This window comes from Komagataeibacter sp. FNDCR2 (genome assembly GCF_021295395.1).
Taxonomy (GTDB): domain Bacteria; phylum Pseudomonadota; class Alphaproteobacteria; order Acetobacterales; family Acetobacteraceae; genus Komagataeibacter.
In genome coordinates, this window is the sequence record NZ_JAIWOU010000001.1 from 2,261,907 (window position 1) to 2,367,500 (window position 105,594).

Annotated in this window: 125 protein-coding genes, 4 tRNA genes and 1 pseudogene (2 of these 130 running past the window's edge); 51 read left to right on the plus strand and 79 right to left on the minus strand. The window is 62.9% G+C overall.

Going from position 1 to position 105,594, the window contains the following annotated elements; translation table 11 throughout:
- From LDL28_RS10735 to LDL28_RS10760, 6 genes are all read right to left on the minus strand, one after another.
- On the minus strand, window positions 1–664 hold the start of the coding sequence (locus LDL28_RS10735) for an AMP nucleosidase (RefSeq protein ID WP_233058539.1). The gene continues 791 nt to the left of window position 1, outside the view; only the first 664 of its 1,455 coding nucleotides appear in the window; the start codon lies at window positions 662–664; the stop codon falls past the left edge of the window.
- Window positions 665–693: 29 nt separating this feature from the next.
- Window positions 694–1,857, minus strand: a complete 1,164-nt coding sequence (locus tag LDL28_RS10740) for an energy transducer TonB (RefSeq protein ID WP_233058540.1) — start codon at window positions 1,855–1,857, stop codon at window positions 694–696.
- Window positions 1,858–1,986: 129 nt separating this feature from the next.
- Window positions 1,987–2,778: an alpha/beta fold hydrolase gene (locus LDL28_RS10745; RefSeq protein WP_233058541.1), complete on the minus strand. Its 792-nt coding sequence runs from the start codon at window positions 2,776–2,778 to the stop codon at window positions 1,987–1,989.
- An 11-nt stretch (window positions 2,779–2,789) separates the two neighbouring features.
- Window positions 2,790–3,833, minus strand: a complete 1,044-nt coding sequence (locus LDL28_RS10750) for an NAD(P)H-quinone oxidoreductase (protein ID WP_233058542.1) — start codon at window positions 3,831–3,833, stop codon at window positions 2,790–2,792.
- Between the two features lie 218 nt (window positions 3,834–4,051).
- Entirely contained in the window at window positions 4,052–5,512 is a 1,461-nt protein-coding gene (gene glnA, locus LDL28_RS10755) for a type I glutamate--ammonia ligase (protein ID WP_233058543.1), read from the minus strand.
- A gap of 122 nt (window positions 5,513–5,634) precedes the next feature.
- A complete protein-coding gene (locus LDL28_RS10760) occupies window positions 5,635–5,973 on the minus strand; it encodes a P-II family nitrogen regulator (protein WP_233058544.1) in 339 nt (112 codons plus the stop codon).
- A gap of 152 nt (window positions 5,974–6,125) precedes the next feature.
- Here LDL28_RS10760 and LDL28_RS10765 point away from each other — a divergent pair, with 152 nt between their 5' ends.
- Both LDL28_RS10765 and LDL28_RS10770 read left to right on the plus strand, forming a co-directional pair.
- Window positions 6,126–7,331, plus strand: coding sequence for an aminotransferase (locus tag LDL28_RS10765; protein WP_233058545.1), 1,206 nt, complete (start codon window positions 6,126–6,128; stop codon window positions 7,329–7,331).
- A 43-nt stretch (window positions 7,332–7,374) separates the two neighbouring features.
- Window positions 7,375–7,450, plus strand: a tRNA-His gene (locus LDL28_RS10770).
- 48 nt (window positions 7,451–7,498) lie between these two features.
- Here LDL28_RS10770 and LDL28_RS10775 read toward each other — a convergent pair.
- Window positions 7,499–8,359, minus strand: a complete 861-nt coding sequence (locus LDL28_RS10775; RefSeq protein ID WP_233058546.1) for an SDR family oxidoreductase — start codon at window positions 8,357–8,359, stop codon at window positions 7,499–7,501.
- Entirely contained in the window at window positions 8,359–9,705 is a 1,347-nt protein-coding gene (locus LDL28_RS10780) for a hypothetical protein (RefSeq protein WP_233058547.1), read from the minus strand. Before LDL28_RS10780 ends, LDL28_RS10775 begins: the two co-directional genes overlap by 1 nt.
- Before the next feature lie 231 nt (window positions 9,706–9,936).
- Between LDL28_RS10780 and rplM the strand changes: the two genes are divergently transcribed.
- On the plus strand, window positions 9,937–10,419 hold the full coding sequence (gene rplM, locus LDL28_RS10785) for a 50S ribosomal protein L13 (protein ID WP_183482025.1): 483 nt from the start codon (window positions 9,937–9,939) through the stop codon (window positions 10,417–10,419).
- Window positions 10,420–10,424: 5 nt separating this feature from the next.
- Window positions 10,425–10,928 carry a 30S ribosomal protein S9 gene (gene rpsI, locus LDL28_RS10790; protein WP_025813040.1) on the plus strand — a complete coding sequence of 168 codons (504 nt, stop codon included), beginning with the start codon at window positions 10,425–10,427 and terminating at the stop codon, window positions 10,926–10,928.
- A gap of 81 nt (window positions 10,929–11,009) precedes the next feature.
- On the opposite strand, the gene LDL28_RS10795 is transcribed toward rpsI, so the two are convergent.
- The 3 genes from LDL28_RS10795 to LDL28_RS10805 all read right to left on the minus strand — a co-directional run bounded on the left by LDL28_RS10795 (window position 11,010) and on the right by LDL28_RS10805 (window position 12,929).
- Window positions 11,010–11,306: a hypothetical protein gene (locus tag LDL28_RS10795; protein WP_233058548.1), complete on the minus strand. Its 297-nt coding sequence runs from the start codon at window positions 11,304–11,306 to the stop codon at window positions 11,010–11,012.
- A gap of 26 nt (window positions 11,307–11,332) precedes the next feature.
- Window positions 11,333–12,154: a DNA/RNA non-specific endonuclease gene (locus tag LDL28_RS10800; protein WP_233059273.1), complete on the minus strand. Its 822-nt coding sequence runs from the start codon at window positions 12,152–12,154 to the stop codon at window positions 11,333–11,335.
- Between the two features lie 121 nt (window positions 12,155–12,275).
- Complete coding sequence (locus tag LDL28_RS10805) at window positions 12,276–12,929, minus strand: hypothetical protein (RefSeq protein ID WP_233058549.1); 654 nt, start codon at window positions 12,927–12,929, stop codon at window positions 12,276–12,278.
- 480 nt (window positions 12,930–13,409) lie between these two features.
- Here LDL28_RS10805 and LDL28_RS10810 point away from each other — a divergent pair, with 480 nt between their 5' ends.
- Entirely contained in the window at window positions 13,410–13,619 is a 210-nt protein-coding gene (locus LDL28_RS10810; protein ID WP_233058550.1) for a hypothetical protein, read from the plus strand.
- A gap of 69 nt (window positions 13,620–13,688) precedes the next feature.
- Here LDL28_RS10810 and ilvD read toward each other — a convergent pair whose 3' ends face one another.
- Window positions 13,689–15,551: a dihydroxy-acid dehydratase gene (ilvD, locus tag LDL28_RS10815; RefSeq protein WP_233058551.1), complete on the minus strand. Its 1,863-nt coding sequence runs from the start codon at window positions 15,549–15,551 to the stop codon at window positions 13,689–13,691.
- Between the two features lie 186 nt (window positions 15,552–15,737).
- On the opposite strand from ilvD, the gene LDL28_RS10820 reads away from it, so the two are divergent.
- Both LDL28_RS10820 and LDL28_RS10825 read left to right on the plus strand, forming a co-directional pair.
- Entirely contained in the window at window positions 15,738–17,894 is a 2,157-nt protein-coding gene (locus LDL28_RS10820) for an AsmA family protein (protein ID WP_233058552.1), read from the plus strand.
- 96 nt (window positions 17,895–17,990) lie between these two features.
- Window positions 17,991–18,065, plus strand: a tRNA-Thr gene (locus LDL28_RS10825).
- 105 nt (window positions 18,066–18,170) lie between these two features.
- On the opposite strand, the gene LDL28_RS10830 is transcribed toward LDL28_RS10825, so the two are convergent.
- The 38 genes from LDL28_RS10830 to LDL28_RS11015 all read right to left on the minus strand — a co-directional run bounded on the left by LDL28_RS10830 (window position 18,171) and on the right by LDL28_RS11015 (window position 46,954).
- Window positions 18,171–18,614, minus strand: coding sequence for a hypothetical protein (locus tag LDL28_RS10830; RefSeq protein WP_233058553.1), 444 nt, complete (start codon window positions 18,612–18,614; stop codon window positions 18,171–18,173).
- A 13-nt stretch (window positions 18,615–18,627) separates the two neighbouring features.
- Window positions 18,628–19,635 carry a hypothetical protein gene (locus LDL28_RS10835; protein ID WP_233058554.1) on the minus strand — a complete coding sequence of 336 codons (1,008 nt, stop codon included), beginning with the start codon at window positions 19,633–19,635 and terminating at the stop codon, window positions 18,628–18,630.
- Between the two features lie 25 nt (window positions 19,636–19,660).
- Complete coding sequence (locus tag LDL28_RS10840; RefSeq protein WP_233058555.1) at window positions 19,661–19,810, minus strand: hypothetical protein; 150 nt, start codon at window positions 19,808–19,810, stop codon at window positions 19,661–19,663.
- 78 nt (window positions 19,811–19,888) lie between these two features.
- Window positions 19,889–20,089: a hypothetical protein gene (locus LDL28_RS10845; protein ID WP_233058556.1), complete on the minus strand. Its 201-nt coding sequence runs from the start codon at window positions 20,087–20,089 to the stop codon at window positions 19,889–19,891.
- 1 nt (window position 20,090) lies between these two features.
- Window positions 20,091–20,852, minus strand: a complete 762-nt coding sequence (locus LDL28_RS10850) for a hypothetical protein (RefSeq protein ID WP_233058557.1) — start codon at window positions 20,850–20,852, stop codon at window positions 20,091–20,093.
- 11 nt (window positions 20,853–20,863) lie between these two features.
- Window positions 20,864–21,349: a hypothetical protein gene (locus LDL28_RS10855; RefSeq protein WP_233058558.1), complete on the minus strand. Its 486-nt coding sequence runs from the start codon at window positions 21,347–21,349 to the stop codon at window positions 20,864–20,866.
- Window positions 21,350–21,351: 2 nt separating this feature from the next.
- A complete protein-coding gene (locus LDL28_RS10860) occupies window positions 21,352–21,666 on the minus strand; it encodes a hypothetical protein (protein WP_233058559.1) in 315 nt (104 codons plus the stop codon).
- Between the two features lie 101 nt (window positions 21,667–21,767).
- Window positions 21,768–22,172, minus strand: a complete 405-nt coding sequence (locus tag LDL28_RS10865) for a hypothetical protein (protein WP_233058560.1) — start codon at window positions 22,170–22,172, stop codon at window positions 21,768–21,770.
- A 65-nt stretch (window positions 22,173–22,237) separates the two neighbouring features.
- Window positions 22,238–22,531: a hypothetical protein gene (locus LDL28_RS10870; RefSeq protein WP_233058561.1), complete on the minus strand. Its 294-nt coding sequence runs from the start codon at window positions 22,529–22,531 to the stop codon at window positions 22,238–22,240.
- Between the two features lie 29 nt (window positions 22,532–22,560).
- A complete protein-coding gene (locus tag LDL28_RS10875) occupies window positions 22,561–22,896 on the minus strand; it encodes a hypothetical protein (protein WP_233058562.1) in 336 nt (111 codons plus the stop codon).
- A gap of 98 nt (window positions 22,897–22,994) precedes the next feature.
- Complete coding sequence (locus LDL28_RS10880) at window positions 22,995–24,356, minus strand: hypothetical protein (RefSeq protein WP_233058563.1); 1,362 nt, start codon at window positions 24,354–24,356, stop codon at window positions 22,995–22,997.
- Window positions 24,357–24,362: 6 nt separating this feature from the next.
- Entirely contained in the window at window positions 24,363–24,959 is a 597-nt protein-coding gene (locus LDL28_RS10885) for a YmfQ family protein (RefSeq protein ID WP_233058564.1), read from the minus strand.
- On the minus strand, window positions 24,959–26,125 hold the full coding sequence (locus LDL28_RS10890; protein WP_233058565.1) for a baseplate J/gp47 family protein: 1,167 nt from the start codon (window positions 26,123–26,125) through the stop codon (window positions 24,959–24,961). Before LDL28_RS10890 ends, LDL28_RS10885 begins: the two co-directional genes overlap by 1 nt.
- Complete coding sequence (locus LDL28_RS10895; RefSeq protein ID WP_233058566.1) at window positions 26,043–26,522, minus strand: phage GP46 family protein; 480 nt, start codon at window positions 26,520–26,522, stop codon at window positions 26,043–26,045. Before LDL28_RS10895 ends, LDL28_RS10890 begins: the two co-directional genes overlap by 83 nt.
- Window positions 26,519–26,995 (minus strand): phage baseplate assembly protein, encoded by a 477-nt coding sequence (locus LDL28_RS10900; protein WP_233058567.1) that lies wholly within the window; start codon window positions 26,993–26,995, stop codon window positions 26,519–26,521. Before LDL28_RS10900 ends, LDL28_RS10895 begins: the two co-directional genes overlap by 4 nt.
- Complete coding sequence (locus LDL28_RS10905; RefSeq protein WP_233058568.1) at window positions 26,995–28,143, minus strand: phage baseplate assembly protein; 1,149 nt, start codon at window positions 28,141–28,143, stop codon at window positions 26,995–26,997. The genes LDL28_RS10900 and LDL28_RS10905 overlap by 1 nt, the downstream gene beginning before the upstream one ends.
- Window positions 28,140–29,444, minus strand: coding sequence for a DNA circularization protein (locus LDL28_RS10910; RefSeq protein WP_233058569.1), 1,305 nt, complete (start codon window positions 29,442–29,444; stop codon window positions 28,140–28,142). Before LDL28_RS10910 ends, LDL28_RS10905 begins: the two co-directional genes overlap by 4 nt.
- Before the next feature lie 3 nt (window positions 29,445–29,447).
- Complete coding sequence (locus tag LDL28_RS10915; RefSeq protein WP_233058570.1) at window positions 29,448–31,502, minus strand: lytic transglycosylase domain-containing protein; 2,055 nt, start codon at window positions 31,500–31,502, stop codon at window positions 29,448–29,450.
- A gap of 117 nt (window positions 31,503–31,619) precedes the next feature.
- Window positions 31,620–31,940: a phage tail assembly protein gene (locus LDL28_RS10920; protein WP_233058571.1), complete on the minus strand. Its 321-nt coding sequence runs from the start codon at window positions 31,938–31,940 to the stop codon at window positions 31,620–31,622.
- Window positions 31,937–32,308 (minus strand): phage tail tube protein, encoded by a 372-nt coding sequence (locus LDL28_RS10925; protein ID WP_233058572.1) that lies wholly within the window; start codon window positions 32,306–32,308, stop codon window positions 31,937–31,939. Before LDL28_RS10925 ends, LDL28_RS10920 begins: the two co-directional genes overlap by 4 nt.
- A gap of 11 nt (window positions 32,309–32,319) precedes the next feature.
- Window positions 32,320–33,795, minus strand: a complete 1,476-nt coding sequence (locus LDL28_RS10930; protein WP_233058573.1) for a phage tail sheath subtilisin-like domain-containing protein — start codon at window positions 33,793–33,795, stop codon at window positions 32,320–32,322.
- Complete coding sequence (locus LDL28_RS10935) at window positions 33,792–34,025, minus strand: DUF2635 domain-containing protein (protein WP_233058574.1); 234 nt, start codon at window positions 34,023–34,025, stop codon at window positions 33,792–33,794. Before LDL28_RS10935 ends, LDL28_RS10930 begins: the two co-directional genes overlap by 4 nt.
- Complete coding sequence (locus LDL28_RS10940) at window positions 34,022–34,588, minus strand: hypothetical protein (protein WP_233058575.1); 567 nt, start codon at window positions 34,586–34,588, stop codon at window positions 34,022–34,024. Before LDL28_RS10940 ends, LDL28_RS10935 begins: the two co-directional genes overlap by 4 nt.
- Window positions 34,585–35,124: a hypothetical protein gene (locus LDL28_RS10945; RefSeq protein WP_233058576.1), complete on the minus strand. Its 540-nt coding sequence runs from the start codon at window positions 35,122–35,124 to the stop codon at window positions 34,585–34,587. The genes LDL28_RS10940 and LDL28_RS10945 overlap by 4 nt, the downstream gene beginning before the upstream one ends.
- Window positions 35,111–35,512, minus strand: coding sequence for a head-tail adaptor protein (locus LDL28_RS10950; protein ID WP_233058577.1), 402 nt, complete (start codon window positions 35,510–35,512; stop codon window positions 35,111–35,113). Before LDL28_RS10950 ends, LDL28_RS10945 begins: the two co-directional genes overlap by 14 nt.
- Window positions 35,505–36,149 carry a head-tail connector protein gene (locus LDL28_RS10955; protein WP_233058578.1) on the minus strand — a complete coding sequence of 215 codons (645 nt, stop codon included), beginning with the start codon at window positions 36,147–36,149 and terminating at the stop codon, window positions 35,505–35,507. Before LDL28_RS10955 ends, LDL28_RS10950 begins: the two co-directional genes overlap by 8 nt.
- Complete coding sequence (locus tag LDL28_RS10960) at window positions 36,149–36,454, minus strand: hypothetical protein (RefSeq protein WP_233058579.1); 306 nt, start codon at window positions 36,452–36,454, stop codon at window positions 36,149–36,151. Before LDL28_RS10960 ends, LDL28_RS10955 begins: the two co-directional genes overlap by 1 nt.
- A 44-nt stretch (window positions 36,455–36,498) precedes the next feature.
- The gene (locus tag LDL28_RS10965; RefSeq protein WP_233058580.1) at window positions 36,499–38,037 is read right to left on the minus strand and encodes a phage major capsid protein; all 1,539 of its coding nucleotides are present in this window, start codon (window positions 38,035–38,037) and stop codon (window positions 36,499–36,501) included.
- Between the two features lie 41 nt (window positions 38,038–38,078).
- Window positions 38,079–38,777 (minus strand): HK97 family phage prohead protease, encoded by a 699-nt coding sequence (locus LDL28_RS10970; protein WP_233058581.1) that lies wholly within the window; start codon window positions 38,775–38,777, stop codon window positions 38,079–38,081.
- A 2-nt stretch (window positions 38,778–38,779) separates the two neighbouring features.
- Window positions 38,780–40,096, minus strand: a complete 1,317-nt coding sequence (locus LDL28_RS10975; RefSeq protein ID WP_233058582.1) for a phage portal protein — start codon at window positions 40,094–40,096, stop codon at window positions 38,780–38,782.
- A gap of 6 nt (window positions 40,097–40,102) precedes the next feature.
- Entirely contained in the window at window positions 40,103–41,740 is a 1,638-nt protein-coding gene (locus LDL28_RS10980) for a terminase large subunit (protein WP_233058583.1), read from the minus strand.
- On the minus strand, window positions 41,740–42,309 hold the full coding sequence (locus LDL28_RS10985) for a phage terminase small subunit P27 family (RefSeq protein WP_233058584.1): 570 nt from the start codon (window positions 42,307–42,309) through the stop codon (window positions 41,740–41,742). Before LDL28_RS10985 ends, LDL28_RS10980 begins: the two co-directional genes overlap by 1 nt.
- Before the next feature lie 20 nt (window positions 42,310–42,329).
- Window positions 42,330–42,947 carry a helix-turn-helix domain-containing protein gene (locus tag LDL28_RS10990; RefSeq protein WP_233058585.1) on the minus strand — a complete coding sequence of 206 codons (618 nt, stop codon included), beginning with the start codon at window positions 42,945–42,947 and terminating at the stop codon, window positions 42,330–42,332.
- Window positions 42,944–43,252 (minus strand): HNH endonuclease signature motif containing protein, encoded by a 309-nt coding sequence (locus tag LDL28_RS10995; protein WP_233058586.1) that lies wholly within the window; start codon window positions 43,250–43,252, stop codon window positions 42,944–42,946. Before LDL28_RS10995 ends, LDL28_RS10990 begins: the two co-directional genes overlap by 4 nt.
- A 277-nt stretch (window positions 43,253–43,529) precedes the next feature.
- Complete coding sequence (locus tag LDL28_RS11000) at window positions 43,530–45,383, minus strand: ATP-binding protein (protein WP_233058587.1); 1,854 nt, start codon at window positions 45,381–45,383, stop codon at window positions 43,530–43,532.
- Complete coding sequence (locus LDL28_RS11005) at window positions 45,367–46,398, minus strand: toprim domain-containing protein (RefSeq protein WP_233058588.1); 1,032 nt, start codon at window positions 46,396–46,398, stop codon at window positions 45,367–45,369. The genes LDL28_RS11000 and LDL28_RS11005 overlap by 17 nt, the downstream gene beginning before the upstream one ends.
- The gene (locus tag LDL28_RS11010; RefSeq protein WP_233058589.1) at window positions 46,395–46,607 is read right to left on the minus strand and encodes a hypothetical protein; all 213 of its coding nucleotides are present in this window, start codon (window positions 46,605–46,607) and stop codon (window positions 46,395–46,397) included. The genes LDL28_RS11005 and LDL28_RS11010 overlap by 4 nt, the downstream gene beginning before the upstream one ends.
- Window positions 46,604–46,954 (minus strand): hypothetical protein, encoded by a 351-nt coding sequence (locus tag LDL28_RS11015; RefSeq protein WP_233058590.1) that lies wholly within the window; start codon window positions 46,952–46,954, stop codon window positions 46,604–46,606. Before LDL28_RS11015 ends, LDL28_RS11010 begins: the two co-directional genes overlap by 4 nt.
- A 252-nt stretch (window positions 46,955–47,206) precedes the next feature.
- On the opposite strand from LDL28_RS11015, the gene LDL28_RS11020 reads away from it, so the two are divergent.
- Window positions 47,207–47,353: a hypothetical protein gene (locus LDL28_RS11020; protein ID WP_233058591.1), complete on the plus strand. Its 147-nt coding sequence runs from the start codon at window positions 47,207–47,209 to the stop codon at window positions 47,351–47,353.
- 2 nt (window positions 47,354–47,355) lie between these two features.
- Here LDL28_RS11020 and LDL28_RS11025 read toward each other — a convergent pair whose 3' ends face one another.
- Both LDL28_RS11025 and LDL28_RS11030 read right to left on the minus strand, forming a co-directional pair.
- Complete coding sequence (locus tag LDL28_RS11025) at window positions 47,356–47,550, minus strand: hypothetical protein (protein ID WP_233058592.1); 195 nt, start codon at window positions 47,548–47,550, stop codon at window positions 47,356–47,358.
- Window positions 47,547–47,864, minus strand: a complete 318-nt coding sequence (locus LDL28_RS11030) for a hypothetical protein (protein WP_233058593.1) — start codon at window positions 47,862–47,864, stop codon at window positions 47,547–47,549. Before LDL28_RS11030 ends, LDL28_RS11025 begins: the two co-directional genes overlap by 4 nt.
- Between LDL28_RS11030 and LDL28_RS11035 the strand changes: the two genes are divergently transcribed.
- From LDL28_RS11035 to LDL28_RS11095, 14 genes and pseudogenes are all read left to right on the plus strand, one after another.
- Window positions 47,863–48,207: a helix-turn-helix domain-containing protein gene (locus LDL28_RS11035; RefSeq protein ID WP_233058594.1), complete on the plus strand. Its 345-nt coding sequence runs from the start codon at window positions 47,863–47,865 to the stop codon at window positions 48,205–48,207. The genes LDL28_RS11030 and LDL28_RS11035 overlap by 2 nt on opposite strands.
- Window positions 48,204–48,653, plus strand: a complete 450-nt coding sequence (locus LDL28_RS11040; RefSeq protein ID WP_233058595.1) for a hypothetical protein — start codon at window positions 48,204–48,206, stop codon at window positions 48,651–48,653. The genes LDL28_RS11035 and LDL28_RS11040 overlap by 4 nt, the downstream gene beginning before the upstream one ends.
- A gap of 115 nt (window positions 48,654–48,768) precedes the next feature.
- Window positions 48,769–49,098, plus strand: a complete 330-nt coding sequence (locus tag LDL28_RS11045) for a hypothetical protein (RefSeq protein ID WP_233058596.1) — start codon at window positions 48,769–48,771, stop codon at window positions 49,096–49,098.
- 248 nt (window positions 49,099–49,346) lie between these two features.
- Entirely contained in the window at window positions 49,347–49,754 is a 408-nt protein-coding gene (locus LDL28_RS11050; protein WP_233058597.1) for a hypothetical protein, read from the plus strand.
- Complete coding sequence (locus LDL28_RS11055; protein ID WP_233058598.1) at window positions 49,751–50,014, plus strand: hypothetical protein; 264 nt, start codon at window positions 49,751–49,753, stop codon at window positions 50,012–50,014. Before LDL28_RS11050 ends, LDL28_RS11055 begins: the two co-directional genes overlap by 4 nt.
- On the plus strand, window positions 50,001–50,246 hold the full coding sequence (locus LDL28_RS11060; protein WP_233058599.1) for a hypothetical protein: 246 nt from the start codon (window positions 50,001–50,003) through the stop codon (window positions 50,244–50,246). Before LDL28_RS11055 ends, LDL28_RS11060 begins: the two co-directional genes overlap by 14 nt.
- Window positions 50,243–51,871, plus strand: coding sequence for a ParB/RepB/Spo0J family partition protein (locus LDL28_RS11065; RefSeq protein ID WP_233058600.1), 1,629 nt, complete (start codon window positions 50,243–50,245; stop codon window positions 51,869–51,871). The genes LDL28_RS11060 and LDL28_RS11065 overlap by 4 nt, the downstream gene beginning before the upstream one ends.
- Complete coding sequence (locus LDL28_RS11070) at window positions 51,871–52,083, plus strand: hypothetical protein (protein WP_233058601.1); 213 nt, start codon at window positions 51,871–51,873, stop codon at window positions 52,081–52,083. Before LDL28_RS11065 ends, LDL28_RS11070 begins: the two co-directional genes overlap by 1 nt.
- Entirely contained in the window at window positions 52,080–52,220 is a 141-nt protein-coding gene (locus tag LDL28_RS11075) for a hypothetical protein (protein WP_233058602.1), read from the plus strand. Before LDL28_RS11070 ends, LDL28_RS11075 begins: the two co-directional genes overlap by 4 nt.
- On the plus strand, window positions 52,217–52,402 hold the full coding sequence (locus LDL28_RS11080; protein WP_233058603.1) for a hypothetical protein: 186 nt from the start codon (window positions 52,217–52,219) through the stop codon (window positions 52,400–52,402). The genes LDL28_RS11075 and LDL28_RS11080 overlap by 4 nt, the downstream gene beginning before the upstream one ends.
- Complete coding sequence (locus tag LDL28_RS11085; protein WP_233058604.1) at window positions 52,399–52,647, plus strand: hypothetical protein; 249 nt, start codon at window positions 52,399–52,401, stop codon at window positions 52,645–52,647. The genes LDL28_RS11080 and LDL28_RS11085 overlap by 4 nt, the downstream gene beginning before the upstream one ends.
- Window positions 52,640–52,783 (plus strand): annotated as a pseudogene (locus LDL28_RS15710) (helix-turn-helix domain-containing protein); the annotation flags it as partial. The gene LDL28_RS11085 and the pseudogene LDL28_RS15710, both read left to right, overlap by 8 nt.
- Before the next feature lie 29 nt (window positions 52,784–52,812).
- On the plus strand, window positions 52,813–53,814 hold the full coding sequence (locus LDL28_RS15715) for a site-specific integrase (protein WP_233058605.1): 1,002 nt from the start codon (window positions 52,813–52,815) through the stop codon (window positions 53,812–53,814).
- Between the two features lie 317 nt (window positions 53,815–54,131).
- The gene (locus tag LDL28_RS11095; RefSeq protein WP_255663137.1) at window positions 54,132–55,025 is read left to right on the plus strand and encodes a diacylglycerol kinase family protein; all 894 of its coding nucleotides are present in this window, start codon (window positions 54,132–54,134) and stop codon (window positions 55,023–55,025) included.
- Window positions 55,026–55,077: 52 nt separating this feature from the next.
- Here LDL28_RS11095 and LDL28_RS11100 read toward each other — a convergent pair whose 3' ends face one another.
- Window positions 55,078–55,632, minus strand: coding sequence for a thioredoxin (locus LDL28_RS11100; protein ID WP_233058607.1), 555 nt, complete (start codon window positions 55,630–55,632; stop codon window positions 55,078–55,080).
- A 182-nt stretch (window positions 55,633–55,814) separates the two neighbouring features.
- Here LDL28_RS11100 and LDL28_RS11105 point away from each other — a divergent pair, with 182 nt between their 5' ends.
- Window positions 55,815–57,182, plus strand: a complete 1,368-nt coding sequence (locus LDL28_RS11105) for an 8-oxoguanine deaminase (RefSeq protein ID WP_233058608.1) — start codon at window positions 55,815–55,817, stop codon at window positions 57,180–57,182.
- 15 nt (window positions 57,183–57,197) lie between these two features.
- Here LDL28_RS11105 and LDL28_RS11110 read toward each other — a convergent pair whose 3' ends face one another.
- From LDL28_RS11110 to LDL28_RS11130, 5 genes are all read right to left on the minus strand, one after another.
- Complete coding sequence (locus LDL28_RS11110) at window positions 57,198–58,013, minus strand: SDR family oxidoreductase (protein WP_233058609.1); 816 nt, start codon at window positions 58,011–58,013, stop codon at window positions 57,198–57,200.
- Window positions 58,014–58,601: 588 nt separating this feature from the next.
- Window positions 58,602–58,692: transfer RNA gene (locus LDL28_RS11115), tRNA-Ser, on the minus strand.
- Between the two features lie 144 nt (window positions 58,693–58,836).
- Window positions 58,837–60,642, minus strand: a complete 1,806-nt coding sequence (gene lepA, locus LDL28_RS11120) for a translation elongation factor 4 (protein ID WP_233058610.1) — start codon at window positions 60,640–60,642, stop codon at window positions 58,837–58,839.
- 87 nt (window positions 60,643–60,729) lie between these two features.
- Complete coding sequence (locus LDL28_RS11125) at window positions 60,730–61,401, minus strand: helix-turn-helix transcriptional regulator (RefSeq protein WP_233058611.1); 672 nt, start codon at window positions 61,399–61,401, stop codon at window positions 60,730–60,732.
- The gene (locus tag LDL28_RS11130) at window positions 61,398–61,616 is read right to left on the minus strand and encodes a hypothetical protein (protein ID WP_233058612.1); all 219 of its coding nucleotides are present in this window, start codon (window positions 61,614–61,616) and stop codon (window positions 61,398–61,400) included. Before LDL28_RS11130 ends, LDL28_RS11125 begins: the two co-directional genes overlap by 4 nt.
- Before the next feature lie 308 nt (window positions 61,617–61,924).
- On the opposite strand from LDL28_RS11130, the gene LDL28_RS11135 reads away from it, so the two are divergent.
- A complete protein-coding gene (locus LDL28_RS11135) occupies window positions 61,925–62,431 on the plus strand; it encodes a hypothetical protein (protein ID WP_233058613.1) in 507 nt (168 codons plus the stop codon).
- Window positions 62,432–62,479: 48 nt separating this feature from the next.
- Here the strand turns inward: LDL28_RS11135 and LDL28_RS11140 are convergent, their stop codons facing one another.
- The 6 genes from LDL28_RS11140 to LDL28_RS11165 form a co-directional block, all read right to left on the minus strand.
- On the minus strand, window positions 62,480–63,229 hold the full coding sequence (locus LDL28_RS11140; protein ID WP_233058614.1) for a hypothetical protein: 750 nt from the start codon (window positions 63,227–63,229) through the stop codon (window positions 62,480–62,482).
- A gap of 94 nt (window positions 63,230–63,323) precedes the next feature.
- Window positions 63,324–65,090 carry a DEAD/DEAH box helicase gene (locus LDL28_RS11145; protein ID WP_233058615.1) on the minus strand — a complete coding sequence of 589 codons (1,767 nt, stop codon included), beginning with the start codon at window positions 65,088–65,090 and terminating at the stop codon, window positions 63,324–63,326.
- A gap of 166 nt (window positions 65,091–65,256) precedes the next feature.
- Window positions 65,257–66,243 carry a zinc-dependent alcohol dehydrogenase family protein gene (locus LDL28_RS11150; RefSeq protein ID WP_233058616.1) on the minus strand — a complete coding sequence of 329 codons (987 nt, stop codon included), beginning with the start codon at window positions 66,241–66,243 and terminating at the stop codon, window positions 65,257–65,259.
- Window positions 66,244–66,348: 105 nt separating this feature from the next.
- A complete protein-coding gene (locus tag LDL28_RS11155) occupies window positions 66,349–67,503 on the minus strand; it encodes a GNAT family N-acetyltransferase (protein WP_233058617.1) in 1,155 nt (384 codons plus the stop codon).
- Between the two features lie 77 nt (window positions 67,504–67,580).
- Window positions 67,581–68,048 carry a RidA family protein gene (locus LDL28_RS11160; protein WP_233058618.1) on the minus strand — a complete coding sequence of 156 codons (468 nt, stop codon included), beginning with the start codon at window positions 68,046–68,048 and terminating at the stop codon, window positions 67,581–67,583.
- Between the two features lie 42 nt (window positions 68,049–68,090).
- Window positions 68,091–69,686 carry a vitamin B12-dependent ribonucleotide reductase gene (locus LDL28_RS11165; RefSeq protein ID WP_233058619.1) on the minus strand — a complete coding sequence of 532 codons (1,596 nt, stop codon included), beginning with the start codon at window positions 69,684–69,686 and terminating at the stop codon, window positions 68,091–68,093.
- 270 nt (window positions 69,687–69,956) lie between these two features.
- Here LDL28_RS11165 and LDL28_RS11170 point away from each other — a divergent pair, with 270 nt between their 5' ends.
- The 7 genes from LDL28_RS11170 (at window position 69,957) to LDL28_RS11200 (ending at window position 74,519) form a co-directional block, all read left to right on the plus strand.
- On the plus strand, window positions 69,957–70,325 hold the full coding sequence (locus LDL28_RS11170) for an NADH-ubiquinone oxidoreductase subunit NDUFA12 family protein (RefSeq protein WP_233058620.1): 369 nt from the start codon (window positions 69,957–69,959) through the stop codon (window positions 70,323–70,325).
- A 57-nt stretch (window positions 70,326–70,382) separates the two neighbouring features.
- Complete coding sequence (gene mlaD / locus LDL28_RS11175; protein WP_233058621.1) at window positions 70,383–70,916, plus strand: outer membrane lipid asymmetry maintenance protein MlaD; 534 nt, start codon at window positions 70,383–70,385, stop codon at window positions 70,914–70,916.
- Window positions 70,913–71,143, plus strand: a complete 231-nt coding sequence (locus tag LDL28_RS11180; protein WP_233058622.1) for a hypothetical protein — start codon at window positions 70,913–70,915, stop codon at window positions 71,141–71,143. Before mlaD ends, LDL28_RS11180 begins: the two co-directional genes overlap by 4 nt.
- Window positions 71,140–71,802 carry a DUF2155 domain-containing protein gene (locus LDL28_RS11185; protein ID WP_233058623.1) on the plus strand — a complete coding sequence of 221 codons (663 nt, stop codon included), beginning with the start codon at window positions 71,140–71,142 and terminating at the stop codon, window positions 71,800–71,802. Before LDL28_RS11180 ends, LDL28_RS11185 begins: the two co-directional genes overlap by 4 nt.
- A 102-nt stretch (window positions 71,803–71,904) precedes the next feature.
- Complete coding sequence (otsB, locus tag LDL28_RS11190; RefSeq protein WP_233058624.1) at window positions 71,905–72,660, plus strand: trehalose-phosphatase; 756 nt, start codon at window positions 71,905–71,907, stop codon at window positions 72,658–72,660.
- Entirely contained in the window at window positions 72,648–74,000 is a 1,353-nt protein-coding gene (locus LDL28_RS11195) for a trehalose-6-phosphate synthase (RefSeq protein WP_233058625.1), read from the plus strand. The genes otsB and LDL28_RS11195 overlap by 13 nt, the downstream gene beginning before the upstream one ends.
- 27 nt (window positions 74,001–74,027) lie before the next feature.
- Window positions 74,028–74,519, plus strand: a complete 492-nt coding sequence (locus tag LDL28_RS11200; RefSeq protein WP_233059274.1) for a disulfide bond formation protein B — start codon at window positions 74,028–74,030, stop codon at window positions 74,517–74,519.
- Here LDL28_RS11200 and LDL28_RS11205 read toward each other — a convergent pair.
- The gene (locus LDL28_RS11205) at window positions 74,476–74,646 is read right to left on the minus strand and encodes a DUF1328 domain-containing protein (RefSeq protein ID WP_199898824.1); all 171 of its coding nucleotides are present in this window, start codon (window positions 74,644–74,646) and stop codon (window positions 74,476–74,478) included. The genes LDL28_RS11200 and LDL28_RS11205 overlap by 44 nt on opposite strands.
- Before the next feature lie 131 nt (window positions 74,647–74,777).
- Here LDL28_RS11205 and LDL28_RS11210 point away from each other — a divergent pair, with 131 nt between their 5' ends.
- The 3 genes from LDL28_RS11210 (at window position 74,778) to LDL28_RS11220 (ending at window position 78,993) form a co-directional block, all read left to right on the plus strand.
- Window positions 74,778–76,835, plus strand: coding sequence for an NAD(+) synthase (locus LDL28_RS11210; RefSeq protein ID WP_233058626.1), 2,058 nt, complete (start codon window positions 74,778–74,780; stop codon window positions 76,833–76,835).
- A gap of 152 nt (window positions 76,836–76,987) precedes the next feature.
- A complete protein-coding gene (locus LDL28_RS11215) occupies window positions 76,988–78,424 on the plus strand; it encodes a hypothetical protein (protein WP_233058627.1) in 1,437 nt (478 codons plus the stop codon).
- A gap of 299 nt (window positions 78,425–78,723) precedes the next feature.
- Window positions 78,724–78,993 (plus strand): HU family DNA-binding protein, encoded by a 270-nt coding sequence (locus LDL28_RS11220; RefSeq protein WP_010514654.1) that lies wholly within the window; start codon window positions 78,724–78,726, stop codon window positions 78,991–78,993.
- Between the two features lie 49 nt (window positions 78,994–79,042).
- Here the strand turns inward: LDL28_RS11220 and LDL28_RS11225 are convergent, their stop codons facing one another.
- The 3 genes from LDL28_RS11225 to LDL28_RS11235 are packed head-to-tail and all read right to left on the minus strand — an operon-like array spanning window position 79,043 to window position 81,773.
- Window positions 79,043–79,627: an LUD domain-containing protein gene (locus tag LDL28_RS11225; RefSeq protein WP_233058628.1), complete on the minus strand. Its 585-nt coding sequence runs from the start codon at window positions 79,625–79,627 to the stop codon at window positions 79,043–79,045.
- Entirely contained in the window at window positions 79,624–81,033 is a 1,410-nt protein-coding gene (locus LDL28_RS11230) for a lactate utilization protein B (protein ID WP_233058629.1), read from the minus strand. Before LDL28_RS11230 ends, LDL28_RS11225 begins: the two co-directional genes overlap by 4 nt.
- Complete coding sequence (locus LDL28_RS11235; RefSeq protein ID WP_233058630.1) at window positions 81,030–81,773, minus strand: (Fe-S)-binding protein; 744 nt, start codon at window positions 81,771–81,773, stop codon at window positions 81,030–81,032. Before LDL28_RS11235 ends, LDL28_RS11230 begins: the two co-directional genes overlap by 4 nt.
- A 107-nt stretch (window positions 81,774–81,880) precedes the next feature.
- Here LDL28_RS11235 and LDL28_RS11240 point away from each other — a divergent pair, with 107 nt between their 5' ends.
- Window positions 81,881–82,825: a LysR substrate-binding domain-containing protein gene (locus LDL28_RS11240; protein ID WP_233058631.1), complete on the plus strand. Its 945-nt coding sequence runs from the start codon at window positions 81,881–81,883 to the stop codon at window positions 82,823–82,825.
- Window positions 82,826–82,870: 45 nt separating this feature from the next.
- Here LDL28_RS11240 and LDL28_RS11245 read toward each other — a convergent pair whose 3' ends face one another.
- Complete coding sequence (locus tag LDL28_RS11245) at window positions 82,871–83,932, minus strand: putative zinc-binding metallopeptidase (protein WP_233058632.1); 1,062 nt, start codon at window positions 83,930–83,932, stop codon at window positions 82,871–82,873.
- Window positions 83,929–84,849 carry a transglutaminase family protein gene (locus tag LDL28_RS11250; protein ID WP_233058633.1) on the minus strand — a complete coding sequence of 307 codons (921 nt, stop codon included), beginning with the start codon at window positions 84,847–84,849 and terminating at the stop codon, window positions 83,929–83,931. The genes LDL28_RS11245 and LDL28_RS11250 overlap by 4 nt, the downstream gene beginning before the upstream one ends.
- Window positions 84,850–85,132: 283 nt before the next feature.
- Between LDL28_RS11250 and LDL28_RS11255 the strand changes: the two genes are divergently transcribed.
- Complete coding sequence (locus tag LDL28_RS11255; protein WP_233058634.1) at window positions 85,133–86,599, plus strand: circularly permuted type 2 ATP-grasp protein; 1,467 nt, start codon at window positions 85,133–85,135, stop codon at window positions 86,597–86,599.
- Window positions 86,581–87,630, plus strand: a complete 1,050-nt coding sequence (locus tag LDL28_RS11260) for an alpha-E domain-containing protein (RefSeq protein ID WP_233058635.1) — start codon at window positions 86,581–86,583, stop codon at window positions 87,628–87,630. Before LDL28_RS11255 ends, LDL28_RS11260 begins: the two co-directional genes overlap by 19 nt.
- Window positions 87,631–87,756: 126 nt before the next feature.
- On the opposite strand, the gene LDL28_RS11265 is transcribed toward LDL28_RS11260, so the two are convergent.
- From LDL28_RS11265 to LDL28_RS11285, 5 genes are all read right to left on the minus strand, one after another.
- Window positions 87,757–87,831: transfer RNA gene (locus LDL28_RS11265), tRNA-Gln, on the minus strand.
- An 87-nt stretch (window positions 87,832–87,918) separates the two neighbouring features.
- Window positions 87,919–88,560, minus strand: a complete 642-nt coding sequence (locus tag LDL28_RS11270; protein ID WP_233058636.1) for a TetR family transcriptional regulator — start codon at window positions 88,558–88,560, stop codon at window positions 87,919–87,921.
- A 59-nt stretch (window positions 88,561–88,619) separates the two neighbouring features.
- Complete coding sequence (proC, locus tag LDL28_RS11275) at window positions 88,620–89,456, minus strand: pyrroline-5-carboxylate reductase (protein WP_233058637.1); 837 nt, start codon at window positions 89,454–89,456, stop codon at window positions 88,620–88,622.
- Window positions 89,456–89,959 (minus strand): YbjN domain-containing protein, encoded by a 504-nt coding sequence (locus LDL28_RS11280; RefSeq protein WP_233058638.1) that lies wholly within the window; start codon window positions 89,957–89,959, stop codon window positions 89,456–89,458. Before LDL28_RS11280 ends, proC begins: the two co-directional genes overlap by 1 nt.
- Window positions 89,960–90,110: 151 nt before the next feature.
- Window positions 90,111–90,395 (minus strand): accessory factor UbiK family protein, encoded by a 285-nt coding sequence (locus tag LDL28_RS11285; protein ID WP_233058639.1) that lies wholly within the window; start codon window positions 90,393–90,395, stop codon window positions 90,111–90,113.
- Window positions 90,396–90,545: 150 nt separating this feature from the next.
- On the opposite strand from LDL28_RS11285, the gene lgt reads away from it, so the two are divergent.
- The 13 genes from lgt (at window position 90,546) to LDL28_RS11350 (ending at window position 101,940) form a co-directional block, all read left to right on the plus strand.
- Window positions 90,546–91,406: a prolipoprotein diacylglyceryl transferase gene (lgt, locus tag LDL28_RS11290; RefSeq protein ID WP_233059275.1), complete on the plus strand. Its 861-nt coding sequence runs from the start codon at window positions 90,546–90,548 to the stop codon at window positions 91,404–91,406.
- A complete protein-coding gene (locus tag LDL28_RS11295) occupies window positions 91,403–92,446 on the plus strand; it encodes an SAM-dependent methyltransferase (protein ID WP_233058640.1) in 1,044 nt (347 codons plus the stop codon). Before lgt ends, LDL28_RS11295 begins: the two co-directional genes overlap by 4 nt.
- Complete coding sequence (pgeF, locus tag LDL28_RS11300) at window positions 92,443–93,234, plus strand: peptidoglycan editing factor PgeF (protein ID WP_233058641.1); 792 nt, start codon at window positions 92,443–92,445, stop codon at window positions 93,232–93,234. Before LDL28_RS11295 ends, pgeF begins: the two co-directional genes overlap by 4 nt.
- Before the next feature lie 7 nt (window positions 93,235–93,241).
- On the plus strand, window positions 93,242–94,759 hold the full coding sequence (locus LDL28_RS11305; RefSeq protein ID WP_233058642.1) for a hypothetical protein: 1,518 nt from the start codon (window positions 93,242–93,244) through the stop codon (window positions 94,757–94,759).
- 102 nt (window positions 94,760–94,861) lie between these two features.
- A complete protein-coding gene (locus tag LDL28_RS11310) occupies window positions 94,862–95,851 on the plus strand; it encodes a ribose-phosphate pyrophosphokinase (protein WP_233058643.1) in 990 nt (329 codons plus the stop codon).
- 68 nt (window positions 95,852–95,919) lie between these two features.
- A complete protein-coding gene (locus LDL28_RS11315) occupies window positions 95,920–96,510 on the plus strand; it encodes a histidine phosphatase family protein (protein WP_233058644.1) in 591 nt (196 codons plus the stop codon).
- Between the two features lie 114 nt (window positions 96,511–96,624).
- A complete protein-coding gene (locus tag LDL28_RS11320; RefSeq protein ID WP_233058645.1) occupies window positions 96,625–97,242 on the plus strand; it encodes a 50S ribosomal protein L25/general stress protein Ctc in 618 nt (205 codons plus the stop codon).
- Window positions 97,243–97,276: 34 nt separating this feature from the next.
- Window positions 97,277–97,849, plus strand: coding sequence for an aminoacyl-tRNA hydrolase (pth, locus tag LDL28_RS11325; RefSeq protein WP_233058646.1), 573 nt, complete (start codon window positions 97,277–97,279; stop codon window positions 97,847–97,849).
- 6 nt (window positions 97,850–97,855) lie between these two features.
- Window positions 97,856–98,950 (plus strand): redox-regulated ATPase YchF, encoded by a 1,095-nt coding sequence (gene ychF, locus LDL28_RS11330; protein ID WP_233058647.1) that lies wholly within the window; start codon window positions 97,856–97,858, stop codon window positions 98,948–98,950.
- Window positions 98,951–98,996: 46 nt separating this feature from the next.
- The gene (locus tag LDL28_RS11335; protein ID WP_233058648.1) at window positions 98,997–100,280 is read left to right on the plus strand and encodes a glutamate-5-semialdehyde dehydrogenase; all 1,284 of its coding nucleotides are present in this window, start codon (window positions 98,997–98,999) and stop codon (window positions 100,278–100,280) included.
- A 56-nt stretch (window positions 100,281–100,336) separates the two neighbouring features.
- The gene (locus LDL28_RS11340; RefSeq protein WP_233059276.1) at window positions 100,337–100,930 is read left to right on the plus strand and encodes a nicotinate-nucleotide adenylyltransferase; all 594 of its coding nucleotides are present in this window, start codon (window positions 100,337–100,339) and stop codon (window positions 100,928–100,930) included.
- A gap of 98 nt (window positions 100,931–101,028) precedes the next feature.
- Entirely contained in the window at window positions 101,029–101,478 is a 450-nt protein-coding gene (gene rsfS, locus LDL28_RS11345; RefSeq protein WP_233059277.1) for a ribosome silencing factor, read from the plus strand.
- Window positions 101,479–101,481: 3 nt separating this feature from the next.
- The gene (locus LDL28_RS11350) at window positions 101,482–101,940 is read left to right on the plus strand and encodes a 23S rRNA (pseudouridine(1915)-N(3))-methyltransferase RlmH (RefSeq protein WP_233058649.1); all 459 of its coding nucleotides are present in this window, start codon (window positions 101,482–101,484) and stop codon (window positions 101,938–101,940) included.
- A 24-nt stretch (window positions 101,941–101,964) separates the two neighbouring features.
- On the opposite strand, the gene LDL28_RS11355 is transcribed toward LDL28_RS11350, so the two are convergent.
- The 4 genes from LDL28_RS11355 to LDL28_RS11370 all read right to left on the minus strand — a co-directional run bounded on the left by LDL28_RS11355 (window position 101,965) and on the right by LDL28_RS11370 (window position 105,186).
- Window positions 101,965–102,714 (minus strand): CHAP domain-containing protein, encoded by a 750-nt coding sequence (locus LDL28_RS11355; protein WP_370636319.1) that lies wholly within the window; start codon window positions 102,712–102,714, stop codon window positions 101,965–101,967.
- A 320-nt stretch (window positions 102,715–103,034) separates the two neighbouring features.
- Window positions 103,035–103,385, minus strand: a complete 351-nt coding sequence (locus tag LDL28_RS11360; protein ID WP_233058651.1) for a RidA family protein — start codon at window positions 103,383–103,385, stop codon at window positions 103,035–103,037.
- A gap of 80 nt (window positions 103,386–103,465) precedes the next feature.
- Complete coding sequence (locus tag LDL28_RS11365; protein WP_233058652.1) at window positions 103,466–104,104, minus strand: nucleotidyltransferase family protein; 639 nt, start codon at window positions 104,102–104,104, stop codon at window positions 103,466–103,468.
- Window positions 104,101–105,186 (minus strand): XdhC family protein, encoded by a 1,086-nt coding sequence (locus LDL28_RS11370; RefSeq protein WP_233058653.1) that lies wholly within the window; start codon window positions 105,184–105,186, stop codon window positions 104,101–104,103. The genes LDL28_RS11365 and LDL28_RS11370 overlap by 4 nt, the downstream gene beginning before the upstream one ends.
- Window positions 105,187–105,313: 127 nt before the next feature.
- Between LDL28_RS11370 and LDL28_RS11375 the strand changes: the two genes are divergently transcribed.
- Window positions 105,314–105,594, plus strand: partial view of a host attachment protein gene (locus LDL28_RS11375; protein ID WP_233058654.1) — the 5' portion only. 100 nt of this gene lie beyond the right edge of the window; the window shows 281 of its 381 coding nt (coding positions 1–281); it begins with the start codon at window positions 105,314–105,316; its stop codon lies beyond the right edge, outside the window.

Genomic DNA, 105,594 nt, shown 5'->3' on the forward strand with positions numbered 1-105,594 from the left:
CATGCCCGTATTCACGGAATGCATCGACGTAACGCTGGTAATTGGTCAGCAGGATGAAGCGCTGGAAATGGTGCGGCGCCGTGCCGGTATAGTGATGCAGGCGCGCGAGTGAATAATCCGTGCGCGCCGCCGTGAACAGCGCCAGCGGCCGGGGTGTGCCGGGGCGGGGGATATAATCGCAGTTGGCGATCGAATCATCGGTCACATGCAGGTCCGGCAGCGCGAAGTGCGACTGGATCCACACCAGGTCGGCTTCCGTCAGGGACGTGACCGCTTCTTCCATCACATAGGACAGCGGGATCGGCTGGCGTGACAGCCCGACCAGAACCGGCGTTTCATAGTGGTGCAGAAGGCTTGCGATCTGTTCGCGCCAGTAATCGGCAAACAGGGCGGGGCGCGTCAGGGTCGTGCCGTAGAAACCGGGTTCAAGCACCACATCGAAGGGTGGGCGCGGACCATCGGGCGGCAGCGGCGCATTGGGGATGAAGGCCAGATAGGGATAGACCGCATCCGCCAGCCCCGTCGTGTCGCGCGTGGCGAAGGCATGGCGGATCCGGGCGGCGGCGCGGTCGTACAGTTCGGTAATATGGGCCACGGCGTCAACGGCATTATCGAACGCACGGAAATCACGCCCCGCCTGTTGCAGTACTCCGGCTGTATCCATGCTGCGTGCTCCCGCTGTATCTGTTCCGCCTAGCGACGGATGAGAATGTAGTTGATGGTCAGGTCGATGGGGAATGTGTCGCCCTGCATATCCGGTGGCACGGGCGGTAGCTGGGCATTGCGGAACATCCCCACCGTCGCCGCGTCAAGGTAATAGGATCCGGACTGCCCGGTCAGGCGTACCTTGGTGACATGGCCCTCGCGGTCGAGTTCCACATGCACCGAGGAGGGGCCTTCCTCACCCGCGCGGGCGGCTTCCTCGGGGTAGTACATGTGGCTGCGGATCCAGCGGTCGAGTTCGTTGCCGTAATCATCGCTCACGCCCTTGATCTGGGTGCTGGAGGAATAGGGCGCGTTGATCCTGCCATTGCTGACCACCGGGCCGAGCGACAGGTCGATCGGTCCCCCCGTGCCGCCCGCGCGGCCCTGCCGGCTGCGGCGCGGCAGGGGCGAGCCGGAGAATGACCAGTTCATCGGGTGCTGGAGCGCGGCATACGCGTTGGGCGATGTCTGGCTGTGCGACTGCTGGGCCGCGTGCTGCCCATGGCCCGAAGTCTGCATGGAGGGGTTGAACTGGTCCTGCTGCTGCGACTGCGGCACCGACAGGTCGGACGGTGCCTCGCTCAGCGGTGGGGCGGAGGGGGTCTGTGCGCTCGGGCTGTTGGCCGAGGGCGATGAATCCTCGCTGTTCTGCGGCTGGTTGGGATTTTTTTCCTGCGCGGTGGGTTCGCGCTGCGCATCCTGCTGCGGGTGGGGCGTGTTCTGCCCCCCCGCCATGTCGGGCGAGGACTGGCCCTGCAACCCGCTCGACGTGGGTGGCGAGAACACCATCTCCACCTGCGGTTCGGATTGCATCGCGTCGGGCGTGCCATGCTGGCGGTGATGGGCGGATTCGATCAGGATGACAACCAGCAGCGCCGCGTGCACCAGTCCCGATACGGCAATGGCCCGGCCCGGGCCGGGCGTTTCCACCGTGTCGGGACGGATCAGGCCCGAAAGCATGGGGCGCAGTTTGCGGTAGCCCGGTGGCTGCGGCACGACCCCGCCGGGCAGCAGGCGTTCGCGCGCGGGCGACTGGAAGGATTCGCGCGCGCCGGAAGACGGCTGGGTGTCGGCCACCCCTGTGCCATGTGGGATCAGTACGGGCTCCACGGCGTTGCGCCACCGGGAGGAGGGACTGAGTGTCGCCGTCATGAAAGGCTACGGGTCTCCGCCATGCTGGTCTGTTGTGGGGGCCGCGTGCCTGCCTGCCCTGTTATATCGCCAGCATAACTGACGCGGGGGGGGAGGTTGTCAAGGACCGGATATGTAACGGAACGTCGTTCAGTAACTTTCTGTGAAATTTTCCAGTAATTGCGCAAATCGCTGTGGATTTTCGACATGCAGCCAGTGTCCCGCCCGTTCGATCAGTTCCAGCCGGTAGCACGGAAACAGCCTGCGCATGATGCCATAATGCTCGGAGCGGATATAGGGCGAATTCTCGCCCGCCAGGAACAGCGTAGGGCCGGGATAGGTATAGCCTTCAGGCATGTAGGGCCAGCTTTCCACATTGGACAGGGAGTCCACGATCTCGCGCAGCCCGATGGTCCAGCCCGGGTCTTCCCCGATGCGGATGTTCTGGAGCATGAGCGCCCGCACATCGCTATTGGGAATATAGTGCTGGAGCAGCGTGTCCGCCCCCGCGCGGTTAAGGAAGGGCGGGAAGGTGACGCGCAGCATCTGCTCGGCCAGCCCGAACTGCCCGTGCCCCGTGCGCGCGGGCGGGATATCGGCCACCAGCAGGCTATGCACCATGCCCGGCCGGGTCAGCGCCAGTGTCATGGCGACCTTGCCCCCCATGGAATGGCCGACCAGGGTGGCGGGCAGGGCGTTATGGTGGCCCAGCGTTTCCAGCAGGTCGCCCGCCATGGCGTTGTAGTCCATAAGGCCGTGCGGGCTGTCGCCATGGTTGCGCAGGTCGATGGCCAGCGTGCGCCGCGTGCGGGCCAGGCGGCGCTGGAAAAAGCCAAGGTTGCGCGCCCGGCCGAACAGGCCATGCAGCAGGACAATCGGCGGGCGGCCCGCCGTGTCGGGTCCGTTTTCTTCGGGTCCACGCTCGATGACGTTCAGTAGCACCAGATCCGTTCCTATCGCCCTGTCACACCGGTGGCCTGCTGCTGGAGGTCCAGCATGATTTTTCCCATATGCGACCCGTTTTCCATGAGTGTATGGGCATCGGCGACCCGCGCAAAGGGGAAGGTGGCATGGATGAGCGGGCGAATGGCCCGGCGCGCGAGCAGGGGCCACACGCGCGCTTCGAGCTGCCGGGCGATTTCCGCCTTGTAGGCGCTGTCGCGCGGGCGCAGCGTGGTGCCGGTCACGACCAGCCTGCGGGTCATGATGCGGGCCAGATTGACGCCATCGGCCCTGGCCCCACCCTGAAGTGCTATGATCACCAGCCGTCCCTCCGGTGCGAGTGAACGCAGGTTACCCTCCAGATACGACGCGCCGACCATGTCCAGTATGACATTTACGCCCGCGCCCTGCGTCAGTTCCTTTATGCGCTGGGGAAAATCCTCGGTCCGGTAATTGATGGCCGCGCTGGCCCCCAGCGCGGTGCACAGCGCGCATTTGTCATCCGTCCCGGCGGTGGCATAGACCGTGCCCCCCAGTTCACGCACAAGCTGGATGGCGACGGTGCCGATGCCGCTGGTGCCGCCATGGACCAGCACGCGCTCCCCCGGTTTCAGCCCCGCCGTCATGAACAGGTTGGACCAGACGGTGAAAAACGTCTCGGGCAGGGCGGCGGCATGGATCGCGTCGAACCCGACCGGCCACGGCAGGCATTGCCCCGCGGGCACGGTGCAGTACTGCGCGTAGCCCCCGCCATTGACCAGCGCGCAGACCCGCGCCCCCAGCGCCGGGAAACCGTCCGCCGTCACACCCGCGCCATGGGCCACCACTTCCCCCGCGATTTCCAGGCCCAGCAGCGGGCTGGCCCCCGGCGGCGGCGGGTACAGCCCCTGGCGTTGCATGATGTCGGGCCGGTTGATGCCCGCCGCCATGACCCGGACCAGCACTTCCCCCGCCGCTGGCTGCGGCACCGGCACGGTGGAAAGGGCAAGGGAATCGGGACCGCCGGGCGCGGCTATGGTGACGGCCTGCATGGTGTCGGGAACGTGCTGGGTCATGTCTGTCCTCCTGTGGCGTAGCATGCGGCATGTACGCGCCGAGGTGTAGGTGATATGGCGACCCAGACGGGCGGGTGAGGGGCGAAATCAGGCAAACGTGTGGTTTTTTCGCCGGTTGCGCGCGGATTTGCGCGCCCGCGCACCAGACATGAAAAAAGCGCCGGAACCTGCTGGTCCCGGCGCCCGTGTCTGACCCTTCCAAAAAAAGGAGGGTGGGATCAGACGGAGTAGTACATCTCGAACTCGGCCGGATGCGGGGTGTGTTCGAACTTGAACACGTCCTGCCACTTGATTTCGCAGTAGCTTTCGATCTGGTCCTTGGTGAACACGCCACCGGCCAGCAGGAACTCGTGATCGGCTTCCAGGGCGGTCAGGGCTTCACGCAGGGAGCCGGCCACGGTCGGGATCTGCTTCAGTTCTTCGGGCGGCAGGTCATACAGGTCCTTGTCCATGGCGTCGCCCGGGTGGATCTTGTTCTTGATGCCGTCCAGGCCAGCCATGAGCATGGCGGAGAACGCGAGATAGGGGTTCGCCGTCGGATCGGGGAAGCGGACCTCGACGCGCTTCGCCTTCGGGCTGGTCGCGTAGGGGATGCGGCACGAAGCGGAGCGGTTACGCGCCGAGTAGGCCAGCAGCACGGGCGCTTCGAATCCCGGGATCAGGCGCTTGTAGGAATTGGTGGACGGGTTGGTGAAGGCATTGAGCGCCTTGGCGTGCTTGATGATGCCGCCGATGTAGTACAGCGCCTCGTCCGACAGGTCGGCATAGCCGTTGCCGCCGAATGTGGGCTTGCCGTCGCGCCAGATGGACTGGTGCACATGCATGCCCGAACCGTTGTCGCCATAGATCGGCTTCGGCATGAACGTGGCCGTCTTGCCATAGGAATGGGCGACGTTATGCACGCAGTACTTGTAGATCTGCATGAAGTCGGCCGCCTTCACCAGCGTCGCGAACTTCGTGCCCAGCTCGTGCTGGGACTGCGCGACTTCGTGGTGGTGCTTCTCGATCGGCAGGCCCATCTCGCCCATCGTGCTCAGCATTTCGGCGCGCAGGTCGCCTTCGCTGTCCACGGGCGCGACGGGGAAGTAGCCGCCCTTCACGCCGGGGCGGTGGCCCATGTTGCCTTCGGGGTAGTCCTTGAGCGACGCGCCGGGGCCTTCAACGCTTTCCAGCTCGTAGGTGCCGAAATTCGGGCCGGTGCCGAAACGCACGCTGTCAAAGATGAAGAATTCGGCTTCCGGGCCGAAAAAGGCGGTGTCGCCCAGGCCGGTGGACTTCAGGTACTGCTCGGCCAGCTTGGCGGTCGCGCGCGGGTCGCGGTTGTAGAACTGCCCGGTGGAGGGCTCCACGATATCACAGACCAGGATGAGCTGCGGCTTGGCGGAGAACGGGTCCATGACCGCCGTTGTCGGGTCAGGCAGCAGGATCATGTCGCTTTCGTTGATGGCTTTCCACCCCGCGATGGAGGAACCGTCGAACATGAAGCCTTCGCGGAAGGTGTCTTCCTCGATCGTGGTGACGTACTGGGTGGTGTGGTGCCACTTGCCACGCGGATCGGTGAAACGCAGGTCAACCATCTCGACCGCGTTTTCCTTGATGATTTCGAAAACCTTCGCGATGGCTTCAGCGGAATGCGACGGTGCCGAGACCGAGGCAGAAGCCTGTGCTTTTTTTGCCATGTTAAATTTACCTGTCCTGACTCTAGTGTGCCGTTCCATGCGGCGCGGCGGTTATGGTTACGGAAACGTAAGTCCGCTGTCGATAGCCTAGATACATGGCTTCAATGTGCGGATGGCCCGTCTCAGACGGCATCGGCCCCCCGTTCCCCCGTGCGGATGCGGATCACATCCGACACGGGCGTGACAAATATCTTGCCATCCCCGATGCGTCCCGTGCGGGCCGCGGTCATGATTGCTTCAATCGCACGTTCGGTCATGTCGTCCGTGCATACGATTTCCAGCTTAACCTTGGGCAGGAAGTCGATGATGTATTCAGCACCCCGATAGAGTTCCGTCTGGCCTTTCTGGCGTCCGAAGCCCTTGGCCTCGATCACGGTAATGCCCATCAGGCCGATTTCATGCAGGGCATCTTTCACCTCGTCGAGCTTGAAGGGCTTGATGATGGCTTCGATCTTTTTCATGCCGCTGTGTCAGTCTTCCGTCCTGTGGCGCGTGTTCGCACGCCGTTTATCTGGCGCGACAGGGTTGCACGGCTTTGGATTTCAGGCAATCGGATGATATTGCAAAAAAGCGCGCACGCGCACTCACAGGCCCGTATGATCAGGATGCGACGATGAAACCGACGAACTCCATGCTTTCGGGGCTCTCGACCACCATTTTTTCCGTCATGTCCGCGCAGGCGGCGGAACATGGCGCGATCAATCTGGGTCAGGGCTTTCCCGATACCGAAGGCCCGCGTGACCTGGTGGAAGCCGCCGCCGCCGCGCTGCGCGACGGGCGCAACCAGTATCCCCCGCTTGCGGGGGTGCCCGAACTGCGTCGCGCCGTGGCGCGGTCCAATGCGCGGTTTTACGGTATCTCGGTCGATCCCAACCGCGAGGTCGTGGTGACGTGCGGGGCGACGGAGGCCATTACCGCTTCACTCATGGCGCTGGTCAACCGGGGGGATGAGGTGGTGGTGTTCGAACCCCTGTACGACACCTACCTGCCGGTGCTGGAAATGCTCGGCGCGGTGGTGCGCACCGTGCGCCTGGCCCCCCCGCACTGGGATCTGCCGCGCGCCACGCTGGCCGCCGCCTTCAGCCCGCGCACCAAGGCCGTCCTGCTCAACACCCCCATGAACCCGACGGGCAAGGTCTTCACCCGTGACGAGCTTGAGTTCATTGCCGGGCTGCTGGCGCGCCACGATGCCTATGCCGTGTGTGACGAGGTTTACGAACACCTGACCTTCGCCCCCGTCCGCCATCAGCCGCTCATGGCGCTGCCGGGCATGCGTGAGCGCACCATCCGCATCGGCAGCGCGGGCAAGAGCTTTTCCATGACCGGGTGGAAGGTGGGGTATGTGACCGCCCCGGCCCCGCTGGCCGATCTGGTGGCCAAGGCGCATCAGCTCCTGACCTTTACCGTGGCCCCCAACCTGCAACGTGCGGTGGCGCTGGGACTCGACAAGGATACCGCCTATTTCGAGCGGCTGGCCGAAGGGATGCGCTCGGCACGGGACTGGCTGGCCGAAGGGCTGACGCGCGCCGGATTCGATGTGCTGCCGTGCAATGGCAGCTACTTCCTGATCGCCGACATCACGCCGCTGGGCTTCAGCGGGGGTGATGTCGCGTTCTGCCAGCAGATGGTGCGCGATGGCGGGGTCGCCGCGATTCCGGTCTCGGCCTTTTACGACCCGCGCGGCACGGACATTCCCGACAGCTTCGTGCGCTTCGCATTCTGCAAGAAGGCCGGGGTCATCGCTGCGGCCATCCAGCGGCTGCAAACGGTACGGGAGCGGCTTTGCACAGGAAATGTTGCAGAAATTCAAAAAGGGTAATTGACGCGCGCCCGTGGCTTCTCTAAATCACGGCCCAGATGTGGCGGACGTAGCTCAGTTGGTAGAGCGCCAGGTTGTGGTCTTGGATGTCGCGGGTTCGAGCCCCGTCGTTCGCCCCACTCTATTTTCCCAAAAATAACGTATACGATTTCAGGCAGTCAGCCGGTTCATGCCGGTTGCCCGAACGTACGGGTCAGCCCTGCCGCCAGTGAGTGGGGCTGGAACCCGAGCTGCGCGCGCATGGGCGCGATATCGAAAATCTTGTCTTCCAGCAGCCGCCTGACCTCGGCGGGCCTTATGCGCGGCAGTCCCGGCAGGCGCAGCCGCGACAGGGCAATCAGCACCGGCCCCGGCACCGGCAGCACGCGACGTGGGCGCAATCCGGCGGCCTGCGCCACCATGCGCGTGAAGTCGCGATAGGCGACCTGATCCGGCCCGGCGATGACCAGGCTGTGCGGTCCGTCCCATGCGCGGTCCAGGGCCGCGATCAGGGCGCGGGTCACATCGCCCTGCCATATGGGCTGGATGCGCGCCCGCCCCCCGCGCGGCAGTGGCAGCAGCGGCAGGCGGCGCATGAGGGCCGCGAGACGCTGCACGTTGTCTTCGCCCATGGCGCCATAAATCATGGTGGGATGAAGCAGCACGCCATCGCGGCCGGAGCGGGCGAAGGCCGCGGCCCCATGCAGCACGCCACGCGCATGCGCATCGGGCCAGCGGGTGAAGATGCGCGTACTGCCAAGTGCCACGATCCGCGCGCCTGGGGGCGCTGCCGCCAGCACGGCGGGCAGGTGGCGCGCATGGGCGGTCAGCGCCACGTAGGTCGCATCGGCCAGCGCGGCGCGGAGGGGGGCGGGATCGTTTTCCAGATCCGCCACGCGGGCGGGAATGGCGGCCCCCGTGGCCTGCCAGCGCGAAAGGTCGCGCACGACCGGGACAGGCGCGCGCCCCTGCGCGGCCAGCGCGCGGCACAGCGCCAGCCCCGACCGGCCGGTCGCGCCGATGACATGCACCGGCCCGCTATCGGGCATCAGGGCGTGGAGATGGTCAGGCCCAGCGGGGCCGCGACCGAAGGATCCCCCGCCATGGACAGGGCGATGCCCAGCATCATGAGGTTGACCGGCTTCATCGGGCGCAGGGCAACCTGGAGCGGGTGATCCGCCGGGGACTGCAGGAAGCGGCCCATGGCGCGCATGGATGCGTCATCCGAACCGTTGAGCGTGCCGAACAGGTTCTGCCTGTAGGCTTCCACATCCATGTCGCGGCTTCTGGCCAGACCGGCCAGCACGTGATCCGCCAGCGAATGGTCTTCCCATGTCAGGGCGGCGGAGACGACGCGGGCGGTCTCGGGGATGATGGCCATGTCGTCAAAGGGGATCTGGTCCAGCTCGGCCACCATGCTCAGGTTGCCCATGTCCGGCGCGTTGATGGTCAGCGGCTCCAGGCGCACGCGGCTTGCGTTGCGGTCGCTGGTGCTGTTGGCGTGGATGTTGCCGGTGAAATGGTCGTAGCCGAAGGCATTGAGGATGGAGGGGTTATCCGTTCCGGTGGACCAGATGGTCAGGTTGGTCAGGGTCGTATCCATCCTGTCCTCCGTCTCGGTGGAGGTGCGGGACGTGGCGACATGGTCGATCTGGAGCATGGGATGCGTGCTGTCGATCTCGACCTTTTTCAGATCCATGGTCTGCGCATGGCTTTCATGGATCAGGTGGCCCGACTGGATCAGGCTTGCCACCTCCCCCGCGAAATCCGGGCCATCGAATTTGATATGCTCGACGGACAGGCGGCGCGTGGGTGTGAGGTTGATCTGGGTCGCCAGCCGGTCCAGATCCAGGCTGGACGACCGGCCGGTCCCGTACTGCCCCACCACCATGCGCCCGACCGTAACATCGGTCTGGCTGCGGGGAATGGCCAGATGCATGTTGATGAACGTGCCCCGGTCCAGCACGAGGGAATCGAAGCCCAGCGGCCGGGCCATGTCGGCGGTGGCGCGTGCGGTATTGGGCAGCACGAGGTTCGTGAGCGCCACCTGGTCCAGCGAGATCGTGCTGTCCGGCGTCATGACCTTCACATCGCGCAGGACAAGGCTGCCGATCCGTTCGCCCTGCACGTTGTTGCCGGTCAGCCCGCCCAGCCGCACATCCGCCGCCGTAAGCGTCATGGCCGGGTTGTGATAGGTTACGGCCGTAAAGTGCGCGCCGCGCGCCAGCGTGCGCGGCCGGGCCGTGGCGTAGCTGAACGAGGCGTCAGGCCCGAGGGAGGCCCGGAAGTCGGCAATGCCGGCTTCGAGCCTGCGCTCGGCAAAATGGTGCACCCCCCAGCCGCCGACAAGCAGCGCAAGTACAAGCAGGGGAATGGCGGGATAGAGTTTCTTCACGAGCCTGACATCCGTAATAAGCCTGAGCCGAGTGCTATCGCATTCCGCCCCCCCTCGGCAATCGCCTGAGGGGAAGGTGGGGCCGGAAAGATGGCGGTATCATGATACCACACGCTCTTTTTTACCGGAAAAATGCCGCCTCCCGGCATTATGCACTTGACGTTTACCGCGCGTACGGATGATAACGCGCCACCCGTTACCGCTACATTATCTGGACGGAACACTGAATCCATGAAGACCACACCCTCGCTGAAACCCGCAGAGGTGACGCGTGGCTGGACCCTGATCGACGCCGAAGGCCTCGTTCTGGGCCGGCTGGCGGCGATCATCGCCCAGCGCCTGCGCGGCAAGCACAAGCCCCAGTTCACCCCGCATGTTGATTGCGGCGACAACATTGTCGTCATCAACGCCGAGAAGATCCGTCTGACCGGCAACAAGGTGAACCAGAAGCTGTTCCATTACCACACCGGCTATCCCGGCGGGATCAAGGAACGCACGATCACCCAGCGCCTGACCGGCAAGAACCCCGGCGATGTCGTGCGCAAGGCGGTCGAGCGCATGATCACCCGTGGCCCGCTGCAGCGCGCGCAGATGAAGCATCTGTACGTCTATGCCGGCAGCGAACACCCGCATGACGGGCAGAAGCCGCAGGTTCTTGATGTTGCATCGCTGAACCGCAAGAACGCCGTCACCACCCAGAACGTCGGGGCCTGAACATCATGTCCGAAACACAAGAGCGTACAGGCACGCTGGCCGACCTGAAGGAAGCCGTCGCGACCGGTCAGGTTGTCTCCTCGCAGGAAGCCGCACCCGTTTACGAAGCCAAGCGCGACGCGCAGGGCCGTTCCTACGCCACGGGTCGCCGCAAGGACGCGGTTGCCCGCGTGTGGATCAAGCCGGGCAAGGGCGACATCATCGTCAACGGTCGTCCGGTCGGCACCTATTTCGCCCGTCCGGTCCTGCGCATGCTGATCACGCAGCCTTTCCTGGTTGCCGATCGCTACAACCAGTTCGACGTGTACTGCACCGTTGTTGGTGGTGGTCTGTCGGGCCAGGCTGGTGCGGTCCGTCATGGCATCAGCCGCGCGCTGACCCATTACGAACCCGCGCTGCGCAGCATCCTGAAGGCCGCGGGCTTCCTGACGCGCGATTCGCGTGTTGTTGAACGTAAGAAGTACGGCCGCGCCAAGGCTCGCCGCTCCTTCCAGTTCAGCAAGCGCTGATCCTGCTTTTCCCGCTGCCTTGCGGCGGGATACGGGTTTTTCAACAGGGTCGGTTCCGCAGGGAACCGGCCCTGTTGTGCATCAGGGCCCTGTCTGGCGGGTAAAGGGGTTGGGCATCCGCCCCGCCTTGCGTGTGGGCAGGTGTGTGGGCAGGTCTTTCTGGGCGGCGAGGGTATCCACCACCTGCTGGAAGAACGCCAGCAACGCGCGCGCGCGCTCCAGCCCGGCGCTGTCGCGGTCCAGGTTCGTCTGGCCGTAAAAGGCGATGCTGTCCGTGCCGTTTTCCACCGTCATGCCGCCAATGGTGCGGCTGGCGCTGTTATCGGCAAAGGGCACGAGGCCAGCCTGCGTACCGGCGGGGGGGTGATGGGCTGTCATGGTCATGTCTCCTCTGGCCTTCCTTCTTACCATAGCGAACGGGTATGGCGTGGGTGTCGCGTTCGTCGTGGCGTGCGCATCCTGCCGAAGGGCAGGGTCATGCAGACCTGTTTCATGTCCGGGGGCAGCGCGGGGAAGGGATCGATCCCCGTTACATGGGTAAGCAGGGCCACGCTGACATGACTGCAGCCGGGATTGCGCGCCGCATTGTGGCATACATATACCCCCGTCTGCCGCCCGCGCGGATCATAGACCGCCTTCCATGTCGAGGTCGGGACCAGTACCCGGTCCGGGCCGATCGCAGTGATCGTGCGGGTATGGAAGGCCGGGCCGGTCACGACGTACAGTTCCCCCTCGCGCAGGGCCAGCCTGCGCACCGCCGATTCGATATCGGCCCATCTGCCCCGGTTCAGTTCCGCGCGCTGGGGCACGATGTTGGACAGGGCGAAGCTTTCCTCCTGCGCCTGCCGGTCGGGCATGTCGCCCGATGGCGCCATGTGTCCACGGTCGAAACCGGAACGGACATAATCCTCCAGTTCCGCGCGGAGGGGGACGGGAATGCGGGGGTCGGGGTGGAAGTCGCCCTGGCGCGGGGTGGACATGGCGGCCCGGACCATGGCGGCGTCAAGATGCTCGGCGGCCCATAACGGTTCATGCGCCAGACCGGAATACAGCACGGCGAACCGGGCGCTGCACAGGATCTGCGTCTGTGCCGCCAGTTGGGCATTATCGAGCACCGGCAACTGGTTGCCGGCCCCGAACCGCAGGCATTCTTCCGCCCGTGCCGCCGCCACACCGCCACCCATGGCGAGCAGGAAGGCTAGGACCGGGACAAGCCGGTTCCACATGCGCGGGGCGGGCGGGGATGTCATCCGTCTGTTGTGGTCAGGCAGGTTGTCATGGTTGCCGGCGCAGGTGTGGTGAATCCCGCGCTCAGCTCCGTGCGGCACGCGCCGTGGGGGTGCGCCATCAGGGCGTGTTCGGCCCGGTGGGCGGGGGCAGGTCGGTCTGGTCCTGGCTTCTGGACAGGGCGATCGACACATCCACGGTTTCCTGATTGACCAGCACATCGAACTCCCGGTCCACCGTGAGGTTTCCGGCCATCGGGAGCATGTCGCCAAAGCGCAGGCGGGTCCAGTCGATCCGGTCATGCGCCTGCCGGGTCATGTCGAAGCCCAGCATGGGATGCGTCGCGCCATCGGGCGCGGTGTAGGACCATGCGAAGTGGCAGCTTGCAGGGGCATTGCGCTGTGTGAACAGCGTATGGACGAAGCCGGGCGTTACATCGGTCTGCAATGTGTTCATCAGGTAATGCGGCGCCTGCTGTTGCAGCGCGGGCGTTACCTGCGCATTGAAAATGCCAGCCCGGATCATTTCGGGCATATGGGCCAGGAAGATGGTCTGGTTGAGGGTGATCTCGACCCGGCATGGCGTGGTCCGGGCAAAGCGGGTGTCGATGCCCCATGCATGGGCCGTGGTCTCGCTGCCCATGATCGGCGCGGGATAGGCCGGGGCGGCATGGGTGGCGCGGGGCAGGCCGGCCAGCGCCAGACACAGCGCAAGCACCCCGCCCGGAATGGCGCGGCGAAGGATGGGCCGGGATGGGGGAAGGGGGAAAGACATCAGGCAGGTCAAGGGGCGGCACCGGGTCTGTCGGTTGGTTGCGTGGGGCAGGAAAACAGCTTTTATCCTGATTCTGTCACGTAGGGCAGGGGATGGCTGGCCTGTCCTGCCGGTTTGACATGAAAATAAATAATACCGCCCCGCGCAACCTGTCCACACTGTATTGTTTCAGTATCGACTCGGGCAGATGGCGCATGATCATGAAAATGCCACAATAACGGACTTTCTCTTCCCCGGTTTGAAAAGACCAGAGGCAGCATGATGCTGTGCGCCCACAGGCCAGTCACATCAGGAAAGGGTTTTTGACGGTCTGTTTTTTATGTCCGGGCGCTCAGGTCAGGCAACTTCCCCGGCTCGTGTCGCGTTGGCGCGGGCAGGGCAACGATAAAGCAAAAATCGTGCCATAATTGGTCAAGCGGCCGCCCCGTGGATGGGGACAGGCCGCAAGCCGCCAGAACCGGCAGCTCAGGGCAGGAAATCATGTTCGATTCAAAAATCATAGAAGTGGATGGCGTGTTCGTGGGGGCCGCCATCATCACCGGCATCGCCACATCGCTACGCTTTTATGCCGCGCATGACAGTGTCCGCTCGCTGCATAACGCCATCCTGCCAGATCTGGCGGCGCTGCGGGAACATGTAACCCGCACATTCCGCCGCAAGGGGCAGCACGACCCGGGGGCCGTAGGCTGAACGCGCAACGCCCCGGCGGGAAAGAGCGGTCCCGCCGGGGCGTCGTATTGTCCGTCCGGGCCGGTCGTATCAGCGGCTGGTGCGGCGGCCGATCTGGCTGACATCGCGCACCGCGCCACGGGCGGCGCTGGTGGTCAGTGCGCTATAGGCCTGCAACGCCACGGAAACCGTGCGCTTGCGGTCCGGCTGCCAGGCGCGCGCGCCGCGTTCCTCCATCCGGTCCCGCCGGGCGGCGAGTTCGGAATCACTGACCGTGGTGCGCAGGATGCGGTTGGGAATGTCGATCTCGATCGTGTCGCCTTCCTCCAGCAGCCCGATGATCCCGCCTTCCGCCGCCTCGGGCGAGATATGACCGATCGACAGCCCCGAACTCCCGCCCGAAAAGCGGCCATCGGTAATCAGCGCGCATTTCTCGGCCAGTCCCTTGGATTTCAGGTAGCTGGTCGGATACAGCATTTCCTGCATGCCGGGACCACCCTTGGGGCCTTCGTAACGGATCACGACCACATCCCCGGCCACGATGTCGTTGCTCAGGATGGCGGAGACCGCGGCGTCCTGGCTTTCGAAAATGCGCGCGGGCCCCGTAAAGGTCAGCAGGTTCGCCGCAACACCGGCGGTTTTGACGATGGCGCCATCTTCCGCAAGGTTGCCGAACAGCACCGCCAGCCCGCCGTCGCGGCTGTAGGCATGGGCCGCATCGCGCAGCGCGCCGTCAGCGCGGTCGGTATCAAGCGTCTTGTACCGGCTCGACTGTGAAAACGCCTGCGTGGTCCGCACCCCGCCGGGGGCCGCGCGGAAGAAGGTCCGTGCCGCCTCATCCACTGTTGGCGCGCTGATGTCCCATTTATGCAGGGCCTGCGTCACCGTGGGGGCATGCACGCTGGGTACGTCGCCATGCAGCAGCCCCATGCGGGCCAGTTCACCCATGATGGCGGGAATGCCGCCCGCGCGGTGCACGTCCTCCATATGGACATCCATGCGCGAGGGCGAGACCTTGCACAGGTTCGGCACCTTGTGGGACAGGCGGTCGATATCCGCCATGGTGAAATGGACTTCCCCCTCATGCGCCGCCGCCAGCAGGTGCAGGACCGTGTTGGTCGAGCCCCCCATGGCGATATCGACCGACATGGCGTTTTCAAACGCGGCCTTGCTGGCGATGCCGCGCGGCAGGGCGGTTTCATCATCATGCTCGTACCAGCGGCGGGCGAGTGCCACGATCTCGCGGCCCGCGCGCATGAACAGTTCGCGTCGGTCGGCATGGGTGGCGACAAGGCTGCCATTGCCGGGCAGGGCGAGGCCCAGCGCCTCGGTCAGGCAGTTCATGGAATTGGCGGTGAACATGCCCGAGCACGACCCGCATGTGGGGCAGGCGGAACGTTCGATCTGGTTCGACTGTTCATCGCTGACATCGGGGTTGGCCGCCGCCACCATGGAGGTGATGAGGTCAACCTGCTGCTCGGCGCCGTTGTTCAGCACCTTGCCCGCTTCCATCGGCCCGCCGGATACGAAGATGGTGGGGATGTTCAGCCGCATCGCCGCCATGAGCATGCCGGGCGTGATCTTGTCGCAGTTGCTTATGCACACCAGCGCATCGGCGCAATGCGCGTTGACCATATACTCCACCGCATCGGCGATCAGCTCGCGCGAAGGGAGGCTGTACAGCATGCCGCCATGGCCCATGGCGATGCCGTCATCCACCGCGATGGTGTTGAACTCACGCCCCACGCCGCCCGCATCGGCCACCGCGCCGGCCACGAGCTGGCCCAGATCCTTGAGGTGGACATGACCGGGCACGAACTGCGTAAAGGAATTGGCGATGGCGATGATCGGCTTGCCAAAATCACCATCCTGCATACCGGTTGCACGCCACAGGCTGCGCGCACCGGCCATGTTGCGGCCATGTGTCGTAGTGCGGGAACGATAGGCAGGCATGACGGTGACCTCGCGATCAGGTATGATAAGGGATTGAATCTGCCTGACCGCATACAGGACACGCGGGCCACGCGCCAGCCCCCAGGTGCGGCCGGGTGCGCGCAACGGCGGATGTGGCCGCAACTCCGGCTGTGACCACCCGTTTATCTGATACTTTTTTTTCCATGCACAAGGAGTGTGCGCAGTATGTCCGGACCGGACCGTGAGAACAGCCACCAGCACATGCAGGGCGGCGGCCTGCTGGAACAGTTGTATTTTCCGGTCACGGGCGCGCTGGCCGCCGCTGTGCTTGCGCTGGTCATTTTCTGGTCATGGGACTGGTTCGTACCCCTGGTGGAGCACAAGGCCGGTGAGGCGCTGGGCCGCCGGGTCACGCTGGCGCACCTGCATGTCCAGATCGGCCGGGTCACGCGCATCACCGCCGATGATGTCCGTATTGACGAGCCGGAGGGGTTTGACAGCCTGCCCCCCTTCGCCACGGCGGCGCATCTGATGGTGGGGGTCAACCTGTGGCACCTGCTGGGCGGCAGGCTGGATCTGCCGGTCATTGCGCTGGATGCGCCGGTTGTCGAACTGGATGCGCGCGGGGATGGCGAAGCGAACTACCATTTCTCCCATGGTAAAAAATCTGGCGGGAAAGCGGGCGGCGGAAAGGAAGCATCCACCCCGCTGCCACGGATCGGTGAGCTGAACATTAACGATGGCCACCTGCACCTGGTGCATGCGGGGCTGCGGAGCGACATGCGGGCCGAGGTGCATACCACCCCGGGGCGGGACAGGGCCGGGCCACGGATCGTGGCGGATGTACGCGGCACCTATACCGGGCAGGCGATTACGGGACGGTTTTCGGGTGGGGCGCTGGTCTCGCTCATGGACCGCGCGCAGCCGTACCCGATAGATGTGGCGGTCCAGCATGGCCCCACGGAGCTGACGCTGGTCGGCTCGGTGGAGGATCCGCTCTCCTTCAGTGGCGCGCGGCTGCGGCTGACACTGGCGGGGCCGGATATGTCGCTGCTCTATCCGCTGACGGGCGTGATCATTCCGCAGACCCCCGCCTACCATGTGGCGGGCAGCCTGGATTATCTGGACCGGCGCATCCGCTTTCATGATTTCGAGGGCACGGTCGGCTCCAGCGACCTGGGGGGCACGCTGCGTATCGACCCGCATCAGGCCGTGACCTTCGTGGATACGGATTTGCATTCCCGCCATGTCGACCTGGCCGATCTGGGCGGTTTTTTCGGGGCGACGCCCGGGGAGCATCCGTCCACCGCGCAGCAGGCGGCGGAAGAAAAGGCGCATGAGGCCAGTGGCGCGGTCCTGCCCACCGCGCCCATCAGCCTGCCCCGGCTGCGGGCGACCAACGTGCATCTGGCCTATCATGGCGACCATATCGAGAACCGGCATACACCGCTCGACAATATCGACGTGCTGCTGGATGTGCGCGACGGCGCCATTGATGTCCATCGCCTGAACTTTGGCGTGGGAAGCGGCAGGCTGGCCAGCAGCGGAACCTTCGTGCCCGAGGGGGATGGGGTCAATGCGCGTATCCGTATCGATATGGAGGAGATCGACCTTTCCCGGCTCATGAAGGCGCTGGGGAACTACCAGGGGCAGGGGACCATTGGCGGGCATATCACCATCCATGGCCGTGGCCGTTCACTGGCCGAGATCGTGGGCAGCGGCAATGGCGGCGTCACCATGGCGCTGGATGAAGGCGGGGATATTTCCGCCATCCTGCCCGATCTCGTGGGGCTTGAGTTCGGCAAGGCGCTGCTGTCCGTTCTGGGCCTGCCCGCCCGTACCGACCTGAAATGCCTGATTGTGGACATGCCGCTGCAAGAAGGCGTCTTCCATACCCATACCCTGCTGCTGGAAACGGGGGATACGCGCACGGTGGGCAAGGGGGATGTCAGCTTCAGCAACAATACCATCGACTATGCCCTCATGACCCGCTCGCGGCATTTCGCCATCGCCTCCCTTCCCGGTCCGCTGTATATCACGGGGGCGCTGAAGCATCCGCGCATCACGCCGGGGGCCGAGGTCATCGGCCGGGCGCTGGCTTCGGTGCTGACGGGCTTTGTCTTCTCCCCGGTCGGGCTGCTGCCGACGATCGAGGCCGGGGTGGGTGAAAAATCCGCCTGCGCCAGCGCGCTCAGGGAAGTCGAGACGAATCCGGCCGCCGGGATCGCGCCCCATGCACGCCATCCGGGGCAGCGCAGGGCGGGCGGCCGTGCCGCCCCGGCCCGGCAGGCAGCGGCGGGGGGGAAGGATTATGACGGCCTGAGCCGCGCGGAACGTGATTATATCCACTCCGTATGGGCGCGCAGGATGGCCGCGCATTAAAGGTGGAATCCCTGCTTGACCATGCAGGCCATTTCGGCAAAAAGAAGGAGCAGACGTGACAGGAGGCTCCCCACCGGGGGCCAGATCCGCCGTCAGGCCGGGTTAGCACAGTGGTAGTGCAGCGGTTTTGTAAACCGAAGGCCGGGGGTTCAAATCCCTCACCCGGCACCACATTCTTATATAAAACAGTTATTTAGAAAAAGCGCACGGGGCGCAGGCGGCGCATTGTTCGCATACGACCCCGGCAAAAAAGTCGGCATATAGCAGTCTGTGAGATTAGTCGCTTTTGGTGGGGATTTCGTCCGCCCTGCCTTCTTTCTCCCCCGATGTGCTGGCCTCTTCCGGCTTGCTTTCTACGGTCGCCTCGGCAGGTGCTTTGAGGTTTTCCTGTACCTTCTCGACAAAGCTTGCCGGAATCACTGTAGCCACAGTGGTCGAGGAGGTCAGCTTCTGGTCATCCGTCGCACCTACCGAATGGGCTACGTCACCCACCGTGCTGTGCATGCGGGGAGCGTTCAAGGCTTCGTTCCGGGCGATGCGGGCGGCGTGGGCTTCACCGATCAGCACGTTAAGGGGCCTGTATTCGGCCATGGTCAGGGCACGGCCGGAAAGGATCGCGCCCCTTATCGTTGGCCAGACGGAGGAGAACGGCGCATCAGTTCCGGCCAGACGGGCCATGACGTCCTGGAACGTGCTGTCGGCTGCATAATTATGGGACATGGGAATGTTCCTTTCAGATGGTGTTGGCGTCTTCATCGCGCATGACCGACAGGCGCCGGAGACCGTCACGCAGGGCCCGGTTGTCACGCGCCAGATAGGGCAGCCCATGCCGGTCGTATGCGAGATCGAGATCAGGATCGAAATTGGCTTCGCGCAGGATATCCTTGCGGTCGAGATAGAACCGTTTGCGCTTTGGGCCATGGAAACCGTGGGAGAGCATCCCCGCCACCACGCCAATATCCTGCTGCACATAATCATCACATAGTGCCGCGAACTGTCGCAGCCGCCGTGTGCAACTGGGGGATGTGTAGGTATCAGACGTATTCAGCAGGCCGGCAAAGGCCATGGCGGAAATGTAGTCGGCCGATCCGGTCACCAGCCAGTCAGGCAATCCCCCGATGGCGTCATATACATCGGCCCGGAATGCCCAGGCATAGCCGTAGTGCTGGCGCCAGTCGCGACGCTGGCCAGATTTGAGCATCCATGCCGCCGTAGGCCGCCCCAGTCCGTAGTCATCAGGGGTAACGCGGATATCACCTGCTGCCCAGGCCGCGCAAAATGAACGGTCCATGATGCGACCGTTTTCATCCTCCACCGGGTTCTCGTCCGGTCCAAGGTCCACGGAATAGGACCATGGCTGACCCACACGGTGAACCTGAAGCATGTCCAGTGTGGCGTGCGCCCAGTCGGATCGCTGGAAAAACACGTCGGCATCGACCTGGGCAATATATCGGGCTGAGTCCGGCAGGCGCTGGCGGCCGTAGCGGATCAGTCCTTCCTTGAGCCAGTTTTCCTGGCGGTCGGATCCACGCACCTGGAACAGACGAACATGTCGGAGCAGGAAGTTCCCATCATCGACCGATAGAACGAAAGGCCGCTCGCCAATGACGTGCTCGACAATGGTAAGGCTGACCCCACTGTCCAGCATGTGGGGAATGAAGCGGCGGAGCAGGCGCTCGCGCGATTTCCAGCCGCGATTGTTGGAGAAGACACAGATGACGTGCAGGTCGGATGATTGCATCAGGGCACCGGGATGGAGAGATGGGTCAGGGAGCAGGGGGGCCGAGGCGGTCAGCAATGCTGCGCCTGCGCCTGGCGGACATGATCAGGGAGAGGATGACAACCACGATCTGGCTGACAATCGCGCCGCCAGCGAACACCAGCAGGTCATGCATGGCCACGACCCCAGCATTCACTGACGAAGCGCCACATGATGACCCCAAGCGAAATGGCGGCTCCCGCCGCCATTCCACCGGCGAAGATCGCCAGAGATTTCATGATGCCTGGATCGCGGCATTCGCCGCCGCGCACTTGGCGGCCAGATCATCCATGGCGGCCGTGGTGGGGCCGGTCTTGCTCAGGGTGGCCTCGATCGCCTCTTTCACATCCGTGTAGACCTCGGGGCCGTATTTCTCGACCAGGCCGGCGATGGTGGTGGCAGCGCCAAGGATGGCGCTGATTTCCGCAGCGGTCATGTCAGTTTCCCGTCGTGGTTGTGGTTGTGGTGGTGGCTGGGGGCACCAGATCGGTGCAGGCGGTGGGCATGGTGCCGGCCTTCACGCCGATCCAGCAGGTCTGGAAGCTGGCGAAGTCGGCCTCCAGACCGGACACTGCGGTCGAGGTCAGGGAACTGCCCTTGTCGATCTGCGCCTGGAGCGTACTGATTTCGTTATAGACGGACTGGCTGGCCTTCTTGATCAGGGCCTTGTCGGAGTCTGACAGGATGATGCCGGGCACCTTTCCGGCCATGACGTCGGGCATCGGTTCGGCCAGGACATCATAGGCGCTTTCCAGATCGTCGACCGACTGCCCAAGCTTGACCTGCGTGGTCGATCCGCAGGCGGAGAGCATCAGGCCAGCACCCATCAGGCAGGCAAAGGCGCCCATGCTCATGCCAGAAGTCCGGTTGGGCACGGTGTCAGGCGCAGTGGAAGCAGGAAGCGCGAGCGTGCCGTCGGTCAGCAGATGCGGGGCCGTGGCACGGATGACCTGTATCGCGGCCGGTCCCACATCCCGATGTGTTGCGAGCGCGCTCACCACAGCGACGAGCGCCGGATTCGCGTTCGTGTCGGAGGTCGTGTCATTGAGCAGGAGCGGCAGGGAGGCTGCCAGAAGCGCCACGGCCGCCGCCTGCGGAATGGCGTTGAACCATGTGGCGACAACGGTGCCGACCACGATGACAAGGAAAAACAAGGTGGTGGGCTGCCGCAGCCATGCGGATGCCGTTTTGGGGTTCATGAGGCGGTCCTTCACATTGCATCAATCGCAGCCTGAAACAGGGTGCGGTTGGCCCCGGCGTTCGCAGCGCCAAGAGCGGTGTTGTAAAACTGCTTGTGGTAGGCGGAGAGCGCAGCCGCATCGGTCGCGGGCGGCAGCGGAGCCGGAGCGCGAAACACCTGCACGCGTGCCATGGCGCAGGCATAGCGCAGGTTGGAAACCAGTTGACGCAGGCGAGGCTCGGGTGAGAGCAGGGTGCGGATACGGGGGGTCAGTGCAGCCTGTGCCGTGGCGTGCAGGAAATTGTTCCAGCAGTCCTCGTGCGTGGCGGGCTCCATCTGCCACAGTCCCAGTGCCGGTCCATTGAACTGGCGCAGATAGGCGGCGCGGCTTTCCGCCAGGGCGATACCGGTCAGCAGATTGACGGCGGCCGGTCCATCCAGTGCGATGGCCTGAAGGGTGGGAAGCACGATTTCACGCTTGAGCTGCCCGACATCAAGACCGGTGCATACGGTCATGATCATGATGCACCGAACATGAGATGCTTGAGCAGAAGCAGTCCCGACGTACCGGCACTGGAGCCGAGCAGCGTGACCATGAACAGGGCGCCACGTACCCTGCCCCGTTTTTCCGCATTATCTTCCGTGAAGGTGTTGAGCTTCGCGTCAAGTTTGTCAAACCGGGCTTCCATCCGGCTTTCCATACGGGCTTCGAAGGTTTCCCGTCCTTCACGCTCAACGTTTTGTCTGGTTTCCATAGCAGTCATCCTTCGATCCAGCGAAAGAAGACTGATCTGCTGTTCCTGCCCCGGAGGTTCAGGAGGCGAGATATCCATAGGGCAGTCCCTTGTGCACGATCAGATTACGAGCACAGAGGTTGCATATGACCGGCGCACCCGTACACAGCGAAATGACGGGTGCGACGTTATTAAAGGCATCAGGTATTGGAAGTGCCATTTATGGTGATTGCCCTGGGAGGAAAGGTCAGGGCTGGTGCTGTCAGTGCACTAGCCGCCACCGTAGGCGCCATGGGTGAAACGGGCAGTGTAAAGATGCACGTAATGGTGCGGCCCTGATCGGTGTTGACGGCTATCCGCACTTTGTAGCGCATCCCGGGTTGCCCACCAGACAGGCCGATCGAGACAGTACTATTCTGGAATATGGCCCATTCGATGGTCAGACCGGTGACATTGGCGCCAGATACGTCATCGATCGCTATCTTGCTGATGCTGTCGTTACAGTCCGCCATCCAGTCGGAACAATCCACGCTGTAATCGAGCGCATCGCCAGCAGATTTTTCCGGCCATGAGCAGGGAAAGGAGCGGATGGATATACCCCGCATGGCGCTATCACCTGGAACAGGAAGGGGTATCGTCCGGCTTCGGGACGCAACCCATGTCAATCCTGTCATGATGTGGCCGGAGAAGCGGTTTCATTTGTGGCGGCCGCTGGGGTCTGTGTGGGGGCGGGAGTATAGATGCTTCCCGCCGGATGCGCCCCGGCCGCATCAAGCCCCAGCGCCATGCCAGCGGGCGGGGTGAAGTCATTGGCGCTGGACAGCGATATCGCCATGATGACGTACCCCACCTGCTGCCAGCCAAGCTGCGTCGTGCGATAAAGGACATAGTTCTGGGGGGCGGCTGCGGCCGGTGTGGCCGTCTGGTTGGTTGCGGTGGTCGTTGAGGAAGTCGTATCGGTCATGGTCGATATCTCCGGATATTATGGGCAGATCAGGCCGTGGCGGTGGTCATTACATCCGTGGGCCGGGCGGGCAGCGTGGTGCTGGCGGTATCCGTGCCGTTGGCGATCGCGTTAATGGCCAGGACGTAAGCCTTCATGTCGGCCGTAAATGGCGTGCCCATGGCAAAAGACGTGGCGATCTGCTGATTGATCCACGTCTGCGCGGTGGCCGCCTGCATTTTCAACGGCACTGCGGTAACAACAGGCGTATAGGCGACAACCGCCCCATTCTGCACACCTTGCCCCGTTGGCTGGCGGGTAGCCCATTGTGCTGCCGTCAGGGCAACCATGCTGCCAGCGGAGGGGACGCCAGAGGTATCGGACATATTCCATGCATCATACCAGCCTGTCACAGGCGTTGGCTGTGCCGCAGCCACATCGTATGCAGCGTAATACCGCGCCGGGTAGGCCGTTTTAACGTCTGTCATCCCATTGTTCCTATTGCCAGCACCATGACTTCTATTGCGTTTGTCTCTCCGTTGGTGGTGCCGCCCGTCCATAGGGCGCGCAGGTCCATAACAAACCCTGATGCCGTCAGCGTGTCCTGATAATAATTGGCAATATTTGACGCTTTGTTTGGGTCGGACTCGGGGTTGTGTTGTGGCGTGAGGAATAGATACGGGCGCTCGGAAAATGCAGTTGGGAATGCAACTGATGCGCCGTCCACAACTGTAACGGAAAACGCCTGCATTTTTAATGAGGAATCACTGAACGGAAGATCACCCGCCCATGCAATATCTCCCGCCAGCGTGCCGGTGCCAGAAGAGTAGACGAACGTCGGACGCCCGCTCCCACCGTTACGGTAAAGGGAGACCCCGTTCGTATCGCTATTGGCGGCATTCACACCGATAGTCCCGGATACAAGGGTTGCGTCAGCATCGGCGCGGGCCACAGCTTCAGCAGACACGAGCGAATTGGCCTGTGAAAGGGGTACGATGTTGGATGGGTCGGTAGCTTCTCCAACGTATGTAGGAGCCCCAAGCCTAATTAAGCCATTAGTTACAGAGAATATTGAATTGCCTTCATAGTAGACAACAAGATTCCCATCAGTTTGCAGGGCAAGACAGTAAGGAAGTGACGGGCCGCCATAGTAGACATTCCCCGCTCCGGTATTCTGCAACGGCAGTAGCTGGGCTTCGGCGTTCGTGGCCCTGATCGTTTCGGCAGTAACATCACTATAAAGCGCGCCGGTAATATAGGTTGCTCCCAGCGCAGGCAATCGCCATGCCATCCGCCCGTTCGGATCTGTGGAAATGTCTCCTATCTGCCCGTATCCTGCGGCGCCACCGGACTCAGGCCCGTAGCTGGAAATCAGATAGCCACCCCCGGTGACTGTCTCTCCATCAGGCGCCAGATATGAATAGCGCAGGCCCGGATAGGTCGTGTCGCGACCAAGGTAAACCTTGCCTGCAACCTGATTGAACCCGCCGCCCTGCTGCGTCGGGATATAGCCTAAAAGAGGCTGAAGCAGAGCGTCCGCGTTGGCGCGGGCGGCAGCTTCGGCAGAGAGATCGGAAACACTTGCATATGAGGTAAGGGCTGTGGAAATCAGCATTTTTATTGCGGCCAGAACCTGACCGTTATTTGTCTTGTCAGGCGCAATGCCAACCGACGCAGGAATGCCGAATAGTTCTTCCTGCACCATGTTGAGCCACCAGTATCGGACCCGGGTAGCGGACTGGCCACCGGTCGATCCACCAGTAAAAAAACCAGGCGATCCGATATTATCAGTTGGAAGCGCAGGCAGAATCGCGACGGCTGTCGTGTCATCAATGCGATAGACCATGATGGATTATCCGTATGCGAATAGAACAGAGGTATGGGCCGGCACGCGGGATGTGATCTCACATTCCAGGACAGCGTTGCCCCAGCTTGCGAGCGCATCATCGGCGTACGACTGATCGGCGTAGAAATAATTGATGGTGACGCTAGGGGCATTCACGCGCCAGATATAAGCCCAGAAGGGATCATAGACAGGATCATCAGCGCACAGGAAATCAGCCCGCGCTGGTGCGAACTGGGTGATGGTGATGTCATATCCAAGGTTTTTGGCAAACTGGACGAAATAGGCGATCGATGCACCCCCGGTATCAGCCAGACGGGCCACTACCTGGTTGCGGCGCTGTTCGATCGTGGGGCTTTCGCCTGCGCAAGGGTCAGGGAGGCCGAGAGTGGCTTCCCATTCATCCAGGACGCTGGTGGTCGTGGCCGGGAACACATCCGGCACCAAGGAGCGCGCTGCGTTTATGAAGCGTGTGGCCGTGGGCATGAATCCCGACAGCACGCCATGCATGACCGTATCGGTGCCGCGCGGCCATGCACGCCCCCGGGGGAGCGTGCGCTTGAATGCCGCAAGCGTTTGGTCGGATGAGTAACCGGAAATGGCCATCAGGATAGAACCAGATTGCCGACTGATGGCAATGAGCCAACCGGGACCGACACAGGGCCTGCGGGCGAAACGATCGTAAAGGATGCACCGGTAGAGAGCAGTGCATCCGATATGTCGCTCTGTTCCAGTGTCATGCCCAGTGGGGTGCCTTCACGAAAATACAGGTCGGACAGGGCTGTTTTCATGGCAGCGATCTGGGCCGTGGTGTTTGGTGTGAGATTGGCCACGGTGACATCGATCGGGAAGGGCTTGGGCGCGCAGACGGCCACCAGGGCAGTCACGGGCTGTTCGATCCAGATGGCATTTGCCACTGTCAACTGGTCGCCAGTAGCGGTCGTATAACGGCCTTCATCAGATGCTGATCCGTTTGTTCCCTGCGGGTATCCGCCATTTTCTTGCTGTGCATCATCCAGCATGACATATACGGTAACGGTACCGGCACCGAAGGCTAGGGGATTGCACCAGGCGCGCGTGATGCCGGGAATGTCTTCTGCCCATTCAACATAGTCAGACTTTCTGCCGCCACCCGAACGGGATGCGTAGGCCGCCAGGACACGGGTACGGTATTCGCTATCCGTCTCCTGGTCGGCCCCGCCGGTCATGGCTACTGGTGCAGTTCCCTGTGCCGGGATGCCTTCTATCGCCATAGAGAGACTGAAACCCGTGCCGGCGTCACAATTTCCGGTCGCGCCGGAAGACTGACAGGTGACGGGCACCAGCAGGTTGCCGCCGGAATCTACGTCGGCATCTGCGGTCGTGACGTAATCCACGCCATCATTGCGCGTGATGACGGTGCCGGATGCCAGATCAGTCCCGGGGTTGCCACCCGTAAACTGGACCTGGCCAGAGGCGGTTGACGCATCCTTGCGCAATGTTTCGCGCATGGCACCCCAACCGTCCAGATTTTCATCCGTTGCGGTAAAGGGGACTGCCTGCCGGTAGCAGTAGGCCTGATAATCATAATTGCCCCATGTCAGGTTCGCGAATGCCCAGGTCAGGGGGCGCAGAACGGAGCGCGGCAGCAGGGATCGGCCCTGCGTGATATTGGATGAGACAATATCATTCAGGCCCTGTGATTGCAGATCAGAAAGGGTTGGCTGTTGATATGGCATTGCGCGTGGCGTCCTTCCACGCCCACGCATACTGGAATGACCTGTCGGTGCCATCGGGCTTTGTCAGTTGGATGGCGATATTCAAGGACGTGGCGTTCAGCCATGATGTCTGCACGGTAATGGTGCCGACAACGCTCTCATCGATCAGCCACTGGAGCGCCTGTTCACAGATGGTGCGGGCATGTGCGAGCAGGCCGTTTCCCGACTTCTTTGCGCCCTCGATCGTCCAGAGCAGGGAACCCGTCTGGAAGCTTTCCATGCCATCGATCCAGCAGCCACGCAGATCATTCGATCCATCGGGCGTGATCGTGCCGCTTGGGGCCGGCGCATCGGTAAACAGACTCAGCAGAACGGCGGTTTCCAGATCTGCATCCGTGTCAAGGTCACCATTGGTAATGACCCAGTCACAATGCATTTTCGTGTTGTCATAGACCAGGCGGATATCGGTCATTCCTGTGGTCCTTTCGTTCTGGAATCGCCCTGCTGGACGCCGCCATGGACGTGATCCGAAAGTTTGACACCATTCTTGGTGACGAAATCGTCCGCCGTGATGGTGCCACCGTCCACGATAACCGTGCCAGAAGCGGGCTTGATGTAAACGTCACCGTTTGCCCGGGCGAGGATAACGGTCCCAACAACCGGATTGGCGATGCCGGCCTCACCTGGCTGGGCATTCCTGTAACGGTATTTCTGGTGGTTATGGCCGGTTACCACGCTGTCCGTCCGCTTGCCACCGGTGCAGGTCAGCAGGACATCAGCTCCCACAGGTGGGCAACTGATCAGGCCGTAGGCGATGAAGACCTCACGCCCGTCGAGGGTTTCATATTCGTTCAGGGCTACCTGTACGAGCTGAATAGGACCGGTATCGTTTGGAACAGAGCTGGTGCGGCCGATCCCGAACAGGCGCCGGAGAAAATGGCGCATTATGTCTGCTCCTGCCCATCGGCATTCTGCAATGCATTTTGCAACTGCCAGTCAAACGAATTCTGGAATGCCGGTTCGACCGTCATGGATTCGGGCGGCATGAGGGTCAGTTCGGCCGTAGTGCCCATTTCAGCATTTTTTGAGAAAGTGACATCCACGATCAGCCATGTCTTGCCCGGCAGCTTCAGGGCAGGAAGATGCACGGGCACCAGGGTGTTCGGGGTCCACAGCACGCCCGCTTTGTCGTGCCAGGAATCACAGACCAGGCGCACGGCCTGTGAACGGCCACGGCGGCGCTGGAGTTCCCATTGCGCCCGTAGCTGGGCCAGGGACTGGCCGTTGTAATTCTGTTCACTGATCACGAAATACGGTCGGTAGCGGGGAACGCCGGGATCGGTCACGGGCGTAAATCGGTTGCCTGCGTTCGGATTATCAAAATCATTGAAGTTCTGCACACTGAACATGACGGGCAGGTAGGTACTGAAGCGTTCATCCATGCGGTAGGTGACGCCATATTCCAGCACGTTCACACCTTCGGCAAAGCCGCTGGCATGGGTATCAGTGCCGACAGAGGACAGCACGAGATTGCCGTCCGCGTCGTCATAGACCATGACGGCCATATAGCGGGCACATTCTTCTATGATCTGGTAGGGCGTTTCCCCAAGCGTAATATTGAATAATGGCAGAACCCGGTCATAGACCGTTGCTGGCAGGGTAATGTTTTTCGTCACGACATCAATGCCGTAGGGCGCACAGAGCTTGCTGGCCAGCGCAACAATATCACAGTTGCCTAGCTGGCTGTTCTGGACCACGGCATGGGTATCCACCAGATCGGAGCAGCGTGAGCGGCCCGCAATACGGACCTGGTGCCCTTCGCCCACGTCGATTCCGTACATATCGACATAGCCATCAATGACCTTCACATCACCAATGGAAAGCTTGCAGGGTTGTCCGGGCTGGATGTCGATCTGGGAGGCATCGAGATATTTCTCAGTCAGACTGATATCATAATCGGCCGGGCAACGTTCTGCCCCGCGCGTGACACGGATTTCCTGCCATCCGGACCATTTCGTGTTGCCGATGGTCAGGGTGACTTCGGTATTGATGTCGGGCAGATCACCGCCTGCCAGGGCATTGAGGATGCTCATTGATCCAGGGCCTCGAACTGCATGGGCATGAATAGGGGATGGGGCGCATCCGCCCGCGCGATCAGGTCGCGCGTGCGCGTAGGGTCTTTGTAAAGTCTCCATGCCAGCGCGATGGCCGGCATGGAGACATTGAAGCTGTAGGTTTCGATATGGGCGAGTTGTGCGCCGCGCTCGCTCAGATCCTGTACCACCGCGGTCCGCAGGGCACGTAGGGCGGCATAGCTTTCGCTATCGGCATTGTCGGCCGCGATGATGATTTCCGCATCGAGCAGGGTGATGATGCTGACCAGCATGGCCTGTGCCTGTTCGGCACTATCGGGCTGCGCTGCCTCGATAGCCTCGGCCAGACCGATAATGGCGGAGCGGCGCAGGGCATTCCCCATGGCGGTTCGTGCTGTGGCGACATCCGCGCCGATTGGCGCGGTGGTGGCCATGACGGATGGCTGGTAGGCCGCAAGGGTGGACAGCACGCGAATCTGGTCGGCCGGGCTTATGGTGGCGGAGCGGATCGCCACAACCACGTTCCGTGCGGCCATAGCACAGGCGGCAGGATTGGACACGACCGTCAAGGCGGTGATGGACAGGCTGTTGACCGCCGCATCGATCGCGGTGCGTGACGTCACCACGGCGGAACGCTGGCTGGCTACGGTTGCGCCAGATGGTGCGGGGGCTGCGAGCGCGCCGCCAGCATAGCGGCCATTATAACTGGTCAACCCCGATGTTTCATTGGCGATGGCGGCAGGATCGCGGCCTGCGGCAGATGCGCTGCCCCCCCATGTGCTGGCCACGTTCTGCGCACCCAGGCCGATGGCGCTTGCCGTTGAACTGATGCCGGCAAGCTGGCTTGCCAGCACATCCGCCACGGTCAGGACGGCGGCGGCCACCGCGACCAGGATCGCGCTCTGGGTATTGATGAGAAGGTTGGGATAGAGGCGCGATCCGGCCTCCATCAGCACCAGCTCAAACTGCACCTCCCGCTGGGCCGTGCCGCTGTCGCGCATGATGACCGGCTCGACCAGACTGCACCGTACGGGGCCGAGGGTCGGATGGATCAGCAGCCCGGGGCCTTCCAGCTCACATGCCGCGAGCATGATAGCGCGCTGGAGATAGACATCATCCCCCACAAGCCGCCCGGCAATGGTCATGACGCGCGGAGCACGGCCCATGTCCTCGATCCAGGGATCATCACGGTAGGGATATTCATGCACGGCGGGACGACGGCCACCTGCCACGCTTCCCTCACGCACCAGGAAAGGGACACCCCGCCAGATGGCGGGAATGAAAAGGTCGATTACGGACATCGGCTATATCGGCTCTGCTGGCATGGCGGTCTGGATCTTGGGGCCGGGCCCACCGCCCGCCATGCGTGCGCTTTTGACACTTATGCGCGGGCTGCTGCGGCGGGGATTGTCATCGTGGACCCGCAGTTCCACCACCATGCGGCGGGAAAAATCGTTCCACGTTGGCGCGCGGGAAGCTGCCGATGCATCTTTCCCGTGGGACGCCGCATCAGCCCGCATGCGTTTGGCGGATTTGGTCAGGGCGTCAATCGAAGCGACATAATCCTGCGTTTCCCGGGGCAGGCCGGATGCATCGCCTGTTGTGGCATAGCGTTGCACGCCGGCATTGTTCGGACCCGCGTTATAGGCGGCTTCCGCCGCTTCGTAATTACCGTGGAACAGGTCGAGCATCTGCCTGAAATAACGTGCCCCTCCTTCCAGATTGCCCTGCCAGGTATAGCGTGGGTCATTGATGGAGGCAGGCAGTCCAAGCCCCGCCGCAGTGCCGGGCATGAGCTGGGCCGGCCCGAAAGCGCCAGCACCCGAGACGTTGCGATAGCCGCCGCCTTCGGTCTGGAGCAGGCTGGAAAAGCGATCAGGATCGATCCCGTGACGTGTGGCCGCGAGTTGGGCTTCAGCCGCGACATCGCTGTGCAGGGGACCGCCCCGGATGACGGTGTCATTGCTGGCGAGATGGTCCCCGCCGGTGAAGACATTTTCCCAGACATCATAAGCAAGACCAGCCATGGCGGCCGTTCCCAGGGCACGACCGCCCCAGCGCAGCCCGGTGCGCCCATAACGCCCCAGCCTGGAAAGCATGCCGCCGGTTGCGGCGCCGGCCGCGATCCCTTCCGCACTGGATGCCGAGGTGGCCACCCGCGCACCCGCGCCGGACGCCGCGCCGGCCGCACCGGATGCGGCCGCTTCGGCCTCGGCCGTCCGGGCTAAAGCGCGCATGGTCTTGATGGCTAACGTGACCTGCACGATCCGGGCCAGCGTCATGCCAAGACCAAGCAGCATCTTGCCGATCAGGGCGGCCATCATGACCTTTCCGACATCCTTGGCCACCGCCTCCCAGCCGCCAAGGCTATCGGCCACGCTTTGGGCATCATCGGCAATATCGGCGATGTCATCACCGATCTGCCGCCAGTCCACGGACATGATCCATTTGGCAAAGGTCTGGACCGCATGGCCGATGCGGGCGGCGATGGCCTCCCGGTTTTTGGCGATCAGGTCTGTAAACCAGTCGAGCAGGGACTTGAGGCCGGGGCCGGCCTGTTCGGCTATGGAATAGGCGAGCCCGCGCGTGGCGAGGCCAAGACGGACCTGGGCTAACTGAAGCTGGTAGGAGGCGCGTACGCCCGCCTGATTGGTCAGACCAAGATTGCGGGCATCTTCTTCCAGTTGCTGCATACCCTTGGAGCCAAGCCGGAAATAGGGCAGCAGGTCTTCCCCAGCCGATCCGAGTAGTTGGGTGGCAACGCGCGCCTGCAATGTAGGATTGCGAATCGAGGCAATCTTGTCTGCCAGTTCTGGCATCACCTGTATGGCGGACCGCGCGCCGTTCTTCATGTCACCAATGTTGATGCCAAGCTGGCGGAAATACAGCAGGGCCTGATTGTTCCGACCACCTATGGCATCGACCATATTGTCGTGCAGGGTGCGCAGCCCTGATGTCATGCTACCAGCAGAAGACCCTGCTTCCTCCGCCGCGCCCTGCAATGCCTGGAGCTTATCGGGCAGGATGCCGATTCGCTGGGCATCAAACCCCAGCCGGGTGCCGAACTGCGCCCATGCGGTTGTCAGACGGTACAGGCCCGCGATGGATGCCGCGCCCGTCAGGACGCCCATGGGTTCGATGATCTTGAGCAGGGATGAGGCCGTGCCGAGGCCCGCCGCCGTCCAGTCACGGAACGCACCAGCAACACGGCGAACGCCAGTGGCATCCATGAAACGCCCGAACGCCCCCCGGAACCTCCTGACAGGGGCGTTCATCGCATTGACCCGCTTGGTGATGTTGTTCATCACCGAACTGGCCTTATCCACGGCGGAAATGGTGATGGTAAAGCCGCTAGCCATTTTCGCGTTCACTTTCGGTCTGTCTGTTAATTTCCTCCAGCCACCACACCATTTCCGATCCTGTCAGGCTTTGTGATTCCCGTGCTGGCCAGCCGAGCCGCCGTGAAAGGAGAACAGTCAGCTCTCGCCAGTCTCCTGGCCAGCTTCGATAAAAGACTGGAGATAGGTGGTCGCCTCATTGATGATGCTGATGGGGAAGAGATCGCGGATATCCGAAAACGGCACGCCCGAGTTCTGAGAGACCAGCGTGAACGAGTACATGCGCAGGTCCGCTGGGGAAATGGATGCCCCTTTGAGGTGCTTTTCCGCGTTCAGAACCTGTCCGCCCGTGGGTTCGGACAGGCTGAGTTCGGTATAGACACTCCCGTTTTTCGATTCGACCGGAGTGTCCAGTTCAATGGTGAGCGTGGGTTTGGGTTTTTTCATCTGCTTGCTCATGATGTGGTCGTCTCCGTCACGCTCACGCCCTCAAAGGTGACTTCCATGGTGGCCTCCACGGTGTTGACTTCGATTGCCTCGGTGCACCACATGCCCGAGCCGCCAACGGTTTTTCCATTGGCGAGGTTGAGCTGCACTTCTTCATCGACCATGTTGCTGAAATCACTTACGGTCATGCCACCGGCATCGCGGATGGTCATGACGATGCGGGCCTGCTGAGGATTTTCCGAATAGCCGTGGATGCCGTTCTGGCCCTTGAGTGTTTCGCGCACCCATCTGGTCGGGCTGTAGCGGGTTTCGGTAATGTCGTACGAGACGCCACCAATAAAACCTGTCGTGACGCCAGAGCGGCGCATATTGCTTGCCATAATTGATACTTTCAGCTTTTGCGGAACTGGATCAGCATGGGAACGTCACGCACCTGATTGACCACATCGATCGGGAGCAGCTCGCGCAACTGTCCGCCGCCGGCGTTCTGCACGATGATGCCTGCCGCGAAATTGGCGCTGTTCTGCACGTATCCGCCCGTTTCCAGCTCGACATAACGGCTGATCAGCGCCTGCTTGACCACGGGGGCGTTGATGGCATTGGAGCCGGCCGCGATACGCGTGGTGTCGGACACCAGCTTCTTGACTAGGTAAGGGGCCTGAAAAGCACGCAGATCGCGGATGACATAGGCGAGCTGGTTCATGGTCTCGGCATCGAGATAGGAATCGTCGGGCATGCCTGCGGCATTTTCCTGATACGTGGTGATCAGGCGCAGGATGTAGACGGTTCCGTCATCCCCCACGGAAAACACCGACATGCCTTCATACAGAAGGCTGTTCTGTTCGGAGAATGTCCACTGGTTGGGCTGGGACGGCGGCATGACCGTAAGTGCCACCTGGGTGATGGGGATACCGGGATCGGTGCGGACCTTGTTGGCGACACCTGCCGTGATTTCCGCGGCCCAGCGCAGGGGAGAGTGCGGACTGTCGGCAATGGGCATGACAGTCAGATGTTCGTTATTGACCGTGCTGCCAAACGTAGTGACTTCCCCCAATGTGCCACGGACGGCGGAGAAGACATGCCCGAACAGCATCTGCTGCCATGACCAGCGGCCGGTCTGGTCGTTCCAGAATTCTTTGATGGCGGCAAGGCTGGTGGCGTCCATATAGGGGCAGGAAACGAAATCGAATGTGCGGTTGCCCAGGTTGGCCAGCGCCGGCGTCAGGGCTGCGGATGGGTTTTCACTGCCACCCGTGAACTGGGTAAAGGTGATGGTGATGCCATCGGACGTATAATCCGAAGACGTATCGGACGTGTCCAGCAGGATGTCATTGCCGCACTCACCTTTGTTGAGCGCTGTGAGCGGCAGGGATGCATCCGTGATGGCACCGGCGGATACCGGAATGTTCGATACCTGCGCCATGGCGGTGGGAATGCGTGCCACTATATCGGCGGCTTCATCACCCACGCTATAGGGAACCGGAACCAGTGCACCGTCGATCTCGAACACGATCGTGCCTGAGCCCGTTGGCGTTCCGGAAAGCGCGATGGCGCCGGCGGCGGCTTGAGCTGCGGGGTCATCATCCAGCGGGAGCACCCACAGTTCCCCGAAGGTATCGATATTGCGGTAATGCGATACGGCAATGGCGGCCTGTGATCCGGCACCGAACATGGTCACGGCGGCGGCCACGCTGGGGATGATGACCGGCGTTCCCGCCAGTGTGGACCCGGATGGCAGACGTTGGGCGATCAGAAGGGCACGTAGCTGCACCGATGCGTCATTGGCCTGGCTGGGGTCAATATCCGCGAACACGCCGGGAACACGGTTGGTCGTGGGGTAATTGGGATAGGTTATTGTGCCGCTCACGATTTATTCTCCTGCTCGGGAGCCGCAGGCGTGGTGGCAGGCTGTTCGGGAGCAGTCTGTTCCGTCGCCTTGACTTCCGCGACCGGCGGGGGTGTTTTCGTGACATCGCCATCACGCAGGCGACGAGCCCAGAACGGGTCATAATCCGATACGGTCCTGCCCTTTTCCGGGACAACCTCGCGAGTCACGGGATCTCTGACCGTCCGGCCCTCGACCGGGTAGATTTTCATGTTGTGCCTCCAGGCGAACCGAGCGTGAAACCGATCGGGGTGGTCTCGCCACTTTCGGGATCGGTCAATGTTGCCTCTATCCCTATGATGGGATCGGATGGCGGCTGCCAGCCGTCTTCATCGGTAATGAGGATTTTCAAGGAGAAATCGAACTGCCAGTGCAACCGCTCCCGATCCATGTGCACGAGATGGCCGCCAGCATAGTTGAAACCCTGTGATGAATTGGCCCAGTCCGGCCGCCAGTTAAGGATGCAGCGGAACAGATCGCTCCGGGCGATATCGACCAGGGAAGATGCGAACTGCCCGCGCTGATCGGCGCGGTTGGGGAGGTCCACGACGATACCGATTGTCTCGGTCACGTTCTGGTCGAGGCCATTGAGGGAAATATTTTCCTCTGGCGCATCATCCATGGGAATGACGTAGGCGGCCGGTCGTTTGAGCCATGCCTTGTCCACGATCTGGGCCAGTTCGGCCGCACCAGCCACGCAGCGTTCGCCATTGGCATCAAGCGCGAGGAAGGTAGAACCCATACGGATCTGCATGATGACGGCGTCGATGTTCATGCCTTCACGCGCTCCATCACAATATCACTCACTGCGGCATCGGCCAGACGGCGCCGGATGGACGGTGCGCGTTCGGCCAGCGCACGGGACAGGAACTGGCGTGGGGCCAGCACGCGGCTGCTGGAAACGTAGAGCTGACTCCGGCCGCGTTTGTTCCGGGCACCAGGTTTTCCGCCCTTTGCTCCAACTTCGAGAAACTTGGCGTAGAAGGCGGCGTCACGGATCGCCTCGACATCCCGGTCCTTTCCCTTGAGCAGGCGCGCCTTGATGGAGCGGGCCAGCGTGCCAGTGACATTGACGGGAGCCTGACCAGGGCCGGAGGCACGATATTTTCCGGGGCTGGAGCCGCCGCGATATTTTATGCTTCCACCACCACCATAATAGATACGGCCTCCACCAACGGATGACCGTATGATGCGCCGGGCGGACGCCGCTACCTCCTGGCCGGCGGTGCGCAGGTTCCTGCGCAGGTTCTTTTTGGAGTATTCTGGCGCGTAGGCCGAAATTTCCACCTGTATGTTGCTATTCCGTGGCATCGATCTGTTCGTCCGTTCCCTGCTGTTCCAGCTCACATTCGATGCACACGAACCGCTTGCGGCCACCGAGTTCCTTCCAGCGGCGAACACGGAACTGCTCCCATCGGATCGATCCGTCATTGCGGCGTGTGGTGCGGAAAATGGCGTGAGTGTTGGGCAGCGCATCGGCCCAGCGCATGAAGATACGGTGGGTGATGGCGGGGCTGTCCGTCTGCATGGTGCCCCAGAAGGTCATGGCGCCCACGGCCTGCACATCGGCGCGGGTCTTGGCCATGCCCTGGAACGCGGTGACGATGCCGGCACCAGCTTGGTCGGGCATCTGGTTGCGGCGCGCGATGAGCACCGGCCAGCGCAGGCGCCCCACACGGATGCGTTCGTCTTCAGGCACCGAACCAGACCAGGCGATAGTTGAACAGCATGGCCTCGGCCCAGTCAGGCATGGCTTCCATGGTCATGTCACCGCGATTTTCATAGATATAGGCGGTGAGCATGGCGATCGCGAGCCGGATGTCAGACGGAATGGTCTTGTGTGTCTCGCCATATCCGGCGGTAAACGTCACCAGAAGGTGGCGTCCACGCAGCAGGCCGAATGATCCTGTCATGCTGAAACGGGCAGGCTCCGATGCGGCATCCAGCCAGTATTCGGTGGGGGGCAGCGTTTCCGTCTCACTATCCGGGTCGATGACCTCGATTCCGCCAAAGGTAATGAACGGGGCACGCAGCAGCCGGATGGGGCGCGGATGCATGGGGGGCCATGAATAGGCCAGTGGCAGGACCATCAGGGGTGATGGTGTCATGGGCCATGCATTGGCAATCGGCTGATCACCCACCGCCATGGTGTAGGTGGTATTGATCAGGGCGCGGCCGGTGAATTTTTCCACCCATGCCGTTGCCGCGCGGATGTAGGTACGCAGCAGATCGTCATCATCATCATGGTCGATACGCAGATGCCGCTTCGCAAAGCCAAGCGATATGGCCTTGCGTTGCGGTGGCGTCTTGACCCGTAGGACAAGCGTGGTGGGCATCAGGCGCGGGCGCGCTTGGGGCTGGTGGGTTCAGGTATGGCCTGCATGATGGATGCACGCAGGCGGCGGTCCTGCATGATGCCATCCATTTGGATCTGCACGCGGCGTTCGTCGTCTTCCTTTTCTTCTTTGGTGGGTTTGTAGGGAATGGCCCAGCCCTTCGCCTTGAGCTGGGTGGCTTTGATCGTATCGAACCGGGCAACCTGCCCTTTCTGGTACCCGCGCCACCAGCGGGTGAGGCGAACGGCTTCTCCGGGGTCTGCGTCTTTCAGGGCGGCGGTTGTGGCACGGCGGAAATGCTGCATGGTCTGATGTTCCTGTTAGGAGATGAAACGGGTGATGGGCTGCCTTAGCTGCCCGTTGTGCCAGACGATGTCGTGCTGCTACCGGATGACGTGGTTGTGCCATTGGTCGGGTTGGCGCTCTGCGCTGCCGAGCCGGACGTGTTAAGTGTCTGGGTCGTGTAGGGTGCGCCAGCAGACATTCCGGTCCAGCCGCCGGGCATCCATGCATCTACGTCCGCCACGGCGATGGACTGCTGGTGCCGGGTCTGGATGTCGTGTTCGCGGATGATGCGGAAAATGGTCTGGTCACGCTGGAAGGCTGAAACCATCTCGCCATCGGTGCCCTTGTAGGCACCTTCGTAAGAGACCTCGATATCGGCAGTATAGGCATCCCCAATCAGGATATCGGCCATATCAACAAAGAATATGTAGCTGCCTTTGCCATCAGTCTGGAGGTTCGTGGGTAGCTGGGTTGTGGTGTAATAATCGTAACCGGACAGCTTCCCGGTATTCATTTCATCACGGAAGAAATACCCACCGACTTCGTTGGTCAGCCCCTTGAGGAAGGCCTCTACTGCGGGATGGAATATCCATGCCGGCGCGATCATGCGGCTGTTGCCATTTTTCAGGGTCAGTTCACATGACTGGAGCGTATTGATTGCGCCCGTCAGGGTCGCGGCTCCGCCTGCGACGACAGCACCGCCCATATTGAGCATGCCGATCGGGTCTTTGAGCGTGCCCGCACCTAGCAGGAATGCCAGATCCTCGCGTCGGGTAGCCGAGGCGATCAGGTCATCCCGCACAATCTGGTCCACCGACATGGCCGCGCGGCGGATAAGGTCGTTCGATACCGGGACAATCGTGGTCAGTTTCTTGGCGTTGAATTGCAGATCGTCAAAGGTTTCCTGACTGACTGCGATATCGTCCAGTTCGTCCATGTAAGCAGACGTCGCGCCGCCGGCCAGACGGGGCATTGTCAGGTTACCGGTCGCCATATCGATGGTGCGGGCACCGGCACGTCGTACGACGGTGGCGGCGCGTAGCAACTCGATCAGGTCGGCCACGAACTGCTGGGGCACCAGCGCGCCGCCGGTGGTCTGGCCGCCTGCGGCAAGGGCGCGTTCGACGTCCGTGTTGCCGAGTCCTTCCTTGGCGTATTTGAGCGCGTTCTGGAAACCGTATTTCTTGGCGTGGCCGACGGTCAGCATGTAGTGGATGAACTGGCCGCCAGCCGCCATCTTCTGCTTGAAGGGCACGCCGATGATGGTACGGGTGACGCCACCGGGCATCCCGGCCTCCTGCTGCAAGTCCGGATTTTCGGGATCGTCGGTTGTCTGGGCATCGAGGTTGAGGACTTCCTCCACCCGACCGATACGGGTGTCGAGGTCTTCAATGGTGCGCTGGAGCGCGGTGATGGCGTCATTATCGGCCCTGTCTTCGGTCTGGGCCGTTTCGGGATCGACCGGGCTACCGTTTTCGGCTGCCTTGATGCGGCCGATGGCGCGTTCTTCCAGGCGCGCGACGGTATTGCGGTAGTCAACCGCCGCTTTCTTGCGCTGGCGGCGGAGTTCCTTGAGGGATTCGAGATTGATGGGTACGGGCATGGTGGATCCTCTTGAGGGCGCGCCCGCACCCGTAGGGAGGATCAGGCCGGGAGCGCGAACCGTCTTGCCCGCGTAGCACGCAGGTGAGCTTGCGCTACGGCGATACTGGTTGCATTTGGCTGTGTTCCGGGATTTTCAAGGCTTTTCCCATTCGCGTCGGGTGAAACGACGGGTGGGGAGAGCAGGGCCTCGGGGTTTGCGGGAACGCTTACAACGGAAAATTCGGTCAGTTCCTGCCGCCGGAAGTCAATGCCGGGGAACCAGTCATCACCGCCGCGTTCCTCATCTTCCGTGAAATCCCATTCCAGCGGGCGGAAGCCCACGCTGGTGGCACGGATGAAGCCAGTCATGCCGGAGCGGAAGGCATAATCAGCCCAGGAGCCGACAATGGGCATGTCACTGGGCTGGAACTGAACGGTGGCATCCAGCCCGTTTCCGGCGCGTGAGATATCGATTGCCTTGCCGATGACCAGGTCATGGTCATGACCCCAGAGCACGACAGGGTTCTGGAGGTAGGATTTCAGATCCCAGCCATCGGCCGAGATGACATCGTGCATGCGATCCACGGCATCGGTGGTGATGGTGTAGCGTAGCTGGCGGGTGCTGTCGGCATCCTGCGCCACGTCCAGCTTGGTGATGAACGAACGCACGACGCAAAGGTCGGGCAGGCGGGACGTGTCGCCGCGCTTGCGGCATTCCCATGCCATCTTGGCGAATCGGGCGGGGGAGACGGTACGCATGGTCAGCTATCCTCTGATACGGGGGCTGTCTGGGGCGTGACTTCGGGCGCGGTATTGCCCGGTGCGCCAGTAGGTGGAGGGGAGGGCGGCTTGATGTCGCCGGTGTTGAGCGGGAAGCGGTGGACGTCGCCTCCCTCGATCGGGGCCAAGCCTTCCTGTGCGCGGGCTTCATTGACCGACAGGATTCCGGTCTGGGTGCCAATGCTGTAGCTCTCGTACCGGGCTTTTCGGTTGCCACGCAGCAGACTGTCGAAATCGAAATATAGCTCGATCCCGGCGGCGATATCGTCCTCGAACAGCAGCCGTTCACTGCCCATCTGTTCGATTTCCGTTGCCACGGGCTGGAGCGTGTCGTTGATGTAGGCCTGTTCCTCGTTCTCGATATCGGAGAACGTGCCGCCGACCAGATGCTGCACCTTGTGGGGGGGCACACGAAAGATGCGGCATATTTCCTCGACCGAGAAGCGGCGGGACTCAAGGAATTGCGCCTCCTCATTGGTCAGCGTCATGCGCTCGTATTTCATGCCGCTGCCCAGCACCATGGGCTTGGACGAGTTTTCGACGCCCTGGTAATGGCTGGCGACTTCATTGGCGATCTGTACAGCACCCTCGGGCGACAGGAGCTTGTCGGTGGACAGCACGCCACCGGTCTGGTTGCCTTGTCGGAACAGGATAGCGGCGTGGCGCTGTGCGGCGATGGCGACTCCCATGACGTCTTGCGCATAGGCGATGGGAGACAGGCCGATATATCCGCCGTCCACCATCATGTCGCGGAAATGCAGGATGTTTTCCTGATACCAGAGCTGTCCTTGTCCGATCATGGGATGGGAGAAACGATAGAAGACCCGGCCCGTATCGGAGATGACAGGCGTAGTAACGTCGGGAGAAAGCGGAATCAGGGATGTCGGTTCGCCGCCACGGTTGCGCAGGATAGCGGCATAGCCGTTGCCGCGCAGCTTGAGAGATGTGGCCAGATAGCGCCAGAACTGGCTGCGGGTCTGCCATGGGTTGGGTTTGCGCAGCACCTTGAGTAGCGGGTGATCGGTGACTGCCGTATAACCCCGATTTCCCGGGAGCTTGCGGCGCATGGTAAGTGAGAGCTTGCCAATGTCCTGTGATATGCAGTTGACGCATCCGTAAACGGCCGAGGCCTGCAACGCGGTGAAGGGGGTAACCGGCGTTCCGGTACTGGCAGGATATCCTCCAAAGGCCGCGAACATGCCAAGGCTGGGGATGGTTGTGGTGCCGACATCCTTGTTCACCGGCGCGGGCTTGCGTTCAGGGAAGGACAGTTTCGGTTCGCGGCGGACAGAAGGCATGTGCAGTCACCCTATGACGAGGATGCCGTTGATGTTCTGGACACCGACGGGCTTTTCGGGAGGTTTGAGGGTGGCGCCACCGTAGGCCATGATCGCGGCCACGATGCCGTCGATCTTGCCGGAGGCACCCGTCTCGGCCGATTTATCAGGTTTTATGTTTCCGGCCGGATCGGATGTGACGGAAATGTTGCGCGCCATCCATGATGCGACGGGATTGCCGCCATGCTGCATTTTATGGCCGATTACCAGACGCTCGAACCCCTTGCAGGCAGGGGACATAGTCAGCATGCCTTGGCGGAAATATTCGATTGGAAGCCCGTCCGTGTCGCGCATACGGTTGGGCATATCACCTGTATTGTATGGATCGATGCCGATCCATTCCGTATTAAACAGGGTAGCGTCTTCATTGATCTGATGGCGGATGAATTCGTTATCCACGACTGCCCCGGGGAGCAGGGTCAGCGCACCGCAGTCTGCAAATGACTGGTAGCGGGCGCGTCGGCCGGCAGGCTCATTGTTTAGTGACTGCTTGGGAAGCCAGAATCGCCATATGAAGATATAGTCGCCATCCGGCTGGTTGTCAGGTGGCGGAAAACACCATGATAGGGCGCTCAAGTCGCGCGCCTGAGAAAGATCGACGCCTCCAAAACAGCGACGACCGCGAACATGGTGTGGAAGGTCTTTCCAGTTCAGGGAACCGGTGCAGGCCTTCCATTCGATGACGGGTATCCAGCGCGTAACCTGTTCGGTCCACTGATTGAGGTGGAAGCGGCGGAAGTCATTTTCGGCACGGGGAGAGCGTGCGGCCTTGGCGGCCTCCTCGCGCATGTAATCGGGTTTGACCGATATCCCGTAATTCGGATTGGCCTTGCGCCAAGTTTCTTCCTTGGTCCAGTCGTCATTTTCACCAGCGGCGAAGATTACGGGAAGGAACGTCGGATCGATTACATCCCCAGCGATAATCTCAAGCGCCAGCTCATGCTGTTCCCAAGCGTAGCCAATGCCATTGATGCCAGCCGTGGTAATGTAGATTTCCAGCGGTTGGCGACGTGCGGCCGTGCCCTTATGCACGACGTCCGCCAATTCACCATCACGCCATTCGTGCACCTCATCGCCTATGGCGAATGTGGGTGAAAAACCGTGTTTGCCGCGCGGGCCGGATGACAGCGGTTTGAATGAGGATTGCAGCGCGGGGCAGAAGATGGATTTTTTCAGCAACTCCAGACGGTTCGACAGGGCCTCGTTCATGGAGACCATGACGGTGGCCTTGTTGAACACGATCTTGGCCTGATCTTCGTCCACGGCCATGGAATAGCCCTGACCACCAAACTCCTGATCGACGAATATCAAGAGCAACGCGAGACCTGCGGCCAGTTCTGTTTTGCCGTTCTTGCGAGGGATTTCTATCCAAGCAGATCGATACAGGCGCGTGCCGTCTTCGCGCTTCCAGCCGAACAGGGGGCGCACGATCTGGTCACGTTGCCAGTCTCGGAGATAGAATGGCTTGCCCGCCCATTCTCCTTCCGTATGGCGCAGCATGGCAGGGAAAAATGCACAGGCGCGTTGTGCCGATCCTTCATCCCACCAAGCGCCAAACTTTTCGGCACCACGCGGCATAGGTGGAATGGGGAGCGTCTGGTCCATCAGTGGCGCGTTGTGGGCGTAGCAAAGAAATCAAGCGGATCAGCAGGCATTACAGGTGCCTCTGTTGCTCCCGTGCCCGTAGTCTGGTCCAAGTTGTTTTGCGTCCCTCCCAGCGGTAGCGTTGACTGTGTGCCGGCAGCCATGCGCGCGAGTATCTGTTGACGTGACGCTGGCGTCAGACCAAATCGGTCCTCAAGGTCTTGCAAACGTTTGGTGAGACGTTCTTGGACCATGAACCAGGGCGAAATCCGCTGCATGGTTCCATGGTTGCTTTCGGTGACATAGACGTGACCCTGCTTGTCCAGGGCCGCCGTCACCTTCACGTAATCGGCCAATGTCTCGCAATACCGTGCCAGCGCGTTTCGGTCGGACGTGCGCACGATGCGACTATCGGACAGCCATCCTGCGACCTCAGCCCAGTACTTGCGACCTTTTGCGCGCATGTGCTTGGGCGCGTCGATACCGGCAACGGGAAGAGCATCAAGATTGACGGTTTTTCGGGCACGCTTGCCGGGATTGCCCCGCGCTTCATTGATCGCGTCCGGTGTGGGTTTGCGTCCCCGGATCATGTCTGTCTCCAAAAAAAAGTTCAGGAATTTCGCGGCGGTGAGAGTTTTGAGGGGGTGCGGTCCACGCTTTCGAGCCCTGTAGTTTTGACCCCCCCTACCCCTAGGGAGGGTTCTGGCGGGGTGCTGGTGGCATCAAGGTCAGGGATTGGCAGACCAGCGTCACGTATCTGGCGACGTGCGCGCGCCATGGCCGAGCGCCTGCGGCGCAGCTCGACACGGGCCTGCTCGTAGGCAAGGGATGCATCTTCCATATGGAGGCGTGCGCGCTGGGCATCGGCGGTTGCACGGTGGATGGACAGGCTCAGTTCCTCCAGTTCCGACCATGCGCGTTCAGTGCGTTCTTCACGCTGCGCCATGGCGGCGGCGGCATCGCGTGGGTCCATGCTCTTGTCAGTCATGAGCTTCCTCTGTGCGAGATCGGGACGGAGACGGTCAGGCGTGACACCGAGCAGCCGGGCAACCGTCTCGACATGGTGGGTCGGCACGCGCTTCCACTGGCTGACTGCCTGGGGGGTAATATTGCAGGCGGCAGCAATGCGTGAGCAGTCGCCCCAGTTACGGAACAGCCGCACACCGCATGGACGCCGCCAGAACGCCAGCGGTCCACGCTGGGGCATGATGTGTGCGGCCATGGTCATCGGTAGGTTTTTCCGCCTTCACGCGCGGTCTTGCGGGAATGGCATTCCTTGGTGAGCGCCTGCCAGTTCCCTTCATCCCAGAACAGGTCATAGTCACCGCGGTGGGCGCGGATGTGATCGACCTCGGTCGCGGGACGCTGGCATTCCGGGTCATCGCATTGGCAGACGGGATGCTCCAACAGGAACTGCCTGCGGGCTTTCTGCCAGCGGCGCCCATATCCGCGCGATGCGGCGGAGCCGCGCTGGCGGTCGTATGATGCCTGCAAATGGGCATGGGGGCGAAAGGTGGGGACTGGGGATACCATGATGACCTCTACCTGTGACGGCATTTTGCCGGTTACATGGAGGTTACAAGAACGGTTACATAATAAATCCTTATATATAAGTATATTATAAGGATATGTAACTATGTAACCAATGTAACCTATATTTTGGGCGCAAAGAGACGCAACATTTCCTGTGCGCTATACAAGGGAAAAACGCGGTTACATCGGTTACATGGTTACAACGCTGTTTTTGCTACATTTCCCGGTTACATTCGGGTTACATCTGGTTACGTGAACCAGTAATGCACGCGCGTTGTCAGTCATCATTACCATCTTCTCCATCAAAGCCAAGCTCCTCTGCCGAGACCCAGATACATTTTGCCGGCGGCGTTTGTCCGACACGCATCGCCTTGGCGTTGCGCCTGGCGCTTTCCAGCCGCATGACCTCATAGACCCAGCGGTTTCCCTCGAATGGCGTGCTGTTAAACAATTCCCTGAGCATGGAATTGTTCGGGGCGAACCACAGGCCATTTCCGAGCGCGAGGCGCGGCGCGTCACGTCCGCGTTTATCCTTCGGTTCATCGGCACGGATGACGCGGATGCCGTGCTGGGCCAAAACCTCGGCCGCGACACCCTTGGAAAAATCCGGGCCGTCCGTTTCGATGGAGAGCTTTCTGGTCAGGACGCGCTCGATCAGTTCCCCGATCGACTTGCGTTCGGTTGAGCGTTGCAACTGGACTGTGGTGGAAAGCAGGTGACTGACCATCTGCATGGGCGCGTCCTGTGCAACCACGTCTTCCCGGTCGCGAATGAAGTCGCGCACCGCGTTCACGCCGTTCATCGCCTGCTTTTCACTGGGCAGGCCATCTTCCGTCAGGATGAACCATCCCGCCAGAAGCGCGCCCAACTGGTCCATCTCACGTGGGGCACACCCAATTTCTGACAGGGAACGGCGGTAGATGCCAAGTGCATCACGGTAACGGGTCCATCCCGCCAGCGCGCGGCCCCAGAGCGCGGGGCCATGCTTCTGCGCCCATTCCTTCAGCTCCTTATGTTCGGCACTGAAATCCGCCCCTTCATCCGGACGCACCAGATCAATGATGGTGAAGCGTCCAAGATGCTGGGCTTTCATGTCTGGTGGTGAGATCGATGCCATGATGATCGATCCCGCGACCTCGATCTTGCGGGCCTTGCCATCCACGCCGCCACGACTGCCGCGCGTGCCTTCGCCGCCCGATGCCGACAGCACCAGATCAAGCAGGGCACGGGCGCCGCGCTGGTCTTCACGGTCGGATGCTTCATCAATGAACGACGGCATGGCGCGGCCATCCAGAGACTGTTCCAGGCCTGCCTTGGAGGTATCGTTCGTATAATAGTTCATGGGCGAGGCACCGCGCAGAACCGACAGGAGCGATGATTTGCCTGATCCAGCGCCGCCGATCAGGAACCCGGCGGGACGCCACGGAATGGCTGCGCCATAATAGGCGCATCCGAGCAGCCCGAGCGCCATGATCGCGCCGCCATCACACCGGTAATTCCACAGTTCCTGTAGCTGGTGCTGAAGCGTGCGCCCGATATCGGGACCACATGGCTGCGCCGGTCGCGGCGTAGGGGGCGCTGCTGCCCATATCTGATTTCCCGTGCGCGTTCCCGCCGGTTCCATCCGGTCGCCCAGGAGCACCTGATCACCGCAATGCACCACGGGCATGCCATCACGCTCGGCCCATATTCCCGGGCGGCGGATCAGGATATGATCGCCAAACAGGCCGGCCTGCGTACATTCAGCCTGCAAGAAGGCCGCGACCGAGTTGATGCGGAAATCGACGATTCGTTCCTCGGTCGTGTCCTGGCCGTCCGGGCCCTTGATCTTGCACTGTGCCTTTTTGGGGTAGTGGGCACGCAGCCAGTCATCATGACCACCGAACAGACCGACAAGGTCATGCCGGTTGCCGATCTGGCGCGCTGATAGGGAACGGAGCTGGCCCACGCTGTCGAGCAGATAATAGGTACCGTCCAGATGGCCGATGGCGGTAACGGGACAGCCCGCATTTTCGGTATCGCCTTCAGGCGGTCCACCGCCACGCTTGCCGCCGTCGATGACCTGAAACTGCCTGTCGGCCGAGAGAACGGCAGCGCGGACATCATGCAAGGCGTCAGGTGATGGCATCATTGAAATCCTTGCCTTTTGGAGAGCGTGCGACACGAACCTCGCGCCCGGCCTCCAGATGGAAATCTATCGCCCGGCGCAGGCCGCGCTGCGCCTGGGGGTTGGTGTCGTTATCGGCCAGCAGGATCACGCTACGGACCTGATCCGGTAGCTGCACGCTGGCCATGTTTCCGAGGCTGGCGGCCGCCAGCACCCGCATCTCCGGACAGGCGAGGGCGACGGACAGGCATGTTTCGATGCCTTCCCCGATCGCAACCGTCTCACCAGCCGGTGAATCCTTGAGTGATTTGCCCGAGGCGCCGCGCTGGAGGCGGATTGATCCGCCCAGAAAAGCGCCGCGGATTTTCTTGGCGGCATTAAGAGCCGCCTTGCGCCAGGCGCCTTGTCCGTCCTGCGCCAGCCACGTCTGGTGTGTGGCGATATGTGCACCACTTCCATCCGTGATGGCCGCAAGCATGGCGGGAAGCGGCCCCCTGATCTCATGGCAGTAATGTTCCGGCGCGAAGCGCAGCGCACGCGGGACGGAGGCCAGATCGGCCAGATGGATGCCACGGGCGGCCAGATATAAATCGACCGGCGTGCCGATGATGTCATGACGGGCACCCAGCCACATGGCGCGGGCATGGCGCCTGCGCTTCTCATCCGTCTCATCCGGATGGGCATCGACCTGGCGGGCGATCTCGCGTCGGTGCTCTTCCACACGTCCCATGTCGTGCAGGCCAAGATAGTTGACGGCCCAGCGGTATGCTTCCTTCAGGTCGCCACGGGTCATGACGGCAGCGACGAGGTCAAGCGCATCCCCCGTTTCACCTGTGGAGAAATCCCCCCATTTCCCGGCCTTTTCTCCATGCAGATGGATTGCCATGGACTGTCCAGGCTCACCCGCCACGGATCCACATTTCCATTCGGCACCCTGTCGCGTGCCACCGGGCAACAACGTCTGCACCAGCGCAAGCATATTATTGGCCAGCATGCGCGAGACCTCACGCGCATCGGGCAGATGAACGCCCGTGGTCACAGTTCGCTGATCCACTTCTGCACGCGGTCGCGGCGCTTCTCCTGGCGCTTCAGCATGCGTTTCATGCGTCGGTTCGTACGCGCGATGCGCGCCTCCATGATGCGGATGCGTAGTGTGCGGATGGTATGGCGCAGCCGGTCATAGACCGTGACGCACATGAACTGACCAAGCTGACCTAGTTCTATGATCACGATGCACACGTCATTCATGGCATCGCTCCATCGTCCATGGCAGCGGCGATCATCTCCAGCTCATGCGCCAGCCGGTCGTGGCGCTGCTGGAGCAACTGGCGGTGACGCGCACGGACTTCTTCCCATTCATCCACCGAGACGCGGCGGATTTCGTGGTGCCAGCAGGCGCGCACGCGGCGTACGCTCAGGCCAAACAGGGTTGCAACCTCCACAAACGCCGCCTTGAGGCCGTGGCCACGGCGGGTTTCGACTTCGGTGCATATGGTGTTCTGGAACTGCTCGGTCATGGTGCTACCGGACATGCGGCGCGTCTCCATGTTGGCCTTGGGTGAAATACCCGCGCGCTTGGGTGAAATACCCAACATCTTGGGTGTCCTCTCTGTCAGTCTCCACAATGTTGATGGTGGAGACACGGACAGGGAGGGACGAAACACACGACACGCCCAAGGGTGCGCGACGGGCTGGGGAGACCGTTCGCGCACCCGGTGCAATCAAGCGGGCGTGAGGCATGAAATCGTACACTACATACCGACCTTACGGGCCAGAGCGTTGCCGCTCCGGCCCGGTCGGACCACCATGGGGTTACCACACCAACACATGGAGGATTCGCGAATACGATGGACAACAGCATTCCGGCGTCTCGTGCCGAAAACGAGGCCTTGCGGGCAGAGGTTGCGGCCCTGAAGGACGAACTGCGCAAGGCCAACAAGTTGATTGACGAACTGAAAACCAAAGTAAGGCGCGCCACCAAAACGGGAGGCTAGGATTACGGGCATAGCGACACCACGCTTCCCGCGTCCGGAACATCCTTGGGCGGGATAGCGGCCTTTACGAAATTTTCCAGCCCGGTTGCTATGTCGATGATCTCCGCAAGACTGCTGCCATTTTTCAGAACCATGGTGGCCTGATCGATGCACCAGCCCCGGAGATAGACGGGATCCTGCAATTCTTCCGAGGTCATGCAGCAGCTCCATCAGGTTGTGTGGTTTGAGGTAAGGGGTCGCGAAAGACGTCAGGACACACTTCGGCTGGGGTGATACCTGCCATGGCCGCGACATCGACCGCATATTTGGCGGGCACACTACGTCTGTTCCACAGCGACACTGTGGAGTGGTGCAAACCCAGGGTGGACGCGACCTTGGCGACGCCACCGGCCCGTCTGAGGATTTCCCGCGTGTTCATGCACGCGATGTTGCAAAAAACAACATGAAGGGTCAAGCGTGATGTTGGCAGAAACATCCCCGCTTTTTTCCAGCGGGTCAAAATGACACGCATGACCGAGCAAAAAACCATTGGCGCACGAATTAGAACATTGCGCGAACAGTCTAAAATGGACCAAGCTGTCTTGGCTGAGGCAATCGGAACGGCTCGATCACATTTGACCAATATCGAACGCGGTCGGGCCAAGCCAGGAAGGGATCTGATGTTGGCTATCGCGCGCTATTTTAATGTTTCGCTTGATTGGCTTGCCAATGGGACGGGGGAACGCTGCTTGGTTGATCCGATGACCCCCAAGGAAGCCCTTTTGCTTCAGGCATTTAGGGAGTTACCCGAACATGAGGCCGACCTTCATTTGCAACTCATTATGTCGCGCTCAACAGCCGGGAAAAACTCATGATCAATCGAAAGAGCGCCTTGGCGCTCTTTTTTGTGTCTGCACTTCCGGTTACGCCTTCTCATGCAGATTCTCTGCCAGATGAATATATGAAGGTAGCCGTGTCTGGTGGCCGACGTCCTGTTATCGATATTGCTACTAACCTGCCAGAGAATATGCAGGTTTCCGTCGATGTTAACCCAGTTGGTGGCGGATTTGACGACGGCGGAACTTACACCGTTCATAACGGCCATGTGCATGTTGGTCCGCTTTCCAACAGCGGATATGACGCTCCGGCTGGAACATATAATTTGCTCATTACAAGCCCAGTCACTCAGTTCCAGGCCGATCCAAAAGTGCAGGACTTGCTAGGGGACGAAGGTCAGAACCTGCACGGCCCTGATGCGAAGGAATCGGAAGTGGGAATGGGCAAGGTCATCGACATTCGCAGTAGTTTCACCATCAACTAGCTTGTAGCGCACGATAGCACCCGCGCGGTATGTTGCTTTTATAAACATTTTCGCTTGACCTCACATGTTGCAATAAGCAACATCTCTCCATCACCACCAGTGATGGAGAGATTTCGTGCACAATATTTTGCGCGGATGCCCGGTCAGGCCGCTAGGTATACGGGGCGACGCATATGTTTTTAGTGATCATGCCGGGCTGACCAAAACCCTGTCCCGGGGGCAGCTTGCCACCAGGCGTGTTTTTGTCGGCCTGTTTGGCGGCGATGATACGTGGCTGCGGCATCATTTCCCCGTTGAGCTGAACTCAGACGGACAGCCGATCACGACCGATTTTTCGATGTGTACTGCCGCCATCTTCATGGCCGGCGCCTGCTCGATGGCTGATGCCATGGCGCAGGAAGCCCTCGATACGGTTCTGGACGGGATTGCTGGCCATGCCTCTTGAGCGTGGCCGCCGGCCAACAACGCCCCGACCGCCGCCAGTTCATTGCCGACCTCGGACACCACCCCCGCCACCAACATTGCCCCCACCAATGCGGCATGACATGGGCAGCGAGAACGGTATCTGGGATTACTTGATGATCCCTATGGCTTTACTTGCTTGCTGCCTGTTTGCAGTTGTGATTGCCGGCATGCAGCATTGGAATAAGCATCACGCTGTCTTGCATTCTGTCTGTACGGGGGAGAAGGGCAATGGTTAAACGGCCTGCACCACCGCGCCCCAATCCACCCCCGAAGCCTTCCGAAGGCGGGTTCTTCTATGGGCTGATACCGCCTCATACCGAAAGTGAGCCGCCGACGGAGCCCAGGCGCATCATTGTTGGCGATGATCCGACAAAACGTGAGCGGCCAGCAGCCCCCGATCCAAAGCCTACAAGGCATGAGAAGGGCGATAAACCAACAAAAAGATCGGAGATGTTTACCCAGTTCAAGCTGGGTGAATACGAGATCGGCCCATCGTTCGACGGGATACCGACTATTATGATCTCGATGGCAGCAATTCTTCTGGCGTTACTCGCGATCACCATTTTTCAGGATCGGAAGAACCATCATCCATTGCCGTCATCACCGCCCATCTGCGCCCGAGGCTACGAGATATGAAGCGCCCGCTTCCGCGCTGCTATCGCGTGCCGGCGCAACTTCTGCTGGCATCACGCCGGTTTTCGACCGATGCGCTGCTGATCGCGGCCGATGCCTACCGTGAGCTGGCGGCCGATCTGAATATTCACGGCTTTTCCGACATGGCGGAGCAGGCACAGAGCCTTGCCTCGCGATTGACGGACGAAGCCCCGGGGCGCGCCCAGGCGCTGCCCATTCTTTTCCCGACCCGACACAAGGGGAAAATCCATGGATATCATTGATAACGAGGTTCTGCTTGAGCGCCTGAGCGTGGCGGACGCCCGTAAGGTGCGCATGTATCTGGCGAATGCCCGCAATCTGGATCGCTATGGCCGCCAGCAGGCGGCGCTTGGTTATGACTGCACCGCGCTCCTTTGCACGCGCGATGCCGACATCTGCCGCCTGCGGGCGGAGGAGCTGCTGTTGAGCGCCCTGCAGGTCGCGCATATTCCCTTCCGGGGGCGGGTGTCATGATGATTGCCATTGATAACATTCACGAAAACGGCAACATGCGCCGCGTGATGCCCACGGCGGAAGCCACGGCGGCGCTGGAAGCGGGCATTCGTGAGCTGGGCATATTACAGCCGGTTCTGGTACGGCCCGACCCGGACGGCGGCTATATTTTGATTGCAGGCTACCGCAGGTTAAACGCGGCGCGGAGTATCGGGCTGACCGAAATACCGGCTGAGGTGAAGCTGTTGAGCGAACTGGAAGCCGAGGCGGCGCAGGCTGCCGAAAACATCCAGCGTCTTCCCGTGGATCCCGTGGACCAGTGGCGGCATATCGAGCGCATGGTGGCCGATGGCTATTCGGTTCAGAAGGCTGGAGCCGCGCTGGGCATGACCGATCGCCAGATAGGGCAGATAAGCAGGCTGGGCCGGCTGGCGCCGGAATTACTTGATGCCCTTACGGGCCGTGAACTGCCTGGCTGGCGAACTTTAGGCGAGATATCTCAGGCACCGCACGAGATACAGACGGCGGCGCTAAAGCGCCATCTTTATCATGGCGATGCTGTTCAGTGGAACAGCATCGCGGCGGAGTGTGTCACCCGTCGCATCCCCCGTGATCGCGCCCTATTTGACGTTGCGGCATCGGGCATCGTGTTTGACGAGGATCTGTTTGCCGAGCCGGGTTCTCCCGAACAGTTTACTACCACGCAGGCTACCCGTTTCATAGAAGCCCAGCTTGAGGCCGTAGAAGACCTGATCCAGAATGGTGATGAGCCCGCGCTGCTTGTGGATTACAACAGCATGACGCTGCTGCCACAGCTTCCGGCCGGATGGATGTTTGCGGACAGTTCGGGCGGTGCAGACAAGAAGCTCACCAGGCGCAGTCGGCACAAACGGGCATATGCCATCGTGCCGGTCAATCATCATCATGATGCCTGCAAGGTGGTATCGGTCATCATCAAGCCCGTGAAAAGCGTTGAGGCCGAACCGGCGGCCGATATGGAGGCGCCAGAGGATGAGGCACCCAGCGCAATCGGGATTGTCGGGCCGGAAGATAGCCCGGCAGAAGAACCACAGATTACCAAGGCTGGGCATGATTTGCTGGCTGATGTCCGCACCAGTGCGTTGTGCAGGGCATTACGCAACCCGCTGCGCATGACGCCCGAAGATGCCTTTCATGCCCTTCTGATTGGCTATGTGGCGGATGATTCACGGCTGAAGGACATTCTGGCCGCATTGGTCTCACCCGCCGGTGACGTTCCGGAGCTTGATTTCAACCGGATGGCGGAACTGGCGGGTGAGGCGCTGGCGCGCACGATCAGTGTGGTTTCACCGCATAGACAGACTTCGACCTGGAAATCGGCGGATAGTTATGCCCGGCCTGAGTATATCGGCGCCCTGATCAATGCCGATGCGCATATGCCTGAACTCGATACGCCCGAAATGCTGGCGCATGTCAGCGGAAGCACGCTCAAGGCCATTGCAAAGGACTATGCCCCGCGCGGCGAAAAACCGCCCGGAAAGGTGGCCGAGCTGCGCCAGTGGCTGGTCGGCCGTGCGCCCGGTTGGCAACCCTTGCACTTTGGTGCGCCTGGGCCGGCTTGTGAGCCATGGACACGTGAAAGCATCCTGCAGGAGGATGCATCCTGATGCCTATTTCACCGTATGACCCGGAAAATGACCTGGTGCAGCTTTATCGAGTTGGGCAAGGGGGTCCGCTTTATCGTTCCGTTGGCTGGATCACCAGTCCGGCGGTCATTTTGGAAGATGTAGCGACAGGACAGCAGCATACCGTGGTGATCGGATGCCCGAATGCCGATCGTTATATCCGCCTTATTGATGAACCGGGACAGGAAGCATGATCGAGTCACATGATGACATGCGGCCGATGCCGATAATGGACCGCCTGCCGACACCGGTGGAGATGCTTTATGCCATCGTCTTTGCATGCCTGATCTGGGGCCTGCTGATCGGCATGTGGGTGGTTATGGTGCCATGACCAGATCAGTAGCATGGCGGGATGGGTATGAGTGGGCCTATTGGCCCACACAGCGTATCGGTGAGAGCGTCAGTGTTTTCGCCGCGCTGCAATCCCATGGATACGAAATGACCAGTGAGGACGCTCGCCAGTTCATGGCTGGCGCCAATGCCGCACTGGATGAAATGGAGGGGCGACCGTGATCGGTGCACGGAAACGGGACTGGCGCGAACACCCGATTTTCAGGGGCACTATTCTGGGTAAGGAAGTGTACGACTTCAGCCTGCAACAGGATAAGGACGGTAATTATGTCGGTTACCTGTCGGACCCCGGGGGATGCCGCATTTCGATCATTGCCAAGCTTGTGCATCAGGGCGGCAGGCACATGCTGAAAGGCCGGGGACTGCTGACCGGAACGAACGACACACGGGAGGAGCCTGATGGGTAAGCGAATCCAGTTACCCCGTGCGGCCGAGCTTCTTGGTGTATCCCTGCGCCTGACACAGAAGCTGTGCCAGCAGGGTGATCTGAAAGCGTGCAAGGTTGGATCACGCTGGACCACGACCGAGGCCGATATTGCCTCCTACCTTGACAGACCAGGACAGATTGAAGAGTGCCCAACGATAAGAACCTCTGGCGCCACGCCAACGGTACGTATTACGCGCGAATCCAGGTCAACGGCCGCGACGTGCGAAAGTCGCTACGCACAACTGATATCCGGGCAGCTCGCAAACTCCTCAAAAAAGTCGTCGAGCAGGCGGAAAAGCGCCGCGCGGGCATAGCCGAACCAACAGCCCATACATGGGAAGAGGCAGTGGTCCGCTGGTCTGACCTGCAAATGGCTGATCTGCGGCCGGGGACTCAGAAACGATATCTGACCAGTCTGGGACAGATACATCCCTATTTCGCGGGCCGGGACGTTGCCGGCATCACGTCGGTGGATGTTCATGACTATACCGCTGCCCGTATGCGTAAGGGAGCCAGCGGAGCCACGGTGCGTCGTGACCTCACGATCATGAGCCGTGTCATGAGAGTCGCCCGGCGCGCGGGATGGGTCACAGCGAATCCGGTGCCGGAAGAAATGGAAGAAATACCCGAACGGCGCGAGCCGATTCGGCCTGTGCCGATTCGTGCCCTGGCGAAGCTGACCCGGCGCGCACCAGATGGCTTTCGTGATCTGATCCGCTTTCTTGCCCGGACAGGCTGCCGGCAGGAGGAAGCGGCTTCGCTGGAGTGGTCACAGCTTGATCTACGATCCGTGCCGGCCACCTGCACATTTTCCCGGACGAAGACGCGATCACCCCGTGTGATAGAGCTGACATCCCGGCAGGCGAATGAGTTGCGTCGCATTCTACGCTCGCCCGATTCGCCCTATGTCTTTCGCTCTCCACAAGGGCAACGCTATAAAAACGTGCCAGGGAGGTTTCGGGTGCTTCTTCGGAAGGCTCTCGGTGCCGAGGGAGATGTCTTTCGCTGTCACGATCTGCGGCATACCTATGCAATTCGTGCATTGCAGCAAAAGAGGTCAATCTATGATGTGGCCCGTCAACTAGGACATAGTTCTGTCAAAACTACGGAACGGTATGCCGGCTGGCTAAGCCAACCAATGCGGTGAAGCCGTCATAAATGCCGTCATAAATTATGATGCTAACTCCCGCATCCAATAAATATTGTTCTATATCATAAGCTTACGAAAGTAATTGTTTTTTGTTATAAGGTTTTGTAAACCGAAGGCCGGGGGTTCAAATCCCTCACCCGGCACCATCGAATTTTTTCCGACCAGTCTGTCCGGCCCATGCAGTCCAACAGGGACGGGGCCTTATTCATAAGGAAGTTTTTGGTGAAGCTTTTTCCAGAAAGCTTCAGGGAACGCCGCATTACTGGAAAAACTCGGTGCCCAAAAACTTTTATTACGGATATCAACTGGTTATAATGATCTTTATTATTGTAAACCCATGTGCCGGGGGCCACCGGTCTGGGCGGGTGGCCCGTTTTGCACACCATCTGCGGCAGGCCGGGCTTGATGTCGAGATCGGGCATACCCGCTTCAGGGGGCACGCCACGGTGCTGGCCCGCGCCGCCGCGCAAACGCCTGGCTGCACGCATATCGTGGCGGCGGGAGGGGATGGAACCATTGCCGAAGTGGCCGAAGGAATGGCGGGTTCCGACTGTGTGCTGGCCATCCTGCCGCTGGGAACGGCGAATGTACTGGCGCGTGAACTGGCACTCCCCTTCGATGATGCGTTGACGGCCCGTATCATCGCGGCGGGGGGCAGCAGGACCATCTGGCCGGGGCGGCTCCAGTCCAGCGCATGGGATGGGCTTTTCGTACAGATGGTGGGGGTCGGGTTTGACGCCCATGTGGTGCATGGCGTCTCCACCCGGCTGAAGAATGCCGTCGGGCGCATGGCCTATGTCGTGAGCATGCTCGGCGCGCTGCGGCAGTACCGTTTCCCCACCATGACGGTCATGGTGGATGGCGTGGCGCATGAGGCGGTCTCGGCCATCATATCCAAAGGCGCGCGGTACGGCGGGAAATATGTTCTGGCCCCGCATTCGATGCAGGGGGAGCAGCGGTTTTGTGTCGTCCTGTTCCACGTTGCCGGGATCGGGGCAGTGTTGCGTGCCGGTTTCGCCCTGTTGCGCGGTACCCTGGCGCGGCAGAAAGGCGTTACGATCCTGACGGGCCGGAGGGTTGAAATCCCCGCGCGCCCCGCCCTGCCCGTGCAGGGCGATGGGGATGCGCGTGGCTTTACGCCGCTGCGTATCGACATATCCGACCGCCCCCTTCGCGTTGCGGTCGCGTTGACCGGCGGGGAAGGGTGAAAAATGCCGGATGACCGCGGGCTTCCGGCCATCCGCGCCATGCCCGGCCCGGTTATGGGAAAAGGTGCTGGCGCCATGCCTCCACGGTATCGCCGCTGCTCATGGCCGGGTCGATCAGGCCATCGACCATGAAGGTCGGTGAGACGTGAATGCCATTCTGGCGGGCGTATTTACACTGCCATTTGATGGCTTTCTGCAGTTCAGGCACCGCGAAGGCCGCAGCCAGCGCGATGCCGCTGTACTTTTCGATCCGGCGGATGATGTCGTTGGGCGTGGCGTCCATGTTGGGGCCGGCGCAGTGATCGGTAAATTCGAATTCCTCCCGATGCGCGCCAATCGCGGCCATGACGGCGCGGGCGCTCTCCCTGCCGCCTTCCAGCGTGGCGGCCGCGAGGATGCACCGCACAATCACGCCGGAAAACATATGCCATGGCTGGGAATGCAGGCGGACCCGGATCGTGAGCCGGTCCGCGCCCACGGTGGTAAGCAGGTCACCAAGCTTGTTGAAGGCCCGGACGGAAAAAGGGCAGGTGGGTTCCACAAAAACATCCAGGACCTTTGGCCCGTGCCCCCATTCAAGCGGGTCGATATGCAGGGATGTGGACATGCTTGCGCTTCCTTCCTCAGGGTTGCGGGTTCGGTGTATGCCTGTGAGCTTATCCCTACACGATGGTCCGTGGCTTTTAAAAAAGGCGGATAAATCGCGTTTCCCATTTTCCATCATATGGGCATCTTCCCCAAAAGCCTGCATAAGCGAAACGTCTTTATGTTCCTGTAAGGTGGTGATGCATGGCCCGCGCCCTTTTGCTCAAGAATGCGCTGCGTCTGGTAACGATGGACGCCCAAAGGCGGGAAATCGAAGGGGGGTGGATCCTTGTGCATGACCGGCAGGTCACGGCCATAGGCACCCCCACCGACCCGCTGCCCGCAGCCGATGAGGTGCTGGACATGACCGGGCATGTGGTGATGCCGGGCATGGTCAATACCCACCACCATATGTACCAGACCCTGACACGGGTTATTCCGGCGGCGCAGGATGCCTCGCTTTTCGGGTGGTTGCAGGCGCTTTATCCCATATGGGCGGGGCTGACGCCGGAAATGATCCGTGTTTCGGCCTGCACGGCCATGACGGAACTGCTGTGGTCCGGCTGCACGACCAGCAGCGACCATCTGTACCTGTTCCCCAATGGCGCGCGGCTTGATGATGAAATCGAGGCCGCGACCGAAATGGGCATGCGCTTTCACGCGGCGCGCGGGGCGATGAGCGTGGGCGAAAGCCAGGGCGGCCTGCCACCCGACCGCGTGGTGGAAAATGAGGACGCGATTCTGGCGGATACCCAGCGCGTGATCGAAGCCTATCACGACCCCGCACCCCTTGCGATGCAGCGGATTGCCGTCGCCCCCTGTTCGCCCTTTTCCGTCAGCCGGGATCTCATGCGCAACGCCGCCGCACTTGCGCGCGCAACCGGGACCATGCTGCATACCCATCTGGCGGAAAACGCCAGCGATATCGCCTATAGCCGCGAAAAATTCAACATGACCCCCGCCGAATACGCCGAGGACACCGGCTGGATCGGCAGCGATGTCTGGCATGCCCACTGCGTACGTCTGGATGATGCGGGTATCCGCCGGTTTGGCGCGACCCATACCGGCATGGCCCATTGCCCGTGTTCCAACATGCGGCTGGGATCGGGGATCGCGCCGGTGCGGCGGATGGTGGCGTCGGGCATGCGCGTGGGGCTGGGGGTGGATGGTTCCGCGTCCAACGATGGCAGTCACATGCTGGGTGAAGCCCGTCAGGCCATGCTGCTGGGCCGCCTGATCGAAACACCGGACAACCAGCCCATGATGCGGGCGCGTGAGGTGCTGGAACTGGCCACGCGCGGCGGGGCCGCCGTACTCGGGCGCGACGATATCGGGCATCTGGCGCCCGGTATGGCGGCTGACATCGTTGCCTTCGACCTGCGCGGGATCGACCATGCGGGCGCGCAGGCGGATCCGGTGGCGGCGCTGGTTTTCTGTACCCCGCGCCGTGTGTCATGTACCATCGTGAATGGGCGGGTCCTGATCCGCGATGGTGCGTTTACCGACCATGACCCGGCCCGTCTGGCCCGGCGGCACAATGAACTGGCGCGTGAGCTTCTGGAAAAAGCCTGAACCGCGCGTGCCCGTTCAGCCCATGTCCTGTGGGGGCTGGCGCCGCCGATAGGCGCGGTAACCCCTGCGCCCCAGGAACCTCATGGTCGGCAGGCTGAGATTGAGAAGCTTCATGGAGAAGAGACAGGCATGGGTGAATGCCTTGTCGAATACGGAACTGAAAACCTCGCGGCTGCTCCGCTCACAGCACTGCATTATCCGTTTCGCGGTAATGTCCGGATCCTGTGGTGGGTCGATAAAGTTGTATATCGAGCCACCGGACTCCATTTCCCGGCTCAACATGGGCGTATTGACGCTGGCGGGGTAGATGGAGCTTACCTGTATGCGCCGGGGTCTCAGCTCCTGTTCCAGCGCACGGGCAAATCCGCGCAGGCCGAATTTTGCCGCCGTATAGACACTGCTGCCCGCCAGCGGAAAGATGGCCGCCATTGAATTGACGAATACGATGTGACCCCCACGCCCCATGGCAGGCAGCAGGTAGTTTGTCAGTTCAACGGGGGCGGTCAGGTCAACGGCGATCTGGCGTGCGATTGTCGTGCTGTCCAGTTGTCCCACATTCTGGGGCGAGATCACGCCCGCGCAATGCACCAGCACGTCAATCCGCGGTGCGTCCTTCATGATTGTGGATGCTGCCTGATGGATGCTGCCTGTATCGGTCAGGTCACAGGTTATGGCGGTTACGCCCGGCATGTCCCGACCTGTCTGGCGTGAGAGCAGGATAACGGAATAGTCGCGCGCGATCATGTGCCGCACCAGCGCCTGCCCGATCCCCCCCGTAGCCCCGGTCACAACGGCGACCCTGCGGGTGGAGGGGGCTGTTTTTCCGTTCAAATCACTATTTTTCAATGATTCTCTTACTTCCTTGCCCGTCAGGCTTCGTCACCGGGTCAGATAGCCTGCAACGCGGAGGAGTGTTTTCCGTTGCCTGATTTGGTCCATGTTATCTGGAACATAACAATCCGTCGATAACTCTGTATCATTTTGTGACCATGATCCGGCAACAGGTGATAGGGAAGGGCCGTTTACGAATATTATATATTCTTTAACCATGGAGCCAGTGGAAAGGAAAACAGGAGACTATCCGGGAATATTTTGAATTTCTGTCAGTATTTAGTGCTGGCTCATAACAGTTTTCATGATAATGATTTGTAAAATATTTATGAAATTCTGAATTAGTCAGTCATGAGTATCAAAATAAATAAAATTGCAGTATTTCTAATTTTATTTATTTTATAAATGAATTTTATGAAGCGTAAGCCATCTTAATTACAAGAAATTGTCGTGCCGTTATGTTTCATTTTTGGAAAATAAGCGAAATCATGGCGGGTAGGACAGGACACCGCAATCCAAAATTACTGCAAACTTTGTCAATATTATTTGCTGTATTTATCCCACATCGGGGGAAGCCCTGCAGGGGCATGGCGGAGAGAGTGGGATTCGAACCCACGGTACGCTATTAACGTACACACGCTTTCCAAGCGTGCGCCTTAAGCCGCTCGGCCATCTCTCCAGCCGTTACCGGTTTCAGGCCACCCGGTCGGGTGGCTGTGTCCGATGCGTGCGGAACATATCACCAATTTCCGGCGGCGCAAGAGGAAAACGTCCTCTCCATTCCCGCCAGCCATAACGGTGTCATGACCGGCGGGAAAAGGGGTTACTGGTCCATCTTCAGCGCGGCGAGGAAGGCGCTCTGCGGGATGTCGACCTTGCCGAACTGGCGCATGCGCTTTTTACCTTCCTTCTGCTTTTCCAGCAGTTTGCGCTTGCGCGAGATGTCGCCGCCATAACATTTGGCCGTCACGTCCTTGGACATCGCGCCAATGGTCTCACGCGCGATGATGCGGCTGCCGATCGCCGCCTGCACCGCGATCTTGAACAACTGGCGCGGGATCAGTTCCTTGAGCTTGGCGCAGATGGAGCGCCCGCGTGTTTCGGCAGCCGAGCGATGGGCAATGAACGACAGCGCATCCACCGGCTCCTGATTGACCAGGATGGAAATGCGCACGAGGTCGCTCTCCTCATAACGGTCCATCTGGTAGTCAAAGCTGGCGTAACCGCGCGTTACCGATTTCAGCCGGTCGTAAAAGTCGAACACCACCTCGTTCAACGGCAGGCGATAGACGGCCATGGCCCGGTTGCCGACATAGGTCAGGTCTTCCTGCACGCCACGGCGCTCACTGCACAGGGTCAGCACCGCGCCCAGATATTCGTCCGGCACCATGATGGTGGCCTTGATCCACGGCTCCTCGATCTTCTCGATCAGGGAGGCGTCGGGCATGTCGGCGGGGTTGTGCAGTTCCTCCGTCGTGCCGTTGGTCAGTTCCATGCGGTACACAACCGACGGCGCGGTGGCGATCAGGTCCAGGTCGAACTCGCGGCTCAGGCGTTCCTGAATGATTTCGAGATGCAGCAGCCCAAGGAAGCCGCAGCGGAAACCGAAGCCAAGGGCGGCGGAGGTCTCGGCCTCGTAATGGAACGAGGCGTCATTCAGCCGCAGCTTGGCCAGACTGTCGCGCAGTTTCTCGAAATCATCGGCCACGACCGGATACAGCCCGCACCACACCACGGGAATGGAGGGCTTGAAGCCCGCCAGCGGGGCCTCGGCGGGGCGGCGGTCATCGGTCAGGGTGTCGCCCACGTTGGTGTCGGCCACGGTCTTGATGGCGGCGTTGATGTAGCCGATCTCACCGGGGCCGAGTTCGTCCACCGCTGTCATGCGCGGGGCGAATACGCCCACCTGATCGACCACATGCACCACGCCAGACGACATCATGCGAATGCGCATGCCGCGTTTGAGGCGGCCTTCCTTCACACGCACCAGCGTAATCACGCCCAGGTACGGATCGTACCAGCTATCCACCAGCAGCGCCTTGAGCGGGGCCGTGGCATCGCCCGTTGGCGGCGGCAGGCGCTTGACCAGGGCTTCCAGCACGGCTTCGATGTTCAGGCCGGTCTTGGCCGAAACCTCGACCGCGTCATCGGCGGGGATGCCGATCACCTCCTCGATCTGTTCCTTTACGCGCGGGCAGTCGGCGGCGGGCAGGTCCACCTTGTTCAGCACCGGCACGATCTCGTGGTTGGCGTCGATGGCCTGGTACACATTGGCCAGTGTCTGCGCCTCCACCCCCTGCGAGGCATCGACCACCAGCAGCGAGCCTTCGCACGCGGCCAGCGAGCGGCTGACCTCATAGGCGAAGTCGACATGGCCCGGCGTGTCCATAAGGTTCAGCACGTAGGTCTTGCCGTCTTCCGCCGGATAGGACAGGCGTACGGTCTGGGCCTTGATGGTGATGCCACGTTCACGTTCCAGATCCATGTTGTCCAGAACCTGATTGGTCATTTCCCGCTGTGTCAGCGCGCCGCAGGCCTGGATCAGGCGGTCGGCCAGGGTGGATTTCCCATGGTCGATATGCGCGATGATCGAGAAATTGCGGATCAGGGAGAGGGGCGTGTCGGTCATGGGCGAGACATAGTGTAAAATCGGGAGAAAGTCAGCCGCTACCTGTCACGTCAGGGCGGAAAATATCACGGATGCCGTGAACGTGCGTTACATGCAGGCCATGGTGATGCGGTGGATGAGCGTGTTCCCGTCCACAACGATTTCCCTGTCGTCCATTCCGGCCAGGCCATGGATGCGGACAAGCTCGTGCAGCGGGGCGGTGACGGGGGCGTCATGCCAGCGGTCCGTCACCATGCCGCAGCAGGGCGCGCCATGCGGGGTGTGAAGCAGCACGCGGTCGGACTGGCGGATCGCGGCGGTGGGCGAGATGATCAGCGTGCCCCCCTTGCGAAAGATCGGCTCCATGCAGTCACTGTCCAGATGCACGGCATAGGAATGATGGTCCGCCATGCCGTGGAAGTCCCATTTTTCCCATGACCCGCCTTCCGGCAGGCCGGTTTCGTCAAACAGTCCAGTATGGGTCAGTTGGGAAAACGACACGATTTTCAGGTGGGCGTGATGGGCCTTGCCCCCCGTTTCAGGATCGTGATGGCCCGAGAGCAGGCGGCTGAACCCCTCGAATGAGATGCCCGTGGCCGACAGGGTGCGCGCAAGGCTTTCCGTTCCCGGCCAGCGCGGGCGACCGGCGGGCGTGATCCGTTTGGAGGGATTGAAGGTCGTGCTGTCCAGCCCCGCCGCGCGCGCAAGGCCGGAAGGGGTCAGTCCCCGTTCGGCGGCCAGGCGGTCCAGGGCGCGCCAGATATCGGTATGGCTGATCATGTCGGCAATTTCAGTATTTCGGTCCGGTGGCGGGCATGGCCCTGTTCGGTCATGGCGAATCGCTGGTTATGGTCTGTCCGGGCCAGTCCCATGCCTTCCAGCCGGCGCAGGCAGGGGTCATCGCGCAGGCCGGTGGGGCGGCCGTTGTTTCCGCTCAGTTTCAGCCGGTGCAGCGCGCTACGGCAGCATGTTTCAAGATAGGGTTCATTCCACATGGGGCAGGGACCGCTAAGGAACGGGTAACGGCGCCGTCGCTGTGTCACGACAGGCCGTAACGTGGGTTCAGGCATGGCCGGGCGGGTGTGCTGGCGTATGGTTTAACGGGGCCGGCGCGGGGTGTCCACCACGTGGGGTGGTGTCCCCTGCGCCTGTATGGAGGGTGGCATGTGCTGTGTGCCCTACGATTTTGGAAACGGGTTATTATATCTTTTCACGAACATGGCGCATTGTCATATTTCTGACCCGGATGTGATACATGTTTCGGTAAAGTGCATGTAGAAATCCATTTTCCAAGGCAGTGTTTATGAAATTTCGGGAATATATTCTTGTTCTGTCCCTGGCCGGGGCCTCTGTCCTTCCTGCCGCCAGCGCACTGGCGGCGGATTGCAACAGCAGCCAGAATACACCCAAATGGGATGTGCTTGACCGCGCGGCACAGGCCGGGGACTGCGCGAACAGTCGCCTCCAGTCCTATGACAACAGTGTCACGCAACGCGAACAGCAGTTGAAGGATGGCCCGCAGAACCTGCGCAAGGACTATGATGACAAGGTGAACAACCTGCGTCAGGATACCGTGGGCCGGTGGGACAGCGCCCGTGATGCCGAAGAGCAGAAGCTGACGGACGGGCGCGCGCGTGTGGACCAGACGATCCAGAACGGCCGTGACCGTCTCGATGCGATTCGTAATGCGCCCAAGAACCGGCTGGACTCGCTGCGCAATGCCGGGAACGCGGAACGCCAGCGCTGGGATACCCTGAAAAACCAGACCGGATCCGATGTCAGCAACTTCCTGGGCGGCAACGGCCAGTAAGGCGGAAGGACCGGTGCCTGCGGGCACCGGCCAACTCCTCCCTCATCCCTAATCGGCCGTCACCGTCAGCCCGAAGGGCTGCGGGGCCTGCCCCTTCGGCCCGGGGGCGACCTGCAGCAGGTAAAGATCATCATGCAGGACGAGCCAGGCCTGCGCGTTGCCGGGTTGCGCAAGGCGGGGGTCGATCACGCGCAGGACCGGATTGCCCTGTATGGCGTCCAGCCGCGCCGTAACCTTTTCCCCCCGATGCAGCCCGATGCGATAGATGCAGGTCGCGCCATGCTCAAGCGTCGCCTGCCACTGGAGCTTCGCACCAGGCTGCAGATCCTGCGGCGGATTGCAGAAGGGCGGGACATTTCCCATGTTTTCCAGCAGGGTGCGTACATCCGCGGGCTTGGTAATGGGTGTGGGGCCGAACCCGTAAAGTGAAAGCTGACCGGGGTTCACGATCCCCACGGTCATGTTGCGGCCCGTACGATCGACAAGCAGCCATGCGATGCTGCTTCCGCCCTCATGCTGCCTGTTTCCCGTCATGAACACGATGTCGCCAATAGGCTGGAGCGGGCTTGCGACCTGCATGTTCCGCAGGAAGTCGGCATATTGCGGGCCAAGCTCCTGTTTCAGCACGATGGCCAGCGGGCCCGCGCCAAACAGGTTGGTGTCGGTGGCGTAACGCCCGGTGGCGGTGGCGAGCTGGGCCGCCAGCGCGGTATCGGCCGCCCTGGCGGGCCGGTCCGTGGCGGTGCAGAGGGCGAGCAGGCCGACAAGGCCCAGGGCGGAGCGGGATATGTTCAGCACGGGCAGACCTTTTTCCTGAGCACATAAAAACATGCCCGGCAGTGCCGGGCATGAATGAAACGCTCAGTTACGTGTCGGGTTTCTGCCCACGGACTCAGGAGCGGGGCCGCTTGCGCGAGGACGCGCCGCTGCGCGGCGGCCCACCGAACCCGCCGGGACGGCTGCCACCGCCGCCGGGCTTGCGCGCGAACGGCCGGGGGCCACCACGCGGCGGGCCGCTGCGGCGGGCAGGGCCACCGGCGGGCGCGCTGGCGGGCGTGATCTGGACTTCATCATTCTCGATCGAGGCGATGCACGAGCGGAATTTCTCGGTGGAATCCGGCGTGATCTCGAACAGGGTCTGGGTATCGTTGATGCGGATGGCGCCAATATCCGCCTTACGCACGCCACCCAGGCGGCAGATCAGCGGGATCAGCCATTTCGGGTCGGCCTTGTCCTGCCGGCCGACGCTCATGGCGAACCATGCGCCCGGCTCGCTGCTCGCGTAGCTCTCACGCGGGGGGCGGGGCGTGCCTTCACGGCCTTCACGCATGGGGCGCGGCGCATCGGGCGTGATATGGCGCACATTTTCCGGCGCGGGCAGGCGGGCGCGATACATCTGGAGCAGGGCGGCGGCAAGCTGCTCACTGGTGCGGCCTTCAACAAGCTGGCCAACCAGCTCCGCATCCGCCTCACTCACGTCCTGCGTCAGGGCGGGGTCCGCCAGCAGGCGCCTGGCATCCTGCGCGCGGATCTCGGCCGCCGTGGGCACGCCCGACCAGCTTGCCGTGATCTTCGCGCCCTGCATCAGGCGTTCGGCCCGTCGGCGCTGCGACATCGGGACCATCAGCACGCACACGCCCTTGCGCCCCGCGCGGCCCGTGCGGCCCGAACGGTGCAGCAGGGTGGCCGGATCGGTCGGCAGGGTGGCGTGGACAACCAGCGCGAGTGCCGGAATGTCGATGCCACGGGCCGCGACATCGGTCGCGACGCAGACATTGGCCTGGCCCTTGCGTAGGCTGTCGATGGCGCGGGTACGCTCGTTCTGCCCCAGTTCACCCGACAGGGCGACGGAGGAGAAACCGCGCTCCACCAGCGCGGCCTGCATGTGGCGCACCATCTCACGCGTGGCGCAGAACACCATGGTGGTCTGGCTGTCCGTATAGCGCAGGACGTTCACCACGGCGGGGATCAGTTCACGGGCATCGGCCACCACGGCGCGGTATTCGATGTCGGCATGCTGCTTCGCGCCCGACAGGGTGTCGATACGCACCGCGTCGTTCTGGTAGCGCCGGGCCAGGGAGGCGATTTCCTTGGCGATCGTGGCGGAGAACAGCAGCGTGCGCCGGGTCTTGGGCATGGCGTCGAGCAGTTGCTCAAGCTCGTCACGGAAGCCGAGGTCGAGCATCTCGTCCGCTTCGTCCAGCACGACCACACGCAGGTCAGACATGTCCAGCCGCCCGCGCGACTGGTGGTCGCACAGCCGCCCCGGCGTGCCGACCACGATATGCGCGCCAAGCTGGAGGGCGCGGGCTTCACGCCGCGCGTCCATGCCCCCGATGCACGATACGATCCGCCCGCCCGCCGGGGCGTACAGCCACGTCAGTTCGCGCGTGACCTGCATGGCGAGTTCGCGCGTGGGCGCGATGATGACGGCCAGCGGCGGGCCCGCCGGGCCAAAATGCTCGGCGCCGCCAAGCAGGGTGTCGGCCATGGCCAGACCGAAGGCAACGGTCTTGCCGGAGCCGGTCTGGGCGGAAACGAGCAGGTCGCGCCCTTCGGCGGCGACATCCAGGACAGCTTTCTGGACGGGAGTCGGGGCATCATACCCACGCTCGTCCAGCGCGCGTTGCAGGGCGGGGTGGGTTTCGGGAAACGGCATATATCGGGCAATCCGGACAGAACATGAAGAACACAGGCGACGCAGGAAGGAAACTGGCCGCCGGCCGTTCATGCGTCAGGGGAGAAGGCCGGTGCATAAAGAAGGATTGCCCCAAAAGCCAGAAATAATAATGGGCGGCCTGTTTTGCTCCCCCTGTCCGTGTTGTTCAGGGCACCAGTACGGCCGCCCCCTCGAAGCGCCCGTTGCGCAGGTCATCAAGCGCCCTGTTGGCTTCGCGCAGCGGATAGGGGGTTGTCGTGGTGCGGATTCCCACGCGCGGCGCGAGTTCAAGGAAATCGATGCCATCCTGCCGTGTCAGGTTCGCAACCGAGACGATCTGGCGTTCCTCCCATAACAGGTCATAGGAAAAGGCGGGGATTTCACTCATATGGATACCGGCGCAGACCACGCGCCCCGCCTTGTGCACGGCCTTGAGCGCTGCGGGCACCAGCGCGCCCACGGGGGCGAATATGATGGTGGCGTCAAGCTGTTCGGGCGGGGTCTCGTCCGATCCGCCCGCCCAGACCGCCCCCAGGTTGCGGGCGAATTCCTGCGTTTTCGTATCCCCCGGCCGGGTGAAGGCATAGACCGAGCGGCCCTGCCATATCGCCACCTGCGCGATGATATGGGCGGCGGCCCCGAAGCCGTACAGCCCGATGCGCCGCGCCTGTGTGCCCGCCATGACCAGTGAGCGCCAGCCGATCAGCCCCGCGCACAGCAGCGGCGCCATGGCGACGTCATCATCGCCCTCTGGCAGCGGAAAGGTGAAATGCGCGTCCGCCACCGCCATCGTGGCATAGCCGCCATCACGCGTGTAGCCGGTGAACAGCGGGTGGTCGCACAGGTTCTCGTGCTGGGTCTCGCAGTAATGGCAGCAGCCGCAGGTATGCCCAAGCCATGGTATGCCCACGCGCTGGCCCAGCTTCAGGTCGGTCACGCCGGGGCCGATGGCGTCGATCCGGCCCACGATTTCGTGCCCCGGTGTCAGCGCATGACCGGGAAACGGCAGGTCCGCGTCAACCACATGCAGGTCCGTGCGGCATACGCCGCAGGCCCCGACCTTGACCCGGATCTGCCCGTGCCCCGGTTCCGGGTCGGGCAGTTCGGTCCATTGCAGGGGGGTATGGGGGGCAAGCAGTCGCATTGCGTACATGGTCCGGTCCTTGGGCTATCGGCGCGGCCTGTCGGTCGCCAGTGCAGTCGATATGTAAATATCATGCCCGCGGGACCACGCGGCATGACATGCATCATCGTGTTATCACAACGCGGTGCGGTAGGGGGTCAGGGCATCAAGCGCGGGGAGTTCGGCCTCTATCGCGGCGCGCTCGCGCTCAAGAAAATCACCAACGGCCGCCCGCAGGCCGGGATGGGCAATCCAGTGCGCGGAATGGGTCAGGCAGGGGCGGTAGCCGCGCTGGAGCTTGTGTTCGCCCTGTGCGCCGGCCTCCACCCGCTTCAGCCCGTGGGCGATGGCGAAGTCGATGGCCTGATAATAGCACAGTTCAAAATGCAGGAACGGCCAGTCGCCCTCCAGCCGCCCCCAGTTGCGCCCGTACAGCGCATCACGCCCCATGAGGTTGAGCGCACCGGCTACGGGGGTGTCGCCCTGCATTGCGACCATGAGCACCACCCTGTCCCCCAGCCGTTCCGACAACAGGCGGAAAAACGTGGGCTGGAGATAGGCCCGCCCCCATTTGCGGTCCACGGTGGAGAGGTAGAACTCATAAAACCGGCGCCACAGGGCGGGGGTGATCTCCGCGCCGCGATAGGTCTGGAAGCTCAGCCCGCAGGCCTGGGCGTCGCGCCGTTCACGCCGGATGGCCTTGCGCTTGCGCGAAGCGAGGGTGTCGAGAAAATCGTCGAAGGTGGCGTAACCCTCATTGTCCCAGTGGTACTGCACGCCCAGGCGTTGCAGCCATCCATTGCGGCCCAGCAGGTCATATTCATGGCCGGTGCAGAACGTGACATGGACGGAGGACAGCCCCAGCTCCCCGCAGGCCTGGCGCAACGCGCGCGCGGCCATCTGGCGCAGCGCGTCGGCATCAGGGGCATCGGCATGCACCAGAAGGCGCGGCCCCGGTACGGGTGAAAAGGGAACGGCCACCTGGAGCTTGGGGTAATATTCGCCGCCCGCGCGCGCGAAAGCCTGCGCCCATTGCTGGTCGAACACGTATTCGCCAAAGGAATGGCTCTTGGCATAGAACGGGGCCACCGCCAGCAGGCGGCCGGCGGCGTCACGCATGGCCAGGTGCTGGGGCATCCACCCGGCATCGGGGCTGGCGGATCCGCTATCCTCCAGCGCCGAGAGAAAGGCGTGGCTGACGAAGGGGTTGTCGTCGCCCGCGCAGCCATCCCATTCCCGCGCCGGGATTTCGGCTATCGCGCGGTGCAGGGTCATGATGGGGCCGGTCATGACCGGCGCACCGGGGGGCGGGCCGTGCGGGGCGGTTGGATCATGACGGGCTCCCTTGCGTCGGTGTGGCTGGGGTCTCAGCCTATTTCGAACAGGCCTTCCACTTCCACCGCCGAATCAAGCGGGAGCGAGGGCACGCCCACGGTGGACCGGGCATGGCGGCCCACCTCCCCGAAAACCGCCACCGCCAGGTCGGAAGCCCCGTTCATGACCGTGGCATGCTGCGTGAAGTCCGGCGTGCAGGCAATGAACCCGCCCAGCCGCACCACCCGCCGCACGCGCGACAGGTCGCCAATGGTGGCCTTCACCTGCGCGATCACATTGATCATGCTGTAGCGCGCGGCCTCGACCGCCAGTTCCACCGCAACGGTGTCGCCCAGCTTGCCGGTTGTCAGCAGCTTGCCGTCAACCAGCGGCAACTGCCCCGAGACCGTCAGCATGGACCCGCTGAGCACGGCCGTCACGTAATTCGCCACGGGCGTGGCCGGTGTGGGCAGCACGATGCCAAGCTGCTTGAGGCGCTGTTCGGGGGTTTTGTCAGGCATCACGGTCATCCTTGTATCTGGGGCGGTCGGGCGGGGCCGGTACTAACCGACCAGTCGCAGCCCGCGCCGCCGGGGGGGCGTATCATCACCATCGTCATGGCCGGACTCGGGCAGGTCAAGCGGCAGCATGGGGGCCGGACTCTCCGCCATCATGTCTTCATGCGGGGCATCTGGCAGCCTGCGGCCCAGATAGGCGTCGGACAGGGCGCGGAAGGCGTAGTCCAGCATGGATGTCGCGTAGGATGCAACAGGATCGCCTTCCACCGTGCCGGCGGGGCCGAAATGGCTGTAGGCGAACGCCTCGACATAGCTTTCCAGCGGCGCGCCATATTGCAGCCCGATGCTGACCGCCTGGCCCAGCGTATCCATGAGACCACGGACCATGGGGCTTTCACGCGTGGGCGTCAGGCTGACTTCACCCAGCGAACCATCGGCATATTCCCCCGTGCGCAGGAACAGGCGGTGGCCGCCCACGCTGGTCTTCTGGGTAAAGCCGCCATGGCGGGGCGGCAGGTTGCGCCGCACGCCGCGTTCCAGCCCCGAACGGGTGGCCAGCGTGTCGCGCGTGACATCGGGGCGGGCGGGCATGCGGTCGGCAAAGCCACCCAGCGCGCGGTGCATGGCCTGATGCGCGGCGGCGCCGGGCAGCGGCAGCACGGTCTCACCCGCCAGGGTCGCGGCGAAGGCCGCTTCCAGTGTCAACCCGCGTGAGGCGAGGCGCGCCAGCGTGCTCATGGCCAGCCGCCCGTCCACGCGCAGCGGGGAAAAGACGGGCGCAAGGCCGCAGGCCTCCACGCCCAGCAGCGCGTCGATCGGGCCGGGGGTGGAAAAGCCGGTTTCCACCCGGGCCGCGGGCTGGTCCGTGGCAATGGCGGCTTCCTGCCACACGGCGCGGGCGACCTCGCTTATGCCGGGCACGATGCTGCGCACGGGCGGCAGCGGCATGGCGTCCGCCCCTTCGCCGGAATGGGCGACAAGGGTGGCCAGCGCCACGATGCTGCATGCGGCGTCGCGTCCGGCCTCGCTGTCATAATCCAGCCCCAGCCCGGCAAGGCAGGCGTCGAGATTGGTGAGCTGGAGAATCCCGGCAAGGGCCGGGCGTTCATGACCGGGGGCCTGCGCCGGGGTTACGACGGGGCGCAGGTGCGCGGGCGCGGGGCCTGCGGGTTCGGGCAGGGGCAGTTCGCCATTGCGCATATGGGCGTTCTGCTGCGACACCGCGCGCAGCACGCGGGCGAGCAGCCGCAGCGCCACCACGAAGTCCTGCGCCATGAACCCGTTATCCGCCGCGACGAAGGCCGCGAGGTTGACCACGAAGGCGGGCCTGCGGTCATGGTGGCCATGCCACAGGCTTTCCGCGGGCGCGACCTGGCGCATGAGCAGGAGGCACGAGAGCGTGCGGGCGACGGGACGGATGACGGGGCCGGAGATTTCCCCCAGGCACAGGTCATCTATCCATCGCGCCGCCTCGGTCGGCAGGCTGGCGGGGCCGTGGCCGGGGGCCAGCCGGGCCAGGGCCTCGGCTGCCGTGTCATCCCAGTCCGCGGGCAGGGTAACGCAACGTGGTGCGTCGTCGGGGTCGGCTGCGGCCTCGACGGTGCGCATGCGCACGCCGTTCCAGTGGCTTCGTGCTGTCATGGCCACTGTTTTACCGGCTGCGACAGGGCGGGCGGAACCCGTCCGGGCCGGAGTCGCAACTATACATCCCACTGGATACCGTGGATATGGGGGATAAGTGGAAGGCGGGTTCAAAAGCGCTGCGTCCGGCGGTCCGCCTTGCGTGCAGGTGTCCGGAAATACATCGCGACGGTTTTCCGGCCGGGGCCATGCAACCGATCCCGCAGATGTGACGGAGCCATGCATATAATGCGCGTGGACCACGCGCGGAGGGCGGATTAGTCTATGTCCATGGCAAATCTAGGCACCCGTATTTACACCCGATTCAAGGGGCGGCTGGTTGGCAAGGATGCCGATGGCCGCTGCTATTATGAGGCCCGTATCCTCAACCGCACCGGCGGCGGGGAAAAGCGGCATGAACGCTGGGTCATCTACCACAAGGGAGAGGACGCATCCGCCGTTCCGCCCGAATGGTGGGGCTGGCTGCACCATGTGGATGCGGAGCCCCTGCCCGAAAGCGCGCGCCAGCCGTGGCAGCAGCCCTGGCAGCCCAACCGTACCGGCACGGCGGAGGCGTATCATCCCCCCGGCAGCGACTGCCAGGGCGGACAGCGGGCTTCAACCACCAGCGATTATGAGGCATGGTACCCCGAGGGATGAAGTCCCGGGCGTAACCTGCTAGGGTGCGCCATCGGATAGTGGGGAAGCTTAGCCATCATGGTTGCTGCTGTTTCAGGACGCGCGGGCCGTCAGCCGGGTGAACTTTTCGCCGGTTTTGCGGTGCTGGCGGTACTTGCCGGGCTGCTGGCCTATGCCGTGGTGGACAAGGGCCGCCCCCATGAATCGGGCTACCGGCTGAATGCCGGCTTCGCGCATATCGATGGCCTGTCCGTGGGGTCGGACGTACGGCTGGCCGGCATTACCGTGGGGCAGGTGGTGGACGAGCGGGTCGACCCCCGGACCTACGCGGCGCAGGTTACCTTTACGGTGCGGCCGGATATAAAACTGCCTGATGATACGGCGGCCATCATCACCAGCGACAGCCTGCTGGGGGGGAAGTATATCGCCCTCTCACCCGGTGGGGACGAGAAGATGCTGGCTCCCGGCGGCACGGTCGGGCAGACGCAGGGCGCGATCAGCCTTGAGCAGCTCCTGAGCAAGTTCATCTTCTCCGTCACCGATACCTTGACCGCGACCCGGCAGAACAAGGCCGCGCAAACGCCTGCTTCCGGTGTGGGAGACGCGCCATGACGGAGGGCGCACCCGATGACCGGGCCATGCCGGCCCTATGGCCCCAGTCCGATGGCACCCCTGTATCCTGCCGCGATAAATTGCTGATATTGCAGGAAAACCATACCGAATTGCAGGGTATTTTAAGCGATGCGTTCGAAGATGCGATCCTGATGGGCGTGGATGAGGCGGCGATGCGCCAGATCCTGCATGATCTGGTCAACAGCCTGCGGAGCCCCAAGGCATGAAGCGGGCCGCCCGTTGCCTGCCCGCCCTGCTGCTGGCCTGCCTGCCCGCCTGCGCCCACGCAACCGAATGGCTGGCAGCCCCCGCCATTTACCCGCCCGATACATGGCAGGGCAGGTCGGTCGCCCAGATACGGGTGCTGGACAAGCTCGATGCCCATGTCCAGATGCTGAGCGTGCCCGTGGGGCAGGATGTGACCTATAAAAGCCTGACCCTGCATGCGACATCATGCCTGCAACGACCGCCAACGCTTCCGGCAGATGCCGCGTCATGGCTGGACGTGCGCGACGCGCATGCGGGCATGGCCGGATTCCAGGGATGGATGGCTGTTGCGGAACCGGCCACGGGCATTTTCCAGAACCCGCTTTATGACGTGCAGCTTACCGGCTGTAGCGGTGACAACGTCGCGCCCGTTCCACTACCCCTTGCCGTTGTTGCGGCGCAGCCCCCGGCCCCGACGGGGAATGGAACCGCAACGCCTGATGTCCCCCCCGGTACCCCGGCACCGGGTGGTAGCGCGGCCCCGGCGGCAGCCGATGGCGCATCGCAGCCCCTGTCCCCCATGCAGGCGCCGCTGGTCGCGCCGCCCGCGTCATCACCCCCTCCCGCCACGCCCGCCGCGCCGGATGGCGGGGGGGCGGCCCCGCTGATGCTGCATTAGAAATTAGAAAATAGTTTAATTTATATCGTATCAATGCGGGCCACCATCCGGACCGGTTCCGGGCTTGCGTATCCGCCTGCTTTGCCGGAGGCTAGAACCATAATGAGCAAGATATCTTCCTTTCCTTCGCTCGATCGGCTGCCTCCACCTGCCAAAGCGGCGTTCCTGCTGGATTTTGATGGTACGCTGGTCGATATTGCGCCGACCCCGGAATCCGTTGTGGTCGCGCCCGGCCTGCTCGATACCCTGCGGCGGCTGCGTACCAGATGTGACAATGCGCTGGCCGTCATCTCCGGGCGGCCCATTGAACAGATCGATCATTTCCTGGGGGATGTGCCCTATGCCGTGGCGGGCGAGCACGGCATCGCCATTCGCCACGCGCCGGGGCAGCCGATTGAACGCTCCCCCCTGCCGCAGGTGCCCGCGGCATGGTACGAACAGGCCGACAGGCTGGCGCAGGATCATCCCGGCGTGCGGATCGAACGCAAGAAGGCGGGTCTGGTCCTGCATTATCGTGGCGCGCCGGACGCGGGTGCGGCGCTGGAGCGGGTCGCGGATGAATGGGTTGGGCCGACCGATGGCGTCTTTCACGTGCAGGCCGCCAAGATGGCGTGGGAAATCCGCCCGGCGGGCGTGGACAAGGGGCATGCGGTGGCGGCGCTTATGCAGGCCGCGCCCTTTGCCGGGCGCGCGCCCGTTTTCGTGGGCGATGACGTGACGGATGAGGACGGCATCCGCATGGCGGTGCAACTGGGTGGGGTCGGGCTGCGTATTCCTGTTGATTTTCCCGACCCAGAAACTTTCCGGGCCTGGCTTGCGCATCTGGCACAGGGGGGCAATGACGCATGGGGCGGCTGATTATCGTTTCAAACCGCGTGCCTTCCCCGCGTGAGCGCAGTCAGCCCGCCGGTGGCCTGGCCGTGGGGCTGAAGGATGCCCTGCGTGATGGGGAGTCGCTATGGTTCGGCTGGTCGGGCAAGCAGGTGCAACTCCACGGTGGCGACCCCGCGCCACGGCTGGACCGCGTTGATAACGTGACCTACGCCACCATCGACCTCACGCCCCAGCAGTATGAGGGGTTTTACCAGAATTTTTCCAATGGCATCCTGTGGCCGCTGTTTCACTACCGTGTCGGCCTGATGAACTACTCCCGCACGGATTGGGAAACCTATCTGGCGGTCAATGCCATGTTTGCCCGCACGCTCCTGCCGCTGCTCCGCCCCGATGATGTGATCTGGGTGCATGATTACCACCTGTTTCCGCTGGGGCAGGCATTGCGTGATCTGGGGGTGCGGTGCCGGATCGGTTTCTTCCTGCATATCCCCTTTCCGCCATGGAGCCTCGTGCGCGCGCTGCCGGGGGCGGACCTGCTGCTGGAGGATATGCAGAGCTATGATCTGGTTGGGGTCCAGACCGCCGAAGATGCCGAGAACCTGAACCACGCGCTACGCGTGAATGGACTGCCCGAACGCGGGCAGGCGTTTCCCATCGGGATCGACCCCGATGAATTCCGCGCGCAGGCGGAAAAAAGCATGGAAGGCCCAGAGGTGGCGCGGCTGGAAGGCAGCCTGCGCGGCGCAAGCCTGGTGCTGGGCGTGGACCGGCTGGATTATTCCAAGGGACTGCCCGAACGCTTTCGCGGCTATGAAGCGTTTCTGGCGCGTTATCCCGAACATCGCGGCAAGGTGACCTTTCTGCAGGTGGCCCCCATCTCCCGTGGGGAGGTGGAGGAATACCGCCAGCTCCGTCGCCAGCTTGATGAACTGACCGGTCGCATCAACGGGGCCTATTCCGAATTCGACTGGACCCCGATCCGCTATATTACCCGCCCGCTCCCGCGTGAGGTGCTGGCCGGGTTCTACCGCCGTTCGGAAGCGGCCCTGATCACGCCCCTGCGCGACGGGATGAACCTGGTGGCCAAGGAATATGTCGCGGCACAGGACCCGGCGAATCCCGGCGTGCTGATCCTGTCGCATTTCGCGGGCGCCGCACCGGAGATGGAGGAAGGGATTCTGGTCAATCCCTACGATCCGGACGAGATTGCCGATGCGCTCCATGCCGCCCTGACCATGGGGCTGGCCGAGCGGCGCACGCGCTGGCAGGCGCTGGAGCGTGAGGTCAGCCGCACCACCGCCGTAAGCTGGGCGGCGGATTTCATGCGCGCCCTTGACGCCGCGCCCGTCGCCTGCCGGACATAGCCGGTCATGCGCGGGGTTGGTCTGTTGATGGTGGTGGCGGGGTGCGCCGCGCTGGGTGTTGCGTGGTGGAGCGAACACATGCTGGGCAGCGTGCCATGCGGGCTGTGCCTGTGGGAACGCTGGCCCTATCGGATTCTGGCGGGGCTTGGCCTTCTGGCGCTGGTGCTGCCCAATGGCATGGCGCGGGTCATGCTGTGGCTGTGCATTCCGGTCCTGTTATCGGCCATGGCCCTCTCGGCCGTGCATGTGGGTGTGGAGCAGGGATGGTGGCGCAGCCCGCTGCCGGAATGTCGCGCCCCCGTTTTCCATGGCGGCAGCATTGCCGAACGTCTGGCCGCCATGCCGCGCCACGCGGCCAAGCCGTGCGACGCGGCAACGTATCTGGTGCCCGGCCTGCCGCTGTCCATGGCGGCGATGGATGGGATTTACGCCCTGATCCTGCTGGTGCCGGTGCGTCACGGGCTCAGGGTCAGGATCAGGGCAAGGTTCCGCGGCCGCGGCCGAAAAACAATCCAATGATGAACAGGACGATGAAGACGAAGAAAAGCACCTTGCCGAAATAGGCAAAGGTGTCAGAAATGCCGCCGAAGCCAAAAACCGCGGCGATCAGGGCCAGCACAAGGAATGTAATGGTCCAGCGTAACAGGTCCATGATCCGGTTCCTTCCGATCGTGGTTGCGACAGGCGCGGGATTGACATCCGCCCTATAACAATGCGCCAGAAAGCAGCCGGTTCATCGGCGCAGGTGATTTTGGCCATACCGGCGGGAGGCGGGACATGACAGCAGGCAGCGGCACAACCGGGTTTCATGGGCTGTACCAACACGGCTTCGCGCGTGTGGCGGCCTGTACGCTGCCCGTGGCGCTGGCCGACCCGATGGAAAACGCACGCCGCACGTATGCGGGCATCCGCGCCTGCCATGAGGATGGTGCCGTGGTGGCCGTCTTTCCCGAACTCGGCCTGTCCGGCTATGCGATCGAGGATCTGCGCCAGCAGGACGTGCTGCTTGAACGCGTGCATGACGCCCTTGGCTGGCTTGCGGCACAGACGGCGGGCCTGCTGCCGCTGGTGCTGGTGGGGGCGCCGCTGGTGCAGGGAAGCGCGCTGTACAACTGCGCCATAGCCCTGCATGACGGGCGGATACTGGGTGTCATTCCCAAATCCTACCTGCCCAATTACCGCGAGTTTTACGAGGCCCGGCAGTTCACGGCCGGGGCGGGGCTGCGGGGCGGGCATATCCGCATAAGTGGGCGGGACGTGCCCTTTGGCACCGACCTGCTGTTTACGGCCTCGGGCGTTGCGGGGCTGGTGGTCGCCGCCGAGATCTGTGAAGACATGTGGGTGCCCCAGCCGCCGGGCATAGAGGCGGCATTGGCCGGGGCCACGGTCATCGCCAACCTGTCCGCCAGCAACATCACCGTAGGCAAGGCGCGCACGCGCACGCTGCTCTGCCAGTCCCATTCGGCACGGTGCATCTGTGCCTATCTGTATGCCGCCGCGGGGGAGGGGGAATCCACAACCGACGTCGCATGGGACGGGCAGGCCTCGATTTTTGAAAACGGCGCGACACTGGCTGAAAGCGCGCGCTTTCCCACCGGCCCCGTATCGGTCCTGGCCGATATTGATCTGGACCTGCTGCGTCAGGAGCGCCTGCGCATGGGAACCTTCGCCAGTAACGCCCATGCCGTAACGCGGGAATGGTGTGGTATCACCTTCCATGTAACGCCGCCCTGTGGCGCTATCGGCCTGCGGCGCGCCGTTCCCCGCTTTCCGTTCGTGCCCAGTGATCCGGCGCTGCTCGATCAGGACTGTTATGAAGCCTTTACCATACAGGTCACGGCGCTGAAGCGGCGGCTGCTGGCATCGGGCGCCAGGACCATGGTGATTGGCGTATCCGGCGGGCTGGATTCCACCCATGCCCTGCTGGTGGCGGCGCGCGCGGCGGATGAAAGCGGGCTGGGGCGGCAGGCCGTGCTGGGCTACACCATGCCCGGTTTTGGCACCAGCAGCGATACACATGGCAATGCCCACGAACTTATGGCGGCGCTGGGCATACAGGCGCATGAAATCGACATACGCCCCACGGCCCGGCTGATGCTGGAGCAGATGGGCCATCCCTTTGCCAGGGGGGAGGCGGTGTATGATGTCACGTTCGAAAACGTGCAGGCGGGCCTGCGCACCGACTACCTGTTCCGCCTGGCCAACCAGTCGGGCGGGATCGTGATCGGCACGGGCGACCTGTCCGAACTGGCGCTTGGGTGGTGTACCTATGGCGTGGGCGACCAGATGGCGCATTACAATGTCAATTCCGGCCTGCCCAAAACCCTGATCCAGCACCTGATCCGCTGGGTCATGGCCCATGGGCGGGAACAGGCACGCACCTGCACGGTGCTCGACGCGATCCTGTCCACCGAAATCTCGCCCGAACTGGTGCCTGCCACGGCGGGGCAGGCGGTGCAGAGCACCGAAGCCCTGATCGGCCCCTATGCGTTGCAGGACTTCACCCTGTTCCATGTGCTGCGTTACGGCTTCCGCCCGTCGAAAATCGCGTTCATGGCGCTGCATGCATGGGGTGATGCGCAATGCGGGCAATGGCCCCCGGGTTTTCCGGAACAGGGCAGGCGGGCCTACACGCTGGAGGAAATCCGCCACTGGCTGGGTGTTTTTCTCAGGCGGTTTTTCGGGTTCAGCCAGTTCAAGCGGTCCGCCATGCCCAATGGGCCGAAGGTTGTGGCCGGGGGCGCGCTTTCACCGCGTGGTGACTGGCGCGCGCCATCGGACGGCAATGCGCGCATCTGGCTGGAGGAACTGGAGGAACGTGTTCCCCTGAACTGATCCGCTCCTGATTCCGAATTTCTTAACCAATACAGGACAATATTAGTCCTGAATGATGCGTCTTCCGGTTTCCCGCGGGATCCGGGTGATGGATCATCGGTAGCACGGCCGTACGGGCATGGTCTGCTTCCGTAGGAAAAGGAACGGAATGTATGGGATACGTGACCGTAACCGGGGCAACCGGGCTTACGCTGGGCATCAACCAGGACAGCAGCCAGATCATACAGGGGTTGCAGCAGGTTGGTGAGCAGACGGCCCTTCAGGTGCTTTCCAGCATTACGGCCGCGGATGGCGCGGCAATCGATACCGATGCGGTGTCCGTGGCGGGGGGCGTCACGTCCACTGCGGAGTCGGACCGTATCGCTGGCGTGGCCATGGTCGACCGCTCCATCCGTGCCGCCGCTGGCGCGGATGGGGTGCAGGAGATTACGGGCGGTGGCGACTTTACCGCCCGGAACACGGTATCCGCCATCGATATCGGCAGCGCCACGTCCACCCTGCTGAACCAGGGCATCGCGCTTGATGGGGGGGACAACGCCATCAATGTCATGGATGGCAATCTGGGCACGGTGGAGTTCAATGCCGGTGCGGGCGATGTGAATTATTATGCCGCCGGGGGCAACACGGTTTTTGTCAGCGGTACAGGAAATGACCTTGTCCATACCATGGGCGGGTCGGATACGGTTTATGGCTACGCGGGCACGCCCACGGTCAGCGGGGACTGGAATACGCCCGCCTCCTCCACCTCCACATTCAATGGCGGCGGCTCGTCAATAGAGGTGATCGATGGGGTCGTGGTGAACGATGAGAGTCACGACACCATAACAACTTATGATGACGGTGGCTTTTTCGAAGGTGAATACACCAGGCAGACCATCAATACGGTACAGGGTGGCCAGGACGATACCATTTCCGGTCAGGGCCGGCTGGTCGTGAACGCGGTCGATGACAGTTCCATCACCGCGAATGGCGCGCTGTCCGTAACCGGCGGCAGCAACGATACGATTTCCGCCAGCATGACAACCCAGATCGACGGTGTCGGGGGCAGCGTAATCCAGGTCAGCGTGCCCGGCACCCTGACATTCATTGGTGGCAGTAACGGCATCTCCGACACGGTTACCGGAAGCAACGCCACCATATTCGGCACCGCCGGGCTGGATCTGACGGCCAATGGCAGCGGCGGCATGACCTATTACGCGGGCAGCGGGAACGAAACCCTGGATGGCGGCCTGTCAGGCGGAACGCTGCGCATGGTGGCCGGGAGCGGCAATGATACGCTGGTCGGCGGGAACGGGCAGGCCGTGCTGCAGGCCGGAACCGGCAACGATGTGCTCCGGGCCGGACATGATGGCACGGAATTCGATTTCATCAAGGGTCAGGCCGGTGGCACCGACATCATCCAGGACTTTGCCGGATCGTCGGGCAATATCGTCAAACTGTCCGGTTATGACACGACCCCGGCCTCCATCCAGTCCATGCTGGACCACGCGACCGTTGCCGGTGGCAACACGACCATCGGCCTTGAGGACAGCACACGGATCACCTTTGTCGGGGTGACGGACCTGAAGGCCCAGAATTTCAAGACCTGATGGGGAGATATTGTCCCCTGGTGTCACAATTTCCCACTGGTTAACGATGCGTTTTCGATATAAAAAACCTGTGAACTGATACGGCGCCTGAGTATAACTGCCATTTATGGGAGGGATGCGGTTGTTGCTGATCAGATCAATATGAAATTATATACGATAACGAAAAATTGCTGGCCTAACCCCCATCATCAGGTTACAAGCCGCGCTCGCCCAGCCGGGCGGGTGATGGTGGTCCCGCTCGACAGGGGATCGGGTCAGGACAGAATTCATTTTTAGCCAGGAAGGAGCAGACGGTTCCGATGAGTAAGGCCTTTATTGCCGCTGTCATACAGGATTCAATTGATTGCACGGGCGTTGCGGCCAATCAGGCTGCCTCCGACCTGATTGCGGCGATTGTCAAGGAACTCAAGCGCGAAGGTGGCTTTACCCTCCCGTCCTTTGGAACATTTACCGTCAAGAAGACCAAGGCCCGCAAGGCGCTCAACCCGCGCACGGGTGAGCCGGTCAAGGTCAAGGCGGGCAAGACCGTACGTTTCAAGGCCAGCCCGAACCTTAAGAAAGCCGTCTGAAAACGGGGGTTTCCTGCCACTTCATGGAAATGGCAGGCAGCCCGCCGGATCAGGTAAACCAGACGGAAAGCGAGCGCACGCCCTGTGCGCCCCGGATCAGCACACCCTGAATATCCGCCGTGGCGGAGGGCCCGCTCATCAGCACGCCATAGCGGGCGGTCCTGAACTCCGCCCGCGTCTGGTAGGCGGTGTGCATGTTGGCCGTCAGCGCATCGGTCGAGAGCAGAACCACGATATGCTGCGCCAGATGCGCGAAGGAATTGATCGGAAGCTGGGCCTCGCTCAGGAAGATCGACCCCATTTCCGCGATGCCGAACGCCGCGCGCACCACGGCCACGTCCACAGGTGCGACGTCCTGCGGTGTCTTGATGCGCGCCACGGGCAATGTCCCGCTGGCTTCGGGCACGGTGGAGCAGATCACCTTCGCATCGGGGTGGCGGCGTCTGATGGCGTCATCCAGCGTTTCGCCCGCCACCGGCTCCAGCACATCGCCGCCCAGTATTTTCAGGTTGGTGATGAAGCGTTCCCGGCCTGCATCCAGATCCCCCAATGTGACGACCGGCGGCAGCGGATGGTTCTGCGGCGTGGGGCGGTTGGCCCGCAGGGCCTGCAGGATGGTGTCGCGTGCGCTCATTTCTTGTTCTCCGGTGCGGTGGCCGCAGGGGTGGCGCGGTTTTTCCTGTACCAGTCGTGAAATGTCTCCTTGATCGGATGCGGCAGTTCGCGGTGCTTGCCCCACGGGTTCAGCCAGTTGTACAGCGCGAAGCGCGGCAGGCTTTCAAGCGATGCCTCGGTCGTGCGCAGCGCGGCGCGGTACATCTTGGGCTGGCCCATGAGCTTGCCCGCCATATGCATGATCTCGCGCTTTATGAACGGCATTTCGCGGTGCTGCACCAGCACGCGCCGCCATTTGTACAACTGTTCATGAATGTCGATCTTGACCGGGCAGACATTGGTGCAGCTTCCATTCAGGGTCGAGGCGAAGGGAAGCGTGCTGTATTTGTGTTCGTTGAAGGTGGGATCAATGATCGCGCCGATCGGGCCGGAATAGACCGCGCCATAGGACAGCCCGCCCGAGCGGCGGTAAACCGGGCATGTATTCATGCACGCGCCACAGCGGATGCACTTGAGCGAGGTCCAGAAATCATCCATGCCCAGGCGGGTGGAGCGGCCATTGTCCACCAGCACCACATGCATCTCACCGCCATCCTGCGGGCCACGGAAATGGGTGGTGTACTGGGTGATGGGCGAACCCAGCGCGCTGCGTGAGAGCAGGCGGATGAACACGCCCAGATCGGCCATGCGGGGCACGAGCCGTTCGATGCCGATGGTGGCGATATGCAGGTTGGGCACCGTGGCGCTCAGATCGGCATTGCCTTCGTTGGTGCAGACGACGAAGGTGCCGGTTTCCGCCACCACGAAATTGCCGCCGGTCATGCCCGCGTCGGCATGCAGGATGACGGGCCGCGCCGCCTGGCGCTGGGCTTCGGCCAGCAGGTGCGGATCCCGGATGTTGGGGTCCGTGTGGTAATCCTTGGCGAAGATCCTGGCCACGTCGGATGTGAGCTTGTGGACGGCGGGCACCACGATATGGCTGGGCAACTGGTCGTCAAGCTGCTGGATGCGTTCGCCCAGGTCGGTCTCGGTGACGCTCACGCCCCGTTTCGCCAGATAGGGCCGCATGTCACATTCTTCCGTGACCATGGACTTGCTCTTGATCAGGCTGCGCGCGTCGTGGGCCTTCAGGATATCGCCCACGATGCGGTTATGCTCCGCCCCGTCACGCGCCCAGTGAACGTGGATGCCGTTTTTCTTCGCGTTTTCCTCGAACTGCTCAAGATATTCGGGCAGGCGCGCGAGCGTGTGTTCCTTGATGCGGGACGCTTCCTCGCGCAGTTCCTGCCATTCGGGCAGCATGTGCATCTGGGCGTCGCGCTTCTGGCGCATGTCCCACAGGCGTTCGTCATGGAACTTGAGGTGGGGCGCGTCTTCCAGGAAATGCTCGGCCGCCCGGGCGTGGTTGACGGGTCTGTTGCTCACTGGGCTGCTCCGTTAAGGATCTGCGCAATATGGATGAAGCGGATGGGCACCCCCGCGCGTTCGGCGCAGCCCTGCTGGTGCATCATGCACGACGAATCAGCCGAGACGATGTACTCCGCCCCCGCCTGATGGTGGTCGCGCACCTTGTCCACCCCCATGCGTGCGGAAACCGCTTCCTCCGTCACCGAGAAGGTGCCGCCAAAACCGCAGCATTCATCGGGGCGTCTGGGTGTCACGAAGCGGATGCCCTTCACCTTTTGCAAAAGGTCCATCGGTTTGGAGAACGGCTTTTCCCCCAGTTCCGACATGCTGGCGGTGCGCAGGGCGCGCAGCGTGCCGCAACTGTTATGCAGGCCCACGGTATGGTTGAACTCCGCCCACGGGAAGGCGTCAACCTTCAGTATGTCGTGGAGGAATTCGACCAGTTCGTAGGTATTTTCGCGCACATGGCGCACTTCATCGGTCTGTGGGATCGCATCGAAATTATCACGGACATGGTGCGTGCAACTGCCTGATGGCATGACGATCTTGTCGAACCGCGCGAAGTTGCGCACGAACAGGGCTTCCGCCGCGGCAGCGTCCGAATTGCAGCCGGAATTACCCATTGGCTGGCCACAGCAGGTCTGCTCCAGTGGATATTCGACATCCTGCCCCAGCTTTTCCAGCAGTTCCAGCGTGGCGATACCGGCCTCGGGGTAGAATGCGTCGATATAACACGGAATGAACAGGCCAATTTTCATTTAGGAGACACCTATCCTCAGCATGATTGGCGCGAAACGTGGCGCATGGCATGTTATTTCGTCAAATATATATTGAAGGACATTTCCATATATAATTTATATGAAATATGGATTTAAGGCATTTACGATATTTCGTGGCTGTAGCCGAAAATGGCAGCTTCACCCGCGCGGCGGAACAGATCGGCATGGAACAGCCCCCGCTGAGCCAGCAGATCAAGCAGCTTGAGAATGAACTGGGCGTGCTGCTGTTCCAGCGGCTGACCCGTGGGGTCAGGCTGACCGATATCGGGCTGGTGCTGCTGGACCAGGCGCGCGCGCTTCTGGGCATGCAGCAGCAGTTCCTGTCCACCGCGCGGGGGCTTGCGCGCGGTGAGAAGGGGCATATCCGTGTGGGGCTGGCGGGTGCGGTCTCGCTGCTGCCCCTGATTCCGCTGACGGTGCGGCGCTTCAGGGAAGTGTGGCCCGATGTCACCATCTACCTGGAGGAAAGCAATACCCCCGCCCTGCGCAAGGCGCTGCACGACCGGGCCATCGACATCGCCATTGTCCGTCCCCCCGTGCCCGATGGGGAGGGGCTGCTGGTCTCCCCGCTTCTGGAAGAGGAAACGGTTGTCGCCCTGCCCAAGGGCCACCCGCTGGCCATCCAGCCCAATCTGGAGCTGGAGATGCTGGCGGATGAACCGTTCATCATCTTCCCGCGTGAACTGGGGCCGGGCTTTCATGACGCCATCCTGTCCGCCTGCCACAATGCCGGCTTTACGCCCCGCATGGGCCAGCAGGCCCCGCAGATCGCCTCCACCGTGCCGCTGGTCGCCGCGGGTCTGGGGGTTTCGGTCGTACCGCGTTCGCTGCACCAGATCCATTCAGGTGGCGTGACCTATCATTCGCTTGGGGCCAAGGCGCCCCGCGCGGAACTGGCCATCGCCATGCGCGCGGGGCAGCATGTGCCGCTGCTGAGCAATTTCATCTCCACCCTGCGGGGCTGCTGCCGGGACATGAATGACAGCGCCATTACCGTCACGCTGGGGGCCACGGACATGATGGCCGGTTAAGGGCCGTTTGAAAACGCGGCCGGCGTTCCGTGCAGCGTTCCGGGCCTAGGCCACGCGGCCGTGGCGGATCACGTCGTGGATGAAGGACAGCTTGCGCAGGATTTCAGGTGTCAGCACGAAGGGGTAGAAATCCGGCAGCCCCATGGAGCGGTTGAGGCTGTTGGCGGCATAGGTCAGCGGCAGCCAGCCCTGCGTGATCTCGTCAAACGACATTTCGGTATAGGGATCCTTGCATATGTCCGCCCGCAGGGGCGGCGCATGCGCGCCCGCCGCGTTGATGGACATGCCATAGGTCCATGCGGTCTCCAGCGTGGAGATGATATGCAGGTAATGGGCCCATGTCTCGGCAAAGTCTTCCCATGGGTGCGACGTCGCGTACTGGCTGACATACTGGCCACGCCATGTGGGGGGGGCTGGCGTTTCGTAATGTTCCTTCAGGGCGGTGGCGTAATCGCGCCGGTCATCGCCAAAAACGTCGCGGCAGGCGGCCAGCCGTTCCGGGCCGGCGTCGCGGATCAGCACGTTCCAGTAGTAATGCCCGATCTCATGGCGGAAATGGCCGAGCAGGGTGCGGTAGTATTCCCCCATCTCGAGTCGCATCTGTTCGCGCTGGGCGTCGTCCGCTTCGTTCAGGGCGATGGTGACGACCCCGTTCATGTGCCCGGTCATGGCGGGGGTGCCATCGGCATGGCTGTCCAGAAAATCGAAGGCCAGCCCTTCATCCGGATCCTGCCGCCGGTTGCGCAGCGGCAGGCCAAGGCGCAGCAGCGTGTAGAACAGCCGGTGCTTGGCGACTTCCAGCTTCTGCCACCGCGCGATATTGCCCGGTACGGACAGGTTGGGAATGGTGCGGTTGAAACTGCACGCCACACAGAACGCCTGCCCCGGCTCGGTCAGCCAGTTGCAGGCATCATAGGCGTTGTTGGCGCACATTACGCGCGTGACGTCCGGCGCGGCCATGGGGCGCCATAGCCCTTCGCCCACGGCTTCCAGCGCGGAAAGCGTGGTCTGTTCGGGCAGGTAGCCCAGCGCAAGGCCGCAGCGTTCGCACGCCGTATTCTCGAAAAACAGTACCTGCTGGCAGGACTGGCAGAAAAACAGCTTCATGAGGACAGGATCGACCGTTGCTGGCGTAAGGGTGACTGTGTAAGGGCGGGCAGGGGGATTGTTTCCATCACGGCTTCAAATGTGGCGACACATTTGTCCAGCAGCCCGCTGACAGGCGCGGCCTCATGCGGGGTCATGGCGACGGCCAGCGGGATATGCCCCTGCGCGGCCAGCAGGCCCGATGTCGTGTCCAGCCCGATCCAGCCCGCACCCGGCACATGCACCTGTGTCCAGGCATGCAGTTCGCAGCCCATCTGGCCGGGGGCGTCACGTTCGGGCTGGAACAGGTAGCCTGACACGAAGCGCGCGGCAAAGCCCAGCCTGCGCAGCACGGTAATCAGCAGCCATGCGCTGTCGCGGCACGATCCCGCGCCGTTGCGCAGCGTCTGCTCCGGGGACCACACGCCCGCTTCCAGCCGGATGCGGTAGGTGATGCGGGTTGCGATGTCACGCGTCAGCGCGACCAGCAGGTCCAGCGTCGGGCAGGGCAGGGTGGCGCGCCACTGCGCGGTCATCGCATCCAGCAGGGGAGTGGGTGCGGTGGCGGCGGGCGGCTGTCCGGGCCGCAGCATGTAGGCGGCAAGCGCGGGATCGGGCCGTACGCCCTCCATCGGCCAGAGCCGGGCGGCGGGCGCTATGGTGAAGCGGAACGGGTCCGTCGGGGTCTGGTCGGTGGTCAGGCGCACCGTAATATCGAAGTGCGTGACCTGTTCGGGAAAGCTGACGCGCGCGATGCGGTTGCCGAACCTGTCCTCCCCCCATGTGCGGACATGGGGCGTGGGGGTGATGTCGAGTGTATGCGAAAGCACGTTGCGGCAGCCCGGCGCCGGATGCAGCCGGATCGTTTGCGGGCCGAGATGAACGGGCCGGTCGTATCGGTACCGTGTATGATGGACCAGCATGGCATGCGCGTTCATATACTCACTCTTAGCCTCGGAAAACGGTTTCGCATGCCAGCCATCGTGATCCGGCGATGGTCAGGCTGGACGCGGCTATGGATGCTTGACACACGCTATCAGGATTGGCGAAGGCGGCAATATCGTATTTTTCAGGTATCTGCGCGCGAAAGGTCAATGAATGCATATTCGTTCTTGGCAAGAAGCGATTTTCTTGCTCCGCTGGCGGGAAGTGAAATGAACGACAGGTGGGTGGACATGATTCCTTCGCGCCTGACCCACCTCCAGTCAGCGGGGGCAGGGCATGAGTGATATGAAAATGGCGGCACAGGCGGCCGGGCTGTTCGCGACGTATGACATTCCGGATTTCTTCTGTGAACTGCTTAACCGCAAGGATCTGCCACCCCCCGGCCTGCAACTGGTGCGCGACCGGCTGTCCCGCTTCGGCCTGGCCGAACTGCGCCGCCGCGCCGCCGCGGTGGAGGCGCAGTTCTACCGTCTGGGCATTACCTTTACCGTCTATTCCGACCGTGAGGCCATCGATCGCGTCCTGCCATTCGATGTGATCCCCCGCGTGCTGACCGCCGCTGAATGGGACCATGTGGACCGCGGCGTGCAGCAGCGCGTGCGGGCGATCAACCTGTTCCTGCATGACATCTATCACGACCGTCATATCCTGCGCGACAACGTGGTGCCCGCGGAGCTTGTGCTGGGCAACGCCAATTACTGCCAGGCCATGGTCGGGCTGGATGTGCCCGGTGGCGTTTACGTCCATATCAACGGCACCGACCTCGTGCGCGACCGCGACGGGCGCTTCCTGGTGCTGGAGGATAACGCCCGCACCCCTTCAGGCGTGTCCTACGTGCTGGAGGACCGGCAGATGATGCTGCGCCTCATGCCCGACCTGGCCACGGGGCTCGATATCCGCCCGGTGGATGAATACGGCCCGCGCCTGCACCGCGCGCTGGTCGAGGTCGCGCCCGCCGGGGTCATGGACCCGCAGGTTGTCCTGCTCTCCCCCGGTATCTACAACGCCGCCTATTTCGAGCATGTGTTCCTGGCGCGGGAAATGGGTATTCCGCTGGTGGAAGGGCGCGACCTGCTGGTGGAGGACGGGCGCGTCTACATGCGGACCGTGGCCGGTCCCCGCCCGGTCCATTCCATCTACCGCCGCCTCAATGACGATTTTCTCGACCCGCAGGTGTTCAACCCGGACAGCCTGCTTGGCGTGCCCGGGCTGGTGGACGCCTACCGGCGGGGGAACGTGACGCTGGCCAATGCGATCGGGACCGGGGTGGCGGATGACAAGGCGGTCTATGCCTACATGCCGCGCATCATCCGCTACTATCTGGATGAGGAGCCGATCCTGACCAATGTGGAGACCCATATCTGCGCCGAGCGCGCGGGTCTGGACTACACGCTGGCCAATCTGGAAAACCTTGTCGTCAAGCCGGTGGGGGAATCCGGGGGGTACGGCCTGCTGATCGGCCCCCACGCGACACGGGCGGAACTGGATGACTTCCGCGCCCGGCTGCGGGCCGATCCGGCCAATTACATAAGCCAGCCGGTCATCAGCCTGTCGGTTTCGCCCACCCTGTGCCCGGCGGGGGTGGAAGCGCGGCATGTCGACCTGCGGCCCTTCGCCGTGACGGGGCACGATACATGGGTGCTGCCCGGCGGCCTGTCGCGCGTGGCGCTGCGCAAGGGGTCGCTGGTGGTCAATTCCTCGCAGGGGGGCGGGTCAAAGGATACATGGGTGCTGGCATCATGACACAGGTTTCGGTCTTTCCCGCTCCGCTCCTGCCGGGGCTGCGCAATCTGCTTTCGCGCTACGCTGAAAACATGATGTGGCTGGCGCGCTACATGGAGCGCATCGAGAACATGGCCCGGCTGATCGAGGTGACGGGGTCTTCCGTGCGGGCGGGCAGCGTGGATGCGGGATGGGACAGCATCATCCGCATCAACGCGGATGAGGAGTTTTTCTTCCGCCACCACAAGGCCGCGACCGAACAGGCGGTCGTGACATTCTACATCACCGAGGAGGGAAATCCCGACTCCATCCTGTCCCTCGCCCGTTGCGCGCGTGAGAACGCCCGTGTGCTGCGCCCCCTGATCTCGACCGAGATGTGGATGCACCTGAACGTCTTCACCCGCTGGGTCATCGAACTGGGGCCGGGCGATGTCGGCGCGGGCTATCTCTCCCCCCTGTGCACCCGGCTCAAGCAGGACTGCCAGACGCATTTCGGCATTACCGAGGGCACGCTGTACCGGGATCAGGGCTGGCTGTTTTACAGCCTGGGCAAGAACCTGGAACGCGCGGACCAGATCACCCGGCTGATCGACATAAAATACCATACCCTCCTGCCCAGCGGCGCGGGGGTGGGGTCTGACATCGACATGAGCCAGTGGACATCGGTGCTGCGTTCGGCCGCCGCCTATCATGCCTTCCGCCGTGTGCTGCCCGATGGCATGACGCCCGCCAATATCGTGGGCTTCCTGCTCAAGAATGACGGGTTTCCCCGGTCCCTCTCCAACAGCCTGTGCAATGTCTACAGTGCGCTGGGGTCGCTGGCGGGAGAATACCGGCTGCGCCATTGCGGGCCGATTCTCGAACGGGTGGAGGAATTGCGGGTCACGCTGGCCGAGCAGACGGTGGAGGACATCATCGTACGCGGCCTGCATGAATACATGGACTGGATACAGCGCGAACTGCGCCAGATCCAAAATGAGATCGCTCAGGCTTTCTGGCCGCCTGTCGTATCGGTTTCAGCCGCCGACGGCATGGCGCAGGTGCAGAACTGAAACCGGACTGATCGATAGGGAGCAGCAGGATTTCCGGGTGCCGCCTTTTTTCAAGAAAGGCGGCGTTTCCCGAAGCTTCCTGAAAAAAGCTTCACCAGAAACTACCATGTAATTTGCCGGGAAAACTGGCTGGGGCGGGAGGATTCGAACCTCCGCATGGCGGAATCAAAATCCGCTGCCTTACCACTTGGCTACGCCCCAATATAAAAGAACCGCGCAATCCGCCCGATACGCAGTTCTTCTAATGTCTAATGGGCTGTCCCGTAAAGGGGGAACAGCCAGGTTTCATCATTCCGGCAGCGGTTCAAGCGGCAGATCGACCATCGGGTCGGTGTCCATGCCATGGTTCATGGTCCCGGTGGCCTGCGTATCGGCGGGGGCGAGCCCGGTGAAGCGGGCCGCGCGGTCCAGCGCCTGATCGAGTGCGGCCATGGTGATGCCCATGTCCTGGCTGTCATCACGGTCCCATGTGCGCAGCGTTGCGGTCCACACCCCCAGCAGCGCCTGCAGGCGCACCGCCCCGGCCAGCCCGCTGGTGTTCATCCCGGCGGCATCGGCCATCCACTTCATGCTTTCCAGCGTGGCGCCACCCAGCAGCACGGCCAGCAGCGGGTCGGTGGGCAGGGCACGCAGGACGCTGCGCACGCCGTCGCGGTACTGCTGGAACACATCCAGGCGGCGCATGAGCATGTCGAACAGCTTTTCGCGCACGCTGCCTTCGGATTCGTCCTCGATCAGTGCCGCCTCATCCGCCAGGCGCCCCAGCGTGAGCAGGATGGCGGCCTTGCACGGGAACCGCCTGCGCGCGGTCTCAAGGCTCAGCCCGGCATCCCGCGCGGCGTCAACGACCGTTACACGTCGCCATCCGTGCAGGCTCGCACGTTCCAGCGCGGAACGGAGAAGGGTGGCGTCAAACTGATCGTTATCCATGGAAATACCTGATCTTCCGGGCTAGGGGTGTTGCAGCGGGCCATATGGCGGCCGCATGGTCATGAAACGGGTTGCGGGCCGGACAGTTCGCGTGAACGCTGTGCCGCAGCCTTCAGCGCGGTGGTGAGGCTGGCGGGCCACGCATCCGGGGCCATCAGCACCTCCAGCGCCTTCTGTGTGGTGCCGCCGGGGCTGGTCACGTTATGGCGCAGGGTGGCGGATTCGATCCCGCTTTGCACCATGAGCGCCCCCGCTCCCGCCACGGTCTGGCGCGCGATCTGGCGCGCAAGGGCGGGGGGCAGTCCCCCCGCCACGCCCACCTGCTCCATGATTTCGGCAAGCAGGAAGACATAGGCCGGACCACTGCCGGATATGGCGGTGACCATATCCATCTGCCCTTCATGTTCGATCCATGCCACATCCCCCACCGCGCGCAGCAGCCGCGTGCACAGGGCGCGCTGCGCGGGCGTGGCGATGGGCGGCGCGTAGCAGACGGTCATGCCCTGGCCGATGCTGCATGGCGTATTGGGCATGGCGCGGATCACGACCGGCAGCGGGCTGCCCGCGGGCAACTGGTCGGCCAGCGCGTCACCCAGCCCCGTCACGGTCCGGCCCGCCAGAACGGACAGGACGGGCGCGCGCAGGGCGAAGGGCGCGATGGCCGCCATGACGGCGTCCACCTTCTGCGGTTTCGTGGCCAGCACGATCATCGCGGGATGGAAATCGTCCGGAACGTCATCCGGGCTGCGCACGAGGTGGTGCGGGGCGGGAACGGAGTCGCGGTGCCGGTCGATGATGAAGGACGGCGCGAGGCCCTCCTTCAGCCAGCCATCGAGCATGGCCCCGCCCATATTGCCGCACCCGACAAGGAGAAGGGGAGGAAGGGGTTCGGTCATCACGCCATCCCGGCACAGTCGAGCATGGCCGCTTCCAGCGCTTCGGCCGGTTTCTTGCCGCCCCACAGCACGAACTGGAACGCGGGGTAGAAACGCTCGCACTCGGTCAGCGCGATGTCGATCATGTCCTCCAGGCTTTCCATGGACGCCCCGCGTGAGCCGCGCAGCAGGACCGCATGGCGGAACACGGGCGTGCCATGTTCCATATCCATGCCGAAATGGCCGATCCAGAGCCGCTCGTTCGCCAGTGCCACCAGTTCGAACAGGTTGCGGCGCTGCTCGGCGGGGACCTTGAGGTCGAAGGTGCAGGTGAAATGCATGGCGCTCACCTCCTCCGACCAGCAGAAGAACAGGCCATAATCGCACCATTTGCCCGGTGCTTCGGCCGCCATTTCCGAATCGCTGCGGCGTTCGAAATTCCAGTCATATCCACCCACGATCTGTTCCATCAGATCGAGTGGGTTCGTATTGCGTACGATTGCTGTGTGAGTCAGAGCAGGCATGTGGCACTCCCCGAAGCCGTCGTGGAGGAGATCCGGCCGTGACGCCGGATTCCGTGTCTCTGCAACCTGGTCCGTGCCCTGTTGCGGGGAATCAGGGCGCGGACCGTTCTATTACACTATGGTCCGCGGGCATTGGCTGCAAGCGTTGTACTCAGCGCCCCGGGGCGGGGGAAGTCAGGCTTGCCTCAAGGTCGGACACGCGTTCTTCCAGCCGGGTGATCTGGCTTTCAAGGCTGGCCTGCGCCTGGCGTGCGCGGCTTGCCATCTCGCGCACCACCTCGAATTCGTCCCGGCGCACCAGGTTCAGGCCGCTCAGGGTCTCATCCACCCGGGCACGGACGATGGCGCCGATTTCCTCACGCACGCCGGTCAGCGCCGAAAACGCGCCCCCGGCCACACCGGCGAGGTCATCAAGAATACGGGGCCTGGCGGACATAGTGGATACTCCATGACGTTTCGCGCCGCGTCTGTCTAAACACACCGCGCGGATGAAAGGCGCTACTATAGACACATTGCCGCCTCAGGGCTATCCGCACGATTGTGGTGCCTCCGCATGCGCCCCAACCATGACAACGAAAGTGGGCTGATGCTGCCTGTCCTGATCTTTCCGCAGTTTGATCCGGTAATGGTCCATTTCGGGCCGATCGCCATACGGTGGTACGCCATGGCCTATATCGTGGCGCTGCTTGCGGGGTGGCGGATCGCACGCCATCTCGCCGCCCTTGCGCCGCGTGCGGCGAGTGCGCTGCAGGTGGATGATTTCCTGACATGGGCGACGCTGGGCGTGGTGCTGGGGGGGCGGCTGGGCTACATCCTGTTCTACCAGCCCGGCTATTATCTGGCCCATCCGCTCGCCATCCTTCAGGTGTGGCATGGGGGCATGTCCTTTCATGGCGGGGCGGCGGGGGTGATTGTCGCGCTGATTGTATTTACGCGGCTGAACGGTCTGAGTTTTCTGGCTTTTTCCGACCGGATCACGACCGTGGTGCCCATCGGGCTGGGGCTGGGGCGCGTCGCCAACTTCATCAATGGGGAATTATGGGGGCGTCCGGCCCCGTCGTGGCTGCCATGGGCCATGATCTTTCCCGATGCCGGGCCAGAGCCGCGCCACCCGTCGGAACTGTATGAAGCCTTTGGCGAGGGGCTGCTGCTGTTCACCCTGCTGTGGTGCGTCTCGCGCAGCCTGCGGGTGCGGCAGCATCCGGGGTTTATCGCGGGGCTTTTCCTGTTCGGCTACGCGGTGGCGCGCACGGTGTGCGAATGTTTCCGGGAGCCCGATGCGTTCATCGGCTTCCTGCCCTTTGGTGTGACGATGGGGCAGGTGCTGTGCGTTCCCATGGCCATTGGCGGGGCGGGGCTCATGCTGAACGCATGGATGCGCCCGGCCCGCACCGTGGTCATGGCGGAGCCGGACGCCACGGACGGAAATGACGGAGCCGCGCGGTGAGCGGGCGGGGCGAGCGTCTGGACCAGTTCATGGGCCGGGCCAACGCCGCCTATTACGCCGGGCGGGATCCGTTTTCCGATTTCATCACCGCCCCGGAAATATCGCAGGTATTCGGTGAACTTCTGGGGGCGTGGGCAGCCGTTGTCTGGCAGCTTCTGGGGCGGCCCGATCCCTTCGTGCTGGTGGAGGCGGGTCCGGGGCGCGGCACGCTCATGGCCGATGCGCTGCGCCTTGTCCGTCGCGTGGCCCCGGCATGCCATGCGGCGGCGCGGGTTCACCTGATCGAGACCTCGCCCCGCCTGCGCGCGCAACAGGCGCAGGCGCTGCGCGATGTGGCGGCGTGGCCCGTAAGCTGGCATGACTCGATCGCGGGCGTGCCGGATGGGCCGATGATCCTGCTGGCGAACGAGTTTTTCGATGCGCTGCCCATCCGCCAGTTCGTAAGGCGCGCGGACGGATGGGACGAACGCTTCGTGCATGGTGGCGTCTTTATCCGCCATCCCGCGTCTTTCCCGCCCGGTCATCCCGCCGCCGCGCGCGCGGTGCCGGAAGGGGGCGTGCTGGAAACCTGCCAGCCCGCGCTGGATTTTACCCGCGCGGTGGTCGAAAGGCTGCGCCGCTGGTCCGGCGCGGCCGTGCTGATTGATTATGGCTATGATGCCCCCGCCCATGGGGACAGTCTTCAGGCGCTGCGCCACGGCAGCCCCGCCGACCCGCTGCGCGATCCGGGGGCCGCGGACCTGACCGCGCATGTGGATTTTCGCGCCATCGCGCAGGTGGCGGGTGGCGTGGATGTATGGGGCAGCGAACCGCAGGGTGCGTTCCTGGCCGCACTCGGGCTGCATGCGCGCAGCGAACAACTGGCGCGCGCGGCCCCGGATCAGGCCGATGGAATCCGGGCCGCGACCGCACGGCTGGCCGCGCCGGAACACATGGGCCGGCTGTTTCGCGTGCTGGGGCTCTCGGCGGGGCTGGAGGGGAGCCTGCCCGGTTTTGCCGGTCCGCGTGCGGCGGCAGGCAATGAAGGAGACGCACCATGACGGATGGCGGGATTACCGACCGGCAGGTGGTCCGGTCCCCGGTTTTCGCGGGGATCCGGCATGGTTTCTTTACCCGGCAGGGCGGCGTGTCCACCGGGCCGTACGCCACGCTGAACTGCTCGGTCCGTTCGGCGGATGATCCCGTGGCCCTGCGGGAGAACCGCCGCCGCGTGGCGGCGTATATGGGGGTGGCGCCCGATCACCTGCTGGGGCTGACGCAGGTGCATGGCGACCGGACCCTTACGGTCGATGCCCCGTGGAAGACGGGGCGGGGGCCGGAAGGCGACGCCATGGTCAGTTGCCGCCCCGGCCTGGCGCTGGGCGTGATTACGGCGGACTGCGCGCCGGTGCTGTTCAGCAACGCGGCGGGCACGGTGGTGGGGGCGGCGCATGCGGGCTGGCGTGGCGCGTGCGGGGGCATTCTGGAATCGACGCTGGCGGGGATGGAGGCGCTGGGTTGCCCGGCGGGCGACATCCGCGCCGTCGTCGGTCCCTGCATCGCCCCGCAGGGTTACGAGGTCGGGCCGGACATGCGCGATGCGGTGCTGGCGCAGGATGCCGGGGGGGCCGCGTTCTTCACCCCGGCGTCACGCGCGGGGCATTTCATGTTCGACCTGCCGGGCTACTGTGTCATGCGTCTCAATCAGTGTGGCGTTGCGGAGGCGACGGCGCTGGGACTCGATACCCTGTCCGATGAAGTCCGCTTTTTCAGCCATCGCCGCCGTACGCTGGCCGGTGGCGGAGCCATCGGGCACCAGATTTCCGTTATCGCCTGCCGGGCGATATAGAGTAAGCATGATGCCAGAAGTTTCCGTCCGGCGGCTGGTCCCGCTTTCCGCCGTCGTCATGCTTTCCCTGCTTGGTGGATGTGTCAGCGTGCCGCAGCCGTTCCGCCATGATGGTACGGGCGGCGTGCCGCAGGCCCCCACGGCCCGGTTGGCCATACCCCTCTCGACCGAATCAGGCACGGACATGGCGGGGGCGGGGGTCTGGCAGCACGCCATGGTCGACGCCATGCTGGCCCAGTCCGTGCCCGCCATGGCGCAGGCCACGCATCCGGGTGACTGGTGGCTGAAAATGACAGCCGAATTCCATGATGGCGCGGTGATCCCGGTTTACGCTGTCATCACCCCGAAGGGGGAGGAACGCGGCCATATGAATGGCGCGCCCGTGCCCGCCGTCCGGTGGCAGGCAAAGGACGGGCAGGCCACGGTGCGCTCCGCGCAGGAGGCAGCACCCGGCGTGGCGGATCTGCTGACCGGCATACGCGCCGCGCAGATGCAGAAAGACCCCAACAGCCTCAAGAACCGTCCGGCGCATGTCTATTTCGCGGGCGTGCACGATGCGCCGGGCGATGGCGACCGCGCGCTGGCCCGTGCGTTCAGCGCGGCCTTTCCCGATGCGCATGAGGACATCCGCCACAGTGCGACCGGCGCGGATTACACGGTGCGCTGCACGGTGGTCCTGAACAATGCCGTCATGACTACCTCCACCACCCCGCAGGAACATATCACGCTGACCTGGCAGGTGCTGGACGCGCAGGGCCACGAAGCAGGATCCGCCACCCAGATTCATGACATTGCAGCCCATTCCCTCGACCACCAGTGGGGGGATGTCGCGGTCGCGGCGGCGGATGAAGCCGCCGGTGCGGTCCGCCAGATCATCACGCGCTATTCCGGTCGGGCCAATGTACCCCTGCCGGCCGATGGTGTTCTGCCTGCCCGGCAGGCGGCGGGGCCCGCGCAACCCACGGCCGGTGGGTCGCATCCTGTCGTTCCGGTTCCGGCAGGTGGGGCTCCGGTAGCGGATGACAGGCTGGCCGGGCATGACGTGGCGCGGGCGCCGACCATGGTCGCGGCCCCTGTCGCGCCGGTTGTGTCCCATCCCGCAGGCGTGCCCGTGACGGCGGTCGCCCCGGCGGCCCCGGCTCCGGCAGCGGTGCCCCCCCCTGTAGTCGCGCCATCGCCCGCCGTGGCGTCTGGTGGAGACCGCCATCCGGCTGCGGTGGTGGCGGCTCCCGTCGCACCGGTTCCGCCCCGGCCCGTGGTCGCGGCGCCTGTCGTGCCCCCTACCATCCCTGCCGTCGCCGCGCCAGCGGTGGTGGCTCCCCCTGTGGCAGCGCCGTCCGGCGTGGAGTCGTCCGGCGCGCGGGCATCCGTTCCGGCTCCGGCCGCCGCCGTCCCGCCCGCGCCCGCCGTGCAGCCGCCGCCGCGCAAGCCCTTTCCCGGCGTGACGCTTCCGCCGCCACGGGCGGGTGTGACGGATCGGCAACGAGGGGCAGGCGTGCAGGTTTCTCCATCCTTAGGCAGGTGACATGGTATGTGGCGGTTGTTAGAACCCGGCACATGAATGACGGGAGCGGCCAGATAACAAGGCCGCCCCACCGCCTGCACCGCCGCCCGGGAGCGTCACACGATGAAGATTGTTGCCTGTAACAGCAACCTGCCTCTTGCACAGAAAGTCGCGGCAGAGCTGGGAATGCCGCTTTGCAACGCAACCGTCCGGCGGTTCGCGGATATGGAAATCTTTGTCGAAATCCATGAGAACGTGCGCGGCGAGGATGTATTCGTCATCCAGAGCACCTGTTCGCCCACCAATGACAATCTCATGGAACTGCTGATCATGCTCGACGCGCTGCGTCGTGGGTCGGCGCGGCGCATCACGGCGGTCATGCCCTATTTCGGCTATGCGCGGCAGGACCGCAAATCCGGGCCGCGCACGCCCATCAGCGCCAAGCTGGTGGCCAATATCCTGGTCGAGGCCGGGGCCAACCGCGTCCTGACAATGGATCTGCACGCCATGCAGATCCAGGGCTTTTTCGACATTCCCGTTGACAACCTGTACGCAGCCCCCCTGTTCACGCGCGATATCCGGGGCCGCATGAAGCTTGATGGCGAACCCCGCCTTCCCTATGAGGCACCGCCGATGGATATTCCCGGCGGCGCGCATAACCTCATGATCGTCTCGCCCGATGTGGGCGGCGTGGTCCGCGCCCGCCAGATGGCGCAGCGCCTGAATGTCGATCTGGCCATCATCGACAAACGCCGCGAACGCGCCGGCGTGTCGGAGGTCATGAACGTGATCGGTGACGTGCGGGGGCGCTACTGCATCCTGGTCGATGACATTGTCGATAGCGGCGGTTCGCTGTGCAATGCGGCGGAAGCACTGATGAAGCACGGCGCGGCGGCGGTGGAGGCATACGTGACCCATGGCGTGCTGACCGGCAGCGCGGTCAGCCGCGTGGGCCAGTCGCCCCTGGGCATGCTGACGCTGACGGACAGCATCGTCGCGACCGATGCCGTGCGGGCATCGGCCAATATCCGCCAGATCAGCACGGCGGCGCTCATCTCCCAGGCGATGCAGGCCATATCGGATGAAAGTTCGGTCTCCTCGCTGTTTGACTGAGCGTGGGGATTGACCGTCTCACCGGCACGGCGCTACCCCCGCAGGGGTGTAGCAAGAAGGAACGACCCATGACCGACCTGATCGCCCGCCCTTACTGGTATCTGCGCCATGGGGAGACGGACTGGAATGCACAGGGCCGTTCGCAGGGACGTACGGATATTCCCCTCAACCCCACCGGAATCGCGCAGGCCGAGGCCGCGGGCCTGCTGCTGGCCCGCCACTGGACCGATCATGCGCCGATCGTGCGTATCGTGTCCTCGCCGCTGGTGCGCGCGCGCCGCACGGCCGAGATCGTGGCCGACCAGCTTGCCGCCCATGGCGCCCCCCGCTTCGAGATCAGCTTTGACGACGCGCTGATGGAAGTCTGCTTTGGCGATGAGGAAGGCAAGGCGATGGGCGCATGGTACGACAGCTGGATCGCGGGCGACTATACCCCCGCCCATGGGGAGAGTTTCGCCGCCCTGCGCGAACGCGCCGTGACGGCGGTAAACCGCGCGCTGGCGCCCGAAGGCGTGCCACTGATCGTATGCCACGGCGCGATGTTCCGCGCCCTGCGTTCGGCCATGCACCTCAAGCCCAATGTCCGCCTGGCCAACGCAACGCCCATATGGGCCGAACCGGGGCCGACGGCCCAGTGGGAACTGACCGCGCTGACCTGAAAAAACCATGCGGCGGGGCGTGGGTGATTGCATCGGGCGCGGTTTTCCGTTAAAGGCCGCGCACGCGCTGGCACCCCTGGAGGCCCGCGCGCTTGTGTTTCAGGAGCAGAACAAGTGACCAAATTCACGAAAATCGAAGTCTCTTCGCGCGCGAAGGCTGGTAAGGGGGCAGCGCGTGCAACGAGACGTGCCGGCCATGTGCCCGGTGTTATCTACGGTGCGAAGCAGGAACCCGTCCTGATCGCGCTCGACCCCCGTATCGTGCATCGTGAGCTGCACAAGTCCGGCTGGCGTTCGCGCATCTATGACATCTCGGTCGATGGTGGCGCGTCCGTGCATGCCCTGCTGCGCGAGATCCAGCTTCATCCCGTGACCGATGCGCCGATCCATGTGGACTACCAGCGCCTGGCCGCCGGCCATAAGGTGCACGTGGAAGTGGAAATCCGCTTCGAGGGTGAAGAAGTCGCCCCCGGCGTCAAGCGCGGCGGCGTGGTGAACATTGTCCGCCACACGGTTGAGGTGGTGGTCGATCCGGCCAACATCCCGGAATACTTCACCGCCGACCTGTCGGGCCTGGACTTCCACGACAACGTGCGCTGGGAAGACCTGAAGGGCACGGAAAACGTGACCCCGGCCCTGCATGGCACCAACTTCGTGATCGCCAACGTCGCCCCGCCGAGCGTTGACGAGGAAACCACCGACGAAGCCGCCACCGCGGAAGCCGAGGGCTGATCCCCCCGCCACGGACACGACAGGAGAAGACACGATGCTGCTCTGGACCGGTCTTGGTAATCCCGAGCCGGGGATGAGCCGGAATCGTCACAATGTCGGGTTCATGGCGGTGGACCGGATTGCCGACCGCCACGGGTTTTCCCCGTGGCGGAAACGCTTCCGTGGCGAAATCGCGGAAGGGATGGTCGGACGGCATAAGGTGCTGCTGCTCAAGCCCATGACGTATATGAACCTCTCGGGTGAGAGCGTTCAGCAGGCGGCGGCCTTCTACAAGCTGTCCGCCGATTCCATTACGGCATTCCATGACGAGCTGGACCTTGCTCCCGGTCGCATCCGCGTAAAGCGGGGCGGCGGGGCGGCGGGGCATAACGGCCTGCGGTCGATGGACCGTATGCTGGGCACGAAAGATTACTGGCGCGTGCGGCTTGGCATCGGGCACCCCGGTAGCCGCGAGCGTGTCACGGGCCATGTGCTGGGTGATTTCTCCCGCACGGACCGCGAGTGGCTGGACCCCATGCTCGACACGCTGGCCGATACGGCCGCGATTCTGGCGGACGGGCAGCCGGAACTGTTCATGACAAGAATGGCCGCGCAGGCCGGGGAGTAAGGGCGTATGGGCTTTAACTGTGGCATCGTGGGCCTGCCGAATGTGGGCAAATCGACGCTGTTCAACGCCCTGACCGAGACCGCTTCGGCCCAGGCCGCGAATTATCCGTTCTGCACGATCGAGCCCAATGTCGGCCGGGTCGCGGTGCCGGATGCGCGGCTGGCCGAACTGGCGCGTATTGGCAAGTCACAGAAGATCCTGCCCACCAGCCTTGAATTCGTGGATATCGCGGGCCTCGTGCGCGGGGCTTCGCGCGGGGAAGGGCTGGGAAACCAGTTTCTGGCCAATATCCGTGAGGTGGACGCCATCATCCATGTCCTGCGCTGTTTCGAGGATGATGACATTACCCATGTGGAAGGTGGCGTTGACCCCATCCGCGATGCGGAAATCATCGAGACGGAACTGATGCTGGCCGATCTCGAATCGCTGGAAAAGCGCATTGTCGCGCTCCAGAAAAAGGCGCGGGGCAATGACCGTGAGGCCGCGGCCCAGGTCGAGCTGATGGAACCGCTGATCGCGGCGCTGCGTGAAGGCGAGCCCGCGCGCAAGGCCATTCCCGCGGGGCAGGAGGAAGCGGTGCGCCGCCTTCAGCTCATGACCTCCAAGCCCGTGCTGTATGTCTGCAACGTGGATGAGGCGTCGGCCGCGACCGGCAACGAATTTTCCGAACGCGTGCGCGCCCGCGCCGAGGCGGAAGGCGCGGCGATGGTGGTCGTCTCCGCCGCGATCGAGGCCGAAGTCAGCCAGTTGGGCGCGGAAGACCGCGTCGAGTTCCTGGAGGGGCTGGGCCTGAAGGATAGCGGGCTGGACCGCGTGATCGCAGCCGGGTACCAGTTGCTGGGCCTGAGCACCTACTTCACCGTAGGGCCCAAGGAAACCCGCGCCTGGACCATTACCAAAGGCACGAAGGCCCCGCAGGCTGCCGCCGTCATTCACAATGATTTTGAACGTGGCTTCATTGCCTGCGAAACCATTGCATATGATGACTATATTGCCTGCAATGGCGAAGCGGGCGCCCGTGAGGCCGGGAAGCTGCGTATCGAAGGGCGGGATTACGTGGTGCAGGATGGCGATGTCCTGCTGTTCCGCTTTAACGTCTGATACGGGCGTGCCGCCCGTTCAGGAATAGATGAAGGAGTAACGGATCATGGATCAGGCTGTTGCAACCCCCACGCGGGCTGATGCACCGCAGCCGGACGTGATCCGCGCCATGGCCATGGCCGCGCGCCAGGCGGCCCGCACGCTGGCCCGCAGCACGACCGAAACCCGCAATGCGGCGCTGAAGGCCGCCGCCGCCGCCCTGCGCGCCAGCCAGACCGAACTGCTGGCGGCGAATGCGCGCGATCTGGCGGCGTTTGGTGGGGCCGCGGCCTTTCGCGACCGGCTGACCCTGACCCCCGAACGGGTCGAGGCCATGGCGCAGGGGCTGGAACAGGTGGCCAGCCTGCCCGACCCGGTTGGCCATGTCATGGCGGAATGGGACCGTCCCAATGGCCTGCGCATCCGCCGTGTCGCGACGCCGGTGGGTGTCATCGGCATGATCTATGAAAGCCGCCCCAACGTGGGGGCGGATGCCGCCGCCCTGTGCATCAAGTCCGGCAACGCGGTGATCCTGCGTGGCGGGTCGGACAGTCTGAACAGTGCGCGCGTCATCCATGCGGCCATGCAGGCGGGGCTGCGCGCGGCGGGCCTGCCGGTGGAATGCGTGCAGATCCCGCCCGATGCCGAACGCGCGCATGTCGCGTCCATGCTGGGGGCGGCGGGGCTGATCGACCTCATCATTCCCCGTGGCGGCAAGTCACTGGTCGAACGCGTATGCGCCGAGGCCCGGGTGCCCGTGCTGGCCCATGCCGAAGGGCTTTGCCACACTTACGTCCATGCCGCCGCTGATCTGGAAATGGCGCGGCGCATCGTGCTCAACGCCAAGCTGCGCCGCCCCGGAATCTGTGGCGCGACCGAGACCCTGCTGGTGGATCAGGCGATCGCGCCAAAGATCCTGCCGGGACTGATCGAGGATCTGGCGACCCGGGGCTGCACCTTCCGCGCGGACGCGCGCGCGCGCGACATCGTGCCGGATCTGCCGCCGGCCACGGAAGATGACTTCGCCACGGAATGGCTGGACACTGTTCTGTCCGTGGCCGTGGTGGATGGCGTGGAGGAGGCGCTGGCCCATATCGCCCGCTATGGCAGCGCGCATACCGAGGCCATCGTGACGGAAGACGCGCAGGCCGCCGCCACGTTCCTCAACGGCACCGACAGCGCGGTTGTCATGTGGAACGCCTCCACCCAGTTCTGCGATGGGGGCGAGTTCGGCTTCGGCGCGGAAATCGGCATCGCGACCGGGCGCTTCCATGCCCGTGGCCCCGTCGGGCTGGAGCAGTTGACCACCTACCGCTACGAAGTGATCGGCACGGGGCAGATCCGGGCCTGACCGCATTGCCACGCGACAGGGAGCAGGCCATTCCCGTGCGGGGGGATGGGCGGCATATGCGGGTGGGGCTGTTCGGCGGGTCGTTCAACCCGGTGCATGACGGGCATATCCAGTTGGCCCATCGCGCGCTGCGGCAACTGGCGCTGGATCAGGTCTGGTTTCTTGTCTCGCCCGGCAATCCGCTCAAGCCGGTGGCGGGCATGGCCCCCCTGCCGGAGCGTCTTGCCGGGGTGCGCGCGCGTATCCATGGCCTGCGGAACAGGAAACTGCTGGCGACCGATATCGAAGCCCGGCTTGGAACCCGCTACACGGTTGATACGCTAAGACGGCTGAAGCGGCTTTTTCCGCATGTGCGTTTTGTCTGGCTCATGGGGGCGGACGGGCTGGCGCAGATGGGGCGGTGGCGGCGGTGGTGGGATATCGTCAACATGGTTCCGCTCGCGATCCTGCCACGGCCGGGCTACAATCCCGCCGCGCTGCGGGGGCGGATCGCGCGCAGGCTGGCGCGCTGGCGCCGTCCCGCGCGGGCGGCCCATCTGCTGGCCACATGCACGCCCCCGGCATGGGTCTTTCTTCCCGCGCCGCAGAACGCTATATCTGCTACGCAAATACGTGCATCGCGGGCCGCTTGTGGCCACGAACGGGAGTAACAGCCATAACCAGAAAGCCGACAGCCGAGAATGGCGCCAAGCGCCGGACCGGCAGTACCTCTTCCACAACAGCGCAGTTGCGCCCGCAGGCGGGTTCACTGGGTAGTGCGGTTCAGGTGCCGGGCACGCCCCGCAAGAAAGCCGCCGTCGCTGGTCCCGTTTCCGCTGGAACACGGGAAGCGGACCCCCGTGTGGAGCAGTTTCTGGAAATCATCACCACCAGCCTGGAAGATGACAAGGCCGAGGACATCGTCGTCATCGACCTGACGGGGCGCGCCTCCTTTGCTGACCGGATGGTGATTGCAACGGGTCTGGCGGACCGGCAGATCGCGGCCATGGCCGCGCATATCGACCGCAAGCTGGGCGAAGCCGGGCTGAAGCGCGTCCTGACCGAAGGGGCCAATGGTTCCGACTGGGTGCTGCTGGATGCGGGCGATATTGTCGTGCATCTGTTCAAGGCGGAGGCGCGTGCGCTGTACGGGCTGGAACGGATGTGGGGCGCGGAACTGGATGTGCCGCCGGAGGTTCCCGCCACGTCGGTGGAATAAGGGGTGTTTCACCTGATCGCGGTGGGACGCATGAAGGATCGGGTGGAACGCGACCTGTTCGATCGCTACGCCACCCGGCTTTCACCACGCATAAAGCTGACCGAACTGGCGGAAGGGCGGGGCGCCCCGAACGAGATCAAGCGCAGGGAAGGGGCGGCCATTCTCTCCGCCCTGCCTGATCGCGCCATTGTCGTGGCCATGGATGAAGGCGGGCAGACTTATGACAGTCTGGCCTTTTCAAAGGCGGTGGAACGCTGGATCGAGACGCCGCGCCCGCTATGCTTCGTTATAGGCGGGGCGGAAGGTCTGGATGGGCCGGTTGTCCAGCGCGCGGACCACACCCTTTCGTTTGGCAGGATGACATGGCCGCATATGCTGGTGCGTGGCATGCTGGCCGAGCAGCTTTACCGTGCCCGCGCCATTTCGGCCGGGCATCCCTACCATCGGGCCGGTCGGCCCTGACGGCAGGGTCAGTAAAAAAACAGCCTAGCGCAGGGAACGATTCGGCGCATCATCCGTATAGGCGAGGGAGGAAGACGCGCGCCCGGCAATGCTCTCCGGTGCTTCCGCCACTTCGGTCGTGGCATGACGTGACTGTGCCTGCGCCATGATTGTCGGGTTGCGCGTTGCTTTCTGGTAAGTAGCCAGCATCATGTTCGATGTCGTGTCGGGCCGGGCGTAAATGAAGCCATAGGTCGGGTAGATACTGCCATAGGCGCCGCTGCGGTTGTTGAGTGCGACGCGGACGGCCGACCAGTCGTTATTCGGTGAGACATCGATCACGGATACATCGCGGCTGATTCCGCGCTGGCCCCAATGGGACTGGTCAATGATGATTGAGCGGCTATTGACCAGGTGGCGTACCACCGCCACATGACCAAGCGGCATGCGGCGTGTGCCGCGGAAGTTCAGGACACTGCCTTCTTCCGGCGCATTGCCGCGCGCATAGTGGCCAGCGGCCTTGTACCACCAGTCAATGGCGTTGCCGTGGATTTCAACATCGGACGCGGCCTTGGCAAAGGCCACGCACTGGATGACATGCCCCCGTTCCGCCACGCGGCGTGTACCGGCATGGTGGGCCAGGGCATGGCGGGATGCGGCATGATGGATGGGCGAATGCGCCGCATGGCTGGCCTGCTGGGTGGTATGGGCCTGACCGGGGGCTGAAAACATGAATCCGAACGAAGCACCGAGAACGGAAAGAAAAACGCTACGCTTCAGGTTCCTGATCCACATTTTTCGCAATCTCTCCACCTCTGCCGGGGTGATATGACAATAACCCGCTCACATCGTGTTCATCGAGTAGCAAGCCCATCGCAACCCTGACAAGCCTGTGTCGCCAGCGATGAAGAGCCACGCAGCATATTTCGCCCAAAAACGTAATCTGGGGCAAAAAATAGGAATATAATCTTTAAGTGGACTCTCTAACCCTTGTTTTTCAGGCGACTGCCCCCCCGCCGGAGTGGTGGAGAACAGAAGTGGAATGATTCTCGGGAAACGGGAAAGTTGCAAAAATGTGACATGTTAAAGAGGGGCTTTCCCGCTTCCCCAGGGTGTTATTTGGTGCAGGTCAGCATGATCTCGACCAGCACGTCGGGATGGGCCATCGTGGCCTGTATGCAGGCGCGTGCGGGCGCGCCATCCTTGGGCAGCCAGGCGCTCCATACGGCGTTCAGGGCGTCACGGTCGTTGATGTCCTTCAGCCAGATCTGGGCCTGGAGCAGGCGGGTGTTGTCGGTGCCATGCAGTTCCAGCGCCTCGTCAATCTGGGCCAGCACATCCTTGGTCTGGGCCGTGATGTCGGCGGACAGGTCGCGGGCCACGAATCCCTGCGTGAACAGGAAGCCATGATATTCCACCACCTTGGACAGGATGGGGTTGGGCTCTGTGCGGATGATCTTGCTCATGTCATTGGTCCTGGTTGGTTGGCAGGCGTGCGGACGGGCCGCAATCCTGTTTCCTCTCTTTGCGCCGGTCAGCGCCGAGGTCAACCGCCCGTAAAAAGCCGTGCGAATTCGGCCAGCCGGGCGGGTGTATCAAAATCCTGCGTGATCTCCGGTCCCGCGGGAATCCGCAGCATGGCGGATTGGTGTTGCAGCACCAGGCCGCGCGCGCCCTGGTCGCCACGCAGGGCCATGAGCGCGGGGAACAGGGCGCGGTTCCATATTATCGGGTTTCCCCATCTGCCCCCCAGCATCGGCAGCGCGCCGGGGCGGTCGGGACGTGCCATGAAAGCGGCGATCAGGCGGTTGATCAGATCCGTCCCGATCAGGGGCATATCCCCCAGGCAGATCAGCGCCCCCGCCACGTCATGGCGTGGGCCGAGCGCCTGTATCCCCGCCGCCAGCGTTTGCGACAGCCCGGCCACGTAATCTGGCGCGGTGATGAAACTGACCGTACGCCCCGCCTGCACGCCCGGCAGGGCGGCCTCATGGATTTCCCCGGCCCGATGGCCAAGCACAACCGTAACCGGATCCGCCCGACTGGCGGTGACGGCACGCAGGGTGCGCGCGATCATGGGCAGGCCCGTGGCGTCGGGGGCCAGCAGCTTGTGGAGCGGAGCCGTGCGGCTTGACGTGCCCGCGGCCAGAACAATGGCCGCGATACGCGACGGCGTTCCGCTCATGCCCAGCCGGATAACCGGCCCAGAGGCTTGTTGTGCCGCACGGCCACGATCTCGGCCAGAATGGACAGGGCAATTTCAGCCGCGCCCACCGCGCCGATCGCCAGCCCGACGGGGCCATGAATCCGCGCGATCTGCGCCTGCGCAAATCCGGTTTCCTGCAACCGTTCCGTGCGTGAGGCCTGGGTTTTGCGTGAGCCCAGCGCACCTATATAGAAGGCGTCGCTGTTCAGGGCGTAGTGCAGCGTCGGATCATCCAGTTTGGCGTCATGCGTCAATGTAACAATGGCGGTCTGGTTATCGACGCCCAGCCGTTCAAGGGTTTCATCCGGCCAGTCGGTCTCAAGCGTGATGCCGGGAAACCGCTCCGCCGTGGCCAGTTGGGAGCGCGGATCGACCACGGTCACGCTAAAGCCGGTGGTCTGCGCCATGGGGGCCAGAACCTGTGCAATATGCACGGCCCCAATGATCAGCAGGCGCGGCGGCATGGGAATCAGGTGCAGAAACCACTGTGGCTGTCCCGCATCGTCTTCCAGACGGAGGCTGCGCCCGGTTTCAAAAACGTCGCGCGCACGGGCCTGGAGCTTCCGGGCCATGGCCGCATCCGTCGCGGGGGCTGTCCCGTCATCCTTGTAGAGAAGCCGTGACTGCCCTGTCGCGAGTTCGGTCGCGACAATAACGGGTATGCGGGCATGGCGTCTGGCGGCCACCGTTTCCAGCAGGTCCAGATCCAGCGTGCCCTGCGGGTGGGTGGGCGTGCGCACCGCCGCGACATACACATCCAGCAATCCGCCACAGGCCAGGCCGACCGCCCATGCATCGTCGCTCGATACACCGTAGGAAAGGCTGATGGGCTGTCCGGTTTCCATGACGCTTCCGGCTTCCTCGATCACCGCGCCTTCCACGCAGCCCCCACTGACCGAGCCCTCGATGCGGCCATTGGCGCACACCGCCATCATGCTGCCCGCCGGGCGCGGGGAACTGCCCCATGTCGAGGTTACTGTCGCCAGGGCGCAGGGCAGGCCCGCGCGTGCCCATTCGATCAGGAGATCCAGGGGATCCCGTGTGGAGGAAAGCTGTGTCATGACAGAGCTACTCTATCAGCACAGATACAGTCGTGCCAGCCGGTAGACAGGCGGGGTTGGGCGGCCCATGTATGTAATAACGCATGCTTCGCCCATGGTGGGCCGACGCATGAATGGAGAAATGCAAATGAGTTATGTCGATCCCGTCTGGTATGTCGTTGCCGATAGCATCCATGCCCGTATTCTCAAGCATGGCGAACATGGCCTTGCGACCTTCACCCATCTCAAGAGCGACGACGCCAAGGGTATGGATGCGCCCCGCAATGGCGCGTATGGCAAGGTGATTGCCGAATTCCTGAACGGCGCGGCGCGCCGCAAGGAAGCGCCGGGCATCGCCATCGCCGCGCCGGGGGAAGTGATGCACCAGATTCGCGCCCATCTGGATGTGCAGGCCCGTCCGCTGGTGGT

What these genes read in the sequence shown, in the direction of transcription:
- LDL28_RS10740 (WP_233058540.1), bottom strand. Translation starts at nt 1,857, where the DNA reads ATGACGGCGACACTCAGTCCCTCCTCCCGGTGGCGCAACGCCGTGGAG.
- LDL28_RS10750 (WP_233058542.1), bottom strand. Translation starts at nt 3,833, where the DNA reads ATGACCCAGCACGTTCCCGACACCATGCAGGCCGTCACCATAGCCGCG.
- glnA (WP_233058543.1), bottom strand. Translation starts at nt 5,512, where the DNA reads ATGGCAAAAAAAGCACAGGCTTCTGCCTCGGTCTCGGCACCGTCGCAT.
- LDL28_RS10760 (WP_233058544.1), bottom strand. Translation starts at nt 5,973, where the DNA reads ATGAAAAAGATCGAAGCCATCATCAAGCCCTTCAAGCTCGACGAGGTG.
- LDL28_RS10765 (WP_233058545.1), top strand. Translation starts at nt 6,126, where the DNA reads ATGAAACCGACGAACTCCATGCTTTCGGGGCTCTCGACCACCATTTTT.
- LDL28_RS10775 (WP_233058546.1), bottom strand. Translation starts at nt 8,359, where the DNA reads ATGCCCGATAGCGGGCCGGTGCATGTCATCGGCGCGACCGGCCGGTCG.
- rplM (WP_183482025.1), top strand. Translation starts at nt 9,937, where the DNA reads ATGAAGACCACACCCTCGCTGAAACCCGCAGAGGTGACGCGTGGCTGG.
- rpsI (WP_025813040.1), top strand. Translation starts at nt 10,425, where the DNA reads ATGTCCGAAACACAAGAGCGTACAGGCACGCTGGCCGACCTGAAGGAA.
- LDL28_RS10795 (WP_233058548.1), bottom strand. Translation starts at nt 11,306, where the DNA reads ATGACAGCCCATCACCCCCCCGCCGGTACGCAGGCTGGCCTCGTGCCC.
- LDL28_RS10800 (WP_233059273.1), bottom strand. Translation starts at nt 12,154, where the DNA reads ATGTGGAACCGGCTTGTCCCGGTCCTAGCCTTCCTGCTCGCCATGGGT.
- LDL28_RS10805 (WP_233058549.1), bottom strand. Translation starts at nt 12,929, where the DNA reads ATGTCTTTCCCCCTTCCCCCATCCCGGCCCATCCTTCGCCGCGCCATT.
- LDL28_RS10810 (WP_233058550.1), top strand. Translation starts at nt 13,410, where the DNA reads ATGTTCGATTCAAAAATCATAGAAGTGGATGGCGTGTTCGTGGGGGCC.
- ilvD (WP_233058551.1), bottom strand. Translation starts at nt 15,551, where the DNA reads ATGCCTGCCTATCGTTCCCGCACTACGACACATGGCCGCAACATGGCC.
- LDL28_RS10820 (WP_233058552.1), top strand. Translation starts at nt 15,738, where the DNA reads ATGTCCGGACCGGACCGTGAGAACAGCCACCAGCACATGCAGGGCGGC.
- LDL28_RS10830 (WP_233058553.1), bottom strand. Translation starts at nt 18,614, where the DNA reads ATGTCCCATAATTATGCAGCCGACAGCACGTTCCAGGACGTCATGGCC.
- LDL28_RS10835 (WP_233058554.1), bottom strand. Translation starts at nt 19,635, where the DNA reads ATGCAATCATCCGACCTGCACGTCATCTGTGTCTTCTCCAACAATCGC.
- LDL28_RS10845 (WP_233058556.1), bottom strand. Translation starts at nt 20,089, where the DNA reads ATGACCGCTGCGGAAATCAGCGCCATCCTTGGCGCTGCCACCACCATC.
- LDL28_RS10850 (WP_233058557.1), bottom strand. Translation starts at nt 20,852, where the DNA reads ATGAACCCCAAAACGGCATCCGCATGGCTGCGGCAGCCCACCACCTTG.
- LDL28_RS10855 (WP_233058558.1), bottom strand. Translation starts at nt 21,349, where the DNA reads ATGACCGTATGCACCGGTCTTGATGTCGGGCAGCTCAAGCGTGAAATC.
- LDL28_RS10860 (WP_233058559.1), bottom strand. Translation starts at nt 21,666, where the DNA reads ATGGATATCTCGCCTCCTGAACCTCCGGGGCAGGAACAGCAGATCAGT.
- LDL28_RS10865 (WP_233058560.1), bottom strand. Translation starts at nt 22,172, where the DNA reads ATGCGGGGTATATCCATCCGCTCCTTTCCCTGCTCATGGCCGGAAAAA.
- LDL28_RS10870 (WP_233058561.1), bottom strand. Translation starts at nt 22,531, where the DNA reads ATGACCGATACGACTTCCTCAACGACCACCGCAACCAACCAGACGGCC.
- LDL28_RS10875 (WP_233058562.1), bottom strand. Translation starts at nt 22,896, where the DNA reads ATGTCCGATACCTCTGGCGTCCCCTCCGCTGGCAGCATGGTTGCCCTG.
- LDL28_RS10880 (WP_233058563.1), bottom strand. Translation starts at nt 24,356, where the DNA reads ATGGTCTATCGCATTGATGACACGACAGCCGTCGCGATTCTGCCTGCG.
- LDL28_RS10885 (WP_233058564.1), bottom strand. Translation starts at nt 24,959, where the DNA reads ATGGCCATTTCCGGTTACTCATCCGACCAAACGCTTGCGGCATTCAAG.
- LDL28_RS10890 (WP_233058565.1), bottom strand. Translation starts at nt 26,125, where the DNA reads ATGGCACCGACAGGTCATTCCAGTATGCGTGGGCGTGGAAGGACGCCA.
- LDL28_RS10895 (WP_233058566.1), bottom strand. Translation starts at nt 26,522, where the DNA reads ATGACCGATATCCGCCTGGTCTATGACAACACGAAAATGCATTGTGAC.
- LDL28_RS10900 (WP_233058567.1), bottom strand. Translation starts at nt 26,995, where the DNA reads ATGCGCCATTTTCTCCGGCGCCTGTTCGGGATCGGCCGCACCAGCTCT.
- LDL28_RS10905 (WP_233058568.1), bottom strand. Translation starts at nt 28,143, where the DNA reads ATGAGCATCCTCAATGCCCTGGCAGGCGGTGATCTGCCCGACATCAAT.
- LDL28_RS10910 (WP_233058569.1), bottom strand. Translation starts at nt 29,444, where the DNA reads ATGTCCGTAATCGACCTTTTCATTCCCGCCATCTGGCGGGGTGTCCCT.
- LDL28_RS10915 (WP_233058570.1), bottom strand. Translation starts at nt 31,502, where the DNA reads ATGGCTAGCGGCTTTACCATCACCATTTCCGCCGTGGATAAGGCCAGT.
- LDL28_RS10920 (WP_233058571.1), bottom strand. Translation starts at nt 31,940, where the DNA reads ATGAGCAAGCAGATGAAAAAACCCAAACCCACGCTCACCATTGAACTG.
- LDL28_RS10925 (WP_233058572.1), bottom strand. Translation starts at nt 32,308, where the DNA reads ATGGCAAGCAATATGCGCCGCTCTGGCGTCACGACAGGTTTTATTGGT.
- LDL28_RS10935 (WP_233058574.1), bottom strand. Translation starts at nt 34,025, where the DNA reads ATGAAAATCTACCCGGTCGAGGGCCGGACGGTCAGAGATCCCGTGACT.
- LDL28_RS10940 (WP_233058575.1), bottom strand. Translation starts at nt 34,588, where the DNA reads ATGAACATCGACGCCGTCATCATGCAGATCCGTATGGGTTCTACCTTC.
- LDL28_RS10945 (WP_233058576.1), bottom strand. Translation starts at nt 35,124, where the DNA reads ATGCCACGGAATAGCAACATACAGGTGGAAATTTCGGCCTACGCGCCA.
- LDL28_RS10955 (WP_233058578.1), bottom strand. Translation starts at nt 36,149, where the DNA reads ATGCCCACCACGCTTGTCCTACGGGTCAAGACGCCACCGCAACGCAAG.
- LDL28_RS10960 (WP_233058579.1), bottom strand. Translation starts at nt 36,454, where the DNA reads ATGCAGCATTTCCGCCGTGCCACAACCGCCGCCCTGAAAGACGCAGAC.
- LDL28_RS10965 (WP_233058580.1), bottom strand. Translation starts at nt 38,037, where the DNA reads ATGCCCGTACCCATCAATCTCGAATCCCTCAAGGAACTCCGCCGCCAG.
- LDL28_RS10970 (WP_233058581.1), bottom strand. Translation starts at nt 38,777, where the DNA reads ATGCGTACCGTCTCCCCCGCCCGATTCGCCAAGATGGCATGGGAATGC.
- LDL28_RS10975 (WP_233058582.1), bottom strand. Translation starts at nt 40,096, where the DNA reads ATGCCTTCTGTCCGCCGCGAACCGAAACTGTCCTTCCCTGAACGCAAG.
- LDL28_RS10980 (WP_233058583.1), bottom strand. Translation starts at nt 41,740, where the DNA reads ATGGACCAGACGCTCCCCATTCCACCTATGCCGCGTGGTGCCGAAAAG.
- LDL28_RS10985 (WP_233058584.1), bottom strand. Translation starts at nt 42,309, where the DNA reads ATGATCCGGGGACGCAAACCCACACCGGACGCGATCAATGAAGCGCGG.
- LDL28_RS10990 (WP_233058585.1), bottom strand. Translation starts at nt 42,947, where the DNA reads ATGACCATGGCCGCACACATCATGCCCCAGCGTGGACCGCTGGCGTTC.
- LDL28_RS10995 (WP_233058586.1), bottom strand. Translation starts at nt 43,252, where the DNA reads ATGGTATCCCCAGTCCCCACCTTTCGCCCCCATGCCCATTTGCAGGCA.
- LDL28_RS11000 (WP_233058587.1), bottom strand. Translation starts at nt 45,383, where the DNA reads ATGATGCCATCACCTGACGCCTTGCATGATGTCCGCGCTGCCGTTCTC.
- LDL28_RS11010 (WP_233058589.1), bottom strand. Translation starts at nt 46,607, where the DNA reads ATGAATGACGTGTGCATCGTGATCATAGAACTAGGTCAGCTTGGTCAG.
- LDL28_RS11015 (WP_233058590.1), bottom strand. Translation starts at nt 46,954, where the DNA reads ATGTTGGGTATTTCACCCAAGCGCGCGGGTATTTCACCCAAGGCCAAC.
- LDL28_RS11020 (WP_233058591.1), top strand. Translation starts at nt 47,207, where the DNA reads ATGGACAACAGCATTCCGGCGTCTCGTGCCGAAAACGAGGCCTTGCGG.
- LDL28_RS11025 (WP_233058592.1), bottom strand. Translation starts at nt 47,550, where the DNA reads ATGACCTCGGAAGAATTGCAGGATCCCGTCTATCTCCGGGGCTGGTGC.
- LDL28_RS11035 (WP_233058594.1), top strand. Translation starts at nt 47,863, where the DNA reads ATGACCGAGCAAAAAACCATTGGCGCACGAATTAGAACATTGCGCGAA.
- LDL28_RS11030 (WP_233058593.1), bottom strand. Translation starts at nt 47,864, where the DNA reads ATGCGTGTCATTTTGACCCGCTGGAAAAAAGCGGGGATGTTTCTGCCA.
- LDL28_RS11040 (WP_233058595.1), top strand. Translation starts at nt 48,204, where the DNA reads ATGATCAATCGAAAGAGCGCCTTGGCGCTCTTTTTTGTGTCTGCACTT.
- LDL28_RS11050 (WP_233058597.1), top strand. Translation starts at nt 49,347, where the DNA reads ATGGTTAAACGGCCTGCACCACCGCGCCCCAATCCACCCCCGAAGCCT.
- LDL28_RS11055 (WP_233058598.1), top strand. Translation starts at nt 49,751, where the DNA reads ATGAAGCGCCCGCTTCCGCGCTGCTATCGCGTGCCGGCGCAACTTCTG.
- LDL28_RS11060 (WP_233058599.1), top strand. Translation starts at nt 50,001, where the DNA reads ATGGATATCATTGATAACGAGGTTCTGCTTGAGCGCCTGAGCGTGGCG.
- LDL28_RS11065 (WP_233058600.1), top strand. Translation starts at nt 50,243, where the DNA reads ATGATGATTGCCATTGATAACATTCACGAAAACGGCAACATGCGCCGC.
- LDL28_RS11070 (WP_233058601.1), top strand. Translation starts at nt 51,871, where the DNA reads ATGCCTATTTCACCGTATGACCCGGAAAATGACCTGGTGCAGCTTTAT.
- LDL28_RS11075 (WP_233058602.1), top strand. Translation starts at nt 52,080, where the DNA reads ATGATCGAGTCACATGATGACATGCGGCCGATGCCGATAATGGACCGC.
- LDL28_RS11080 (WP_233058603.1), top strand. Translation starts at nt 52,217, where the DNA reads ATGACCAGATCAGTAGCATGGCGGGATGGGTATGAGTGGGCCTATTGG.
- LDL28_RS11095 (WP_255663137.1), top strand. Translation starts at nt 54,132, where the DNA reads ATGATCTTTATTATTGTAAACCCATGTGCCGGGGGCCACCGGTCTGGG.
- LDL28_RS11100 (WP_233058607.1), bottom strand. Translation starts at nt 55,632, where the DNA reads ATGTCCACATCCCTGCATATCGACCCGCTTGAATGGGGGCACGGGCCA.
- LDL28_RS11105 (WP_233058608.1), top strand. Translation starts at nt 55,815, where the DNA reads ATGGCCCGCGCCCTTTTGCTCAAGAATGCGCTGCGTCTGGTAACGATG.
- lepA (WP_233058610.1), bottom strand. Translation starts at nt 60,642, where the DNA reads ATGACCGACACGCCCCTCTCCCTGATCCGCAATTTCTCGATCATCGCG.
- LDL28_RS11125 (WP_233058611.1), bottom strand. Translation starts at nt 61,401, where the DNA reads ATGATCAGCCATACCGATATCTGGCGCGCCCTGGACCGCCTGGCCGCC.
- LDL28_RS11130 (WP_233058612.1), bottom strand. Translation starts at nt 61,616, where the DNA reads ATGTGGAATGAACCCTATCTTGAAACATGCTGCCGTAGCGCGCTGCAC.
- LDL28_RS11135 (WP_233058613.1), top strand. Translation starts at nt 61,925, where the DNA reads ATGAAATTTCGGGAATATATTCTTGTTCTGTCCCTGGCCGGGGCCTCT.
- LDL28_RS11145 (WP_233058615.1), bottom strand. Translation starts at nt 65,090, where the DNA reads ATGCCGTTTCCCGAAACCCACCCCGCCCTGCAACGCGCGCTGGACGAG.
- LDL28_RS11150 (WP_233058616.1), bottom strand. Translation starts at nt 66,243, where the DNA reads ATGTACGCAATGCGACTGCTTGCCCCCCATACCCCCCTGCAATGGACC.
- LDL28_RS11155 (WP_233058617.1), bottom strand. Translation starts at nt 67,503, where the DNA reads ATGACCGGCCCCATCATGACCCTGCACCGCGCGATAGCCGAAATCCCG.
- LDL28_RS11160 (WP_233058618.1), bottom strand. Translation starts at nt 68,048, where the DNA reads ATGCCTGACAAAACCCCCGAACAGCGCCTCAAGCAGCTTGGCATCGTG.
- LDL28_RS11165 (WP_233058619.1), bottom strand. Translation starts at nt 69,686, where the DNA reads ATGACAGCACGAAGCCACTGGAACGGCGTGCGCATGCGCACCGTCGAG.
- LDL28_RS11170 (WP_233058620.1), top strand. Translation starts at nt 69,957, where the DNA reads ATGGCAAATCTAGGCACCCGTATTTACACCCGATTCAAGGGGCGGCTG.
- mlaD (WP_233058621.1), top strand. Translation starts at nt 70,383, where the DNA reads ATGGTTGCTGCTGTTTCAGGACGCGCGGGCCGTCAGCCGGGTGAACTT.
- LDL28_RS11180 (WP_233058622.1), top strand. Translation starts at nt 70,913, where the DNA reads ATGACGGAGGGCGCACCCGATGACCGGGCCATGCCGGCCCTATGGCCC.
- LDL28_RS11185 (WP_233058623.1), top strand. Translation starts at nt 71,140, where the DNA reads ATGAAGCGGGCCGCCCGTTGCCTGCCCGCCCTGCTGCTGGCCTGCCTG.
- otsB (WP_233058624.1), top strand. Translation starts at nt 71,905, where the DNA reads ATGAGCAAGATATCTTCCTTTCCTTCGCTCGATCGGCTGCCTCCACCT.
- LDL28_RS11195 (WP_233058625.1), top strand. Translation starts at nt 72,648, where the DNA reads ATGGGGCGGCTGATTATCGTTTCAAACCGCGTGCCTTCCCCGCGTGAG.
- LDL28_RS11200 (WP_233059274.1), top strand. Translation starts at nt 74,028, where the DNA reads ATGGTGGTGGCGGGGTGCGCCGCGCTGGGTGTTGCGTGGTGGAGCGAA.
- LDL28_RS11210 (WP_233058626.1), top strand. Translation starts at nt 74,778, where the DNA reads ATGACAGCAGGCAGCGGCACAACCGGGTTTCATGGGCTGTACCAACAC.
- LDL28_RS11215 (WP_233058627.1), top strand. Translation starts at nt 76,988, where the DNA reads ATGGGATACGTGACCGTAACCGGGGCAACCGGGCTTACGCTGGGCATC.
- LDL28_RS11220 (WP_010514654.1), top strand. Translation starts at nt 78,724, where the DNA reads ATGAGTAAGGCCTTTATTGCCGCTGTCATACAGGATTCAATTGATTGC.
- LDL28_RS11225 (WP_233058628.1), bottom strand. Translation starts at nt 79,627, where the DNA reads ATGAGCGCACGCGACACCATCCTGCAGGCCCTGCGGGCCAACCGCCCC.
- LDL28_RS11235 (WP_233058630.1), bottom strand. Translation starts at nt 81,773, where the DNA reads ATGAAAATTGGCCTGTTCATTCCGTGTTATATCGACGCATTCTACCCC.
- LDL28_RS11240 (WP_233058631.1), top strand. Translation starts at nt 81,881, where the DNA reads ATGGATTTAAGGCATTTACGATATTTCGTGGCTGTAGCCGAAAATGGC.
- LDL28_RS11245 (WP_233058632.1), bottom strand. Translation starts at nt 83,932, where the DNA reads ATGAAGCTGTTTTTCTGCCAGTCCTGCCAGCAGGTACTGTTTTTCGAG.
- LDL28_RS11250 (WP_233058633.1), bottom strand. Translation starts at nt 84,849, where the DNA reads ATGAACGCGCATGCCATGCTGGTCCATCATACACGGTACCGATACGAC.
- LDL28_RS11255 (WP_233058634.1), top strand. Translation starts at nt 85,133, where the DNA reads ATGAGTGATATGAAAATGGCGGCACAGGCGGCCGGGCTGTTCGCGACG.
- LDL28_RS11260 (WP_233058635.1), top strand. Translation starts at nt 86,581, where the DNA reads ATGGGTGCTGGCATCATGACACAGGTTTCGGTCTTTCCCGCTCCGCTC.
- LDL28_RS11270 (WP_233058636.1), bottom strand. Translation starts at nt 88,560, where the DNA reads ATGGATAACGATCAGTTTGACGCCACCCTTCTCCGTTCCGCGCTGGAA.
- proC (WP_233058637.1), bottom strand. Translation starts at nt 89,456, where the DNA reads ATGACCGAACCCCTTCCTCCCCTTCTCCTTGTCGGGTGCGGCAATATG.
- LDL28_RS11280 (WP_233058638.1), bottom strand. Translation starts at nt 89,959, where the DNA reads ATGCCTGCTCTGACTCACACAGCAATCGTACGCAATACGAACCCACTC.
- LDL28_RS11285 (WP_233058639.1), bottom strand. Translation starts at nt 90,395, where the DNA reads ATGTCCGCCAGGCCCCGTATTCTTGATGACCTCGCCGGTGTGGCCGGG.
- lgt (WP_233059275.1), top strand. Translation starts at nt 90,546, where the DNA reads ATGCTGCCTGTCCTGATCTTTCCGCAGTTTGATCCGGTAATGGTCCAT.
- pgeF (WP_233058641.1), top strand. Translation starts at nt 92,443, where the DNA reads ATGACGGATGGCGGGATTACCGACCGGCAGGTGGTCCGGTCCCCGGTT.
- LDL28_RS11305 (WP_233058642.1), top strand. Translation starts at nt 93,242, where the DNA reads ATGATGCCAGAAGTTTCCGTCCGGCGGCTGGTCCCGCTTTCCGCCGTC.
- LDL28_RS11310 (WP_233058643.1), top strand. Translation starts at nt 94,862, where the DNA reads ATGAAGATTGTTGCCTGTAACAGCAACCTGCCTCTTGCACAGAAAGTC.
- LDL28_RS11315 (WP_233058644.1), top strand. Translation starts at nt 95,920, where the DNA reads ATGACCGACCTGATCGCCCGCCCTTACTGGTATCTGCGCCATGGGGAG.
- pth (WP_233058646.1), top strand. Translation starts at nt 97,277, where the DNA reads ATGCTGCTCTGGACCGGTCTTGGTAATCCCGAGCCGGGGATGAGCCGG.
- ychF (WP_233058647.1), top strand. Translation starts at nt 97,856, where the DNA reads ATGGGCTTTAACTGTGGCATCGTGGGCCTGCCGAATGTGGGCAAATCG.
- LDL28_RS11335 (WP_233058648.1), top strand. Translation starts at nt 98,997, where the DNA reads ATGGATCAGGCTGTTGCAACCCCCACGCGGGCTGATGCACCGCAGCCG.
- LDL28_RS11340 (WP_233059276.1), top strand. Translation starts at nt 100,337, where the DNA reads ATGCGGGTGGGGCTGTTCGGCGGGTCGTTCAACCCGGTGCATGACGGG.
- LDL28_RS11355 (WP_370636319.1), bottom strand. Translation starts at nt 102,714, where the DNA reads ATGTGGATCAGGAACCTGAAGCGTAGCGTTTTTCTTTCCGTTCTCGGT.
- LDL28_RS11360 (WP_233058651.1), bottom strand. Translation starts at nt 103,385, where the DNA reads ATGAGCAAGATCATCCGCACAGAGCCCAACCCCATCCTGTCCAAGGTG.
- LDL28_RS11365 (WP_233058652.1), bottom strand. Translation starts at nt 104,104, where the DNA reads ATGAGCGGAACGCCGTCGCGTATCGCGGCCATTGTTCTGGCCGCGGGC.
- LDL28_RS11370 (WP_233058653.1), bottom strand. Translation starts at nt 105,186, where the DNA reads ATGACACAGCTTTCCTCCACACGGGATCCCCTGGATCTCCTGATCGAA.